The 112,807-nt window shown below is 55.3% G+C and carries 108 protein-coding genes, 4 tRNA genes, 1 pseudogene, 1 CRISPR repeat array and 1 riboswitch (2 of these 115 only partly in view); of the genes and pseudogenes, 74 read left to right on the top strand and 39 right to left on the bottom strand.

The genetic code is table 11. The features are described from left to right. The 6 genes from FKN99_RS10190 to typA form a co-directional block, all read right to left on the bottom strand. Positions 1–860 carry the 5' portion of a branched-chain amino acid ABC transporter permease gene (locus FKN99_RS10190; RefSeq protein WP_172117731.1) on the bottom strand. Its footprint begins 466 nt before the window's first position, so 860 of the gene's 1,326 nt are visible here — the first part of the coding sequence; the start codon lies at positions 858–860; its stop codon lies off the left edge, out of view. Continuing rightward, positions 860–1,864 carry a branched-chain amino acid ABC transporter permease gene (locus FKN99_RS10185; protein ID WP_172117730.1) on the bottom strand — a complete coding sequence of 335 codons (1,005 nt, stop codon included), beginning with the start codon at positions 1,862–1,864 and terminating at the stop codon, positions 860–862. The genes FKN99_RS10190 and FKN99_RS10185 overlap by 1 nt, the downstream gene beginning before the upstream one ends. 14 nt (positions 1,865–1,878) lie before the next feature. Continuing rightward, positions 1,879–2,604, bottom strand: a complete 726-nt coding sequence (locus tag FKN99_RS10180) for an ABC transporter ATP-binding protein (RefSeq protein ID WP_172117729.1) — start codon at positions 2,602–2,604, stop codon at positions 1,879–1,881. Positions 2,605–2,666: 62 nt separating this feature from the next. Continuing rightward, a complete protein-coding gene (locus tag FKN99_RS10175) occupies positions 2,667–3,437 on the bottom strand; it encodes an ABC transporter ATP-binding protein (RefSeq protein WP_172117728.1) in 771 nt (256 codons plus the stop codon). A gap of 59 nt (positions 3,438–3,496) precedes the next feature. Next, positions 3,497–4,930: a sodium-dependent transporter gene (locus FKN99_RS10170; RefSeq protein ID WP_172117727.1), complete on the bottom strand. Its 1,434-nt coding sequence runs from the start codon at positions 4,928–4,930 to the stop codon at positions 3,497–3,499. A 318-nt stretch (positions 4,931–5,248) separates the two neighbouring features. After that, a complete protein-coding gene (gene typA, locus FKN99_RS10165) occupies positions 5,249–7,075 on the bottom strand; it encodes a translational GTPase TypA (RefSeq protein ID WP_172117726.1) in 1,827 nt (608 codons plus the stop codon). Between the two features lie 163 nt (positions 7,076–7,238). Here typA and FKN99_RS10160 point away from each other — a divergent pair, with 163 nt between their 5' ends. The 47 genes from FKN99_RS10160 to FKN99_RS09930 all read left to right on the top strand — a co-directional run bounded on the left by FKN99_RS10160 (position 7,239) and on the right by FKN99_RS09930 (position 42,215). Continuing rightward, a complete protein-coding gene (locus FKN99_RS10160) occupies positions 7,239–8,222 on the top strand; it encodes a biotin--[acetyl-CoA-carboxylase] ligase (RefSeq protein ID WP_172117725.1) in 984 nt (327 codons plus the stop codon). Next, entirely contained in the window at positions 8,219–9,058 is an 840-nt protein-coding gene (locus FKN99_RS10155) for a type III pantothenate kinase (RefSeq protein ID WP_172117724.1), read from the top strand. The genes FKN99_RS10160 and FKN99_RS10155 overlap by 4 nt, the downstream gene beginning before the upstream one ends. Positions 9,059–9,177: 119 nt before the next feature. After that, positions 9,178–9,261: transfer RNA gene (locus tag FKN99_RS10150), tRNA-Tyr, on the top strand. Positions 9,262–9,365: 104 nt separating this feature from the next. Further along, a tRNA-Gly gene (locus tag FKN99_RS10145) sits at positions 9,366–9,439 on the top strand. Between the two features lie 14 nt (positions 9,440–9,453). Next, positions 9,454–9,528 (top strand) — tRNA-Thr (locus FKN99_RS10140). A 174-nt stretch (positions 9,529–9,702) separates the two neighbouring features. After that, positions 9,703–9,778 (top strand) — tRNA-Trp (locus FKN99_RS10135). A gap of 71 nt (positions 9,779–9,849) precedes the next feature. Next, positions 9,850–10,233 carry a preprotein translocase subunit SecE gene (gene secE, locus FKN99_RS10130; RefSeq protein ID WP_172117723.1) on the top strand — a complete coding sequence of 128 codons (384 nt, stop codon included), beginning with the start codon at positions 9,850–9,852 and terminating at the stop codon, positions 10,231–10,233. A gap of 8 nt (positions 10,234–10,241) precedes the next feature. Next, positions 10,242–10,775 carry a transcription termination/antitermination protein NusG gene (gene nusG / locus FKN99_RS10125; RefSeq protein WP_172117722.1) on the top strand — a complete coding sequence of 178 codons (534 nt, stop codon included), beginning with the start codon at positions 10,242–10,244 and terminating at the stop codon, positions 10,773–10,775. A 104-nt stretch (positions 10,776–10,879) separates the two neighbouring features. Then, positions 10,880–11,311, top strand: a complete 432-nt coding sequence (gene rplK / locus FKN99_RS10120) for a 50S ribosomal protein L11 (RefSeq protein WP_172117721.1) — start codon at positions 10,880–10,882, stop codon at positions 11,309–11,311. 2 nt (positions 11,312–11,313) lie between these two features. Further along, entirely contained in the window at positions 11,314–12,006 is a 693-nt protein-coding gene (rplA, locus tag FKN99_RS10115; protein ID WP_172117720.1) for a 50S ribosomal protein L1, read from the top strand. Between the two features lie 303 nt (positions 12,007–12,309). Next, positions 12,310–12,813: a 50S ribosomal protein L10 gene (rplJ, locus tag FKN99_RS10110; RefSeq protein ID WP_106374976.1), complete on the top strand. Its 504-nt coding sequence runs from the start codon at positions 12,310–12,312 to the stop codon at positions 12,811–12,813. A gap of 111 nt (positions 12,814–12,924) precedes the next feature. Then, entirely contained in the window at positions 12,925–13,296 is a 372-nt protein-coding gene (gene rplL / locus FKN99_RS10105) for a 50S ribosomal protein L7/L12 (protein WP_087108966.1), read from the top strand. 257 nt (positions 13,297–13,553) lie between these two features. Next, positions 13,554–17,630, top strand: a complete 4,077-nt coding sequence (rpoB, locus tag FKN99_RS10100) for a DNA-directed RNA polymerase subunit beta (RefSeq protein ID WP_172117719.1) — start codon at positions 13,554–13,556, stop codon at positions 17,628–17,630. Positions 17,631–17,640: 10 nt separating this feature from the next. Next, positions 17,641–21,855 (top strand): DNA-directed RNA polymerase subunit beta', encoded by a 4,215-nt coding sequence (gene rpoC / locus FKN99_RS10095; RefSeq protein ID WP_172117718.1) that lies wholly within the window; start codon positions 17,641–17,643, stop codon positions 21,853–21,855. Positions 21,856–22,043: 188 nt separating this feature from the next. Beyond that, positions 22,044–22,418 (top strand): 30S ribosomal protein S12, encoded by a 375-nt coding sequence (gene rpsL / locus FKN99_RS10090; protein WP_009098973.1) that lies wholly within the window; start codon positions 22,044–22,046, stop codon positions 22,416–22,418. A 155-nt stretch (positions 22,419–22,573) separates the two neighbouring features. Next, entirely contained in the window at positions 22,574–23,044 is a 471-nt protein-coding gene (gene rpsG / locus FKN99_RS10085; RefSeq protein WP_018917738.1) for a 30S ribosomal protein S7, read from the top strand. Positions 23,045–23,276: 232 nt separating this feature from the next. Further along, on the top strand, positions 23,277–25,400 hold the full coding sequence (gene fusA, locus FKN99_RS10080) for an elongation factor G (protein WP_172117717.1): 2,124 nt from the start codon (positions 23,277–23,279) through the stop codon (positions 25,398–25,400). 29 nt (positions 25,401–25,429) lie between these two features. Then, positions 25,430–26,623, top strand: coding sequence for an elongation factor Tu (gene tuf / locus FKN99_RS10075; RefSeq protein WP_172117716.1), 1,194 nt, complete (start codon positions 25,430–25,432; stop codon positions 26,621–26,623). Positions 26,624–26,782: 159 nt separating this feature from the next. Then, positions 26,783–27,094, top strand: coding sequence for a 30S ribosomal protein S10 (rpsJ, locus tag FKN99_RS10070; protein ID WP_087108956.1), 312 nt, complete (start codon positions 26,783–26,785; stop codon positions 27,092–27,094). 149 nt (positions 27,095–27,243) lie between these two features. Further along, positions 27,244–27,882, top strand: coding sequence for a 50S ribosomal protein L3 (gene rplC / locus FKN99_RS10065; RefSeq protein WP_172117715.1), 639 nt, complete (start codon positions 27,244–27,246; stop codon positions 27,880–27,882). 15 nt (positions 27,883–27,897) lie between these two features. Further along, the gene (gene rplD / locus FKN99_RS10060) at positions 27,898–28,503 is read left to right on the top strand and encodes a 50S ribosomal protein L4 (protein WP_172117714.1); all 606 of its coding nucleotides are present in this window, start codon (positions 27,898–27,900) and stop codon (positions 28,501–28,503) included. After that, positions 28,500–28,796: a 50S ribosomal protein L23 gene (gene rplW / locus FKN99_RS10055; protein ID WP_087108950.1), complete on the top strand. Its 297-nt coding sequence runs from the start codon at positions 28,500–28,502 to the stop codon at positions 28,794–28,796. Before rplD ends, rplW begins: the two co-directional genes overlap by 4 nt. Positions 28,797–28,813: 17 nt before the next feature. After that, positions 28,814–29,644, top strand: a complete 831-nt coding sequence (gene rplB / locus FKN99_RS10050) for a 50S ribosomal protein L2 (RefSeq protein WP_172117713.1) — start codon at positions 28,814–28,816, stop codon at positions 29,642–29,644. Between the two features lie 33 nt (positions 29,645–29,677). Continuing rightward, on the top strand, positions 29,678–29,953 hold the full coding sequence (gene rpsS / locus FKN99_RS10045; RefSeq protein ID WP_027337511.1) for a 30S ribosomal protein S19: 276 nt from the start codon (positions 29,678–29,680) through the stop codon (positions 29,951–29,953). Between the two features lie 18 nt (positions 29,954–29,971). Beyond that, entirely contained in the window at positions 29,972–30,304 is a 333-nt protein-coding gene (gene rplV / locus FKN99_RS10040; RefSeq protein WP_009723900.1) for a 50S ribosomal protein L22, read from the top strand. An 11-nt stretch (positions 30,305–30,315) separates the two neighbouring features. Further along, positions 30,316–31,020 carry a 30S ribosomal protein S3 gene (gene rpsC / locus FKN99_RS10035; protein WP_087108946.1) on the top strand — a complete coding sequence of 235 codons (705 nt, stop codon included), beginning with the start codon at positions 30,316–30,318 and terminating at the stop codon, positions 31,018–31,020. A gap of 15 nt (positions 31,021–31,035) precedes the next feature. Beyond that, positions 31,036–31,449, top strand: coding sequence for a 50S ribosomal protein L16 (gene rplP / locus FKN99_RS10030; RefSeq protein ID WP_007112000.1), 414 nt, complete (start codon positions 31,036–31,038; stop codon positions 31,447–31,449). Further along, positions 31,449–31,640, top strand: a complete 192-nt coding sequence (rpmC, locus tag FKN99_RS10025; RefSeq protein ID WP_027337514.1) for a 50S ribosomal protein L29 — start codon at positions 31,449–31,451, stop codon at positions 31,638–31,640. The genes rplP and rpmC overlap by 1 nt, the downstream gene beginning before the upstream one ends. 1 nt (position 31,641) lies before the next feature. Continuing rightward, complete coding sequence (gene rpsQ / locus FKN99_RS10020) at positions 31,642–31,902, top strand: 30S ribosomal protein S17 (RefSeq protein ID WP_009723897.1); 261 nt, start codon at positions 31,642–31,644, stop codon at positions 31,900–31,902. A 51-nt stretch (positions 31,903–31,953) separates the two neighbouring features. Continuing rightward, positions 31,954–32,325, top strand: a complete 372-nt coding sequence (gene rplN, locus FKN99_RS10015; protein ID WP_172117712.1) for a 50S ribosomal protein L14 — start codon at positions 31,954–31,956, stop codon at positions 32,323–32,325. A gap of 14 nt (positions 32,326–32,339) precedes the next feature. Further along, positions 32,340–32,654 (top strand): 50S ribosomal protein L24, encoded by a 315-nt coding sequence (rplX, locus tag FKN99_RS10010; RefSeq protein WP_009723895.1) that lies wholly within the window; start codon positions 32,340–32,342, stop codon positions 32,652–32,654. A gap of 18 nt (positions 32,655–32,672) precedes the next feature. Continuing rightward, entirely contained in the window at positions 32,673–33,212 is a 540-nt protein-coding gene (rplE, locus tag FKN99_RS10005; protein ID WP_087108941.1) for a 50S ribosomal protein L5, read from the top strand. Positions 33,213–33,222: 10 nt separating this feature from the next. Next, positions 33,223–33,528, top strand: coding sequence for a 30S ribosomal protein S14 (rpsN, locus tag FKN99_RS10000; RefSeq protein ID WP_172117711.1), 306 nt, complete (start codon positions 33,223–33,225; stop codon positions 33,526–33,528). 32 nt (positions 33,529–33,560) lie between these two features. Continuing rightward, entirely contained in the window at positions 33,561–33,953 is a 393-nt protein-coding gene (gene rpsH / locus FKN99_RS09995) for a 30S ribosomal protein S8 (RefSeq protein WP_172117710.1), read from the top strand. Positions 33,954–33,962: 9 nt separating this feature from the next. Beyond that, entirely contained in the window at positions 33,963–34,493 is a 531-nt protein-coding gene (gene rplF, locus FKN99_RS09990; protein ID WP_172117709.1) for a 50S ribosomal protein L6, read from the top strand. Between the two features lie 9 nt (positions 34,494–34,502). Next, on the top strand, positions 34,503–34,853 hold the full coding sequence (gene rplR, locus FKN99_RS09985) for a 50S ribosomal protein L18 (RefSeq protein ID WP_022520865.1): 351 nt from the start codon (positions 34,503–34,505) through the stop codon (positions 34,851–34,853). A gap of 11 nt (positions 34,854–34,864) precedes the next feature. Beyond that, on the top strand, positions 34,865–35,365 hold the full coding sequence (gene rpsE, locus FKN99_RS09980; protein WP_172117708.1) for a 30S ribosomal protein S5: 501 nt from the start codon (positions 34,865–34,867) through the stop codon (positions 35,363–35,365). 6 nt (positions 35,366–35,371) lie between these two features. Continuing rightward, entirely contained in the window at positions 35,372–35,554 is a 183-nt protein-coding gene (gene rpmD / locus FKN99_RS09975; RefSeq protein WP_172117707.1) for a 50S ribosomal protein L30, read from the top strand. Positions 35,555–35,557: 3 nt separating this feature from the next. Then, positions 35,558–35,992 carry a 50S ribosomal protein L15 gene (rplO, locus tag FKN99_RS09970; RefSeq protein WP_172117706.1) on the top strand — a complete coding sequence of 145 codons (435 nt, stop codon included), beginning with the start codon at positions 35,558–35,560 and terminating at the stop codon, positions 35,990–35,992. Further along, positions 35,993–37,324 carry a preprotein translocase subunit SecY gene (secY, locus tag FKN99_RS09965; protein WP_172117705.1) on the top strand — a complete coding sequence of 444 codons (1,332 nt, stop codon included), beginning with the start codon at positions 35,993–35,995 and terminating at the stop codon, positions 37,322–37,324. 50 nt (positions 37,325–37,374) lie between these two features. Continuing rightward, on the top strand, positions 37,375–37,488 hold the full coding sequence (gene rpmJ, locus FKN99_RS09960; protein WP_009099023.1) for a 50S ribosomal protein L36: 114 nt from the start codon (positions 37,375–37,377) through the stop codon (positions 37,486–37,488). Positions 37,489–37,611: 123 nt separating this feature from the next. Continuing rightward, on the top strand, positions 37,612–37,968 hold the full coding sequence (gene rpsM / locus FKN99_RS09955; RefSeq protein ID WP_172117704.1) for a 30S ribosomal protein S13: 357 nt from the start codon (positions 37,612–37,614) through the stop codon (positions 37,966–37,968). Positions 37,969–38,020: 52 nt separating this feature from the next. After that, on the top strand, positions 38,021–38,407 hold the full coding sequence (rpsK, locus tag FKN99_RS09950; RefSeq protein ID WP_009099028.1) for a 30S ribosomal protein S11: 387 nt from the start codon (positions 38,021–38,023) through the stop codon (positions 38,405–38,407). A 12-nt stretch (positions 38,408–38,419) separates the two neighbouring features. After that, complete coding sequence (gene rpsD / locus FKN99_RS09945; RefSeq protein ID WP_087108925.1) at positions 38,420–39,040, top strand: 30S ribosomal protein S4; 621 nt, start codon at positions 38,420–38,422, stop codon at positions 39,038–39,040. A gap of 120 nt (positions 39,041–39,160) precedes the next feature. Beyond that, entirely contained in the window at positions 39,161–40,156 is a 996-nt protein-coding gene (locus FKN99_RS09940) for a DNA-directed RNA polymerase subunit alpha (RefSeq protein WP_172117703.1), read from the top strand. 39 nt (positions 40,157–40,195) lie between these two features. Beyond that, positions 40,196–40,582, top strand: coding sequence for a 50S ribosomal protein L17 (gene rplQ, locus FKN99_RS09935; protein ID WP_018917717.1), 387 nt, complete (start codon positions 40,196–40,198; stop codon positions 40,580–40,582). A gap of 331 nt (positions 40,583–40,913) precedes the next feature. Further along, entirely contained in the window at positions 40,914–42,215 is a 1,302-nt protein-coding gene (locus FKN99_RS09930; protein WP_172117806.1) for a D-alanyl-D-alanine carboxypeptidase family protein, read from the top strand. 122 nt (positions 42,216–42,337) lie between these two features. Here the strand turns inward: FKN99_RS09930 and FKN99_RS09925 are convergent, their stop codons facing one another. From FKN99_RS09925 to thiM, 5 genes are all read right to left on the bottom strand, one after another. Beyond that, positions 42,338–43,075 carry a DODA-type extradiol aromatic ring-opening family dioxygenase gene (locus tag FKN99_RS09925; protein WP_172117702.1) on the bottom strand — a complete coding sequence of 246 codons (738 nt, stop codon included), beginning with the start codon at positions 43,073–43,075 and terminating at the stop codon, positions 42,338–42,340. A gap of 103 nt (positions 43,076–43,178) precedes the next feature. Beyond that, positions 43,179–43,595, bottom strand: a complete 417-nt coding sequence (locus FKN99_RS09920) for a DoxX family protein (protein WP_172117701.1) — start codon at positions 43,593–43,595, stop codon at positions 43,179–43,181. 86 nt (positions 43,596–43,681) lie between these two features. Further along, positions 43,682–44,602: a LysR family transcriptional regulator gene (locus FKN99_RS09915; protein WP_172117700.1), complete on the bottom strand. Its 921-nt coding sequence runs from the start codon at positions 44,600–44,602 to the stop codon at positions 43,682–43,684. After that, positions 44,599–45,213, bottom strand: a complete 615-nt coding sequence (gene thiE / locus FKN99_RS09910; protein WP_172117699.1) for a thiamine phosphate synthase — start codon at positions 45,211–45,213, stop codon at positions 44,599–44,601. Before thiE ends, FKN99_RS09915 begins: the two co-directional genes overlap by 4 nt. After that, positions 45,213–46,013: a hydroxyethylthiazole kinase gene (gene thiM, locus FKN99_RS09905; RefSeq protein WP_172117698.1), complete on the bottom strand. Its 801-nt coding sequence runs from the start codon at positions 46,011–46,013 to the stop codon at positions 45,213–45,215. Before thiM ends, thiE begins: the two co-directional genes overlap by 1 nt. 24 nt (positions 46,014–46,037) lie before the next feature. Continuing rightward, positions 46,038–46,133: riboswitch (TPP riboswitch) on the bottom strand. A gap of 228 nt (positions 46,134–46,361) precedes the next feature. Between thiM and gloA the strand changes: the two genes are divergently transcribed. Continuing rightward, entirely contained in the window at positions 46,362–46,895 is a 534-nt protein-coding gene (gene gloA / locus FKN99_RS09900) for a lactoylglutathione lyase (RefSeq protein ID WP_172117697.1), read from the top strand. Between the two features lies 1 nt (position 46,896). Then, positions 46,897–47,262, top strand: coding sequence for a DUF6164 family protein (locus tag FKN99_RS09895; protein WP_087108910.1), 366 nt, complete (start codon positions 46,897–46,899; stop codon positions 47,260–47,262). Here FKN99_RS09895 and FKN99_RS09890 read toward each other — a convergent pair. Together FKN99_RS09890 and ampC are read right to left on the bottom strand one after the other, a co-directional pair. Continuing rightward, a complete protein-coding gene (locus tag FKN99_RS09890) occupies positions 47,259–47,924 on the bottom strand; it encodes a cupin domain-containing protein (protein WP_172117696.1) in 666 nt (221 codons plus the stop codon). The two genes, FKN99_RS09895 and FKN99_RS09890, sit on opposite strands and share 4 nt — an antisense overlap. Positions 47,925–48,056: 132 nt before the next feature. Further along, positions 48,057–49,220: a class C beta-lactamase gene (gene ampC, locus FKN99_RS09885; RefSeq protein ID WP_253927014.1), complete on the bottom strand. Its 1,164-nt coding sequence runs from the start codon at positions 49,218–49,220 to the stop codon at positions 48,057–48,059. Positions 49,221–49,367: 147 nt separating this feature from the next. Between ampC and FKN99_RS09880 the strand changes: the two genes are divergently transcribed. Continuing rightward, positions 49,368–50,240 (top strand): LysR family transcriptional regulator, encoded by an 873-nt coding sequence (locus FKN99_RS09880; RefSeq protein WP_319941265.1) that lies wholly within the window; start codon positions 49,368–49,370, stop codon positions 50,238–50,240. Here the strand turns inward: FKN99_RS09880 and FKN99_RS09875 are convergent. The 4 genes from FKN99_RS09875 to FKN99_RS09860 form a co-directional block, all read right to left on the bottom strand. Next, positions 50,237–51,307 carry a metal ABC transporter substrate-binding protein gene (locus tag FKN99_RS09875; protein WP_172117694.1) on the bottom strand — a complete coding sequence of 357 codons (1,071 nt, stop codon included), beginning with the start codon at positions 51,305–51,307 and terminating at the stop codon, positions 50,237–50,239. The genes FKN99_RS09880 and FKN99_RS09875 overlap by 4 nt on opposite strands. A 21-nt stretch (positions 51,308–51,328) precedes the next feature. After that, complete coding sequence (locus FKN99_RS09870; RefSeq protein WP_172117693.1) at positions 51,329–52,219, bottom strand: metal ABC transporter permease; 891 nt, start codon at positions 52,217–52,219, stop codon at positions 51,329–51,331. Next, on the bottom strand, positions 52,203–52,937 hold the full coding sequence (locus tag FKN99_RS09865; protein WP_172117692.1) for a metal ABC transporter ATP-binding protein: 735 nt from the start codon (positions 52,935–52,937) through the stop codon (positions 52,203–52,205). Before FKN99_RS09865 ends, FKN99_RS09870 begins: the two co-directional genes overlap by 17 nt. Before the next feature lie 293 nt (positions 52,938–53,230). Then, on the bottom strand, positions 53,231–53,884 hold the full coding sequence (locus tag FKN99_RS09860) for a type 1 glutamine amidotransferase family protein (RefSeq protein ID WP_172117691.1): 654 nt from the start codon (positions 53,882–53,884) through the stop codon (positions 53,231–53,233). A 153-nt stretch (positions 53,885–54,037) separates the two neighbouring features. On the opposite strand from FKN99_RS09860, the gene cas1f reads away from it, so the two are divergent. The 6 genes from cas1f (at position 54,038) to cas6f (ending at position 62,744) form a co-directional block, all read left to right on the top strand. Next, a complete protein-coding gene (cas1f, locus tag FKN99_RS09855; protein ID WP_172117690.1) occupies positions 54,038–55,012 on the top strand; it encodes a type I-F CRISPR-associated endonuclease Cas1f in 975 nt (324 codons plus the stop codon). Further along, positions 55,009–58,335, top strand: a complete 3,327-nt coding sequence (cas3f, locus tag FKN99_RS09850) for a type I-F CRISPR-associated helicase Cas3f (protein WP_172117689.1) — start codon at positions 55,009–55,011, stop codon at positions 58,333–58,335. Before cas1f ends, cas3f begins: the two co-directional genes overlap by 4 nt. A gap of 417 nt (positions 58,336–58,752) precedes the next feature. Next, entirely contained in the window at positions 58,753–60,141 is a 1,389-nt protein-coding gene (csy1, locus tag FKN99_RS09845) for a type I-F CRISPR-associated protein Csy1 (RefSeq protein ID WP_172117688.1), read from the top strand. Further along, a complete protein-coding gene (gene csy2, locus FKN99_RS09840; RefSeq protein ID WP_172117687.1) occupies positions 60,138–61,109 on the top strand; it encodes a type I-F CRISPR-associated protein Csy2 in 972 nt (323 codons plus the stop codon). The genes csy1 and csy2 overlap by 4 nt, the downstream gene beginning before the upstream one ends. 27 nt (positions 61,110–61,136) lie before the next feature. Next, a complete protein-coding gene (csy3, locus tag FKN99_RS09835; RefSeq protein ID WP_172117686.1) occupies positions 61,137–62,171 on the top strand; it encodes a type I-F CRISPR-associated protein Csy3 in 1,035 nt (344 codons plus the stop codon). Between the two features lie 3 nt (positions 62,172–62,174). Continuing rightward, entirely contained in the window at positions 62,175–62,744 is a 570-nt protein-coding gene (gene cas6f, locus FKN99_RS09830) for a type I-F CRISPR-associated endoribonuclease Cas6/Csy4 (protein WP_172117685.1), read from the top strand. A gap of 129 nt (positions 62,745–62,873) precedes the next feature. Next, positions 62,874–68,726: direct repeats of the CRISPR family, unit length 28 nt; unit sequence GTTCGCTGCCGCCCAGGCAGCTTAGAAA. A 109-nt stretch (positions 68,727–68,835) separates the two neighbouring features. Here the strand turns inward: cas6f and FKN99_RS09825 are convergent. Both FKN99_RS09825 and FKN99_RS09820 read right to left on the bottom strand, forming a co-directional pair. After that, on the bottom strand, positions 68,836–69,141 hold the full coding sequence (locus FKN99_RS09825; protein ID WP_172117684.1) for a hypothetical protein: 306 nt from the start codon (positions 69,139–69,141) through the stop codon (positions 68,836–68,838). Between the two features lie 64 nt (positions 69,142–69,205). Further along, positions 69,206–70,081, bottom strand: a complete 876-nt coding sequence (locus FKN99_RS09820) for an alpha/beta hydrolase (protein ID WP_406565426.1) — start codon at positions 70,079–70,081, stop codon at positions 69,206–69,208. 165 nt (positions 70,082–70,246) lie between these two features. Between FKN99_RS09820 and FKN99_RS09815 the strand changes: the two genes are divergently transcribed. From FKN99_RS09815 to ntrC, 4 genes are all read left to right on the top strand, one after another. After that, a complete protein-coding gene (locus FKN99_RS09815; protein ID WP_172117683.1) occupies positions 70,247–71,275 on the top strand; it encodes an acyltransferase family protein in 1,029 nt (342 codons plus the stop codon). Positions 71,276–71,761: 486 nt separating this feature from the next. Next, entirely contained in the window at positions 71,762–73,168 is a 1,407-nt protein-coding gene (gene glnA / locus FKN99_RS09810; protein ID WP_172117682.1) for a glutamate--ammonia ligase, read from the top strand. Positions 73,169–73,438: 270 nt separating this feature from the next. After that, entirely contained in the window at positions 73,439–74,497 is a 1,059-nt protein-coding gene (glnL, locus tag FKN99_RS09805; protein ID WP_172117803.1) for a nitrogen regulation protein NR(II), read from the top strand. After that, the gene (ntrC, locus tag FKN99_RS09800) at positions 74,494–75,921 is read left to right on the top strand and encodes a nitrogen regulation protein NR(I) (protein ID WP_172117681.1); all 1,428 of its coding nucleotides are present in this window, start codon (positions 74,494–74,496) and stop codon (positions 75,919–75,921) included. The genes glnL and ntrC overlap by 4 nt, the downstream gene beginning before the upstream one ends. A 17-nt stretch (positions 75,922–75,938) precedes the next feature. Here the strand turns inward: ntrC and FKN99_RS09795 are convergent, their stop codons facing one another. The 5 genes from FKN99_RS09795 to FKN99_RS09775 all read right to left on the bottom strand — a co-directional run bounded on the left by FKN99_RS09795 (position 75,939) and on the right by FKN99_RS09775 (position 80,839). Then, on the bottom strand, positions 75,939–76,475 hold the full coding sequence (locus FKN99_RS09795; RefSeq protein ID WP_172117680.1) for a YqiA/YcfP family alpha/beta fold hydrolase: 537 nt from the start codon (positions 76,473–76,475) through the stop codon (positions 75,939–75,941). A 5-nt stretch (positions 76,476–76,480) separates the two neighbouring features. Then, positions 76,481–76,612, bottom strand: coding sequence for an entericidin A/B family lipoprotein (locus FKN99_RS09790; RefSeq protein ID WP_087108872.1), 132 nt, complete (start codon positions 76,610–76,612; stop codon positions 76,481–76,483). Positions 76,613–77,613: 1,001 nt separating this feature from the next. Continuing rightward, the gene (locus FKN99_RS09785; protein WP_172117679.1) at positions 77,614–79,059 is read right to left on the bottom strand and encodes a sodium/glutamate symporter; all 1,446 of its coding nucleotides are present in this window, start codon (positions 79,057–79,059) and stop codon (positions 77,614–77,616) included. Between the two features lie 114 nt (positions 79,060–79,173). After that, positions 79,174–79,713 carry a phosphatase PAP2 family protein gene (locus FKN99_RS09780; protein WP_172117678.1) on the bottom strand — a complete coding sequence of 180 codons (540 nt, stop codon included), beginning with the start codon at positions 79,711–79,713 and terminating at the stop codon, positions 79,174–79,176. Then, positions 79,676–80,839 carry a glycosyltransferase family 4 protein gene (locus FKN99_RS09775; RefSeq protein WP_172117677.1) on the bottom strand — a complete coding sequence of 388 codons (1,164 nt, stop codon included), beginning with the start codon at positions 80,837–80,839 and terminating at the stop codon, positions 79,676–79,678. Before FKN99_RS09775 ends, FKN99_RS09780 begins: the two co-directional genes overlap by 38 nt. A gap of 485 nt (positions 80,840–81,324) precedes the next feature. Here FKN99_RS09775 and FKN99_RS09770 point away from each other — a divergent pair, with 485 nt between their 5' ends. After that, positions 81,325–82,323 carry a mechanosensitive ion channel family protein gene (locus FKN99_RS09770; RefSeq protein WP_172117676.1) on the top strand — a complete coding sequence of 333 codons (999 nt, stop codon included), beginning with the start codon at positions 81,325–81,327 and terminating at the stop codon, positions 82,321–82,323. Between the two features lie 42 nt (positions 82,324–82,365). Here FKN99_RS09770 and FKN99_RS09765 read toward each other — a convergent pair whose 3' ends face one another. From FKN99_RS09765 to FKN99_RS17910, 5 genes and pseudogenes are all read right to left on the bottom strand, one after another. After that, positions 82,366–82,890: a DUF1641 domain-containing protein gene (locus FKN99_RS09765; RefSeq protein WP_172117675.1), complete on the bottom strand. Its 525-nt coding sequence runs from the start codon at positions 82,888–82,890 to the stop codon at positions 82,366–82,368. Next, a complete protein-coding gene (gene fdhF, locus FKN99_RS09760) occupies positions 82,890–85,856 on the bottom strand; it encodes a formate dehydrogenase subunit alpha (RefSeq protein WP_172117674.1) in 2,967 nt (988 codons plus the stop codon). The genes FKN99_RS09765 and fdhF overlap by 1 nt, the downstream gene beginning before the upstream one ends. Positions 85,857–86,108: 252 nt before the next feature. After that, the gene (phnE, locus tag FKN99_RS09755) at positions 86,109–86,912 is read right to left on the bottom strand and encodes a phosphonate ABC transporter, permease protein PhnE (RefSeq protein ID WP_172117673.1); all 804 of its coding nucleotides are present in this window, start codon (positions 86,910–86,912) and stop codon (positions 86,109–86,111) included. Positions 86,913–86,928: 16 nt separating this feature from the next. Beyond that, positions 86,929–87,732 (bottom strand): phosphonate ABC transporter ATP-binding protein, encoded by an 804-nt coding sequence (gene phnC, locus FKN99_RS09750; protein WP_172117672.1) that lies wholly within the window; start codon positions 87,730–87,732, stop codon positions 86,929–86,931. A 99-nt stretch (positions 87,733–87,831) separates the two neighbouring features. Beyond that, positions 87,832–88,578: pseudogene (locus tag FKN99_RS17910) on the bottom strand (phosphate/phosphite/phosphonate ABC transporter substrate-binding protein). 472 nt (positions 88,579–89,050) lie between these two features. On the opposite strand from FKN99_RS17910, the gene FKN99_RS09740 reads away from it, so the two are divergent. Continuing rightward, a complete protein-coding gene (locus FKN99_RS09740; protein WP_172117671.1) occupies positions 89,051–90,697 on the top strand; it encodes a bifunctional metallophosphatase/5'-nucleotidase in 1,647 nt (548 codons plus the stop codon). Positions 90,698–90,774: 77 nt separating this feature from the next. Here FKN99_RS09740 and FKN99_RS09735 read toward each other — a convergent pair whose 3' ends face one another. The 7 genes from FKN99_RS09735 to ugpA form a co-directional block, all read right to left on the bottom strand. Continuing rightward, on the bottom strand, positions 90,775–91,143 hold the full coding sequence (locus tag FKN99_RS09735; RefSeq protein WP_172117670.1) for a DUF1428 domain-containing protein: 369 nt from the start codon (positions 91,141–91,143) through the stop codon (positions 90,775–90,777). Then, positions 91,140–91,517 carry a YciI family protein gene (locus FKN99_RS09730; protein WP_172117669.1) on the bottom strand — a complete coding sequence of 126 codons (378 nt, stop codon included), beginning with the start codon at positions 91,515–91,517 and terminating at the stop codon, positions 91,140–91,142. Before FKN99_RS09730 ends, FKN99_RS09735 begins: the two co-directional genes overlap by 4 nt. Further along, positions 91,514–92,356 carry a VOC family protein gene (locus tag FKN99_RS09725; RefSeq protein ID WP_172117668.1) on the bottom strand — a complete coding sequence of 281 codons (843 nt, stop codon included), beginning with the start codon at positions 92,354–92,356 and terminating at the stop codon, positions 91,514–91,516. Before FKN99_RS09725 ends, FKN99_RS09730 begins: the two co-directional genes overlap by 4 nt. 119 nt (positions 92,357–92,475) lie before the next feature. Next, entirely contained in the window at positions 92,476–93,693 is a 1,218-nt protein-coding gene (locus FKN99_RS09720) for an RNA polymerase sigma factor (protein WP_172117667.1), read from the bottom strand. A 132-nt stretch (positions 93,694–93,825) separates the two neighbouring features. Next, a complete protein-coding gene (locus tag FKN99_RS09715) occupies positions 93,826–94,881 on the bottom strand; it encodes a sn-glycerol-3-phosphate import ATP-binding protein UgpC (RefSeq protein WP_172117666.1) in 1,056 nt (351 codons plus the stop codon). Position 94,882: 1 nt separating this feature from the next. Further along, the gene (gene ugpE, locus FKN99_RS09710) at positions 94,883–95,731 is read right to left on the bottom strand and encodes a sn-glycerol-3-phosphate ABC transporter permease UgpE (RefSeq protein WP_172117665.1); all 849 of its coding nucleotides are present in this window, start codon (positions 95,729–95,731) and stop codon (positions 94,883–94,885) included. 18 nt (positions 95,732–95,749) lie between these two features. After that, complete coding sequence (gene ugpA, locus FKN99_RS09705) at positions 95,750–96,634, bottom strand: sn-glycerol-3-phosphate ABC transporter permease UgpA (RefSeq protein ID WP_172117664.1); 885 nt, start codon at positions 96,632–96,634, stop codon at positions 95,750–95,752. Between ugpA and FKN99_RS18000 the strand changes: the two genes are divergently transcribed. Beyond that, positions 96,633–96,761 (top strand): hypothetical protein, encoded by a 129-nt coding sequence (locus FKN99_RS18000; protein ID WP_254908609.1) that lies wholly within the window; start codon positions 96,633–96,635, stop codon positions 96,759–96,761. The two genes, ugpA and FKN99_RS18000, sit on opposite strands and share 2 nt — an antisense overlap. Before the next feature lie 34 nt (positions 96,762–96,795). On the opposite strand, the gene ugpB is transcribed toward FKN99_RS18000, so the two are convergent. Further along, on the bottom strand, positions 96,796–98,124 hold the full coding sequence (gene ugpB / locus FKN99_RS09700) for a sn-glycerol-3-phosphate ABC transporter substrate-binding protein UgpB (protein ID WP_172117663.1): 1,329 nt from the start codon (positions 98,122–98,124) through the stop codon (positions 96,796–96,798). A gap of 219 nt (positions 98,125–98,343) precedes the next feature. On the opposite strand from ugpB, the gene argE reads away from it, so the two are divergent. Further along, positions 98,344–99,516, top strand: a complete 1,173-nt coding sequence (gene argE, locus FKN99_RS09695; protein ID WP_172117662.1) for an acetylornithine deacetylase — start codon at positions 98,344–98,346, stop codon at positions 99,514–99,516. 109 nt (positions 99,517–99,625) lie between these two features. Here the strand turns inward: argE and FKN99_RS09690 are convergent, their stop codons facing one another. Next, entirely contained in the window at positions 99,626–99,940 is a 315-nt protein-coding gene (locus FKN99_RS09690) for a hypothetical protein (RefSeq protein ID WP_172117661.1), read from the bottom strand. 185 nt (positions 99,941–100,125) lie between these two features. Here FKN99_RS09690 and FKN99_RS09685 point away from each other — a divergent pair, with 185 nt between their 5' ends. The 10 genes from FKN99_RS09685 to FKN99_RS09645 all read left to right on the top strand — a co-directional run bounded on the left by FKN99_RS09685 (position 100,126) and on the right by FKN99_RS09645 (position 112,315). Further along, positions 100,126–100,599 (top strand): YchJ family protein, encoded by a 474-nt coding sequence (locus tag FKN99_RS09685; protein ID WP_172117660.1) that lies wholly within the window; start codon positions 100,126–100,128, stop codon positions 100,597–100,599. A gap of 36 nt (positions 100,600–100,635) precedes the next feature. Further along, entirely contained in the window at positions 100,636–101,628 is a 993-nt protein-coding gene (locus FKN99_RS09680; protein WP_172117659.1) for a tripartite tricarboxylate transporter substrate binding protein, read from the top strand. 37 nt (positions 101,629–101,665) lie between these two features. Further along, entirely contained in the window at positions 101,666–105,637 is a 3,972-nt protein-coding gene (locus FKN99_RS17905; RefSeq protein WP_172117658.1) for an EAL domain-containing protein, read from the top strand. 9 nt (positions 105,638–105,646) lie between these two features. Beyond that, the gene (locus tag FKN99_RS09670; RefSeq protein ID WP_087108829.1) at positions 105,647–105,925 is read left to right on the top strand and encodes a GIY-YIG nuclease family protein; all 279 of its coding nucleotides are present in this window, start codon (positions 105,647–105,649) and stop codon (positions 105,923–105,925) included. A gap of 69 nt (positions 105,926–105,994) precedes the next feature. Further along, on the top strand, positions 105,995–107,038 hold the full coding sequence (locus FKN99_RS09665) for a histone deacetylase family protein (protein ID WP_172117657.1): 1,044 nt from the start codon (positions 105,995–105,997) through the stop codon (positions 107,036–107,038). Between the two features lie 57 nt (positions 107,039–107,095). Next, on the top strand, positions 107,096–107,461 hold the full coding sequence (locus FKN99_RS09660; RefSeq protein ID WP_172117656.1) for a hypothetical protein: 366 nt from the start codon (positions 107,096–107,098) through the stop codon (positions 107,459–107,461). Positions 107,462–107,505: 44 nt separating this feature from the next. Beyond that, positions 107,506–109,200: a VRR-NUC domain-containing protein gene (locus FKN99_RS09655; RefSeq protein WP_172117655.1), complete on the top strand. Its 1,695-nt coding sequence runs from the start codon at positions 107,506–107,508 to the stop codon at positions 109,198–109,200. A gap of 11 nt (positions 109,201–109,211) precedes the next feature. Beyond that, positions 109,212–110,495 (top strand): DEAD/DEAH box helicase, encoded by a 1,284-nt coding sequence (locus FKN99_RS18135; protein WP_406565425.1) that lies wholly within the window; start codon positions 109,212–109,214, stop codon positions 110,493–110,495. After that, positions 110,473–111,504: an ATP-dependent DNA helicase gene (locus FKN99_RS18130; protein ID WP_406565424.1), complete on the top strand. Its 1,032-nt coding sequence runs from the start codon at positions 110,473–110,475 to the stop codon at positions 111,502–111,504. The genes FKN99_RS18135 and FKN99_RS18130 overlap by 23 nt, the downstream gene beginning before the upstream one ends. Before the next feature lie 31 nt (positions 111,505–111,535). Beyond that, positions 111,536–112,315 carry a sulfite exporter TauE/SafE family protein gene (locus tag FKN99_RS09645; RefSeq protein WP_172117654.1) on the top strand — a complete coding sequence of 260 codons (780 nt, stop codon included), beginning with the start codon at positions 111,536–111,538 and terminating at the stop codon, positions 112,313–112,315. Between the two features lie 32 nt (positions 112,316–112,347). Here the strand turns inward: FKN99_RS09645 and FKN99_RS09640 are convergent, their stop codons facing one another. Next, a protein-coding gene (locus tag FKN99_RS09640; protein WP_264757779.1) for an MFS transporter crosses the window boundary here: on the bottom strand, positions 112,348–112,807 show its 3' end. 680 nt of this gene lie beyond the right edge of the window; 460 of the gene's 1,140 nt are visible here — the last part of the coding sequence; its start codon lies beyond the right edge, outside the window; its stop codon occupies positions 112,348–112,350.

The following is a 112,807-nucleotide window of genomic DNA, read 5'->3' as shown; positions in this document are numbered from 1 at the left end:
CGTCCCCAAGGCGCGTGATAGGCCCGGTGAAGTAGAAAGAAAATCACCGCAATCACCACGGCCGTGATCGACAGGTACAGTGCCCTTGAGAGCGTAAAGCCAAGCTCTGCCGGCCCGGGCGTTGGCCAGGGGAGCGGTGATACCGTGGCGGTGCCGCGTGTCAGCCAGTCGGAGTTTTTCAAAAACGCTTTAATAATTTCCGCAATGCCCAGCGTGGCAATCGCCAGATAGTCGCTGCGAAGCCCTAAGCAGATATGTCCAATCAGGTAGCCTACGCCGCCTGCCAAGGCGCCACCTACGATCCAGCCGGTCCAGGCAGGCAGGCCAAAACCGCCCACAAACCCTGCCTGTGCTTGAATTTGGCTGGTCACATCGCGCAGCAGGCTAATCACCACCAGATACAGCACGACCGCGAGCACCACGGCAATCAGGGTACGCAGCTTTTTGGGGACGCCCAGCCGGTCAAGCCGGGTGGCACCTACCACCACCAGTGTGGCTGCCAGGCCATAGAGCAGCACACGGCCCAGCTCGCCTGGCAGTTCGGTGCCCCAAAAGGCATCGTTGACGGGCACGCTAAACAGCATGGCGCAGAAACCGCCCAGCGCCACAAAGCCCATCACCCCGGCATTGAATTGCCCGGCATAGCCCCACTGAATGGTCAGGCCCAGGGCAAGAATGGCGTAACAGGCCGCCTCAACCAGCATGCGCGTACTGTAGGCGGCGCCCATTAAGCCATAAACCGCCAAAATGGCGATGAGGAGTGTGCCAAACAGCACTACTTCGCGGACAGGAAAGCGCCGCTCAGGTGTCGCGTCTTTAGGTGTATAAGCGGGGTTGCGGGTGTTGCTTGAATCGCTCATTAGATCACCTTGCCTTTAAAGAGGCCGGTAGGACGCCACACCAGAATGGCCACCAGAATGAAAAACGGCACCACAATTTTGTACTCGGTACCCACAAACGCCAGGTTAGAGGGAAGTTCCAGCCAGGCAGGGAAGCTGTCCTGGAAGGGGCGCAGCAGCATGTTCCAGTTAAACACCGCCAGGGTTTCAGCAAAGCCGACCACAAAACCGCCGGCAATCGCCCCGTAGGGGTGGCCGACCCCACCGACAATGGCGGCGGCGAAGATAGGCAGCAGCAGGAAAAAACTTAAATCGGGCTTGAACGTCACATCCAGGGCAAGCAGCGTGCCGGCAATCGCCGCCAGGCTGCCTGCAATGACCCACGTGATGGCCACAATCGTATTGGTATTGATGCCCGAGGCCTGGGCAAGCTCCGGATTATCCGACATTGCGCGCATCGCTTTACCCAGCCGTGAACGGTTTAAAAACAGATGCAGGGCAACGACGGCCACCAGGGTAATGACAAACAGGTAGATTTGCGGCTCGGTGATCACAATCGGCGCGCGCACCCCTTCAAACGGCACGGCAATGCGGAAAATTTCCTTGCGATCATCCACGTACAAACTCTGGCCGCCGGTGCCTGCAAACAGGCGAATAAGCCCCTGCAGCATCAGCGTGACGCCAAGAGAGCCAATGACCAACACGATGGGTTTAACGCCATGCGCGCGCAGTGGCTTATAAAATACCTTATCGATGCCGACCGCCAGTAGCGCCGTCAGCAGCATGGCAACAGGTAGCATCAAAAGTGCGCTAGGGATGCCCATGCTGGCGCCTGCGGCAGGAAATAGCGTGGTCAGCAAAAGCACCATAAAGGCACCAAAGGTCATCATGTCGGCATGCGCGAAGTGGGCAAAGCGCATGATGCTAAAAATCAACGTTACGCCAATCGCACCAATCGCGTAAATCGAGCCGGTAACGCTACCTGCGATCACCACGTTATTAATAAAAAAGATCAGTTCGTTCATCGTATTCCCTCGGGCTAGCCGCCCAAAAAGCTCTTGGCCACGTCTGGGTCGGCAAGCAGGGCTGCCCCGGTATCAGTAAAGCGGTTTTGGCCGGCAGCCAGGACAAAGCCCTTGTCGGCAATGGCAAGCGCCTGCCTGGCGTTTTGTTCGACCATTAAAATGCCTACGCCCGCCGCATTGATCTGCTTAACCCGGTCGAAAATCTCGTTCATGTAAAGGGGCGAAAGCCCGGCCGTGGGTTCATCAAGCAGCAGCAGGCTTGGCTCTGCCATCAGGGCGCGGCCCATGGCGACCATCTGACGCTGGCCGCCTGACAGCTCACCGGCGGGCTGATGGCGCTTCTCTACCAATGGCGGGAAAAACGCGTATACCTGCTCCAGCATGCGCTTGACGTTGTGGGGCTTGAGATAGGCGCCCATCTCCAGGTTTTCCTTAACGGTAAGGCTTGGGAAAATGTTTTTCTCCTGGGGGACAAAGCCCATTCCGCGCTCAACAAGTTTATTGGAGGCCAGGTTATGAATGGGCTCGCCGTTGAGCAGAATGTCGCCCTGACTAACGTTTAACAGTCCAAATACGGCTTTGAGCATGGTCGACTTGCCAGCGCCGTTGGGCCCTACAATAACGCCCACTTCATGGGCATAAAGTGACATGTTCACCCCGTTAAGGATGTTCATGGCGCCATAACCACCGTGCACATTACGTGCCTCAAGCAGTGGCGTCGTTGATGTTGTTAATGACATGGCAAAAGTATCTCGCTGCATCGCTTTTAAGCGGCTTGTTGTCGTTTATAGGGAGCGTTTGATCAGGCAGCGTCGGTGCCAAAGTAAGCTTCAATCACCTCTGGGTCATTTTGAATATCCTGAATATGCCCCTCGACCATCACGCTCCCTTGAGCCAGGACAATCACCGGGTCGCATAGCCGGGCAATCATGTCCATGTCGTGTTCGATCACTAAAAAGGTGTAACCCAAATCGCGATTCAAACGCTCAATATTGCTGATCAAGTCGCCCAGCAGGGTGCGGTTAACGCCTGCGGCAATTTCATCAAGCAGCACGACCTTGGCGTCCGTCATCATGGTGCGGCCAAGCTCTAACAGCTTTTTTTGCCCGCCAGACAGGTTGCCTGCCAGCTCATTGCGGACATGGTGCAGGCCGACAAACTCGATGACCTCAAGCGCACGTTTTCGGACCGCCGCTTCTTCTTCACGCACCCGTGCCGGTTTAAACCACGTGTTGAATAAGCTTTCTCCCGCCTGATGAGGCGGCACCATCATCAGATTTTCCAGCGCACTCATTTGGCTAAATTCATGGGCAATCTGGAAGGTGCGTAAAAGCCCCTTGTGGAAGCGTTGGTTGGCGCTGAGCGCGGTAATATCGTCACCGTCGAGAAATACATGGCCGCTATCCGGCGTCAGGGAACCAGCGATCAGATTAAACAGGGTCGATTTACCTGCCCCATTAGGGCCGATCATGCCGGTAATTGAGCCTTTCTCGACGCGAATGGAGCAGTTGTTAATCACCTGTAATCCACCAAACGCCTTGTTCACCTGCTGTACTTCAATAAGAGGATGCATAGTGCCCTCGTGATGTAGGCGACCATTGGGTCGTCTGTGTTGTTATTGTAGGGCGCTGATCAGCGCGGTTTTTGGCGTCGTTGGCTAAGCGCAAAGAGGCCGACCAGTAGCAGGGCGCCAAGCGCAGGAATCATATAGCCCTCAACCTGAGGAATAGTGCGTAAAAAGACAAACGCCACTGCGGTAGGGGCAACAAAACGCACTAGAAACCGCCAGCTAATAAACCAGCCATGGGTAGTATCCAGCTCTTTCATCACTTCGCTTTGGGTGAGCACCCAGCCCGCGAATAGCGCAATCATCAGGCCACCCAGCGGCATAAAGATATTGGTCAATAGTTCGATAACATCAAAGGCGCTGCGGCCAAATAGATGGTGGAAAAGACTGTCTTCTGCGCCGATGTTAAAGCTTGCGACGGTGAGCAGTCCCGTTGCCCAAGCCGCCACCACCACGATGATGACTGCCTGGGGCCGGGTAAGGTTGAAGCGCTCGACCAGAAAAGCGGCCACGGGCTCGATAAGTGAGATAGAGGAACTAATCGCAGCCCCCAGCACTAAAATAAAGAAGACGCCGCCGATTAGCGCCCCCAGCGGCATTTCAGCGAAGGCAAGGGGCAACGTCACAAACATCAGCCCTGGACCCTGGCCGGTTTCAAGCCCTGCCCCAAATACCAGCGCGAAAATCGCTAGCCCTGCCACCATGGCAATCGCCGTATCCACTATGGCCACGCCAATGGCGGTGCGCGTAAGAGAGGCATCGCCGGGCATATAGGCGCCGTAGACCATAATAGCGCCCATCCCCAGGCTTAGCGTAAAGAAGGACTGCCCCACGGCTTGTAGCCAGCCCTCAAGGCTCAGGTCCGCGATGTTAAAGGTCAACAGAAAGCGCGCCGCCGCACGTATATCGCCATTCATCACACTGTAAACAAGCACTACTGTCAGAATAATGCACAGCGCTGGCATCATAATGCGCAGGCCCGTCTCAATTCCTCGGTGAACGCCCATGCTGACGATGAGTGCAGACGCCGCAATGAACAGCGTGTGATACAGCGTCATAAGGGAAGGTGACGCCAGTAGTGCGTCAAAACTCGCCGCCATCGTTTGCGCGTCGGCACCTACAAGCGAGCCGGTCAGCATGAGCCCGGTGTAGTGCAGTGCCCAGCCAGCGATGACCGAGTAAAAGCTTAAAATCAAAAAAGCCGAAGCCGCGCCCAGCCAGCCGATTAACTCCCAGGCGCGCGAGGCTTTGTGCGTTTTGGTTAAGTGCCGCATGCCCATAATAGGGCTCTGACGGCTGGTGCGGCCCAGCATGGTCTCGGCGATCAGGATAGGAGTGCCGACGGCCAAAATGGTGGCGGCATACACCAGGATAAACGCCCCGCCACCGTTTTCACCGGTTAAATACGGGAAACGCCAAAGATTGCCCAAGCCCACGGCGGAGCCTACCGCCGCCAGTAAAAAAGTACCCTTGTGCGTCCAGACGTTGTGTCCACTCATGTACAGAGTGTTCCTGTGCAAGTGATAGGCAAAGATCGGTATCCAAATGCCTGTATGTATTGCAGTTTGGCAGAAAGCTTTGGCGTCGCCAGTTGTAAGCTACTGTGCGGTAGAATGCGTGCGCTTTCCAGCGCCTTGGCGTTTAGGCTGCGTTTATTGGTGCACTTGGCGGGGCTTTAAAAAAGAGTAGCGGAGGTAGCCGCGGGGCAATGAATGGCGCAAACGTTTGCAAAGAGCGCTCCCCAGATACAAGGAAGCCCGCACGGTGGCGGGCTTTCGGTCTTGCTTTAGAGCTTGTTGAGCGTTTGCTCAGCTGACTTATTTCTTGCCAGCGCGCTTACGCTCGTTCTCTGTCAGGTGCTTCTTACGCAGGCGGATGTGCGTCGGCGTGACTTCCACCAGCTCATCGGAATCCAGGAATTCAATGGCCTGTTCCAGCGTGAACTTGATCGGCGGCGTCAGTACGATGTTTTCATCGTTACCGGTGGAGCGCATGTTATCGAGCTTTTTACCCTTGGTCGGGTTAACCACCATGTCGTTGGCACGGTTGTTAATACCGATCAGCATGCCTTCGTAGACTTCGGTAGCGTGATCGATGATCAGCTTGCCACGCTCTTGCAGCGCGTAAAGGGCATAGGCCAGCGCTTTACCGCCCACCATAGAGACCAGAACGCCGTTACGACGTTCGATAGACGCATCGGGCTTCAGCGGACCGTAGTGGTCAAAGCGGCTGGTCAAGATGCCGGTGCCGGATGTCAGGGTCAGGAACTGACCACGGAAACCGATCAAACCACGTGCAGGAATGATGAAGTCCAAACGAACACGGCCTTTACCATCCGGATTCATGTTAGTCAGTTCACCCTTACGATAGCCAAGCTCTTCCATGATCGAGCCCTGGTGCTGCTCTTCACAGTCAATGATGACTTCTTCGTAGGGCTCCTGCTTAATGCCGTCGATCTCTTTGATGATAACTTCGGGGCGGCCAACGGCCAGCTCAAAGCCTTCACGACGCATGGTTTCGATCAGTACCGACAAGTGAAGCTCGCCGCGCCCGGAAACCTTGAATTTTTCAGGGGTGTCGCCCTGCTCAACGCGCAGTGCCACGTTGTGAATCAGCTCTTGATCAAGACGATCCTTGATATTACGGCTGGTGACGTACTTGCCTTCTTTACCGGCGAACGGCGAGTCATTGACCTGGAAGGTCATGGATACGGTTGGCTCATCAACGGAAAGCGGCGGCAGGGCTTCAACGGCACTGTTGTCGCACAGCGTATCGGAAATCGCCAGATCTTCGATACCGGTGATACAAACGATGTCACCTGCGGTCGCTTCGGTCGTTTGTACACGCTCCAGACCCATGTGCGTCATGACCTGGCCGACTTTACCTTTGCGGGTAGCGCCTTCCTTAGTGATGACGGTGATCTGTTGGCCCGGCTTGACACTGCCGCGCTTGATGCGGCCAAGACCGATAACACCCACGTAGCTGTTGTAATCCAGTGCGGAAATTTGCATCTGGAAGGGACCGTCGACTTCAACTTGCGGCGGCTTAACGATATCTACAATCGCCTGGAACATGGGGTCCATGTTCTCGGCAAGTGCTTCAGGCTCCATGCCGGCAATGCCGTTGAGTGCTGAGCAGTAGATGATTGGGAAGTCGAGCTGCTCGTCGGTGGCACCCAGGTTATCAAACAGATCGAAAATCTGGTCGATAACCCAATCAGGGCGTGCGCCAGGGCGGTCAATCTTGTTCACCACGACGATCGGCTGGAGGCCTTGAGAGAACGCTTTTTGAGTCACAAAGCGGGTTTGCGGCATCGGGCCATCAACTGCGTCAACCAGCAGTAGCACCGAGTCCACCATGGACATAACGCGCTCTACTTCACCACCAAAGTCAGCGTGCCCAGGGGTGTCAACGATGTTGATGTGGTAGCCCGTACCATTGCCATCTTGCCACTGAATGGCTGTGTTTTTGGCCAGGATCGTAATGCCGCGCTCTTTCTCCTGGTCATTGGAGTCCATAACCCGCTCTTGGGCCTCGGCCTTGCGGTCTAGTGTGCCCGATTGACTTAACAGCTTGTCTACCAAGGTAGTTTTGCCGTGGTCAACGTGGGCGATGATGGCAATGTTACGAAGATTCTCGATCACGACGCGATCCTGCTGGGAAAATAGGGCGGCATTATAGGGTCTCGGTATGGTCGACTACCAGCCTTGTCTCAAATAAAGCGTTAAGTCAATAACCCAAACGCGGCAGTTTTCGCCTCCTGCGTGCATCCGTTAAGATAGGCGTTTTCCCAGTTGGGGCAAGCACATGACCATCGGTAACCTGGTGCGTTTGTTGAGCGATGGCAATGTTCACTCGGGTGAACAATTAGGCGAAACGCTAGGCGTTTCGCGGGCTGCTGTATGGAAACAGCTAAAAAAATTGGAGGCCTTGGGCGTGGAGTTGGTGGCGGTCAAAGGGAGGGGGTATCGATTAGCCCACCGCCTTGAGCCATTGGAAGGTGCCCGAATTGTTGAGCACCTGCCTGCTCAGGCACGCCATTTGTTGACACGATTATTTGTCGAAGACCAGTTGCCTTCAAGCAATGAGTATCTGCGTCAGCGATTTAATCAGGGTGCGGGGCATGGCGAAGTGTGCCTGGTTGAACTCCAAACCGCCGGTCGTGGTCGCCGTGGGCGAGTATGGACAACCCCGTGGGGGCAAAGTTTGATGCTCTCGTTGGGCTGGCGCTTTGACGCGGGGGTAGCCTCGCTTGAAGGGTTAAGCCTTGCGGTAGGCGTGGTTGTGTCTCAGGTGCTTGAGCAGCTGGGCGCTGCGCCTAAGCTAAAATGGCCCAATGATATTCTGATGGTGGATGCAGGCGACGAGCTGGGCAAGCTGGCTGGCATATTGATTGAGGTGACGGGCGATGCGGCGGGGCCTTGCGAGGTTGTGATTGGCATGGGCATGAACCTGTCGTTAACCGAGTCTCAGCGCGCCGCCATTGACCAGCCGGTAGCTGCGCTGTTTGATGTGCATGCCGGGCATACGCGAAATCAGTTGGCGTCAGATGTTGTGGCGGGGCTTCTGAGCATGCTGGCAGATTTTGAGCACGTCGGTTTTGCCGCATGGCGCGATGAGTGGAATGCGCGCCATGCGTATGTAGGCGCGCCGGTACGCATCATTCAAGGGGAGCGCGTCAGCGATGCGATCGCAGGCGACGTCGATAACAGCGGTAACTTATGGGTTACTGAAAACGGTCACTCGCGGCGCTTGGCAGGCGGTGAGATCAGCGTACGCAGGCGCTTATGATTCTGGATTTGGATATCGGTAATACCTTGTCGAAATGGCGGCTCAAGGATGCCGAAAGTAGTGAAATACGCTCGCGCGGTGCTGTCTGGACGCGCGAAGAGTGGCGCCCAGGGGCGGATATTCCAGACCTTGATGTGGTTGAGGCCGTACGTATTTCAAGCGTTGCCCGGGCCGCTGTGTTGGAGGAGACGGTGACGCTGCTGCGCCACAAGGTGCGCCATGTCTATGTGGCGCACTCAACACCTGAAGCGTTGGGCGTTGTTAACGGCTATGAGGAGCCCTCTCGGTTGGGGGTCGACCGATGGATGGGAGCGCTTGCCGGGTACCAACTGGCCGGAGGCTGCTGTGCGGTCGACTGTGGTAGTGCAATCACTATTGATTTTGTGCTGCCTGGTGGTATGCACCTGGGGGGCTTTATTATCCCGGGACTGCGGCTAATGAAAGAGAGCTTAAAGCTGGGTACCCGCAATGTCGCGATTGATCCTGAAAGCGAGGCGGACGCTTTGCTGGAGCCTGGGCGTCGCACCGTCGATGCGGTTAATCACGGGATTTATATGGCGGCTGTTAGCGCGATTAACCGTATTTATAGCGAAGTGTGCGATCAGCAGGGCATTGCGCTACCCGTGCTGTTAACAGGCGGCGATGCACGCGTGGTTTCTCGAGGCGTGCAGGTGCCTCACGCGGTATGGCCTGATATGGTGTATGGGGGACTTGAGGCCAGTTTTCCGCTTACCTTCACTGAACGAGCAGGAAAAATGGCCGGTGCGCCGCGTGTGCCTGAGCCTGTATCGTTAGAAAAAATTCGCGCAGGGCTTGCATTCTCTATGCTGCTTTGACAGAATGCAGCGCGTTCCAAGGCAGCTAACAGATGCGCTAGCATCGCAAGCTACGATAAATTAAGTAAATATCTAGCTTGACAGTGTTTTGGAGGCTGGCATAATGTGCCGCCAACGCTGGAGAGATTCCCGAGTGGCCAAAGGGAGCAGACTGTAAATCTGCCGCGAAAGCTTCGAAGGTTCGAATCCTTCTCTCTCCACCAGATTTAAGCAGCAGCGACGTTTGTCGGTGTTGTGGGATGAAAGCCGGTAGAGGGCATTGTCTATCGTTCGGCGTGCAGCGGCTTGTAATCCATGCAGCAGTTACGCGGGCGTAGTTCAACGGTAGAACCTCAGCCTTCCAAGCTGATGGTGCGGGTTCGATTCCCGCCGCCCGCTCCAGTTGATGTGATTTGGCTCATGTAGCTCAGGGGTAGAGCACACCCTTGGTAAGGGTGAGGTCGACGGTTCAATTCCGTCCATGAGCTCCATATTTCGAGAAAAGCGAGCGAAGCTCGCTTTTTTTTGTTTCTGAGTTCGTCTCTGTTTGTAGAGCGCTGCATGTTTTGAGTGTTCGATGCAGAGTGGGGTTGTCAGGTGGTTATTTCTCCGCTATCATGGCGCCCGCTGTTGTGTAGGCTTTTCTTTGCCTGTGCAGCGATGATAGGCCAGTGGCTCAATTGGCAGAGCAGCGGTCTCCAAAACCGCAGGTTGGGGGTTCGAGTCCCTCCTGGCCTGCCAACCTTCCCCAGGTTGGCATGTTTTTTTTCAGAATTCCTTTATTGTAGCCGCATCCCAAGGAGTCTCGTTTTATGAAGCCTGGTTCTGTAAAGCACGGTACCGAGGTGCAGCAGGCGCGCCATGACGGGCTTAAGTGGGCTGTGGTTGCAGCGCTGCTTGTCGTTGCTGTCGTTGGTAATACCTATTTCGCCGATATTGGCTTGCTCTACCGCGTATTAGGTGTGGTGGTGTTGTGTGTGCTTGCAGGTTTTATCGCACTTACCACTACTAAAGGTCGCGACTTAACAGAGCTTGCCGTAAGCGCCAAGAAAGAGATTCAGCGCGTTGTATGGCCGACCCGTCCCGAGACTATTCAAACCACTGCGATTGTTCTGGTGGCGGTTCTCGTGGTGGGGTTGATGCTGTGGTTGATTGACACTCTTCTTGGCTGGGCAATGTCCGGCGTCATTGGTTAGGAGTTTTCATGTCCAAACGTTGGTACGTCGTCCACGCCTATTCCGGTTTTGAGAAGCATGTTATGCGCTCACTGATTGAGCGCGTAAAAATGTACGGTATGGAAGATCGTTTTGGCGAAATTCTGGTGCCGACGGAAGAAGTCGTGGAAATGCGCGACGGCAAACGCCGCAAGAGTGAGCGTAAATTCTATCCCGGCTATGTGTTAGTCGAGATGGAGATGGCCGATGAGACATGGCATCTCGTTAATGAGACTCCGCGCGTTATGGGCTTCATTGGCGGAACGAAAGAGAAGCCGGCTGCAATCACGACCCGTGAAGCGGACGCTATTTTGCGTCGCGTTAAAGACGGGACCGATAAGCCGCGGCCCAAGACAATGTTTGAGCCGGGCCAGTCGGTACGTGTTATCGATGGTCCTTTTGCCGACTTCAACGGTTTGGTTGAAGAAGTCAACTACGACAAGAGCCGTTTGCAGGTCAGTGTATTGATCTTTGGGCGTGCAACACCTGTCGAACTTGAGTTTTCTCAGGTCGAGAAAGAGTAAGGCGCAGGTTAAGAAAACGTCGTAAATTCGTAAGAGGCAGCCGTTGGCTGTCTCGCTAGTCCCGGGGAGCCGCAAGGCGCTATTACCCAATTGGAGTATTTACCATGGCCAAGAAAGTCCAGGCTTATATCAAGCTGCAGGTAGCTGCAGGTAAAGCCAATCCAAGTCCGCCCGTAGGCCCAGCACTGGGTCAGCACGGTGTGAACATCATGGAATTTTGTAAGGCGTTTAACGCAGCGACTCAAGAGATTGAGCCGGGTCTGCCGACGCCTGTCGTGATCACTGTCTACTCTGACCGTAGCTTCACGTTCGTTACCAAAACACCGCCTGCTGCCGTGCTGCTGAAAAAAGCCGCTGGTATCAAGTCGGGTTCTGGTGAGCCGAACAAGAAGAAGGTCGGTACCGTGACGCGCGAGCAGATTGAAGAGATCGCCAAAACCAAGGAGCCTGATCTGACGGCTTCTGATCTCGATGCCGCCGTACGTACTATCGCAGGCAGCGCTCGTAGCATGGGCCTTAACGTGGAGGGTCTCTGATCATGGCTAAACTGTCTAAGCGCGCGAAGGTAATTCGCGAGAAAGTAGATGCCAGCAAGACGTACTCTCTGGAAGAGGCGGTCGCACTGCTTTCTGAGCTGTCTACTGTTAAGTTCAATGAGTCTGTTGATGTCGCGATCAACCTGGGTGTTGATCCGCGTAAATCTGACCAGGTCGTTCGTGGCGCAACTGTCATGCCTAACGGTACTGGTAAAGATGTACGCGTAGCGGTCTTCACTCAAGGTGCTAACGCCGATGCTGCTAAAGAAGCAGGCGCTGACATCGTGGGTATGGATGAGCTGGCTGAGCAAGTGAAGAAAGGCGTGATGGATTTTGACGTCGTTATCGCTTCTCCGGACGCTATGCGCGTTGTTGGTCAGTTGGGCCAGATTCTTGGTCCGCGCGGCCTGATGCCGAACCCGAAAGTCGGCACCGTAACGCCTGACGTTGCAACCGCAGTTAAGAACGCCAAGGCCGGTCAGGTACGTTTCCGTACTGACAAAAACGGTATTATTCACACGACACTGGGTAAAGTGACGTTTGATGCTGCGTCTGTTCAAGGCAACCTAGAAGCGCTGGTTGCTGACCTTAAGAGGCTCAAGCCGAGCTCTTCTAAAGGTATTTACTTTAAGAAAGTCACCCTGTCCACTACCATGGGCCCAGGTCTGACTATCGACCACTCTGCGTTGGTATAAGCAGACCGTCGACAGGTTTAAGTAAGAACCGAGCAAGAACTTTGCGGTCCTCTGGTTAGGTAAGCCTACTGGAGCACCGTCAAAGACCGCAGGTGCCGCGTTGGATGTTTTTATCTCAGCGCGGCTTAATTGCCTAAAGCGCCTGCGCAGATGGTGTGGCCGCCAGTTGGTTGAAGCTTTTTAGCGACATTGCTTTCTGGTGAGCACCATCCCCTAAGGCTTCCAGTGCTGGTTAGAGTAGGCCTGGAAGAGATGGTAACCTCCGGCGCCTTAAAAAGGCTCCGGCACGAAGGAGTGATCACTGTGCCACTAGCACTTGAAGGCAAGAAAGCGATTGTTGCCGAGGTCAGTGAAGCGGCCAAGGGCGCACTCTCCGTCGTAGTTGCCGATTCTCGCGGTGTAACGGTCGGTAAAATGACCGATCTGCGCAAGCAGGCACGTGAGAATGGTGTAGAGCTGCGTGTTGTTCGTAACACGCTGGCTCGCCGCGCCCTCGAGGGCACTCAGTGGGAGTGTCTGAACGAGAGCTTTGTTGGTCCGACTCTGTTGGCTTTCTCTACTGATCATCCGGGCGCTGCCGCTCGTTTGTTCAAGGATTTTGCTAAAACTGAGCAGAACTTCGAAGTGAAGGCGTTGGCCTACGAAGGCGAACTGATCCCGGCTGCTGACATCGACCGTCTGGCAACCCTACCGACTTACAACGAAGCAATTGCCAAGTTGATGTCGGTAATGAAAGAAGCCTCCGCTGGCAAGCTGGTTCGTACCCTGGCCGCTCTGCGCGATCAGAAGCAAGAAGAAGCTGCGTAAGCAGACCTTTTTGCAGGCAGCGTGAACGCTATGTCGGTTGCGTTGCCTGAACCGAGCAATGAATCCCGAGTTCTCGGCCGACCGAGACTCCCGCAAAGTTAGGAATGAAAAATGGCACTGTCTAAAGACGATATCATCAATGCTGTAGCCGACATGTCCGTAATGGAAGTTGTTGAGCTGATCGAAGCAATGGAAGAGAAATTCGGCGTATCAGCTGCTGCAGCTGTTATGGCTGGCCCGGCTGCTGGCGGCGAAGCTGCTGCAGAAGAGCAAACTGAGTTTGACCTGGTTCTGACCGCTGCTGGTGACAAGAAAGTTAACGTCATCAAAGCAGTTCGCGAAATCACTGGTCTTGGCCTGAAAGAAGCTAAAGGCGCTGTTGACGGCGCTCCGGCAACGATCAAAGAAGCCATGTCCAAAGACGACGCAGAAGCAGCAAAAGCGAAGCTGGAAGAAGCGGGCGCAAGCGTCGAGCTCAAGTAATTCTTGTGCTGACGGCTTTACGCGCTGCGTAAGCTTCCACGGCTGGCGGCGGGTTTTCCCGCTGCCGGCCTTTTTCTGTTGCAACGTTAAGGTTGCACCAGAAACACAGTAATACCGTTGTTGTAATACTGTTATCGATCAAGATTTTCGACGGCGAGCTACCGGTTTAGGAGCTTGCTGTCTGCGTCTGACACGCCCGCGCAGGGCAGCGATGACCACGCATCGGTCACCCATGGTGAACAAGCTGGGGAATACAGATGGCTTACTCATATACTGAGAAAAAACGCATCCGCAAGGATTTCGGCAAACTGCCCCAAGTGATGGATGTGCCTTACTTGCTGGCCATCCAGCTTGATTCCTATTACGACTTTCTCCAGCAAGATCGTTCGCCTGATGAGCGTCACGAAGTTGGCCTGCATGCGGCGTTCAAGTCCGTTTTCCCGATCGAGAGTTTCTCGGGCAACGCGGCACTTGAGTACGTTAGCTATCGCTTTGGTACGCCGGCGTTCGATGTTAAGGAGTGTCAGCTGCGTGGCGTGACCTATTCCGCCCCGCTGCGCGTCAAGGTTCGCTTGATCATTTATGATCGCGATTCCTCGAACAAGGCAATCAAGGATATTAAAGAGCAAGAAGTCTACATGGGGGAAATCCCCCTGATGACTGAGAACGGTACCTTTGTTATCAATGGTACTGAGCGGGTTATCGTTTCCCAGCTCCACCGCTCGCCCGGTGTGTTCTTCGATCACGACAAAGGCAAGAGCCACTCTTCTGGCAAGTTGCTCTACTCTGCTCGCGTAATTCCTTACCGTGGTTCCTGGTTGGACTTCGAGTTCGACCCCAAAGACAACGTGTTTGTACGTATTGACCGTCGCCGTAAACTGCCGGCCTCGGTGCTGATGCGTGCGTTAGGCATGAGTACTGAAGAAATCCTTGGTGAGTTCTTCGAAACCAGCGTTTTCCACATCGAGAAGTCTGGCTTCTCCGTGGAGCTGGTACCCTCGCGTCTGCGCGGCGAAACCGCCACCTTTGATATCAAGGATGGCAACGGCGACATTATTGTTGAAGAAGGTCGTCGGATTACTCAGAAGCACATTCGTCAGCTTGAAAAAGCCGGCCTTGAGCGTCTGGAAGTACCGATGGAATACCTGTTCGGTAAAACGCTGGCCAAGGATCAGATTGACACCAAAACCGGTGAGCTGATCTGCCCGTGCAACACCGAAATTACCCCTGAAGTGCTTGAGCGCATGGCGCAAGGCAGCATCAAGCGCATTGAAACGCTTTACACCAACGACCTCGACTGCGGCTCGTTCATTTCCGACACCTTAAAGTTGGATACGACTGGCTCCGCACTTGAAGCGCTCGTTGAAATTTATCGCATGATGCGTCCCGGCGAGCCGCCCACAAAAGAGTCTGCCGAGACGTTGTTTAACAACCTGTTCTTCTCTGAGGACCGCTACGACCTGTCGGGCGTAGGCCGCATGAAGTTCAACCGTCGCCTGCGTCGTGAATCCGACACGGGTTCCGGCGTACTGGATCGCAAGGACATCCTCGATGTGCTGCGCGAGCTGATCAATATCCGTAACGGCTTTGGTGACGTTGATGATATCGATCACCTGGGTAACCGTCGTATTCGCTGTGTGGGCGAAATGGCCGAGAACCAGTTCCGTGTCGGCCTGGTACGCGTTGAGCGTGCGGTAAAAGAGCGTCTTTCCATGGCGGAAAGCGAAGGCCTGATGCCCCAGGACTTGATCAACGCCAAGCCAGTTGCAGCGGCGGTGAAAGAGTTCTTCGGTTCAAGCCAGCTGTCCCAGTTCATGGACCAGAACAACCCGCTTTCGGAAGTTACCCACAAGCGTCGTGTGTCTGCACTCGGCCCGGGTGGTTTGACCCGTGAGCGCGCTGGCTTTGAAGTACGTGACGTACACGCCACGCACTACGGCCGTTTATGCCCGATCGAAACACCTGAAGGACCGAACATCGGTCTGATCAACTCGCTGGCCACCTACAGCCACACCAACAGCTACGGCTTCCTCGAAACGCCGTACCGTAAGGTGAATGCGGGTCAGGTAACTGACGATATTGTGCACCTCTCTGCTATTGAAGAGGGCGACTACATCATCGCTCAGGCTTCTGCAGCGGTAGATGAGTCCAATAAGCTTTCTGACGACCTGGTTCAGGTGCGTCACCGTGGTGAAACCACCTTTATGCGTCCTGAGCAAGTGACGCTGATGGACGTTTCTCCTCGCCAGGTCGTGTCGGTGGCGGCTGCCCTGATTCCGTTCCTGGAGCACGATGATGCTAACCGCGCCTTGATGGGTGCGAACATGCAGCGTCAGGCCGTTCCTACTCTGCGTGCTGACAAACCGCTGGTAGGTACCGGCATGGAGCGTTTCGTTGCGCGTGACTCTGGCGTATGTGCCGTAGCGCGTCGTGGTGGCGTTATCGACTCGGTAGATGCGCGTCGTGTGGTAGTACGGGTTAGCGAAGATGAGATCATCGGTGGTGAAGCCGGCGTTGATATCTACAATCTGACCAAGTACACCCGCTCGAACCAGAACACCTGTATGAACCAGCGCCCCATTGTGCGTCCTGGCGACAGCGTTGCACGTGGCGATATTCTGGCTGACGGCCCGTCTGTTGACATGGGTGACCTGGCACTGGGTCAGAACATGCGCATCGCGTTCATGCCCTGGAACGGCTACAACTTCGAGGACTCCATTCTGCTCTCTGAGCGGGTCGTTCAAGAAGACCGTTTCACCACGATCCACATTCAGGAACTGACCTGTGTGTCTCGCGACACCAAGCTAGGGCCGGAAGAGATCACCTCTGATATTCCCAATGTCGGTGAGTCCGCGCTGGGTAAATTGGACGAGGCGGGCGTCGTGTACATCGGTGCTGAAGTTGGCCCGGGCGACATTCTGGTCGGTAAGGTAACGCCGAAGGGTGAAACCCAGCTGACGCCAGAAGAGAAGCTGCTGCGTGCGATCTTCGGTGAGAAAGCGTCTGACGTAAAAGATACCTCCCTGCGTGCTCCTACGGGCATGAAAGGTACGGTTATCGACGTTCAGGTGTTCACTCGCGACGGCGTTGAAAAAGATTCACGTGCGCTCTCCATCGAGCAAATGCAGCTGGATGAAGTGCGTAAGGACCTGCAGGAAACCTACCGTATTGCTGAAGACGCAACGTTTGAGCGTCTGCAGCGTACGCTGGATGGCCAAGCGGTTAACGGCGGTCCGAACCTCAAGAAAGGCGACGTGCTGGACGAGGCTTACCTCGACGAGCTGCCGCGTCAGCAGTGGTTCAAGCTGCGCATGCAGGATGAGGCTTACAACGAGCTTCTGGCACAGGCCGACGAGCAGTTGGAAAACCGTCGTAAAGAGATGGACGAGCGTTTTGAAGACAAGAAACGCAAGCTGACTCAGGGCGATGACCTGGCGCCTGGCGTGCTCAAAATCGTCAAGGTTTACATGGCGGTCAAGCGCCGTATCCAGCCAGGCGACAAGATGGCAGGTCGTCACGGTAACAAGGGTGTTATCTCCGCGATTATGCCGATCGAAGACATGCCGTTCGATGAGAAGGGCGAGCCGGTCGATGTGGTACTTAACCCCTTGGGTGTACCGTCGCGTATGAACGTGGGTCAGATTCTTGAAACTCACCTGGGAATGGCAGCGCGTGGTTTGGGTGTCAAAATCGACGCTATGCTACGTGATGCGCGCGGCCAGCAGGTTGCCGAGATCCGTGACTTCCTTGGCCAGGTATACAACACGCCGGGTGCGCGCCTTGAAGATCTGGATTCGCTCAGTGATGACGAAGTTATCGCGCTGGCGAAAAACCTGAAAGGCGGTGTCCCCATGGCCACGCCGGTATTTGATGGTGCCGAAGAGCACGAAATCAAACACTTGCTGAAGCTTGCTGACATTCCTGAGTCTGGCCAAATGGTGCTGCACGATGGCCGTACCGGTGATGCGTTTGATCGCCCGGTCACCGTCGGCTACATGTACATGCTGAAGCTGAACCACTTGGTAGACGACAAGATGCACGCTCGTTCTACCGGCTCTTACTCGCTGGTTACCCAGCAGCCCTTGGGTGGTAAAGCACAGTTCGGTGGTCAGCGCTTTGGTGAGATGGAAGTGTGGGCGCTGGAAGCCTATGGCGCGGCCTACACCCTGCAAGAGATGCTCACCGTCAAATCGGACGACGTCGAAGGCCGCACCAAGATGTACAAAAACATCGTGGATGGCGACCACACCATGCAGGCAGGCATGCCGGAATCCTTCAATGTACTCGTGAAGGAAATCCGCTCGCTGGGCATCGATATTGAGTTAGAGAGCTAGGAGCCGTGCTATGAAAGATTTGGTGAAAGTACTCAAATCGCAGTCTCAGTCCGAAGAGTTTGACGCGATCAAGATTACTCTGGCGTCGCCGGACATGATTCGCTCCTGGTCGTTTGGCGAGGTGAAGAAGCCTGAGACCATTAACTACCGTACCTTTAAGCCGGAGCGGGACGGTCTGTTCTGCGCCAAGATTTTTGGCCCGGTAAAGGATTACGAGTGCTTGTGCGGTAAGTACAAGCGCATGAAGCACCGCGGCATCATTTGTGAAAAGTGTGGCGTTGAAGTCACCAAGGCAGCCGTGCGTCGTGAGCGCATGGGGCACATTGAGCTGGCCTCGCCGGTTGCTCACATCTGGTTTTTGAAATCATTGCCGTCGCGTATCGGCATGTTCCTCGATATGACCCTGCGTGATATCGAACGCGTGCTGTACTTTGAGTCCTTCGTTGTTATCGATCCAGGCATGACCACGCTTGAGCGTGGTCAGCTGATGAACGATGAGCAGTACTTTGAAGCCCTTGAAGAGTTCGGCGATGACTTCGATGCCCGCATGGGTGCCGAAGCGGTGCAAGAACTCCTCAAAGATATTGATCTTGAAGAAGAGATTAATACCCTGCGTGAAGAGATTCCGCAGACTAACTCTGAAACCAAGATCAAGAAGCTTTCCAAGCGTTTGAAGCTGCTGGAAGCGTTTTACCACTCCGGCAATGCGCCGGCGTGGATGGTCATGGAAGTGCTGCCTGTCCTGCCACCGGATTTACGTCCGCTGGTACCGCTGGACGGCGGCCGCTTCGCGACCTCCGATCTCAACGACCTTTACCGTCGTGTGATCAACCGTAACAACCGCCTGAAGCGTCTGCTCGACCTTAATGCGCCGGATATCATCGTGCGCAACGAGAAGCGTATGCTTCAGGAAGCGGTCGATGCTTTGCTTGACAACGGTCGTCGTGGCCGCGCGATCACGGGCTCCAACAAGCGCCCGCTGAAGTCGCTCGCCGACATGATCAAAGGTAAGCAGGGTCGTTTCCGTCAGAACTTGTTGGGTAAGCGCGTCGATTACTCGGGCCGTTCGGTGATTACCGTGGGTCCTACTCTGCGCCTGCATCAGTGTGGTCTGCCGAAGAAAATGGCACTGGAACTGTTCAAGCCGTTTATCTACTCCAAGCTTCAGTCGCTAGGCTTCGCCTCAACGATTAAAGCCGCGAAGAAAATGGTTGAGCGCGAGCTGCCGGAAGTGTGGGATATCCTTGCTGATGTTATCCGCGAACACCCGGTACTGCTTAACCGTGCACCGACGCTTCACCGTCTGGGTATCCAGGCGTTTGAACCGCTGCTGATCGAAGGTAAAGCGATCCAGTTGCACCCGCTGGTGTGTGCGGCCTACAACGCCGACTTCGATGGCGACCAGATGGCAGTACACGTACCGCTGACCCTGGAAGCCCAGCTCGAAGCCCGTGCGCTGATGATGGCGACCAACAACGTGCTGTCGCCCGCCAACGGCGAGCCGATCATCGTGCCGTCGCAGGACGTTGTTCTGGGTCTTTACTACATGACCCGTGAGAAGATCAACGCCAAGGGCGAAGGCATGGTGTTCTCTGACCTCAACGAGGTTGAGCGCGCCTTCGGTACTCAGTCGGTATCGCTGCACGCCCGTGTCAAGGTGCGTCTGGACGAGGTCGACATCGAAGAAGAGACCGGCGAGAAGTCATTCCATCGTCGTCTATACGAAACCACGGTTGGCCGTGCGCTGTTGTTCCGCATTCTGCCTGAAGGTGTGCCGTTTGCGCTGATCGACCAGCCGATGAAGAAGAAGGCGATTTCTGGCCTGATCAACGAAGTATATCGCCGCTCCGGCCTCAAGCCGACGGTCATCTTCGCTGACCAACTGATGTACACCGGTTTCCGTCTGGCGACCTGGTCCGGCGCCTCTATCGGCGTTAACGACTTCGTCATCCCGGATGCCAAAACCGAGATCGTCGACGCGGCCGAAGCTGAAGTCAAAGAGATCGAAGATCAGTTCTCTTCTGGCCTGGTAACTGCGGGCGAGAAGTACAACAAGGTTATCGATATCTGGTCCAAGGCCAACGATAAAGTCGCCAAGGCGATGATGACCGGTATCTCCAAAGAGACCGTTATTGACCGCGATGGCAACGAAGTTGAGCAGGAATCGTTCAACAGCGTCTTCATCATGGCCGACTCCGGTGCACGGGGTAGTGCCGCTCAGATCCGCCAGTTGGCGGGTATGCGTGGCCTGATGGCCAAGCCGGATGGCTCGATCATCGAGACGCCGATCGTCGCCAACTTCCGTGAAGGCCTGAACGTACTTCAGTACTTCATCTCGACCCACGGTGCACGTAAAGGTCTGGCGGATACGGCTCTGAAAACGGCTAACTCCGGTTACTTGACGCGTCGTTTGGTGGACGTGGCCCAGGATCTAGTGATCACCGAGGTTGACTGTGGTACTGAAAACGGTCTGACCCTGCATCCGATTATCGAGGGTGGCGACATCATCGTACCGCTATCACAGCGCGTATTGGGTCGTGTGGTTGCGTTGGATGTGGTTGATCCAGGTACTGAAGAAGTCCTGATCCCACGTAACACGCTGCTAGACGAGAAGTGGTGTGCTGAGCTCGACACCATGGGTGTGGATGAGATTATCGTACGCTCAACCATTACCTGTGACACACCGCACGGCGTATGTTCGTCCTGTTACGGACGTGATCTTGCCCGCGGTCACCAGGTCAACATCGGTGAATCTGTCGGTGTTATCGCCGCTCAGTCAATCGGTGAGCCGGGTACCCAGCTGACCATGCGTACGTTCCACATCGGTGGCGCGGCATCGCGTTCATCGGCCGTCGATAGCGTACAGGTCAAGCACGGCGGTAAGGTTCGTCTGCATAACATTAAGCACGTAGAGCGTACCGACGGTAAATTGGTCGTGGTATCGCGTTCTAGCGCCTTGGCGGTTGCTGACGATCACGGTCGTGAGCGTGAGTACTACAAGTTGCCCTACGGTGCTGAGCTTTCCGTACGCGACGGCGACGTGGTTGATGCCGGTGCGATGGTTGCCAAGTGGGACCCGCACACCCATCCGATCATTGCTGAAGTAGAGGGTAAGGCGCAGTTCATCGATCTCGACGAAGGTGTCACCATGCACCGCTCAGTCGACGAGATGACCGGTCTCTCCTCTATCGAAGTCATTGAGTCCGCCGCTCGCCCGATGGCTGGTCGCGACAAGCGTCCGATGGTCATGCTGCAAGATGCGGCCGGTGAGTACGTGTCGGTTTCCGGCTCGAACACGCCAGTGCAATATCTGCTGCCAGGCAATTCCATTATCTCCGTTGATGATGGTTCTACCATCGGTGTGGGTGAGGTAGTTGCCCGTATTCCGGTTGAGGCATCAGGTAACAAGGATATCACCGGTGGTCTGCCGCGCGTTGCTGATCTGTTCGAAGCACGTAAGCCGAAAGAGCCGGCAATCCTTGCCGAAATCAGCGGTGTGGTGAGCTTCGGTAAAGAGACCAAAGGCAAGCGTCGTTTGACGATTACTCCAGGGTCTGGCGATCCGTTTGAAGCGCTGATCCCGAAATGGCGTCAAATCGCCGTCTTTGAAGGTGAAAGTGTTGAGAAGGGTGAGGTCATCTCCGATGGCCCGAGCAATCCGCACGATATTCTGCGTTTGCTCGGCGTAGCGGAGCTTGCCAAGTACATTACGGCCGAAGTGCAAGATGTTTACCGTCTGCAGGGCGTAGGCATCAACGATAAGCACATCGAAGTTATTGTGCGTCAGATGCTACGTAAGGTCGAAATTGCCGATTCAGGCGATTCTGACTTCATCACCGGCGACCAGGCTGAGCTTGTGCGCGTGCTGGAGCAGAATGCTCGTCTCGAAAAAGAAGGTAAATTCCCGGCGAAGTATCAGCGCTTGTTGCTGGGTATCACCAAGGCCAGCCTAGCGACCGAATCGTTCATCTCTGCGGCCTCCTTCCAGGAGACAACCCGCGTACTGACCGAAGCGGCCGTTACCGGCAAGCGCGATTATCTGCGCGGCCTGAAAGAAAACGTGGTAGTTGGACGTCTGATTCCGGCAGGTACCGGTCTGACTCACCACGCTGAACGTCGCCGCAAACGCGAAGACGTTGAGCGCCTGTTCAATCCCTCAGCGACTGAGGTAGAGCAGGAGCTTGGAGCACAGTTGACAGCACTTGATTCTGACGACGAGCTCTAAAAACGAGTAGTAAAAAATGAGCATCTGACCCTGGAAGCGCTATCTTGCCGGTAAAACCGCCGGCAAGACTTGACGTCGACTAGGGTCAGCCTTTAGAATGCGCAGCCTTTAACAGTGGGGTGGGTGCGCCCGCATCCGCTGCCCGTATTTGTTAAAGGCTAGGCAACCATTGGAGTCAGCTAAACACCATGGCAACGATTAATCAGCTAGTGCGTAAGCCGCGCAAGCGCCCCGTTACTAAAAGTGACGTGCCCGCGCTTCAGGCTTGTCCGCAAAAGCGCGGCGTATGTACGCGCGTATACACCACTACTCCCAAGAAGCCGAACTCGGCCCTGCGTAAGGTTTGCCGTGTGCGCCTGACCAACGGTTTCGAAGTTTCTTCTTACATTGGTGGTGAAGGTCACAACCTGCAGGAGCACTCTGTTGTTCTGATTCGCGGCGGTCGTGTAAAGGATTTGCCAGGTGTGCGTTATCACACCGTTCGTGGCGCCCTTGACACCTCTGGCGTACAGAATCGTAAGCAGGGCCGTTCCAAGTACGGTACTAAGCGTCCGAAGTCTTAAGACAGCTTGCCGTCACGCTGTGTTTGCAGCGTATGTAACGTAATGTCCAACACGAATATGATGGTCTGATAAGAGTAAGGTCGGGCAGTGCAGGGTAGTCGATACTAAGCGCGAGTTCCGGGTTTACCTGAAGGATCCTTAATTGAGGGCTTATCATGCCTAGAAGAAGAGTTGTAGCTAAACGCGAAATCCTGCCGGATCCCAAGTTCGGAAGTGAGCGTCTGGCGAAGTTCATGAACCACCTGATGGTCAGCGGCAAGAAGTCCATAGCTGAGCGCATTGTTTACGGTGCGTTGGACAAGGTTGCCGAGCGTAGTAGTGAAGAGCCGCTGGAAATCTTCGACAAAGCGCTGGAAACCATCCAGCCGATGGTCGAAGTGAAGTCGCGCCGCGTGGGTGGTGCGACCTATCAGGTTCCGGTTGAAGTTCGTCCGTCTCGCCGCCAAGCGCTCGCTATGCGCTGGTTGGTAGACGCGGCGCGTCGCCGCGGTGAAAAAACGATGGTTCAGCGTCTGGCAGGCGAAATGCTGGATGCCGCAGAAGGTAAAGGTTCTGCTGTTAAGAAGCGCGAAGACGTGCATCGTATGGCCGAAGCCAACAAGGCTTTCTCGCACTATCGTTTCTAAGAGCGTCCCTTTCAAGAGTGACGTTTTTAAGTACGGCGTTTGTAAGCGCAGTGTTTATAAAGTTCGCGTTTATATATGCACGTTGTTTCAGCAGGGCGTCGTTGGAAGTGGTAGGTCGAGTCGCTTTGTTGCAACACCCCGCCGTTATCATTCTGTGATAGCGGCGGTAGCGTAAGGCTCACTTTTGCCACTGCTAAGTTAACGAGCATCGCCAACTAACGGGAGTTTCACCGTGGCACGCAAGACACCACTTAATCGTTATCGCAATATTGGTATCGTAGCGCACGTTGATGCGGGTAAAACCACAACGACCGAGCGGGTACTGTTCTATACCGGCTTGAATCACAAGTTGGGTGAAACACACGAGGGTGCCTCAACGACTGACTGGATGGAGCAGGAGCAGGAGCGTGGTATTACGATCACCTCTGCCGCTGTCACCACCTTCTGGCAAGGTATGGCCAAGCAGTTTGATGAGCACCGTATCAACATCATCGATACGCCTGGGCACGTTGACTTCACTATCGAAGTTGAGCGTTCATTGCGCGTTCTTGATGGTGCGGTTGTCGTACTGTGTGGGTCTTCCGGCGTTCAGCCGCAGACCGAAACAGTATGGCGTCAGGCCGATAAGTACGAAGTACCGCGTATGGTCTTTGTTAACAAGATGGACCGTACTGGCGCTGATTTCTTCATGGTTGTTGACCAGTTGAAAGAGCGCTTGGGTGCGAATGCCGTGCCGATCCAGATCAACTGGGGTACGGAAGAGGACTTTAAGGGCGTTATCGACCTGATTCAGATGAAGGCTATCCTGTGGGATGAGGCTAGCCTGGGTATGAATTTCGAACTCGTGGATATTCCGGCTGAGCTGCAAGAGACTGCCGAGAAGTATCGCGAGCAGATGGTTGAAGCGGCTGCCGAAGGCTCTGACGAGCTAATGGACAAGTACCTGGAAGGCGTCGAGCTGTCGATCGAAGAGATCAAGGCAGGTCTTCGTACGCGTACTCTGGCCAATGAGATTGTTCTGGTTACCTGCGGTTCTGCCTTTAAGAATAAAGGTGTTCAGGCAGTGCTGGACGGTGTTATCGAGTACATGCCTTCGCCAACTGAAGTTAAGGCGATCGAAGGTGAGCTGGACGATAAAGATGGCACCATCGCTAAGCGTGAAGCCGATGACAGTGCGCCGTTTGCAGCGTTGGCATTCAAGATCGCTACCGACCCCTTCGTTGGTACGCTGACCTTTATCCGCGTTTACTCGGGCGTTCTGAAGTCTGGTGACGGTGTATATAACTCCGTTAAGCAGAAGAAAGAGCGCGTTGGTCGTATCGTACAGATGCACGCCAACTCGCGCGAAGAGATCAAAGAAGTACTCGCTGGCGATATTGCAGCATGTATCGGTCTGAAAGATGTCACCACGGGTGATACCCTGTGTGATATTGATAACAAGATCGTTCTTGAGCGCATGGAGTTCCCGGATCCGGTTATCTCGGTTGCCGTTGAGCCGAAGTCCAAGGCTGACCAGGAAAAAATGGGTATTGCACTGGGTAAATTGGCCCAGGAAGATCCTTCTTTCCAGGTTAAAACCGACGAAGAGACCGGCCAGACGATTATTTCTGGTATGGGTGAGCTTCACCTGGATATTCTCGTTGACCGTATGCGTCGCGAGTTTAAGGTGGAAGCCAATATCGGTAAGCCGCAGGTAGCATACCGCGAAACTATTCGTGGCAGCATTGAGCAGGAAGGCAAGTTTGTACGTCAGTCCGGTGGTCGTGGTCAGTACGGTCACGTTTTGCTGCGTATTGAGCCGCTGACTGCTGAAGAGAAGGGTGAAGGCGAAGAAGAGATTTTCTTCAAATTCAACTCTGAGATCGTAGGTGGTACGGTTCCCAAGGAATACGTCCCTGCGGTTGAGAAAGGCGCTTACGAGCAGCTTAAAAACGGTGTCATCGCGGGTTACCCGATGATCGACGTTAAAGTGACGCTGTTCGACGGCTCCTTCCACGACGTAGACTCTAACGAGACTGCGTTCAAGATTGCTTCTTCTATGGCAGTGAAGGAAGGTGCCAGGAAGGCCAAGGCCGTGCTGCTGGAGCCGGTGATGAAGGTCGAAGTCGTGACTCCCGAGGAATTTATGGGCGACGTCATGGGCGACCTGAGCCGTCGTCGCGGTCTGGTGCAGGGTATGGATGACTCCTCTTCTGGTAAAGTCATTCGTGCGACGGTGCCGCTGGGTGAGATGTTCGGTTACGCAACCGACCTGCGCTCACAAACCCAGGGCCGTGCGAGCTACTCTATGGAGTTCTCGAAGTACGACGAGGCGCCCTCCAGCGTCGTTGAAGCCGTCATCAATCAAAACGGTTAACCGTTAGCTAACGTAAAGAGGTTATAGCAGTGGCTAAGGAAAAATTCGAACGTTCCAAACCGCACGTCAACGTCGGCACCATCGGTCACGTCGACCACGGTAAAACGACTCTGACTGCGGCCCTAACCCGCGTATCTGCTGAGGTTTTCGGCGGCGATTGGCGTGAATTTGATACTATCGATAACGCTCCTGAAGAGCGCGAGCGTGGTATCACTATCGCGACTTCCCACGTGGAATATCAGTCTGAAGAGCGTCACTACGCGCACGTTGACTGCCCGGGGCACGCTGACTACGTCAAGAACATGATCACCGGTGCTGCGCAGATGGACGGCGCGATCCTGGTGTGTTCTGCTGCTGACGGCCCGATGCCGCAGACGCGCGAGCACATCCTGCTGTCTCGCCAGGTTGGCGTTCCGTACATCGTTGTGTTCCTGAATAAAGCGGACATGGTCGATGACGAAGAGCTGCTTGAGCTGGTTGAGATGGAAGTTCGTGAACTCCTCGACGAGTACGACTTCCCGGGCGATGACACGCCGATCATCACTGGTTCAGCGCTGATGGCTCTGAATGGTGAAGATGAGAACGGCATGGGTACTACCGCCGTTGCTAATCTGATCAAAGCTCTGGATGCTTACATTCCTGAGCCGGAGCGTGCTGTCGACCAGCCGTTCCTGATGCCGATTGAAGACGTATTCTCTATCTCTGGCCGTGGTACTGTTGTTACCGGTCGTGTAGAGCGCGGTATTATCAATCCGGGTAGCGAAGTTGAGATCGTGGGTATCCGCGAGACCACCAAAACCATCGTTACCGGTGTTGAAATGTTCCGTAAGCTGCTCGACGAAGGTCGTGCAGGTGAGAACGTTGGTGCGTTGCTGCGTGGTACCAAGCGCGATGACGTTGAGCGTGGTCAGGTTCTGGCCAAGCCGGGTACTATCAACCCGCACACCGAGTTTGAAGCCGAAGTTTACGTACTGTCCAAAGAAGAAGGTGGTCGTCACACGCCTTTCTTCAAGGGCTACCGTCCGCAGTTCTACTTCCGTACCACTGACATCACTGGTACCTGTGAACTGCCGGAAGGTGTTGAAATGGTAATGCCGGGTGACAACGTTCAGATGGTTGTTACCTTGATTGCTCCGATCGCTATGGACGACGGTCTGCGCTTCGCTATTCGCGAAGGTGGTCGTACCGTTGGTGCTGGCGTTGTGGCAAAAATCGTTAAGTAATCGATTTACTTGATCGATGAAGGGGGCTCTCGCGAGCCCCCTTTTCTGCGCACCAATAGCAAATGTTTGACATGGGCTTTTGGCGTGCCTATAATGCGCATCCTTTGAATGCGTGGGTAGACGGCTCGCGCCGTCGACATCCATTGGAGTTTAGGGCAAATGCAGAACCAAAAGATTCGCATTCGGTTGAAAGCGTTCGACCATCGCCTGATCGATCAGTCCACAGCGGAGATTGTTGAAACCGCTAAGCGTACTGGTGCTCAGGTTCGTGGGCCGATCCCGCTGCCGACCAACCGCGAGCGTTATACCATCCTGGTTTCACCGCACGTTAATAAGGATGCGCGTGATCAGTATGAGATTCGTACGCACAAGCGTGTGCTCGACATCGTTGAGCCAACTGAAAAGACTGTTGATGCGTTGATGAAGCTTGATCTCGCCGCTGGCGTAGACGTGCAAATCAAGCTCAACTAATTACACTAGACACTTGCGGCCCAGCGTTCATCATTTATCGCATGAACAGCAGCCGCCGCGCCGTGAGGCGCCACACAATGTGCTAGTGGAATGCTCTGGAAAGGGCAGCCATAGCGGGTGATAGCCCCGTACACTATAGGAGACTGAGTATGACTATCGGTTTAGTCGGTACAAAGGCCGGGATGACCCGTGTCTTTACCGAAGATGGCGCATCCGTGCCCGTGACCGTTATTGAAGTTGATCCTAATCGTGTGACGCGCGTTAAGACCATTGAGTCTGACGGCTACGCAGCGATTCAGATCACTACAGGTTCTCGTAAAGCCAAACACCTCACCAAAGCGCAGGCTGGTCAGTTTGCCAAAGCGGGTGTTGAGGCTGGTCGTTCACTGATGGAATTCCGCCTTGCAGAAGGCGAAGAAGCTCCAGAAGTGGGTGGCGAACTCACCGTATCCCTCTTCGAAGCTGGTCAAATGATCGACGTGACCGGCACCTCTAAGGGTAAAGGCTTCCAGGGTGCTGTTAAGCGCTGGAACTTCCGTACCCAAGACAACAGCCATGGTAACTCCCTGTCGCACCGCGCGCCGGGTTCTATCGGCATGTGTCAAACACCAGGTCGCGTATTTAAAGGCAAGAAAATGGCCGGTCAAATGGGTAACGCCCGTTGCACCGTACAGAGCCTTGAGATCGTCCGTGTTGACGCCGAGCGTAACCTGCTGCTGATCAAGGGCGCCGTACCGGGAGCACCCGGCAGCGACGTTATCGTTCGCAGCGCCGTGAAAGCTGGCTGAAGGGGATAATTACCAATGAATCTGAATCTTGCTGCAGGCACGGGTACCGTTGAAGTAGCCGACGCCACTTTTGGCAAAGAATTCAACGAAGCGCTAGTTCACCAGGTTGTTACCGCCTATTTGGCTGGTGGCCGTCAAGGTACTCGCGCTCAAAAGAGCCGTTCCGATGTTCGCGGTGGTGGTAAAAAACCGTGGCGTCAGAAAGGTACCGGCCGTGCACGTGCTGGTACCATCCGTTCTCCGCTGTGGCGCAGTGGCGGCGTAACCTTCGCGGCACGTCCGCAAGACTATACCCAGAAGGTTAACCGCAAAATGTACCGCGCGGCGATGCGCTCCATCCTGTCTGAACTTGTCCGTCAAGAGCGTTTAGTCGCAATTGAAGAGTTCAGCGTCGAAGCGCCCAAGACCAAGCAGGTAGCTGCCAAGCTGAAAGAGCTCAACCTTGAGAAAGTGTTGATCGTCACTGAAGAAATGGACGAAACGCTCTATCTAGCCGCACGCAACCTTCCCCACGTTGACGTGGTGGATGTCGCGGCAGCTGACCCGGTGAGCCTGGTTGCCTTTGATAAGGTCCTGGTCACCGTCTCCGCCCTGCGTAAATTCGAGGAGAAGCTGGCATGAACCAGGAACGCGTATTCAAGGTTCTGCTTGGACCGCACGTGACCGAAAAGGCCGCGATGGCTGCAGAGCGCAACCAGTACGTTTTCAAGGTGGCATCTGATGCTACCAAGCCCGAGATCAAGAAAGCCGTTGAAATACTGTTCGGCAAACAGGTCGGCAGCGTTCAGGTGTTGAACGTTAAGGGTAAAACCAAGCGTACTGCACACGGCGTTGGCCTGCGTAAGGGTTACCGCAAAGCTTATGTGACCCTGGCTGCGGGTGAAACGCTCGAAGACTTCTCTGGCGCCGAATAAGGGCAGGAGTACGGATAATGGCAATCGTCAAGACCAAACCCACATCCGCCGGTCGTCGCCACGTCGTCAAGATCGTTGGCGAGGAACTGTACAAAGGCCGTGCGTATGCGCCGCTTTTGGAAAAACAGTCCAAGTCCGGTGGCCGTAATAATAACGGTCGCATCACCACCCGCCACGTGGGCGGTGGTCACCGTCAGCACTACCGTTTGATCGACTTCAAGCGCACCAAAGATGGCATTCCAGCCACTGTTGAGCGTCTTGAACACGATCCGAACCGTAGCGCGCATATTGCACTATTGAAATATGCAGATGGCGAGCGTCGTTACATCATTGCACCGAAAGGTGTCAGCGCGGGTGACGTGCTGGAATCTGGTGTCAACGCGCCCATCAAAAAAGGCAATGCCCTGCCGCTGCGCAACATTCCGCTTGGTTCTACCGTTCACGGTATCGAACTGAAGCCGGGTAAAGGCGCGCAGATTGCTCGCAGTGCCGGTACTAGCGCTCAGCTGGTTGCTCGTGAAGGTAACTACGCCACCTTGCGTCTTCGCTCTGGCGAAATGCGTAAGATCTTGGCTGAGTGCCGCGCAACACTGGGTGAAGTGAGCAACTCCGAGCACAGCCTGCGTCAACTTGGCAAGGCCGGTGCGAAGCGCTGGAGAGGCGTGCGTCCGACTGTTCGCGGTGTCGCGATGAACCCGGTAGATCACCCGCACGGTGGTGGTGAAGGCCGCACTAGTGGTGGTCGTCACCCGGTATCCCCATGGGGCGTACCGACTAAGGGTCACAAGACGCGTAAGAACAAGCGCACCGACAAGCTGATTATCCGTCGTCGTAACAAGACGCGTTAATCGAAATTGCCAAGAACTTAAGAGGTAACGGCTGTGCCACGTTCACTAAAGAAAGGTCCCTTCATTGACCTTCATCTTTTGAAGAAGGTAGAGGCTGCAGTGGAGAAGAACGACCGTAAACCGATCAAGACCTGGTCGCGTCGTTCGATGATCCTGCCCAACATGGTAGGTCTGACTATTGCGGTCCATAACGGACGCCAGCATGTCCCGGTGCACGTCTCCGAGGAAATGGTGGGTCATAAACTTGGCGAATTCGCTGCTACTCGCACATATCGCGGGCATGTTGCGGACAAGAAAGCCAAACGGTAAGCCAGAGAGGATTTAGAGATGGAAGTCACAGCTAAGCTGAGTGGCGCTGCTTTATCCGCACAGAAGGCCCGTTTGGTGGCTGACCAGGTGCGCGGTAAACCGGTCGCCGAAGCTATTGACCTGCTGACCTTCTCACCGAAGAAGGCTGCCAAGCTGGTCAAGAAAGTGCTTCAGTCCGCCATCGCGAATGCGGAAGAAAATAACGGCATGGACATCGACGAGCTGCGTGTCTCGACCATCTGCGTCGATGAGGGCATGACGCTCAAGCGTATCAAGCCGCGCGCCAAAGGCCGTGCGGATCGTATCTTGAAGCGCACCTGCCACATCACCGTCAAGGTAGCCGAGAAGTAGGAGTCGACCAGATGGGTCAGAAAGTCAATCCAACAGGCATTCGACTGGGCATCGTCAAAGACCATGCTTCTGTCTGGTATGCCGAGCGCGGCGCCTATGCCGATAAGCTCAATAACGATCTCGAAGTGCGCAGCTTCCTGGAAGAGCGTCTTAAAAGCGCTTCCGTAAGCCGCATTCACATCGAGCGTCCGGCTAACAACGCCCGCATCACCATTCACACTGCCCGTCCGGGTATCGTGATCGGTAAAAAAGGTGAAGATGTCGACCGTCTGCGTCGCGATCTTACCGAAATGATGGGCGTTCCGGTTCATGTGAACATCGAAGAAGTTCGCAAACCAGAGCTGGATGCCAAGCTAGTCGCTGCTAACGTAGCGGGTCAGCTTGAGCGTCGCGTCATGTTCCGTCGTGCCATGAAGCGCGCGGTACAGAACGCAATGCGTCTTGGCGCTGGCGGCATCAAGATTCAGCTGTCAGGTCGTCTTGGTGGTGCCGAAATCGCACGTACCGAATGGTACCGCGAAGGTCGCGTTCCGCTGCACACTCTGCGTGCGGACATCGACTACGCCACTTACGAAGCTCACACCACCTATGGCGTCATCGGCGTTAAAGTGTGGATCTTCAAGGGCGAAATCCTCGGCGGTATCGAGGAAGTGCGTGCCAAGGCTAAGCAACAGCAGCCTGCCGGCAACGCGCCCAAGAAGAAAGGTTCCAGGTAAGGGGAGAGCGAGTCGATGTTACAGCCCAAGCGTATGAAATTCCGCAAGATGATGAAAGGCCGCAACCGTGGCCTGGCGCATCGCGGAAGCAAGATCAGCTTCGGGGAGTACGGTCTGAAAGCTACTGGTCGCGGCCGCATCACTGCGCGTCAGATCGAAGCCGGCCGTCGTGCGATCACACGTCACGTTAAGCGTGGCGGTAAAATCTGGATCCGCGTTTTCCCTGATAAGCCGATTTCCAAGAAGCCGCTCGAAGTTCGTATGGGTAAAGGTAAAGGTTCTGTTGAGTACTGGGTAGCCCAGATCCAACCGGGTCGGGTCCTGTACGAAATTGAAGGCGTATCCGAAGAGCTGGCCCGTGAAGCATTTGAACTGGCCGCACAGAAGATGCCCTTATCCACCACCTTTGCGAAACGGACGGTGATGTGATGAAAGCCCAGGAAATTCGTGAAAAGTCAGCAGGAGAGCTCAAAGAGCAGCTCCTCGAGCTACTCCGCGAGCAGTTTAACCTGCGCATGCAGAAGGCCACTGGCCAACTGAGCCAGACTCATCTGCTCAAGCAGGTCCGTCGGGATATCGCCCGCGTTAAGACTGTGCTCAACGAGAAGGCAGGTGATTGAGATGGCCGAAGAGAAAAAAACCCGTACGCTCACCGGTAAGGTGGTGAGCGACAAGATGGATAAATCCATCGTCGTTATGATCGAGCGTCGTGAACGTCACCCGATCTACGGAAAATACGTTAAGCGCTCCACCAAGCTGCACGCCCATGATGAGGCGAACCAGGCTAAGGCAGGCGATACGGTTTCCATTCAGGAGTGCCGTCCGCTTTCCAAAAAGAAAGCCTGGACGCTGGTCGAGGTGGTTGAGCAGGCTAAGGGTTAATTACCTAAAGTCTGCCGATCAGTGCAGTCAGATTAGGTTTGGAGAAAACCGATGATTCAGACTCAGACAATGCTGGATGTCGCCGACAACAGCGGAGCGCGCCGGGTGCAGTGCATCAAGGTGCTAGGCGGTTCACACCGTCGCTACGCCCGCGTTGGTGACGTCATTAAGGTAACGGTGAAAGAAGCTATTCCGCGTGGCAAGGTCAAAAAAGGCCAAGTCATGAAAGCGGTAGTGGTTCGCACCCGTAGTGGCGTCCGTCGTAGTGACGGTTCGCTGATCCGTTTCGATGGAAATGCGGCGGTTTTGTTGAATAACACCAACGAACAGCCGATCGGCACGCGCATCTTCGGGCCGGTTACTCGTGAGCTTCGTAATGAGAAGTTCATGAAGATCATTTCCCTAGCGCCTGAAGTGCTGTAAGGAGCGAGGCGGATATGCAAAAGATCAAACGTGACGATGAAGTCATCGTCATCGCCGGGAAGGATAAAGGCAAACGTGGTACCGTTAAGCGGGTATTAGAAAACCGCTTCGTGGTATCCGGTGTGAACATGATTAAACGTCACACCAAGCCGAATCCCATGGCGGGAAATCAGGGCGGTATCGTCGAGCGTGAGGCTCCGATTCACGCGTCCAACGTAGCCATCTTCAATTCGGAGACCGGTAAGGCGGATCGCGTCGGCTTCCAAGTTAAGGAAGACGGTACCAAGGTACGTATCTACAAGTCGACGCAGACGCAGATCGACGCCTAACGCGAGTCGGGTAGCAAAATGGCGAACTTGAAAGAACGTTATCAAAACGAGGTCGTAGCTCAACTCAAAGAGCAGTTCAGCTACAACAACGTTATGCAGGTACCCCGGATCACGAAAGTGACTCTGAACATGGGTATCGGTGAAGCGGTTAGTGATAAAAAACTGATCGACAATGCCGTCGGTGACCTGGAGAAATTGTCCGGTCAAAAGCCGCTGGTGACCAAAGCACGTAAGTCCATCGCGGGCTTCAAGGTGCGCGAAGGTTGGCCGATTGGTGTCAAAGTAACGCTGCGCGGTGAGCGTATGTGGGACTTCTTGAACCGTCTGGTTAACATTGCGATTCCTCGCGTGCGTGACTTCCGTGGTCTTAACCCGAAGTCTTTTGACGGTCGCGGCAACTACTCCATGGGTGTGCGTGAGCAGATCATCTTCCCGGAGATCGAGTATGATAAAATCGATCGCATTCGGGGGCTGGACGTCACTATCACTACTACTGCCAACACCGACGAGGAAGGTCGTGCGCTGCTAGCGTCACTGAACTTCCCGTTTAAGAAATAAGGGTTGGATCATGGCTAAGAAAAGTATGGTAGAGCGTGAGCTCAAGCGTACGCAGCTGGTCGAGAAGTATGCGGCCAAGCGTACTGAGCTCAAGGCAATCATCTCAAGCGTGAATACGTCTGAGGAAGAGCGCTTCGAGGCGACGCTGAAGCTGCAGCAACTGCCGCGCGACTCAAGCCCGGTACGTCAGCGTAACCGCTGCCGCATCACGGGTCGTCCGCACGGTTTTTACAACAAGTTCGGCCTTGGCCGCAACAAGCTGCGTGAAGCCGCCATGCGTGGCGACGTCCCTGGTCTGAAAAAGTCCAGCTGGTAACGCCACGTAGAATCATCAGGAGCGCACATTAAATGAGCATGCAAGACACTCTGGCGGATATGTTTACCCGTATCCGCAATGCGCAGATGGCCACCAAGGAGACGGCAGTCATGCCGTCTTCCAAGTTGAAAGTGGAAGTGGCCCGCGTGCTAAAGGAAGAAGGCTACATTACCGACTTTGCGGTTGATGAAGGCGTTAAGCCTGCACTAACCGTGACTCTCAAGTACTTTGAGGGTAAGCCGGTCATTGAGCACATTCAGCGGGTTTCCAAGCCGTCTTTGCGTCAGTACAAGGGCAAGGACAACCTGCCCAAGGTTGCCGATGGTCTGGGCATCGCGATTGTCACCACCTCTAATGGTGTCATGACCGCTCGTGCCGCACGCCAGGCGGGTGTAGGTGGCGAAGTCATCTGCACCGTATTCTAGGAGGCTGGAATGTCCCGCATAGCGAAATATCCGGTTAAAGTGCCTGCTGGTGTCGAGATCAAAATCGATGCTAGCCAGCTGACCGCCAAAGGCGGCCAAGGCACGCTGTCACTGCCCATTCACCAGGACGTGGTGATTGGTCAAGAAGATGGCCAGCTGACCTTCGCCCCGAGCGAATCTGCCAAGAGCTGGGCAATGGCCGGTACTACCCGCGCCTTGGTTCAGAACCTGGTAACGGGCGTATCCGAGGGTTTCACAAAAACTCTCGAAATTGTTGGCGTCGGTTATCGTGCCCAAGCTAAGGGCCAGACGCTCAATCTTTCACTGGGCTTCTCGCACCCGGTCGACTACGAACTGCCGAAAGGTGTCTCAGCGGAAACGCCGAAGAACACCACTATCGTGCTGAAAAGCGCGGATAAGCAGATGCTCGGTCAGTGCGCCGCGGAAATCCGCGCTTTCCGTCCGCCTGAGCCGTATAAAGGCAAGGGTGTTCGGTACGCCGACGAGCAGGTGCGTCGCAAAGAAGCCAAGAAGAAGTAAGGCAGGGTTATGAACGCGAAGAAAGAATCTCGTCTCCGTCGTGCCCGCCGTGCTCGCGCCAAGATCCGCGAGCTGGGCGTGTATCGCCTGTGCGTCAACCGTACCCCGCGTCACATCTACGCGCAGATTATCTCGCCGGATGGTGGCAAAGTACTAGCCAGTGCTTCTACGCTGGACAAAGTACTGCGCGAGGGTGCGACCGGTAACTCAGATGCGGCCTCCAAGGTCGGTGCTCTGATTGCTGAACGCGCTAAAGAAGCAGGCATCACCCAGGTGGCCTTCGACCGTGCTGGCTTTAAGTATCACGGTCGCGTCAAGGCTCTGGCCGACGCCGCTCGTGAAGGCGGCCTGGAATTCTAAAGGGTTTTACGATGGCGAAGAACGAACAGCAAAACGGTGATCTGCAAGAGAAGTTAGTGCAGGTTAACCGCGTCGCCAAGGTGGTCAAGGGTGGTCGTATTTTCGGCTTCACCGCACTGACCGTCGTAGGTGATGGTAAAGGTCGTGTTGGTTTCGGTCGTGGCAAGGCGCGTGAAGTGCCGGTCGCAATCCAGAAAGCAATGGACCAGGCTCGTCGCAACATGGTCAAGGTTAACCTTGCAGGCAACACGCTGCAGTACCCTGTGAAAGCCCGTCACGGTGCTTCCAAGGTCTACATGCAGCCAGCCTCCGAAGGTACCGGTATCATCGCCGGTGGTGCTATGCGCTCTGTATTAGAGCTTGCTGGCGTCCACGATGTACTGGCCAAGTGCTACGGTTCCACCAACCCGGTTAACGTGGTACGAGCGACTGTTAAAGGTCTCTCTGCTATGCATGCACCGGAAGACATCGCCGCCAAGCGCGGTCTGTCTGTCGACGCGATCACGGGGTAAGGCACCATGGCAGCAACGATCAAGGTTACCCAGATCCGCAGCACCATCGGCATTTTGCCCAAGCACAAGGCTACTATGAAAGGCCTGGGCCTGCGTCGCATCGGTCACTCGGTTGAACTGGAAGACACCCCTGCCGTTCGCGGCATGATCCACAAGGTAAATTACCTTGTGCGTGTTGAGGGAGAGTAATCCATGAAACTTAATACCTTAAGCCCGGCCCCGGGCTCCAAACCCGCTGAAAAGCGCGTTGGTCGTGGTATCGGTTCCGGTCTTGGTAAGACCGGCGGCCGTGGCCACAAAGGTCAGAAATCACGCAGTGGCGGTAGCGTCAAGCCTGGTTTCGAAGGCGGTCAGATGCCAATGCAGCGTCGTTTGCCGAAATTCGGTTTTACGTCTGCTAAATCATTGGCCTCTGAAGAAGTACGCCTGGCTGAACTTGCCAAGGTTTCCGGTGACGAAGTCACTATGGAAACACTGAAGCAAGCCAACGTGCTGAAGGATGCAACGCTACACGCGAAAATCATCCTTTCAGGCGAACTGAACAAGGCAGTTACCGTTCGTGGTATCAAGGTCACCAAAGGTGCCCGTGAAGCGATCGAAGCTGCTGGCGGCAAGGTAGAGGACTAAATGGCCAAGTCAGGAAATATGCCGGCGATGGGCAGCGGTCTGAGTGAACTGTGGGCGCGTTTGCGCTTCGTGCTCCTCGCCATCGTGGTGTACCGTATCGGTGCCCACATTCCCGTTCCCGGTATCAATCCTGACCAGCTTGCTGCCTTGTTTAGGGAGCAACAGGGCACCATCCTGGGCATGTTTAACATGTTCTCGGGTGGCGCCCTGGAGCGCATGAGCGTCCTCGCTTTGGGCATAATGCCTTATATTTCCGCGTCGATTATCATGCAGCTGATGACTGCGGTCTCACCCCATCTTGAACAACTCAAGAAGGAAGGTGAGTCCGGCCGCCGCAAGATTAGCCAGTACACCCGCTACGGCACGGTGATACTGGCTCTTGTCCAGGCTACCGGCATGTCGGTCGGTCTGGCTAGCCAAGGCATCGCTTACAGCGCTGACTTCAGCTTCTATTTCACCGCCGTGATTACGTTTGTGTCAGGCGCGGTGTTTATGATGTGGCTAGGTGAGCAGATTACCGAGAAGGGTATTGGCAACGGTATTTCGTTGCTGATCTTCGCCGGTATCGTCGCTGGGCTGCCCAGTGCCGTGGGGCAAGCGTTTGAACTTGCTCGTAACGAAGGGGCCTGGAATGTCCTTCCGCTGTTAGCGCTGTCAGTGCTAGGTATTGCCACCGTCGCGTTTGTGGTGTTCATTGAGCGCGGTCAACGCCGCTTGAAAGTGAACTACCCACGTCGTCAGGTGGGCAACAAGATGTATGCAGGCCAAAGCAGCTACCTGCCTTTGAAAGTGAACATGGCGGGTGTTATTCCTGCCATCTTCGCGTCCAGCATTCTACTCTTCCCGGCTTCTATTGGTCAGTGGGTAGGTGCAGGTGAAGGTATGGAGTGGTTACAGCGTGCATCACAAGCATTAGCCCCTGGGCAACCGCTTTACATCTTGCTTTTCGCGGCGGCAGTGGTATTCTTCTGCTTCTTTTACACAGCGCTGGTCTTCAATCCGAAGGATGTAGCTGACAATCTGAAAAAGTCAGGTGCGTTCCTGCCGGGCATTCGCCCCGGCGAGCAGACCGCTCGCTATATCGATAAAGTCATGACTCGTCTGACTTTGTTCGGTGCCCTATATATCACTGCGGTTTCCTTGATGCCCCAGTTCCTGATCGTTGCGTGGAATGTGCCATTCTTTTTTGGCGGTACCTCGCTCCTGATCGTGGTAGTGGTCATCATGGACTTCATGGCCCAGGTGCAGTCACACCTCATGTCGCATCAGTATGACTCGGTGATGAAGAAGTCCAACCTGAAAGGCTACGGTAGCGGCGGCATCACGCGCTGAGGCGCCGCCTTACGATTGGCGCGCCGCGAGCCGTTTTTGGAGAAAGAACGATGAAAGTTCGAGCTTCCGTAAAGAAAATGTGCCGTAACTGTAAGATCATTCGACGCAATGGCGCTGTTCGCGTCATCTGCATCGAACCACGGCACAAACAGCGTCAGGGTTAATTCCTACGCTGTTTTAAGTGGGTGTTCGGCATACCCCTTGCCTTAGGGCATTTAAAGGGGTATGCTGTTGCGCCTTTTGTAGATGAATAAACGAGCAAGCCGCTCAAATTTCGGAGTAAGCTGATGGCCCGTATTGCAGGCGTCAATATCCCGGACAACAAGCATGCGGCGATCTCGCTGACCTATATCTTCGGGATTGGCCGTACTCGCGCGCAGCATATCTGTGCTGCTGCTGGTATCGCGCCGACTACCAAGGCCCAGGACCTGTCTGGCGAAGAGCTGGATACCCTGCGTGCTGAAGTTGGTAAGTACACCGTAGAAGGCGACCTTCGTCGTGATGTTACGCTGAACATTAAGCGTCTCATGGACTTAGGCTGCTACCGTGGTCTGCGTCATCGTCGTAGTCTTCCGCTGCGTGGTCAGCGGACCAAGACTAACGCGCGCACCCGTAAGGGCCCGCGTAAGCCGATCCGCAAATAATACGCAGGCTCTTTAATAGAGAGCCGGCGTAACGACAGGAATAGACATCAACATGGCTAACCCGCGTAGTAACCGTAAAAAGGTTAAAAAGCAGGTAGTGGACGCCGTTGCGCATATCCATGCCTCTTTTAACAACACGATCGTGACGATCACAGACCGCCAGGGCAATGCTCTTTCTTGGGCAACTGCCGGTGGTTCGGGTTTTCGTGGTTCTCGCAAGAGCACCCCGTTCGCTGCTCAAGTAGCAAGCGAGCGTGCAGCGACTGCTGCAGCCGAGTATGGTGTGAAAAACGTAGACGTACTGGTTAAAGGCCCAGGTCCCGGTCGTGAATCCGCCGTGCGCGCACTCAATGCCGCAGGCTTCCGCGTGCAAAGCATCGTAGACGCGACGCCCATTCCCCATAATGGCTGCCGTCCGCCTAAGAAACGCCGCGTTTAAGGAGACAGATTCATGGCTCGTTATATTGGACCGAAGTGCAAACTGTCTCGTCGTGAAGGCACCGATCTCTTTTTGAAGAGTGGCGTGACTCCCTTCGAGAAAAAGTGTAAATCCGAGCAAATCCCGGGTGTACACGGCCAGCGTCGTCAGCGTCTTTCAGACTACGGCTTGCAGCTTCGTGAGAAGCAAAAAGTACGTCGCATGTATGGCGTACTCGAAAAACAGTTCCGTAACTACTACAAAGAAGCTGCTCGCCTGAAAGGTGCGACCGGTGAAGTATTGTTGCAGTTGCTTGAATCCCGACTGGATAACGTCGTCTACCGTATGGGTTTCGGCTCGACTCGCTCTGAAGCGCGTCAGCTCGTTAGCCACAAGGCGATTTCCGTGAACGGCCGCACCGTTAACGTTGCTTCCTACCAAGTGAAGCCGGGTGACGTTGTTGCTATTCGCGAAAAGGCGAAGAACCAGGCACGTATTCAAAACGCGTTGACCATTGCGGCCAACCGTGGCGATATCCTCTGGATTGAAATCGACGCCAAGAAGATGGAAGGCACTTTCAAGGCTCTGCCTGAACGCGGTGACCTGACTGCCGACATCAACGAAAACCTGATCGTCGAGCTGTACTCCAAGTAAGCGGCGTTAATTAATCTGCTTCTTGAAGCCTGGGCGGGATAGCAAAGCTAACCGCCCAGATGCTCTTGAGTACGGTTCTTAAGAACTCAGTATCCGTTTGGCAGCCTGAAAGGTGTTCATATGCAGCGTTCAGTGACAGAGTTTCTTCGTCCTCGCGACATCAAGGTCGAAGAAATCAGCGCACATCATGCCAAAATCGTTCTCGAACCGTTCGAGCGTGGTTTTGGTCACACCCTGGGGAATGCACTGCGTCGCATTCTGCTTTCGTCTATGCCCGGCGCTGCCGTGGTAGAGGCTGAAATTGCGGGTGTAGAGCACGAGTACAGTGCGCTCGAAGGGGTGCAGGAAGATGTCATCGAAATCCTCCTGAACTTGAAAGATGTTGCGATCAAGATGCACAGCCGCGATGAGGCGGTGCTCTCGCTGAACAAGCAGGGCCCAGCCGTCGTCACTGCTGGCGACATTGCGCTTGATCATAGCGTCGAAATCGTCAACCCGGACCACGTCATTGCACACGTCAATGAAGGTGCCGAGCTGAAAATTCAGCTTAAGGTAGCGCTGGGTCGTGGCTACGAACCGGCTGACGCCCGTGGCTCTGATGAAGAGACCCGTGCTATTGGCCGCCTGCAGCTGGATGCCACCTTCAGCCCTGTCCGCCGCGTTTCCTACTCGGTTGAAGCCGCTCGTGTTGAGCAGCGCACCGACCTCGATAAGCTGATTATCGATCTGGAAACCGACGGTACTTTGGATCCGGAAGAGGCTATCCGTCGCAGTGCGACCATTCTGCAAGAGCAGCTGGCCGCCTTCGTCGACCTTGAAGCTGATAAAGAGCAGGAAGTCGAAGAGGAAGAAGATCACGTTGATCCAATCCTATTGCGCCCCGTAGACGATCTTGAGTTGACCGTTCGCAGCGCGAACTGCCTAAAAGCCGAGAATATTTACTATATCGGTGATCTTATCCAGCGCACAGAAGTTGAGCTGTTGAAGACACCGAACCTCGGTAAAAAATCCTTGAATGAAATCAAGGACGTTTTGGCGGCGCGCGGCTTGTCCCTCGGCATGCGGTTGGAAAATTGGCCGCCCGCTAGCCTGAAGGACGACAAGGCCACCGCGTGAGTGTCGACTTGAGTCCCAGTTTGGTAAGGAATTACAACCATGCGTCATCGTAAGAGTGGTCGTCATCTGAATCGCACCAGCTCGCATCGTCAGGCCATGTTCAAGAACATGTCTGTCTCGCTGGTCGAACATGAAGTCATCAAGACAACCCTGCCCAAGGCCAAGGAACTGCGTCGCGTTATCGAGCCGCTGATCACCTTAGCCAAGCAGGATAGCGTTGCGAACCGTCGTTTGGCGTTCTCTCGCACACGTTCCAAAGAAGCCGTTGGCAAGCTGTTCAATGAGCTGGGTCCGCGTTACGCCGAGCGTCCGGGTGGCTACATCCGTATTCTCAAGTGCGGTTTCCGCACCGGCGACAACGCGCCTATGGCGTACGTTGAGCTAGTAGACCGTCCGGTTGCTGAAGAAGCCGCTGCTGAAGAGTAAATCTTTAGTTGCTGCCTCTTTAAAGCAGAATGAAAACCGACCCAGCTGGGTCGGTTTTTTTTATGCCTGGCGTATCGAGTAATGCCGCTATAAACGTTAAATTGTCCGACGAGCGTGCTAGTCTAGAGTGAATTGACGGGGCCATTGGCGCTGCAGTTGTTTACCCTTGGGAACTGATTCATGGCGCATTATTCAATGCGGGGGTGTACGCGTGCAGGCCGAGGAAAAAGTGTGCGTCTCGTTTCCAGCGTAAATGAATCATCAAGGGGCAGACATGGTGACGAGGGGAGTAAACGATAACAAGGCGTCGAGGGCATGGCTAGCGGTAACGATGTTACTGCTATTGATCATCACCACCTCGACCGTGCAGGCGAATCCACGTTACGCAGGTATTGTGGTCGATCTTGATAACGGTGAAGTTTTATACGCAGAAAATGTGGATGCACCGCGTTATCCTGCTTCGCTGACCAAAATGATGACGCTGTACATGACCTTTGAAGCGCTGGAAAGTGGCACTTTAACGCTCAATGAGCCCCTCGCTGTTTCTGCCCAGGCCGCGGCCATGCCCGCTACCAAATTATGGCTTTCTGCGGGCAGTACGATTCCTGTCGATACCGCTATCCGCGCCCTGGCTGTGCGTTCGGCGAATGATGTCGCCGTTGTGGTGGCTGAAGCATTGGGCGGTAGCGAGCAGCGCTTTGCGCGGCTTATGACCGAAAAGGCGCGAGAGTTAGGTATGACAGCCACGACCTTCCGCAACGCCTCGGGACTTCCTGATGACCAGCAAATTACCTCCGCGCGGGACATGCTCACACTTTCGGTGCGTGTCATGCAGGATTTTCCACAGTATTACCATTACTTCGGTCTTCAGGAATTTACTTATCGCGACAAGCGCCACACCAGTCATAATCGGCTGGTGCGCGACTATCCCGGTGCCGATGGTTTAAAAACCGGCTTTATTCGTGCCTCTGGCTTTAACGTCGCGACGACAGCGGTGCATGATGGCCGGCGGCTGGTTGCCATTGTGATGGGAGGGTTTAGCTCTTCATCGCGTGATACTCATATGGCCGATTTACTCGACCGAGGCTTTATGCGCGCTGAGCTGCGCGATCAGCGTACATGGGTCGCCAATACCAGTTTCTCTCAGGAGTTTATGGGGTTTGGTGGTTCTACACCTCCCGTGGCACCCCCCAAGGCGCCAACACCTGCGCCAAGCCAAATGCTTGCCAGTATTGAAACGACCACGCTGTCACCTGCCCCCAATACCAGCGTAGACGAGCAACTGGCCACGATCACTGTTGAAGGCCCGGCCGAGGCGTCCCGCGCGTCTAACGCTGACCCTTTGCAGGACTTTATTCAAAGAGAGCGCTTGGTGGAAGCTCCCCCGACCGGCGCCTGGGGTATCCAAGTGGGTGCATTTAGCCAGCAAGGGCAGGCTCAACAGCTGGCCCAACAAGCGGCCCAGCGCTTAACGCAAAACTTGGCCGGACGCGTGGAAGTGGATACGCTTGAAGGCCAAACGCCGGTATACCGTGCTCGCCTGGTGGCTTTGGATGAGCACCGCGCCCGTGAAGCCTGCCGTGAACTACAACTGCAAGGCATGGAGTGCATGGTGGTCAACGCAAGCCTTTAAGCCTTGTTTTAAATGTCAAAAAACCCCATCAGCTTTTATGAGCTGGTGGGGTTTTTTATGGTTGATGTCACGACCCACTACGGCTTTTCACCAGTGCACACGTACGCGCGCAATCGCTTAGGCTAGGCAAAGGCGTACGCGTTCATTGCCAGCACGCCATGCTCAACGCTGCGGTGGAGCGGTGTGACATCACCGCCTGCGCCCATGGCTACCAGTAACGGCTGAAAATGCTCGGGCGTTGGATGATTCCTGCTCGCTTCGGGGGCCGTTTGCCAGGCAAGCAACGCCTCACGGTCATTGTTCACAAGCTGGGTGTCGACCCACTCTGCAAAAGCGCCGACCCAGTTGGGCATTGGGTTATCAAGCGGCATGGTTTCGTAAAGGTTATGGGTCAGGCTGCCCGACCCGATCACCAGAATACCTTCTTCACGCAGTGGCGCCAGGCGCTTACCCAGCTCAACCAGCTTGTCGTTGGACCAACGCACAGGCAGCGATAGCGTAACGACAGGAATATCCGCCTTGGGAAACATCAGCGAAAGAGGTGCCCAGGTGCCGTGGTCAAACCCTCGTTCCACTTCTGAGGCGCCCAGTAATTTGGCCAAGCGGTTGGCCAGTGCAGGCTCGCCAGGTGCTGGGTACTGCTGCTCGAACAGTTCGCGGGGAAAGCCGCCGAAGTCATGAAGGGTTTCTGGCCAAGGGCTGTTACTGACTTTCAGCGTCTGACTTTCCCAGTGCGCCGAAACCACAATGATCGCCTTGGGCGTCAGTCGCTTGCCCAGCGAACGTAAAAAGTGATGGGCAGGCGTAGGGGTGAGGATCAGCATGGGAGAGCCGTGGGATATAAAAAGACTGGGTAGCATAACAACGTCTCCTGGCAGAAGGCCCTGGCAGTGACCAGGGCGCGAGCAAAGGCATGGCGGAGAAAAGGTGATAGATAAACTCGTTTGGGTGCGCCTAACGCGATTAGCTAACGCGGCGGTTCAGTGTAAAGCTGCCGCCGCCTAAACCTGCCTGCACGAGCAGGGCAACGGTCCAGAATGCCGGGAACTCCCAACCACCGCCAGCGTTGGTAAACGCCCAGCCGTTGCCAAGATGCACGGACGTAGCACCCAGTAGCAGAGGGATCATTGCAAGGCTAATCCAGCGCGTATAAATACCCAGAATCAAGGCCAGACCGCCGCCAACTTCGCCCAGAATCGTTAAGTAGGCTATAACGCTTGGCAGGCCCATTGACTCAAAGTAGGCGACCGTGCCCGGCAGGGTAAACACAAACACCTTGGTCAGGCCATGGGCGAGTGCCATCACGCCAAGTGATAGTCGCAGCAGTGCGATGGCGTGGGGTTGAAGGTTTGTGCTCATGGTGGAAGAAGATGCATTCATGGGGTATCTCCATTGGGCAGTGATGAAAGTTCAATGGGGACACTTTACGTTCATTGACGGCAGAGATAATCCACGCGTACCAAACATCACTGTTGCGAAATAGGCGACAATCCCATCTCCTGCTCCCAGTAAGGCGGGCTACCCCAGGCATCCGTTAACAACTCAATAAACCGCTCTACCTTGGCAGGTAAAAAGCGTCGCGCAGGGTAAATGGCATGAATATCCAGCATCTTGGGAGGGATGTGCGGCAGTACCTGAACCAGGCGCCCAGCGATAATGCTCTCCGTTACCAAAAAGCTGGGTTGATGAGCGATACCGATACCTGCCTCGGCGGCATGGGTTAAAACATCGCCATTGTTGCTTTCAAGCGGGCCTTGGGGTGTCAGCGTCATATTTTCAAAACGCCAGTTGCTATTGGCTAAATCGCTGCGGTAACGCAGGCAGCGGTGGTGCGCAAGCGCCTCTGCATTTTCCGGCACGCCATGGGTTTCAAGGTACGCCGGGGATGCGCAAAACAGCATTTGACAGCGCGTCAGACGCCTGGCGATCAGGCTTGAGTCGGGCAGGTTGCCAATACGAATGGCCACATCGTAGCCCTCTTCGAGAAGATCCACGCGGCGGTCACCTAAGTCCAGGCGTACGTCCAGGCCAGGATACGCCACCATAAAGCGCGGCACCAGCGGGGAGAGGTGGCGCATGCCAAAACTCATGGGGCCGTTGATGCGTAAACGGCCGCTTATTTCAGAAACACCGCTGCCTACGTCGGCGGCAGCCTCATCAAGCGCCTGTAAAATCGCTTGGGCATGCGCAAGGTAGCGCTCGCCCTCGGCGGTTAAATGCAGGCGCCGCGTGGTGCGCTGAATAAGCCGCACCCCGAGCGTCTCTTCAAGGGCCATGACAATACGTGATACCCGCGTGCGGGAAAGATCCAATGCTTCAGCGGCCCGCGTGTAGCTGCCAAGCTCGGCAACTTTGACAAAAGCGGCAATATGATCGAGCTGGTTCATGGCCGAGCCAACGCCCGTGCGGCCTGGTAAGGATCAGGCTGGCCACAAATGGCGGAGATAACCGCCAGGCCATTGGCACCGGCTGCAACGACCTGCTGGGCGTGTTCAGCCTTGAGCCCACCAATGGCCACGCTTGGCAAGGTGCAGGCCGCGGCTAATTGAGCCAGGCCTTCAAACCCCAACGGTTTAGCATGGTCCTGCTTGCTTTGGGTGGTAAACACCGGGCCCAGGCCCACGTAGTCGAGCAGGGCCACGGGGGCTGAGTGAAGCTGCTCAAGCGTATTAATCGAAAGCCCGATAATTGCCTCTGGCCCCATGGCCGCCCGTGCCTCTTGAACCGCTGTATCGCTTTGGCCGACATGCAGCCCATCGGCGCCGCTTTGCAAGGCAACGTTCAAGCGGTCATTAATCACCAGTGGTACCCCGCTACCCGCCAGGGCGGCTTTCAAGCGCCTGGCCTGTTCAATCATGTCGGTATCGCTTGCGTGTTTATCGCGCAGTTGAACAAAACTGACGCCCCCTTTGACGGCCTCAATAACGGTGCGCTCTAGCCCTGCGGCTTGACAGAGTTGAGCGTCAGTGACCAGATAAAGCGAAAGATCAAAACGCATTATCCTTCCTCCAGCCCGGTAAACTGACGGACGTCTGTAGGCGTTAGCTGATACAAGGCGTCCAACAGGGCTACCTGAAAACTACCCGGGCCTGCCGCCTGTTGTCCAGCGCGGCTACCCGCGATAGCAAAGCTTGTAAGTGCGGCTAACGTGGCGTTCAAGGGAGCTCCGGGGCTGGCCGCTACAAAGGCGGCAACGGTGGCACTTAACGCGCAGCCAAGCGTAGTGACACGCGGCATAAGCGCGTGTCCGCCGCTCAAGCGCCAGTGCTGAGTGCCATCGGTAATAAAATCCTGCACGCCGGTCATCGCGACAATACAGCGCTGCTGCTTGGCGAGGTTAATGGCGGCCTCACGCGCTTCATCCGTAGAGGCCGTGGCATCCACCCCACGGCCCGCGTGGGTCAAGCCGGAAAGCGTCATGACTTCTGAGGTATTGCCACGGATCACGCTGGGCTTAAAAGCCAATAGCGTTTGTGAAAGCGTTTGACGGTAATAAGTGGCGCCCACTGCAACCGGGTCCAATACCCAGGGGGTATTGTGCTCGTTGGCCGTTTTGGCGGCAAGTTGCATACCTTCTGCCCAGTGTGGTGAAGGCGTACCGATATTGATCGAAAGTGCCCCGGCCAAGCGAGTAAACTCAGCGACTTCCTCAGTTGAATGCAGCATGGCAGGGGAAGCGCCGACAGCCAGCAGGCAGTTAGCTGTGCTGTTCATCGCTACAAAATTGGTAATACAGTGCACTAACGGCGTGGTGCGTTGTACAGCGGAAAGCGCGTCGCTCAGCGGGAGTGATGTCATGGCCACCTCACAGCGTAGATCGGGTGTGATGACACCGCGACTTCCTACGCCGGTATTATCCGGTTCAGGTTCTAAGGGTGCATCTCAGCTTGAGCGTCTCAAGCGCCCCTGTCGTCAGGCTACTATCCTTGCCTTGGGCGGTGCTGTAAAGCGCAGACGATGTGTAAGGGGAGGCCGGTAGGGTAAGCGGGGCTGGAATAATGGCTGTTCTGCCCTCATGGTATGTCATCACAACGGCATCATGCGGTGTGAAACGGTTAGCGATAGGCTTGTACACGGTATGGTTTTTGTCAAAGATAACCGCTCAATCAATTCATTTAACAGCATAATTCCCACAAGGAGCCCAAGATGACTTTGCAAGGTGAACAGCATAAAGGCGTTCGTCCGGCCCCTGCGCAAACCCAAGGGTTTCGCTTAAACCATACGATGCTGCGGGCGAAAGACCCCGAGCGTTCATTGGCCTTTTACTCCCAGGTATTTGGCATGCAGGTGCTGCGTCGGCTGGATTTCGAAGAGATGCAGTTTTCGCTCTACTTTCTGGCGAACCTGGAAGCCAACGACCAGGTGCCGGAAGATACCCAGGCGCGTACCGCCTGGACCTTCAGCCAAAAGGGGCTGTTAGAACTTACCCATAACTGGGGCACAGAAGACCAGGACGATTTTGCCTACCACGATGGCAATGCCGAACCGCAGGGCTTTGGACATATCTGCTTTAGCGTGCCGGACTTGGAAGCGGCCCAGGCGTGGTTTGATGAGCACGATGTGACGTTCATAAAGCGGGCGGATCAAGGCAAAATGCAGGGCGTCATTTTTGTGAAAGACCCGGACGGCTACTGGATCGAAGTTATCCAGGCCGACCTAATGGCGGCGATGGGCGACTGATATGGCACACTTGCTGTTTCGGCTGCGCTACGTTACCGATGAAGAAGCCATGGAAGTCCGCTCACTACTGGCAGAACATGGTTTTGATACCTATGAAACGCAGGCCGGTTTTTTCCGCTTAGGGGTGGACGCGATCTGGCTGCGTGATGAAACCCAGCGTGAGGCGGCCGAAGCAGCACTGGCGGTGTATCAAGCCGAGCGCTTCACCAAGGCTCGGCAAGCGCACGCCGAGGCCGTGAGCCAAGGCGATGCACCTACCTTATGGCGCCGCCTGGCGGCGCATCCCTTTCAGGTCACCCTGGTAATGGTGGCGGTCGTCATGGTGGCACTGCTTACGCTGTTGCCATTTCTTGGCCTGACACGTTAATCAAGCCGCAGGTGCCCGCGTTTTAAGTAGAGCTTGACCCCTTCGCTGCCCGCGCTAAGTTGGGGAGCGGCGCCGGGAGGGTAGCGACACCAGCTGCCCGTCGGGTATTCGGTATCGCCGTCGCACAAGGTGCCTTCCAGAACAAACGCTTCCAGGCCACCGCCCAGCGTTGGGTAGACAATCGTCACGCCCGCCTCCCACCGCTCCAGGCTGGCGCGCTCTTGGCCAAAGGTATGCAGCATTTTATAGGTAATGCCTGGGCGACGGTCCGGCTGCCAAGGTAAACGGTGGGCAGGTACGGCCAGTTGAAGAGTGTCATTGGCTGCAAACTGGTGAAGCTTCACCAGGATGAGCGCGCCCTCATCGCCTATGTGCGGGGTGTGGCCCGTACCGATAGGATTGCGCAGATAGGTGCCCGCAGGGTAGCGGCCGTGCTCATCACCGAACACGCCCTCTAGTACAAGAATCTCTTCCCCGCCGTCGTGGGTATGTGCGGTGAACTGGCTGTTGGGCGCGTAGCATACCAGGCTGGTCGCTCTGGCGACTTCCTCGCCGATGCGATCAAGCATCATGCGCGTGACGCCTGCACTGGGCGAATCGACCCATTGATATTGGTCCGGCGTTACGCAGGCAAAGTGGCTAAAGTCGGCGTTAAGGCGCATGGTATTGGCTCTTTGCAGTGGGGGGGATCGCGGTAGTGCAAGTCTCCTTATCCACCACCCAAAATGCAATGCATAAAAGAGCGCTTTAATGACGAGCCGTTAGGGAGGCTCGTTGCATAAAGGCGGTTTTTTTCAGGGCGTCGCCGCAAGCGTCGTCAGAATATGGTGGGCGGCCTCAATACGTGCCTGGTTGGGATAATTGCGGTTGGCGAGCATCACGATGCCTATTTGCTGGCTGGGTACAAAGGCGACATAAGCGCCAAAGCCATTGGTTGAGCCCGTCTTGTTAAACCACACATCGTCATCTGCCGGTAGCGGTGTCTGAAGCTGCTCGGCCTTGTTAGCCTCCAGCACCATCTCCAGCGAATTGCCTGCTTGTAGCTGGTCAAGCGACACAGGGTAGGCATAGCGTTCCCAACCGAGGCCTTGGGTCATATCGCCCATGTTGACGTAGCCCATCCGGGTTGCTTCCAGTGCTTCGCGCAGCGGTTCATCCACCGCTGAGCTGTCCATGTTGGCGTTAATGAACGCCAGCATATCGGCGCTATTCGACTTTACCCCGTAGGCCTCTGCATCCAGTACGCCGGGGTTCACCCGAATCGGCTCATCCTCTTTTGAGTACCCGAAGGCGTAGTTCGCCTGCGCGTCTTCAGGTACCTGCAGGTAGCTGTGTTCAAGGCCGAGTGCTGAAAACACGTGCGCTTCCATCAACTGGGCGTAAGGTTTTCCAAGCCGCTGGGCGGTCAGGTAACCGAGTAATCCAATGCTCGGATTTGAATAGAGCCGATGAGTGCCTGGCGCATACGTCGGTGCCCACTGGCGGTAGTAGGCGACCATGTCGTCTTCGTTGTTGACGCTATCTGGAAACTGCAACGGCAGCCCACCCGCCGTGTAGGTGCCCAGTTCCAATAGGCTGATGTTATCAAAGGCGCTTCCTTCAAGGGCTGGCAGGTACTGGCTGGCGGGGTCGGAAAGTGACAGAGCACCGCTGGCCTGAGCGTAAGCCGCCAGCGTCGCCGTAAACGTCTTGCTGACGGAACCCAACTCAAACAGCGTATCGGTGGTTACCGGCACGCCAGCCTCTTGATCGGCGACCCCATAATTAAAGTAATGGGGCGTGCCCTTAACGCTCACCGCTACGGCCATGCCCGGGACACTGTGCGCGTCCATCAAGGCTACGATAGTGTCGTTGACCACCGACGCCACCGGCAGACTGCGTGGATCATCATTCGCATAGCCAAAAGCGCTGATAAGAAACGAACCTGCCACAATAAGCGCATTTTTTGCTGTTAACATCTTGTTCATCAGAAAACCCGTTACGTGTTGTTGGTTAACATCGGGTGTTGGCCCCGCTGATTCGTTGCTTACGTTACGGCGAACCGTACAAGGTGACAAACAGCGATATTTTGCATAAGCCATTAGAAAAATTTGGGGGTCTGTATCGTGCGTCCCTACTTACCACTAAAAGCCCTGCGCGCCTTTGAAGCGTCGGCCAGGCACCTGAGTTTTACCCGAGCGGCTGCCGAGCTATGCGTGACGCAAGCGGCCGTAAGTCATCACGTAAAATTGCTGGAAGGCCAGTTGAAGGTAGCGCTGTTCACCCGCCTGCCGCGCGGGCTGATGTTAACGCAAGAGGGCGAAATGTTACTGCCGGTCCTCAAGGCGTCTTTTGATCAGATTACGCACACGCTGGATCAATTAGGCGAGCAGAACTACCGGGAGGTATTGAATGTGGGCGCGGTGGGCACGTTCGCCGTCGGCTGGTTGCTGCCCAGGCTTGCTGACTTTCAGGAGCGCTATCCGTTTATTGATCTGCGCCTTTCGACCCATAACAATCGCACGGATATGGCCGCGGAAGGGTTCGACTTTGCTATTCGTTTTGGAACAGGCGCCTGGCACGGTATTGCGGCCCAGCCTTTGTTGCCAGCCTCGCTGTCGGTCATGTGCACGCCTGACATCGCCACCCGGCTAAAGACGCCGGCCGATGTCGTGGGTGAAACATGGCTACGCTCTTATCGCACCGATGAGTGGACGCAGTGGCTACTGGCGGCGGGGTTATCAGGCAGTGTTTCTGTGCCAAGAAGTATCGTGTTTGACTCTTCTATTGCCATGATAGAAGCCGCACAGCAGGGTGTAGGCATTGCCCTGGCGCCGCCTTCAATGTTCTCACGCCCGCTCACCAGCGGTGCTTTGGTACAACCGTTCAGCACCGCGGTGAGTTTAGGCGGGTACTGGCTGACGCGCTTACAGTCGCGGCCAGAAACCCAGGCCATGGCCTGTTTTAGAGAGTGGCTGACCCTGGCAACCAATGCCTAGTGGCTATGGCTATGCTCGCTGTGATCATGCCCGTGGTCATGATCATGGTCATGATCATGGTCATGATCGTCATGTGCATGGTCGTGGCCGTCATGCGCATGGTCATCATGGCCCGGTTGGGCCAGTGCTTCGTGCAGCACTACCGCATTGTGGCGCATCATGCCAAGGTAAGTGCTCGCTTCGCCCTCGGAAGAGAGCGCATCGGCATACAGTGTTCCGGCAATCGGCAGGCTCGTCTCTTCAGAAAGTTGCTGAATGACCGCAGGATTGGTCATGTTTTCATGGAACAGGGCTTGTACGTTCTGGTCGTTGATCACGTCCACCAGCTCGGCCATGCTGGCGCCGCTGGGTTCTACTTCGGTTGATAAGCCGGTAGGTGCCAAAAAGTTGACGCCGTAAGCATTCGAGAAGTAGCCAAAGGAGTCGTGGCCAGTAATCACGCTGGTTGAGGCCGGGATTTCGCTGATGAGCTCACGAATTTCAGCATCGACTTCTGCCATGCTGGCCAGGTAGTTATCGGCGTTAGCCCGGTACTCATCGGCGTTAGCCTCATCGGCCTCAATCAGGCCGTCACGGATATTGGCAACGTAAATCCGCGTTTGGGCCATATCCTGCCAGGCATGAGGATCAAATTCACCATGCGCATGGTCGTGGTCGTGGTCGTGGTCGTGATTATGGTCATGATCGTGGTCATGCCCGTGGTCGTGCCCATGACCATGGTAGTCGAGCTTGTTAATGCCATCAGTGGCCGTGATCAATGCGCCGTTGTAGCCGCTGGATTCAATGAGCCGCTCCATCCAGCCTTCGAACAGTAGGCCATTGAACACCACAAGATCCGCTTCTGTCAGTGCGCGTGCATCGCCTGGGCGAGGGGAGTAGACGTGCGAATCACCGTCAGGCCCCACCAGTGATGTTACTTCAACGTGCTCACCGCCCACGTTCTCGACCATATCGGCCAGGATGGAGAAGCTTGTCACCACCTGAACGCGGTCTGCTGCGATGGCCGCGGGCAGTGCCAACATGGCGGATACGCCAACCAATAAGCGCGAAGATAACCGTAAAGACATACCGACTCCTGTTGAATGATGTTACGTAGATGCCTCAGCACTGAGCGGGGCTGTTTTACGCCTTAGCCGGGCAGCCAGACTGTGGTAGCGCCCGAACATCGCCGAGAAAAGATAGCCCACGCCGGCCAGCAGAATAATGCTCGGCCCCGAGGGAATATCCAGATGAAAAGAGAGCAGCAAGCCACCGGTACTGGCGACCATGGCGATCACGACCGCAATCGCCATTAGCCCCTCAAGGCGCCTGCTCCAAAAACGCGCGGCGGTGGCGGGCAGCATCATTAAACCTACCGCCATCATCGTGCCCAGCGTTTGAAAGCCCGCCGTCATGTTGAGCACCAGCAAGGCTAAAAACACGCTATGCACCCAGCCGTTGCGGCGGTTTTGACCGCGTAAAAAAAGCGGGTCCAAACACTCCACCACCAGCGCGCGGAAGATGATCGCCAGGGTCACCAGAATCAGCGTGCTGATGCCTGCAATCAGTAGTAATGCAGTGGCGTTAACGGCCAAAATCGACCCAAACAGAACGTGGGTTAAGTCAACGCTGCTGCCCCCCATCGAGATCAGCATGACCCCCGCCGCTAGCGAGATAATAAAAAAGCTCGCCATGGCCGCATCTTCACGCTGGCCGCCTATCTTCGATACTGCCCCGGCAAGTAGCGCCACCATTAACCCGCACAATACGCCGCCAATACTCATAATGGGCAGCGAGAACCCGGCCAGTAGAAAGCCGATAGCCACGCCCGGCATAATGGCGTGCGCCAAGGCATCGCCGATCAGACTCATGCCGCGTAGCACCAGAAAAACGCCCAAGGGCGGGGCCGCAATGGACAGCGCTAACCCGCCGACCACCGCGCGGCGCATAAAGCCGTAATCAAACGGCGCAATCAGCCACGTATTAAGCAGTTCCAGCATGGTGCTCCCCCAGTGTAAAAGGGACAGCCTGGGCGGGCAGTGGCTGATGATGTAGTTCACTGGGTGCCACCCAGCGGGCATGGCCGCCGTTTAACATCAATATTTCATCGGCCAAGCGGCGTAAATGGTCCATATCGTGCAGAACAATAATAATCGTCGTACCGTCATCGGCCATCTGGCGCAGGATACGGATTAAAATATCGACCGTGTCGCTGTCCACGTTGGCAAAAGGCTCATCCAGCAGTAGCAGCTCGGCTTCCTGCATTAACGTACGCCCAATCAAGGCCCGCTGGCGCTGGCCGCCGGAAAGCTCGCCTAACGGGCGGTGAGCCAAGTGCGAAATACCCAAGCGCGCCATGATGTCGCGACCTTTACGGTAGTGCGTCGCACAGTAGCCTTTTAGTGCCCCATGGCTTGGCCAGCTGCCGGTCATGACCAACTCCTCCACACTCATGGGAAAGGTTAAGTCCAGCGCCAACTGCTGAGGCAGCCAGGCACAGCGTTCAGAAGGAACGCTGCATATTACGTTGCCACCTGCCGGGCGAAGTTCGCCCATAATGGCCTGGATCAGAGTGCTTTTACCGGCCCCATTGGCACCCACTAATGCCGTAATAGCCCCCGGCCTGATATCGCCATCCACATGCTCAAGCACGGTGCGATGCCCTTGGGCCAAGTGCAAATTCTTAAGCTGTAAGCGTGATGTTGTGCGCTGACTCATTTAGGCCACCCACCAGCCCACACCACCAGCGCCCATAGCGCCACAAGCGGTATCGTCACCAGTAGCAGCCGTTTCGTGGCCGACAATGACATTAAAGAGAAGTGGCAAGGCCCCTCCCGGTTATGGCGGTGCGTGCGATGACTCACAGAGTACCCTCTTAATAATAGAATAAGTTATAACATAACAATTGGCGAAGCCAAAAAAATTACTGAATATTTTACGTGCTTACCGCGTCGTGACAATGACAATCGCGCTCACACACTCATCCCAAAGTAACTTATCCACAGGGCGTTTTAGTAACGCCATGTAGCGCTAATCTGCTGGGGAGAGACCAGCAGCGCATATTCACCGTCCATCGTCACTGGGCCAAGCGAAACGCGGGCGGGCTGAAAACGGTTAATAGCGGATGACGCCTGGTTGGGCTGGGTCCAAATCTGAAGTTCATTGACCAGCATGCCCATGGCAAAGTTCATCGCCCCGTCGCGCTCGCGGCCATCGGCCGCAATAATACCGCCCGCAATGCTGTTAATCACCAGTGAGTTCACCCGCTCACCCCAGCCACGGCGTGCCCGCTCGGCCTGGGCAAGTTCCAACCCCAGCGCTTGCACACCGCTTAGCTCACCACGGGCTTTTAAACGCTCGTACTGCGCCAACGCCGCCTGGTGTGGCTGGCTATCCAGCAACACTCCGCCAAGCGCCAAGGCTGATTTCACCACACCGATCCGCGCATCAAAACGGTCATCGCGGTCGCTTGCTTCGCTTGCCTGGTAAGCATCCACCACAAGGCTTGCGCCATAAATACCTGTCCAACCCCACTCCCACACATTGGCCTGCCGCGCACCGCGCTCAAATACATCGTCATAACCCGCCCACTCATCGGTTGTTTGCGCCAAAGCTGGCAGTGCCACAACGCACAGCAGTACGCCTAAAAGAGGGTGTAAACGCATCGGGAAAGTCCTGTCATCAAAGGGGGATGGCATTAAGCGTAGCATGTACTGGAAGGGGATTTTCACGGAAGCCTGACGTTAAGTATGACTAAGGTCAATGGCGCTTAAAGGCGAAGGATGGTTAGATGTTGAAAAGAGCAAGAGGTGCACGTAATGGATGATTTCTCACCATCAGATCTAAAAACGATCCTGCACTCCAAGCGTGCAAATCTCTATTACTTGCAGCACTGCCGGGTGCTGGTCAATGGTGGTCGTGTTGAGTATGTCACCGATGAGGGGAGCAAATCGCGCTACTGGAATATCCCCATCGCCAATACCACCTCGCTACTTTTGGGCACCGGCACCTCCATTACCCAAGCTGCTATGCGCGAACTGGCCAAAGCAGGCGTGTTGGTTGGGTTCTGTGGGGGTGGTGGCACGCCGCTGTTCGCTGCCAATGAAGTCGATGTAGACGTCGCTTGGCTGACCCCGCAAAGCGAGTACCGGCCCACCGAGTACCTTCAATACTGGGTGCGCTTCTGGTTTGACGATGTAAAGCGCCTAAACGCCGCTCGGGCATTCCAGCAAGCCCGTTTAACGCGTATTGAAGCGCTTTGGACAAGCCGCGTAATGAAAGATGCTGGATTCAATATTGATAAGGAGCATCTACACAGCGCACTTCATCACCACCGCCAAGCGATCACACAAGCGCCCAGTACCGTGGATTTACTGACGCTGGAAGCACGCTTAACCAAAACGCTCTTTAAATTGGCGGTTAATGCCACCGATTACGGCGACTTCACCCGTGCCAAACGTGGCACAGGCGCCGACCCCGCCAACCGCTTTCTCGACCACGGCAACTATCTGGCTTACGGCTTGGCCGCGACCGCCACGTGGGTGCTGGGCATTCCGCATGGCCTTGCCGTACTGCATGGTAAAACCCGCCGGGGCGGCTTGGTGTTTGACGTGGCGGACCTGGTCAAGGACGCCGTTATTTTGCCTCAGGCGTTTATCTCCGCCATGCGCGGTGATGAAGAACAAGAATTTCGCCAAGCATGTATTGAGCGCTTAACGCGCACTGAATCCCTCGACTTTATGATCGACACGCTCAAGGACGTGGCACAAGCGCTAGGGAGCGGTGAACCATGAACGTGCTGCTGATTTCCCAGTGCAATAAAAATGCGCTGAAAGAAACCCGCCGCATTCTCGACCAGTTCGCCGAGCGCCGGGGCGACCGCACCTGGCAAACGCCCATCACCCAAGCGGGGCTGGATACGTTAAGAAAGCTGCTGCGCAAATCCGCCCGCAAGAACACCGCCGTGGCCTGCCACTGGATTCGTGGCCACGACCACAGCGAGCTTGTGTGGGTAGTGGGAGATGCCGCGAAGTTCAACCGGCGCGGGGCTACGCCGACCAATACCACGCGGCGTAATATCCTTCGTGCAGAAGACGAGAACGATTGGCACAGCGGCCAGCTGATTCATCTGCTGGCCTCGGTGGCCGCGCTCTTTCATGATTTGGGTAAGGCCAGCGAGGCCTTTCAGCTTCGCTTGCAGGGCAAACTTGAAGGCCGCAATCGTTACCGCCATGAGTGGGTATCGCTGCGCTTGCTGGAGGCTTTCGTTGGCGAAGATGACGATGCTGCGTGGCTTTCTCGTCTTGAAAGCCTTGAGGGAAAAGACGACGCCCTTTGGCTTGAAAACCTCCGGTGTGACGCGCCGGATGATTCGGGGCAAGTGCAGCCATTCGGTCATTTACCTCCGTTGGCAGCGGCGATTGGTTGGCTGATCGTCAGTCACCACCGTCTTCCCGCATTACCCGCTTACGATGATGATGGCAACCAGAAATGGCTAGGCGCCAAAGCGCCACTCAACACAGGTAATTTGCCAACGTTGCCAAAGGCTATTACCGCCGCTTGGAACGAGCGCGTGGAACCCGCTGCCGAGAAAGACGTAGCCCCTTACTGGCGCTTTCTTCACGGCTTGCCGGTAACGGAAAAAACGTGGCGCGAGCGGGCACAGCGTTTGGCCCGCCAGCTAGGAAAGTTACAGCCTGCACAGCCCCCGCTTGAATCTCCTTACGTGATGCACTTGGCCCGTATGGCATTGATGCTGGCGGATCATTACTACTCCAGCCTGACGGGGATGGGGCGGCTAACCGGGCCTTGGAAGAAAACGCTGTATGCCAATACGGCAACGGTTAACGGCAAGCGCCAGATGAGCCAGCCATTAACGGAGCATTTGCTGGGTGTGACACGTGCAGTGGGGGAAATTGTTCACCGCTTACCTGATATGACCAAGGCGATGAGTGGTATTACCGGGCATAAAGGGTTTAAGGCCCGTAGTAAAAACCCGCGTTTTCGCTGGCAGGATAAAGCCTATGATTTAGCCGTAGGCTTGCGTGAGAAAAGCCACCGCCAAGGCTTTTTCGGTATCAATATGGCCTCGACTGGGTGTGGCAAGACGATTGCCAACGGGCGAATCATTTATGGTCTGAGCGAGCCTGACCTTGGTGCGCGCTTTTCGATTGCGCTGGGGCTTCGCACGCTAACGCTGCAAACGGGGCAAGCCTACCGTGAGCGCTTGGGGCTGGGCAGCGATGATCTTGCAGTACGCGTGGGCGGGTCTGCCAGCCGTGCGCTGTTCGAGCACCAGCAGGCGCAGGGTGGTTCGGATTCGCGGGCTGATTTGTTAGACGAGCAAAGCCATGTTCACTTCGAAGGCAACGTGGATACGCACCCTCTCTTGAGCAAGGCGGTGGCCGATCCTCGTGCACGTTCCCTCATCTGTGCCCCCATTCTCGTTTCTACGATTGATCATCTGGTACCCGCCACCGAAAGCCTGCGTGGCGGCCATCAGATCGCCCCGATGCTGCGCCTGATGAGCAGCGACCTGGTGCTGGATGAGCCGGACGACTTCGATATTGCTGATTTGCCTGCGCTTACAAGGTTGGTCTATTGGGCGGGCATGTTGGGTTCAAAGGTACTGCTTTCTTCCGCCACGCTGCCTCCTGCGCTAGTTCGCGGCCTTTTTGACGCCTACCGGGAGGGCCGTGCTGAATACCAGCGGCACCGGGGTGAGCCGGGTGCGCCCGTCGAGCCGGTTTGTGCCTGGTTTGATGAGCACAGCTGCACACAGGAAAGCTGTGCCGATGGCGCACGCTTTGATGCCGCACACGATACGTTTGCCCGCAAGCGTGCTGCCAAACTAGCGTCTCAGCCGCCACTACGCCGTGGTTACCTCGTGCCTTTTTCGGCGCCTTCATCACTGGAAGCCATCGCTGGCGCTTTGGCACAAACGGTAATTGACCAAGCCATCGCGTTGCACAAGGTGCATCACACGCAAGATCCGCAAAGCGAAAAACGGGTTAGTTTCGGTTTGGTACGCATGGCCAATATTGCGCCACTGGTCACCGTGGCGCAGGCGCTTTATCGATCCGAAATTCCCGACGGTATACAGGTTCATCTATGCGTTTACCACTCGCAGTTTCCACTACTGCTGCGCTCGCGGCTGGAGGCGAGGCTTGATCGTGTGCTGGACCGCCGAGATGAATGGGGCGTTTTTACGCAGCCGGATATTCAAGCGCAGTTAAAGGGCGAGGCAGCTGATCACTTATTTATCGTATTGGGCTCGCCCGTTACTGAGGTAGGGCGCGATCACGATTACGATTGGGCTATCGTTGAGCCGTCTTCCATGCGCTCGATTATCCAACTGGCAGGGCGTGTTCGCCGCCATCGTCCAACGGCTGTCAGTAAACCCAATATCGCGCTGCTTGATACCAACGTGAAACATCTTGAAGGAAGGCGACCCGCTTTCAGCCACCCAGGCTTTGAGACCGAGCAATTCTGGCCATTAAGTACGCACAGGCTCACCGATCTGCTACGTGAAAATGAAATCGATCCGATTGATTCACGTCCACGCCTGACACCCGCTGAGGCGCCTGAGCCCACCGGCAAGCTGGTCGACCTGGAGCACGCACGGCTGGGGTCGTTGATGGTTGAGAGCGCAGAACCGGTAGGCGCACCAAGGCGACGCAAGCGCCGGGGCGAGGCGCCCAAGGTCGATCTCGGTGCTTATCTTTTCTATCGGCCTGCCTCGATGACACTCAGCGCCGCTGCTCTACAACACGCCCCATTTCGCGAGGATAACGCCCAAGAGAGCGAATTTGTGCTGCTGCCGGATGAGGCGGAAGAGGATTACCTGTTTTACAGCATCGAACAGAGCGGCCTTGAAGAGAAGCTGACCCCGGCAGAGCGAGAACTGGATCGGTTGCCGAATACGCTACTGGAAAATTCGCGCATCACGCCTTGGAACGAACCGGACTATATGACGGCTCTTACAGAACAAGCGGACGCCATGGACATGAGCCTTGAACGCTGCGCCAAGCGCTTTGGCCGCATTCGACTGAAAACCGACTACGCCCCTTACGGATGGCACTTCCATCCTGCGTTGGGGTTTGTGAGGAAGAAATGAGGCAGTCGGCCTTATACGGCCGACTGCGGCTGCCTGGGCGGCAGCGAAGGATATTGGTTGTTATTTCTAAGCAGCCTAATCGGCAGCGGTGCTGATTCTAACACTTTCTCAGCGCAGCGTAACGTCTCTAAAAGATATTGGTTGTTAGGATTGATTTTATTTGTTGAAGAGTATACGCTTGCCTTCAAGCTCGCGATAGCGGGTGAAATGCTCACCCCAAGAGTTGCAGCTCTGGGGCGAGCTGAGCACTGAAAACGTTGAGACCGCTGTGGAAAAGCGAAAGGAGGTATGAGGATGATTGGCTATTGTCCCGTTAGAAGAGACTGACAGCACCCTAACCAAGCCCCAAGCGTTAGCAGCGCTTGGGGCGCATTATGCCATGCCACTGGCATGTACCCCAACTAGGGCAGAGAGTTTATGTCAGAACCCCAACTCCCAGATTCACTGCGGGAGCTGATTGATTCCTTCATTCAGAACCGCTTTGCGACCAAAACAGAAAAGCTTACGCCGGATGATCCCGTCTATCTCAAGCTACAAGAGCAGTTCGCGCCGCAAACTTGGCTGGCCGATGCCGCGAGGCGTGTCAGTCAGCTTCAGGTCGTCACGCATTCGCTCAAGGCGGTCCATCCGGATGCCAAGGGCACCAATCTTTACGTGGAGCCCCGCTCGCTTGACCAAGGTGATCTCGTAGGTAGCCACTGCCTTCCTGAAAACTTCCAAGGGGATGTCACGGGAAACGCAGCCGCCCTTGATGTCTACAAGTTTCTGAAGCTCGAATGGCAAGGACGTTCGCTGCTGGAACGGGCGCTTGACCAGGATAGTGAACTAATCAATACGCTCAGTAAGGACCGTGAAGAAGCGCAGGAGTGGGCGCGTGCCTTTGCCAATATCGTTGAGCCAAAAGGAACGCCTAGTTCTCATGCGCGGGGCAAGCAGGTGTACTGGCAGGTGGGCGATGAGCCTGCCGATGACGCCGGTTATCATCTATTGGCTCCGCTGTATGCCACCGCCTTGACGCACCCGTTCCATGCCCAGCTCAGCGAGGCGCGCTTCGGCGAACACGCCAAGGGCGGGCGCAAGGCCCGCCGCGATAGCGTTGCCTTCGAGGGTGGATACAGTGACTATCTCAATCTAGCCGTACAAAAACTGGGCGGCACCAAACCACAGAATATTTCTCAGCTCAATAGTGAGCGCGGTGGGCAAAACTACCTGCTTGCCTCACTTCCGCCGAACTGGGTTTCCCGTGACGTAACCCCGCCACTTCGCACGGAGTCAGTTCTACCCCGCTTTGGCCGACGAGCGCCGGTTCGCCAATTGGTTAATGATTTGGTCAGTTGGGTAAAACAAAGTATGGAAGAGGATGAGCGGCGCGCTTTATCTGGAAAGACGCCAAGGAAAACGTATCAGGATAGAGATTTGCACGACGATCTAACGGCAATGTTATCCGATGAGCTTTTGATGTTTACCCACGAGCTTCATCGTTTAACGCCGGGCTGGTCAAAAGACAGTGAGTGTCGATTAGTAATGGCTGAGCGCTATTGGCTCGACCCTGGCCGAAGTGAGTTGGACGCCGAGTTTGCAAGCGCACGACGTCAATCTGATTGGCATGAAGAAGTTTCCCGGCGTGTCGCGGGTTGGCTAAAAAACACGCTGACCAAGCGTCTGAAGATCAGCCTGGGCGACCCGGAACATGATTATTGGACGAGCAGGGTTGAGATGGTTTTGGAAAAATTCCGACGCCAGCTGGAAGATATAGAGGACGCTTTGCGCGACGATGAGGAAAGCCTTCCAGGAGAGTCCCCATGATCGATCATCTCCTGTTACTTCCTCGGCTGCGCATCCAGAACGCCAATGCCATTTCCAGCCCGATGACCTGGGGCTTTCCCGCCATGAGCGCGTTCGTCGGTGTTCAGCAAGTGCTGGAGCGCAATCTGCCTGACGACATCAAACTGGTCTTTAACGAGATTGGCGTGGTGTGTCACCACATCGAGCCCCAAGTGACCGAAGGCGGCTTCATCAAGGCGTTTCACCTGACGCGCAACCCGGTCGATAAAACCGGCAGCACGGCAGCCATCGTCGAAGAAGGGCGCGCGCATCTGGATATCAGCCTGTTGATTGGCGTGGAGTCGGAAGGCGATGACCTTGGCAGCGCCGAGCGTCGTAATGCTATTGCGCAGACGTTATACGAGCAGGTTCAGGGCATGCGTATCGCGGGTGGCAGTGTCATGCCTTCGCTCGATACTCAAAAGCGCCACCGCCCGGAGCTGATCAGCTTTAGCGCCATTGAAGTAGACAGAAAAAAACAGTGGCAGCGCCTCAAGCGTCGTCTTCTACCCGGTTTTGCACTGGTGCTGCGTGACGATCTACTTGCTGAACACACCGCCACGCTAAAAGCTCACGATGCAAGCGCCACGGCGCTGGACGCCTGGCTCGACCTCTCCCGGCTTAACCACGAATGTCACGTCGAGCAGGTGAAGGGCAACAACGACGACAAAGAGAAAGAGGTGGTGCGATGGAACGTGCGCCGACCTTACCCCGGCTGGCTAGTGCCGATTCCGGTTGGCTACGGTGCTATCTCGGAGCTATACGCGCCCGGCGATGTTACCAACGCCCGCGACCCTAAGGTGCCATTCCAATTCGTGGAAAGCCTCTACTCCATTGGCGAGTGGGTAAGCCCGCATCGCTTTCAAACACCCGAGGATCTGATGTGGTTCGTGGAGAATGACCTGGATCGCGGTATTTATCGTCTGCAAAACGACTACGCCAAGCGCTGACACAAGACTAATCAAAGGGGAAACGACATGGCCAAGAATGACACACTCAAAACCGCTTCTGTGCTCGCTTTCGAGCGCAAGCTCGATCCTTCCGACGCGCTGTTCCGTGCCGGAAACTGGGAAGACCGCGCGCAGGTAGCACAATGGAACTTCGTACCGGTACGTGAAAAATCGGTGCGCGGTACGATTTCCAATCGTCTGAAAGCCAAGGACCAAGACCCGCTCAAACTCGATGCCGCTATTGAGAACCCCAACCTCCAAACAGTAGATGTCGCGACTCTGCCTCACGACGCCGATACGCTGGCGGTTCGCTTTACGCTACGGGTACTGGCTGGCGCCGGTACACCTTCTGCCTGCAATAACGCTGAATATCAGAAGAAACTGGCGCAGACAGTATCGGGCTACGTGAGCGAACACGGCTTCGACGAGCTGGCTCATCGCTACGCCTGCAACCTTGCCAATGGCCGCTTCCTGTGGCGCAATCGCATGGGCGCTGAGGAGGTTGAGGTTGTCGTCAGCCAGATGAAGGAGGGCCAGCCGGAAAAGACCTGGACTTTCGATGCACTTGAACAATCCACTCGCGACTTTAGCGGCGATAAACAGACCCAAGAGCTGGGGACCGCTATCGCCCAAGCGTTGGCAGGTAAGCAGTACCTGTTGCTTGATGTTGTTGCGTTCGCCCGTATTGGCGCCGGTCAAGAAGTATTCCCTTCGCAGGAACTGATTCTGGACCGCTCCCGTGGCGACAAGAGCAAGACGCTCTACAGCATCGGCGACGACAAGCAGGCGGCTATTCACTCCCAGAAACTCGGTAACGCCTTGCGCACTATCGATACCTGGTACCCGGCGCCGGAAGATGGCGGCGATCTAGGCCCCATCGCTGTCGAGCCCTACGGCTCGGTGACCACACAGGGTACGGCTTATCGTCAGCCTAAACAGAAAGTGGATTTCTACAACCTGCTGGATAACTGGCTGCTGAAAGACCAGGTTCCGCCCGCCGAGCAGCAGCATTTTGTAATGGCCACCCTGATTCGCGGCGGCGTGTTCGGCGATGCGGGGTAAGCCATGGATCACTATATCGATATCCGCCTAAGGCCAGACCCGGATTTTCCCGAGCCAATGCTGATGGGCGCGCTTTATAACAAGCTGCATCGGGCGCTTTTCGATCTGGAATCAAATGCTATCGGCGTCAGCTTTCCGCTGTGTAAACACGGCGTTCGCGCCCGCAGCTTGGGCGGGCACCTACGCTTGCACGGCACCCAAGCGAGCCTTGAACAACTGATGGCTGTTCAGTGGCTAACCGGTATGCGTGATCACGTTAGTGTTAGCGACGCGTTGGCGACCCCGGCCAATGCTAAGCATACCAACGTAGCGCGCAAGCAGTTCAACACAGGAAGCCCCAGCCGCGCGAAGCGCTATGCCAAGCGGCATGACATTTCAGAAGAAGCAGCGCGTGATATCTACGCAAAAGTAGCGGAAAAGCGTATTGAGCTGCCGTTTGTGCAGATCAATAGCCGCTCTACACAGCAGCGCTTTTGCTTATTCATTGAACATGGAAAGCCGCAGGAAAAAGCGGTGGCAGGCACATTTAACCATTATGGCTTAAGCAGTAACGCCACCGTGCCCTGGTTTTGACCCTTTTTCTTTGTATGAATAAGGACCGCGATTAATCAACCACTTAGCGGTATCTCCCAGGAAAGGGTGATACCGCTTTTTTTGGGCAAAGTTCTTTAACAATCAGTAGATTATTTTTGGTAAGCTCTAGTTCGCTGCCGCCCAGGCAGCTTAGAAAATCGCCGCGCTGCTTGCGTTAACAAAATACTGGTTCGCTGCCGCCCAGGCAGCTTAGAAAACTACGACATAAACGATAACCCTGCACAGGTTGTTCGCTGCCGCCCAGGCAGCTTAGAAAACTTGATGCACGCGCCGGCGGCGCTGGTCGAGGTTCGCTGCCGCCCAGGCAGCTTAGAAAATGAAGACATGGACACCCAGCGCAGCTACCGGGTTCGCTGCCGCCCAGGCAGCTTAGAAAGCCCTCATTGGCTGCAAAAGGAAAACCGAAATGTTCGCTGCCGCCCAGGCAGCTTAGAAAATATAGCGCACATAATGCTTTTCACGAAGCGTGTTCGCTGCCGCCCAGGCAGCTTAGAAATAGCGTAATTCCCGACCCGATATGGCAGTCAAGTTCGCTGCCGCCCAGGCAGCTTAGAAATCGCCGAACGTAAGGCGCGGTTAGTCGCCCTGGTTCGCTGCCGCCCAGGCAGCTTAGAAAGAGTATCACCGCTGCGCAACCCGTCATAACGGGTTCGCTGCCGCCCAGGCAGCTTAGAAAGCACTGCACGGCCAACAGCATGGCCACATGCTGTTCGCTGCCGCCCAGGCAGCTTAGAAAAGCGCAGGGAGCTTGGATTCCCGGTCGCCTACGTTCGCTGCCGCCCAGGCAGCTTAGAAAGCTTCGATGGGGCTGGCGCCCAGCATATCGTTGTTCGCTGCCGCCCAGGCAGCTTAGAAAATTAAGCACCATCACTGGCCGAGGCACCCAGCGTTCGCTGCCGCCCAGGCAGCTTAGAAACATAAGCATTAAGGGCTTCAGTCAACGCTTCATGTTCGCTGCCGCCCAGGCAGCTTAGAAAAGCACACGGTCGCCTTGCTCAAACGCGGCGCCGTTCGCTGCCGCCCAGGCAGCTTAGAAATGGAAGTGGGTCTGGATCGGCTGCCTGCCCCAGTTCGCTGCCGCCCAGGCAGCTTAGAAAGCCAATCAAAGCAGGGGCATCCACGCGACTCAGTTCGCTGCCGCCCAGGCAGCTTAGAAAAATGTTTTTGCTCAGATTGGAACCGGCAAAGCGTTCGCTGCCGCCCAGGCAGCTTAGAAATCAGTGCTGCCCGGCAAGATCTCGACCGTGCTGTTCGCTGCCGCCCAGGCAGCTTAGAAAAGAGTTGATCGACTGCTCACGCGCCCGCTGACGTTCGCTGCCGCCCAGGCAGCTTAGAAAAAACCAATCTTCATAAAAGTTACCGTTCACAGGTTCGCTGCCGCCCAGGCAGCTTAGAAATCGACCCACTTGAACGCCGGGAAGCTCGACAGGTTCGCTGCCGCCCAGGCAGCTTAGAAAGTCAAAAGGAGAGCTGGACGTCATATTCAACGGTTCGCTGCCGCCCAGGCAGCTTAGAAAATTCATGTACTGGCTGACAGCGCTTTGCCCAGGTTCGCTGCCGCCCAGGCAGCTTAGAAATTGTTGATGGCTCAGGCATGAGCAAGAAGCGCGTTCGCTGCCGCCCAGGCAGCTTAGAAAATCTGGGGCGCGAAGTACGCGACGCCCTAGCCGTTCGCTGCCGCCCAGGCAGCTTAGAAAGTAAAGAAGCGTTCAGCATCGCCCGCAAAGCAGTTCGCTGCCGCCCAGGCAGCTTAGAAATGCTCGGCGGGGCGCTCGAACGTGTCGCCTGGGTTCGCTGCCGCCCAGGCAGCTTAGAAACGAGAGCGTGCTTCAAAAGCTCAAGCGCCCGGGTTCGCTGCCGCCCAGGCAGCTTAGAAAAGCTTCCGCAGTGGACCGCACCAGATCCGCGAGTTCGCTGCCGCCCAGGCAGCTTAGAAAGGTGAGCGTGGGTGTCGCCGTAACGCCGGTTGGTTCGCTGCCGCCCAGGCAGCTTAGAAAAGATGATATTAAACATCGGTCGCGCTAACTCGGTTCGCTGCCGCCCAGGCAGCTTAGAAAAGATGATATTAAACATCGGTCGCGCTAACTCGGTTCGCTGCCGCCCAGGCAGCTTAGAAAGAACGAAAACCGTATTCGATGAGATGTTCCTCGTTCGCTGCCGCCCAGGCAGCTTAGAAAGACACGTGGAATCCGCAATACCACGCGCTTTTGTTCGCTGCCGCCCAGGCAGCTTAGAAAATCGGCGTTGCTAACGCGATGAGTGACGAAAAGTTCGCTGCCGCCCAGGCAGCTTAGAAACACGCTCGACGAACGCCGCATGGAGTACCGGGGTTCGCTGCCGCCCAGGCAGCTTAGAAACATTCGTCAGATCGACGAGCGATGGCAGGTGAGTTCGCTGCCGCCCAGGCAGCTTAGAAATGATTTTCGGCGGCAACGTCAGCAGCATCACTGTTCGCTGCCGCCCAGGCAGCTTAGAAATCTGCAGAGCCGTCCAGAGCGGAATTGAATACGTTCGCTGCCGCCCAGGCAGCTTAGAAAATGCCGTCTATCGGGTCGATCACCTCTAACGTGTTCGCTGCCGCCCAGGCAGCTTAGAAAAAACCACTCCCCAGTCATCAACGGTACGCGTCGTTCGCTGCCGCCCAGGCAGCTTAGAAAAAACTCATCATCTTCAATGCGGCTATAGTCACGTTCGCTGCCGCCCAGGCAGCTTAGAAAATTAACGGCAAGCAATGGGTCAATAACGGCACGTTCGCTGCCGCCCAGGCAGCTTAGAAAACCATCGCCGAATATGACAAGGTGCGCTGGGAGTTCGCTGCCGCCCAGGCAGCTTAGAAATTGAATAACGTCATGGATGATCATGGGGCCACGTTCGCTGCCGCCCAGGCAGCTTAGAAAATCCCTCGCAAAGAGTACGACCGCTTGCTTGAGTTCGCTGCCGCCCAGGCAGCTTAGAAAACTGTGCGGCCACCACGGCCAGCATGGATATTGTTCGCTGCCGCCCAGGCAGCTTAGAAAGATTTGCGCGATTGGTTTAAAGGCGCCAAAGAGTTCGCTGCCGCCCAGGCAGCTTAGAAATGCCAACCACTGCCACTATTCTGGCTGACGAAGTTCGCTGCCGCCCAGGCAGCTTAGAAAATCACAAAGCGGCCAACATTACCCCAAAGCTGGTTCGCTGCCGCCCAGGCAGCTTAGAAAACCATGCCCGATGAAATATTCATGCCCTCAACGTTCGCTGCCGCCCAGGCAGCTTAGAAAATCAGGAATTGAGACGGTTACAAAGGCATGCAAGTTCGCTGCCGCCCAGGCAGCTTAGAAAACCCATTACGCTCGTTCCTCGCTACAGGGTTCGTTCGCTGCCGCCCAGGCAGCTTAGAAAATATTATTGTCACGCTCAGCGTTAGTTTTTACGTTCGCTGCCGCCCAGGCAGCTTAGAAAGCTAACACTCTCTAACCGCCGATCAATCAGTGGTTCGCTGCCGCCCAGGCAGCTTAGAAACAAAAAGCCTTATTACACCGACCAGTTAGGCGGTTCGCTGCCGCCCAGGCAGCTTAGAAATTAAGGCTAACCGTGACGATGCGCGAATTGACGTTCGCTGCCGCCCAGGCAGCTTAGAAATTCATCGCCCGAGCGGATCGGTCAAACTCAGTGTTCGCTGCCGCCCAGGCAGCTTAGAAATACTCCCCGCGCGCCGAGGCTAGTAGCTCACCGTTCGCTGCCGCCCAGGCAGCTTAGAAAATGACCCGAGTCGCGGACACTCTCTCGGGAACGTTCGCTGCCGCCCAGGCAGCTTAGAAATACAGCGCCGGTAGTTAATGATACAGCGGTGGGTTCGCTGCCGCCCAGGCAGCTTAGAAAGTTGCTCGATCGGGATGCCGCGCGCCGCTTGCGTTCGCTGCCGCCCAGGCAGCTTAGAAATCCACGCATCGGGAATCGCTCGCCCTCCAGATGTTCGCTGCCGCCCAGGCAGCTTAGAAAATGACTTCACGCTGGCCGAAGCCTTCGCGGTACGTTCGCTGCCGCCCAGGCAGCTTAGAAACTCGTCGACATCATGAATCTGGATGTCGCAGCGTTCGCTGCCGCCCAGGCAGCTTAGAAAACTGGTCGCCTTCAGTACGAATGGTTCGGACCGTTCGCTGCCGCCCAGGCAGCTTAGAAAACATCGCCAACGGGCCTACATCCGGGCCGAATGTTCGCTGCCGCCCAGGCAGCTTAGAAAAAACGTCACCAGCTGCTTAAGGGATTCGTTCGGTTCGCTGCCGCCCAGGCAGCTTAGAAAACGGCGATAATGGATTCATAGCGGCGCTATCGGTTCGCTGCCGCCCAGGCAGCTTAGAAACGAGATTGCGGCAACTTTCGACCGTTACTTCATGTTCGCTGCCGCCCAGGCAGCTTAGAAATGATTTTGAACGTGCTGGCCGATGGTGGCCAAGTTCGCTGCCGCCCAGGCAGCTTAGAAAGATAAGCAGATCAAGGCTTTCAAGCCCAAAGAGTTCGCTGCCGCCCAGGCAGCTTAGAAAAAATGCGAGGGTAGCGATCTGTAAGCTACTGAGTTCGCTGCCGCCCAGGCAGCTTAGAAAGGCCTCGCGCCGTCGTTTACCGAGAACGACATGTTCGCTGCCGCCCAGGCAGCTTAGAAAGCAATGACCTAAAGCGCGAGCATTTAACACAGGTTCGCTGCCGCCCAGGCAGCTTAGAAAAGAACCCTTCGCCACCAGCGCCGCGAATTTTCGTTCGCTGCCGCCCAGGCAGCTTAGAAACAAGAGAAATACGGCGGATCGATTATCCCGGTTGTTCGCTGCCGCCCAGGCAGCTTAGAAATGGGGGACGGCCTCCGAGAAAATATTGATGATGTTCGCTGCCGCCCAGGCAGCTTAGAAAATACCAGTACCGGCCTACAGCTTGAAATCAAGGTTCGCTGCCGCCCAGGCAGCTTAGAAAAAGTGGTTCGATAGTTGATGAGTTCCATGAGCGTTCGCTGCCGCCCAGGCAGCTTAGAAAATGCACCCCGGCTCGATAGGCTTCATACCTCAGTTCGCTGCCGCCCAGGCAGCTTAGAAAGCATCCAGATTACGAGCTCGAATAAGCACCGAGTTCGCTGCCGCCCAGGCAGCTTAGAAAGTGGCAATACCAGCTTGAGTATTCAAATGCGAGTTCGCTGCCGCCCAGGCAGCTTAGAAACTACGGCATTAGCTATTACGCCCGCACTTCAAGTTCGCTGCCGCCCAGGCAGCTTAGAAAGCGTGAGCCTGACCAGCTACGAACCGGCAATCGTTCGCTGCCGCCCAGGCAGCTTAGAAAACCTCGACCCCGTTAATCGAAGCGACCCCTACGTTCGCTGCCGCCCAGGCAGCTTAGAAACGCAAGGCCGCGGGCGTCATGGTTCGCCGCCGCGTTCGCTGCCGCCCAGGCAGCTTAGAAATGGAAGTGGACGCGGCCAACGACCACGTGCGCGTTCGCTGCCGCCCAGGCAGCTTAGAAACCACCCTCGCCAAAGGCGAACGCCACCGCGTCGTTCGCTGCCGCCCAGGCAGCTTAGAAATCGATCGCGCGCCGTCCGGTGGCCAGCGCCAGGTTCGCTGCCGCCCAGGCAGCTTAGAAAGCCACGAACGGCCACGGTGTATTTTTTGAACTGTTCGCTGCCGCCCAGGCAGCTTAGAAACTGCTGGATGATCTGGACGCCGGTATCTTCCGGTTCGCTGCCGCCCAGGCAGCTTAGAAAGTAACAAAGCAGACGCGCTGTACGAGGTGCTGGTTCGCTGCCGCCCAGGCAGCTTAGAAAGTGCAAGGGATGCAGTAAATCAGCTAGGAAATGTTCGCTGCCGCCCAGGCAGCTCAGAAACACCACAGGTTTACTCCCCGGCGATTTGCAGGTTCGCTGCCGCCCAGGCAGCTCAGAAATCACGTATTGCGTCGAAAAGATCGCTGGGCTGGTTCGCTGCCGCCCAGGCAGCTGAGAAATAGACAAGCGTTACTATCTTTTGGTGCTGTCTTGAAATTAACGCTAGCGTTCAGCTTTAAGCAAAAGAGCCTCAATGGAGGCTCTTTGAAATAGCGGTGTTGGAACCGCTTATTTATCCTTGTCCCAGTGTTCAAAGGCGCGCTTGTCATCGGGGAGCCGGACGATGTCACCGATGTTTAGATCAGGCAGGCCTTTAATATGGTGCCCTTTGGTATCCATGATGGCGGCAACGCTGCCAATGCTCACGGCGTCTTCTTCTCGGTAGGCTTCCACTTTTACGTGAACAATGTGGCCTTGGTAGCGAGCGGATAAAATATCGCCGGTGCCAATGCGGGCGTGTTCATGGTGATCATTAGCAAATAATTTGGATACGCTGTCTTTGCCGGGGTCTTCCCATTCGATATGTCGATGCATCGTGGTTTCCTTGTAAGTGGGCCGAAAAACACAAGTGTAGTTTGGTTTTTATTAGTTTTGCTAGTTATTGGTTAATGGGACCTTTGCCAATATGCTGAAACATAAAGGTTAAGGCCGCAGGTAGGCTGGCACGCCAAACGCGCCAAGTGTGCCCGCCGGGGTAGAGGTCCAAGCGTACATCATTAGGCTGAATGCGTTCCATGGCTTGGCGTAGCTTACGGGCGTGAAACTCGGCGTCGTACACATCGCTGCGGCCTGCGCTAATGTAAAGTGGCACGATCGGGATGTCGCTCTCTTCTGCGCTGGGCCGGGGCGTTACGTTAATGCGATACGCTTCAAGGTAAGCGGGGTAGTTGAGCTGGTCCCATAAAGCCGTATCAAAATGGCCTTGTTCATCCAAAAACGCGGGATGGCGGTGTGCTGAGGAGTTGCTCGGCGGATACGGAAGATAGCTTGCCGGGCTTAGCGCTGCGGCGGCGGCAAACATCTCGGGCTTTTCCAGGGCAAAATTAAGCGCGCCAAACCCTCCGGCGGATAGCCCGCCTACGCCGCGAAGCGCTCGCGTGGCGCCCACTCGGTACTGGTTTTCAACATGCGGCATCAAGTCGTTAAAAAAGGCGCTGCGGGCGGCCTCATTATGGCCGTCTACCCACCAGCTGCGACTACCGGGCATGATGAAAACGGCCGGCGGAATGTGTCCAGCGCGAATCAAACGATCAGCAGTTTGGGCAAGGTTGCCCTTGGCTAGCCAGTCTCGTTCGTTGCCAAAAGAGCCATGGAGCAGATAAACCACTGGGTAAGGCTCGGCGGCAGTGGCGTCATAATGGTCGGGTAGATACACGGTGTAAGGGTAGGCGTGGCCCAGCGTGGGCGAGTCAAAGGTGGCGTAGTGCACCTCGCCAGCAACGGCGGCGTTAAACAGGCTCCATAGGCCCGCCAGGGCTGTCAGGCTGGTCAACAAGAAACGTAACAACCCGTGAAATACACTTGAAAATGAGAAGAGCGACAAACAGCCTCCGGGAATTATCGCAAGGTTATAGCGTCGTACCCCGTACCCGCCGACACTGTTCAGCGCAGGCGAATGTCAGGCATACACGGAGCAGGTATGCATAAAAGGATAGAGGAAATTTACTGGTTGCGTGCGTACGGCTGCGTGGCCGTGTTTTTATTTCATTTGCTGGACCACGTTAATCAGCGTGTGGATAACCTGGCCACCGACCTGATGCGCCTGCCGCTGGTATTGGGCACACCGATCTTTTTGTTCATTTCAGTGTTTGTGTTTGCCATGCGCTATGACAAGGCAGTGCCGCCTGGCTTTTTGGCCCAACGGGTAAAGTACGTCATGCTGCCTTATCTGGTATATGGCTTTATCTACTCGACGGCCGAGTGGGTCCGGCTGTACATGGCAGGGGAGTCGGTAGGCTTTGTCGCCAATGCGCTGGAGTACTTTGTTTTCGCCGGGTGGCACGGTTATTTCTTGATTATCGCCATGCAGTTTTATATCGCTTATTGGCTGTTTACCCGTTGGCAGCTGTGGCGCTTTAACCCGGTGCCGTGGCTGTGGGTGAGCTGTTGGGTGAGTATGGCGTACTGGGGAGTGGCGTATTGGCTGGGTGTGGCGCTGCCGGGGTATCTGCTCTGGGTAGCGCCTCTGGGCTGGATATATCTGTTCTTTCTGGCCCTGGCGCTGGTGCGTTACTACCCCTTTGATAGTGGAGCCCAGGCACCGCTGCGGCCTTTATGGATGCAGTACCTGTCGTGGCCTTTGTGGTTGGTCGTGTTGGTTTGCCTGCTGGTCGCGGCCAGTGTGGCGGGGTGGCTGCAGTTCTCATCCAAGGAAGTGTGGGTGATACCGCTGTTCATACTCTCAACGCTTGTAGCGATGCGTTATTTAAAAGACATCACAGCGCCTCGCTGGGTGCGCTATATCAACCAGTATTCGTTTGGTATTTACCTGGCGCACCCCATGTTTTTTGCCATTACCGATGCGTTGGTGATGCCGTTGGCGTTGCCTATAACGGTTTACGTGCTGCTGCTGATAGTGACGGGCGCCACGGGCTCTATCCTGCTCAGTAAAATGGCGAACACCACAAAAGCCGGGGCCATGATGTTTGGCAAGCGGCTAAAAGTGTAGGGCGTTGACGCGCTGTGCGGTGGGTTGGAAGCCGAGAGGGGCGCTCTATGTCTTTCATGCACCAATTAGGTGCGCTTATGCTTGTGTTTGATCTATTTTGGGTCAAAAAAACAGGTCCGTGTGTGTTTAAAAGCCTCGGGAAATACTTATGCGTCATAGAGAGGCATGCAGACGCAGCTTTTATATGCCTTAAAACAACAGGTTAGTAATTGTTTCGGTCATGTTGGTGCAGGATTGGCATGTTCTCTGCATTATATTTGTCAGCGGCTAGCCACCGTAGGCAGATGCCTCTCGGCGTGCTACAACAATAGCCGGTTTGAAATGATCGCTAGGCGATGTGTGATTCAATTTCAGGCAAATGTTAAGCGAACAAAAAGGATAGGCCTGTCAGGCACGTACTTTATTGAATGACGGGGTTTGTCTAATAACACTTTTATCGATAGCTTACTGTTACATGCTTTAAGCCACGCCCATATCGGAGGCACAATGTCAGCCAAGACTCTCGCGCTAATTGAAGAACATGATGTTAAGTGGGTGGACCTGCGTTTCACCGATACTCGTGGTAAAGAGCAGCACGTTACCGTGCCTGCCCGCGATGTAGACGAAGAGTTCTTCGAAAATGGTCAAATGTTCGATGGCTCCTCAATCGAGGGCTGGAAAGGCATTAACGAATCCGACATGATCCTGCGCCCGGAAGATGGCACTGCTTTCCTCGACCCCTTCACCGAAGACGCTACTCTGATTTTGCGTTGCGATATCATTGAGCCAGCCACGATGCAGGGCTATGATCGTGACCCGCGTTCTATTGCTAAGCGCGCTGAGGCGTACCTGGAGTCCACAGGCCTGGGCGATACTGCTTTCTTCGGTCCGGAGCCTGAGTTCTTTATTTTTGACGAAGTACATTGGAAGTCTGATATTCAGGGTTCCATGTACAAGATTTCTTCCGACGAGGGCGCCTGGGCGACCAGTAATCAGGTAGAGGGCGGCAACCTGGGGCACCGTCCGCGCGTTAAAGGCGGTTACTTCCCGGTTCCTCCGGTCGACAGCTTCCACGATATCCGTGGCGCTATGTGTAACACCCTGGAAGCGATTGGTCAGACCGTTGAAGTTCACCACCACGAAGTGGCGAATGCGGGGCAGAACGAGATCGGCGTTAAATTCAATACGCTGGTGAAGAAGGCGGACGAAGTTCAGGAAATGAAGTACGTGATCCACAACGTGGCCCACGCGTACGGCAAAACCGCGACCTTCATGCCCAAGCCGCTGGTTGGCGACAACGGTTCTGGTATGCATATTCACCAGTCGTTCTGGAAAGATGGTCAGAACCAGTTTGCCGGTGATGAATACGCAGGCCTGTCGGAAATGGCGCTGTATTACATCGGCGGTGTGATCAAGCACGCACGCGCTCTGAACGCCTTCACCAACGCCTCTACCAACTCGTACAAGCGTTTGGTGCCGGGGTTTGAAGCGCCGGTTATGCTGGCTTACAGCGCCCGTAACCGTTCCGCCTCTATCCGGATTCCCTATACGGTCAGCCCCAAAGGCAAGCGCGTTGAAACCCGCTTCCCTGACCCGACCGCTAACCCGTACCTGTCGTTTGCTGCCCTGCTAATGGCAGGTATCGACGGCATCAAGAACAAGATTCATCCTGGCGATGCCATGGACAAGAACCTGTACGACCTGCCGCCAGAAGAAGGCAAGTTGGTACCGACCGTTGCCAACAGCCTGGACCAGGCTCTGGAAGCGCTCGACGCTGACCGTGCGTTCCTGACCGAAGGTGGCGTGTTCACCGACGATATGATTGATGCCTATATCGAACTCAAGATGGAAGAAGTGGAGCGTATTCGCATGACCACGCACCCTATCGAATTTGATATGTACTACAGCTGCTAATCGCGTTTTGACGCGATAGCCCTAAAACCCCGCTTCGGCGGGGTTTTTTATTGCACTTAACCAGTGAGAGGGTGCGCCTTAACGGTACTCCATGCACTAAAATAGTGCATGTGGTGGATCGCACCATGGCAGGTTGCGCGCTTAACGCTCGTTGAATCAAGGCTTGGCGCCCATAAGGCGTGCATGCTGATGAAAGGGGCCAACCTGGCGTGCTTTTTGCAGTTTCTCTTGCGTATTGAACGTTTTTATCAGCGACATTCAGGACACTTCATGTATCAGCGTTTACTAGAACATCTCTCCATGGCAGTGCTGCTGCTGGACGGTGAGCTCCGCGTACGCTGGATGAACCCTGCCGCCGAAGCGCTGTTGGCAGTAAGCTTTAGCCGTGTGCAGGGGAGCAGCCAGGATACCCTGCTGGGCGGTGATGAAAGTATTGACCAGGTGTTGGCCAAGGCGCGGGATGCCTTTCATCCCTACACCCAGCGCGAGGCGCGCATTACCCCGGTTAACGGTGAAGCGCTGACGGTGGATTACACCGTGACGCCCCTGTCGGCAGACGAGCTTCTGCTGGAAGTAGAGCCTCGTGACCGCTTGATGCAAATTTCCCGCGAGGAAGCGCTAACCACGCGCCAGGAAACCATCAAAGTGCTAGCCCGAGGCTTGGCCCATGAAGTGAAAAATCCGCTGGGCGGCATCCGCGGGGCGGCTCAGCTATTAGAGCGTGACCTGGATAAGCCTGAATTGCGTGAGTTTACCCATATCATCGTGGAGGAGGTTGACCGCTTGCGTGATCTGGTGGATTCGATGCTTGGCCCGAATCGCATTGTTAAGCACGCGCCGGTGAACATCCACAAAGTGCTGGAGCGGGTAAGAACGCTGCTGGTGGCTGAACATCCGAATATCACCATCCACCGCGATTACGACCCTAGCCTGCCGGACCTTTCCGGGGATGAGGCGCAGATGATCCAGGCCGTGCTTAACGTGGCCAGGAACGCCGTGCAGGCCATGAGCGATGCCGAGACCCCTGTGCCCGAATTGATGCTGCGCACCCGTGCCCGGCGTCAGTTCACCCTGGGTGCTGAGCGCCACCGGTTAGTGAGCGAGGTGGGTGTGATCGATAACGGCCCTGGTATCCCGGAAGGACTTAAAGAGACGCTCTTCTACCCGATGGTGTCAGGGCGTGCTGAAGGCAGCGGATTGGGGTTGTCCATCGCTCAGTCGATCCTGCATCAGCATCAAGGGTTGATTGAATGTGACTCACGTCCCGGGCACACCGAGTTCCGCTTACTGATTCCATTGGTTATTAATTGTACCGGAGAAGCATCATGATAGAGGCGACACGTAACGAGGTTGCACGGGTGGTCGTTGTGGATGACGATCGCGCTATCCGCTGGGTGCTTGAACGTGCATTGGCACAGCCGGATCTTGATGTAGAGTGCATAGAACGCGCCGATACCGTACTGGAACGACTGCTGACAACCCCACCGGATGTGCTGGTGACTGACATTCGCATGCCGGGCATTGATGGGCTGGATCTTATGTCGCACATCCGTGAGGCGCACCCGGATTTGCCGGTCATCATCATGACCGCTCATTCGGATCTCGACAGCGCAGTGGCCTCTTATCAAGGCGGTGCGTTTGAGTACCTGCCCAAGCCGTTTGATGTGGATGAAGCGCTGGCGCTTGTGCGCCGGGCGGTGGCTCATGCGCGCGAGCGCCAACGGCCGATCAGCGTTCCCGAAGGTTTGAACGCAGAAATCATTGGTGAAGCGCCGGCCATGCAGGAGGTGTTTCGGGCCATTGGGCGACTCTCTCATTCGCATATTACTGTGCTCATCAATGGCGAGTCGGGCACCGGTAAAGAGCGTGTAGCCCAGGCACTCCACCAGCACAGCCCTCGGGCGGGCAAGCCGTTTATTGCCCTGAACATGGCGGCCATCCCGCGTGATCTGATTGAGTCTGAACTGTTTGGCCACGAGAAAGGTGCGTTTACCGGGGCCGCTGCCCAGCGCCAGGGGCGCTTTGAGCAGGCCAACGGCGGCACGCTGTTTCTGGATGAGATCGGCGATATGCCGGCTGAAACCCAAACTCGCTTGCTGCGCGTATTGGCCGACGGTGAGTTCTACCGAGTGGGCGGGCACACCCCGGTCAAGGTTGACGTGCGGATTATCGCCGCGACGCACCAGAACCTTGAGTCGCTGGTGGATGACGGGCGCTTTCGTGAGGACCTTTTCCATCGCCTGAACGTTATCCGCATTCACTTGCCGCGCCTTGCCGAACGCCGTGAGGATATCCCACGCCTCACACGGCATTTTCTTGCTGAAGCCGCCAAAGAACTTGCCACCGACATCAAGGTACTCACGGCCGAAACCGAGGAGCACCTGACGCGCCTGGCGTGGCCGGGTAACGTGCGCCAACTGGAAAATATCTGTCGCTGGTTAACGGTAATGGCGTCTGGGCGTGAAATTCTGGTGGAGGATTTACCGCCAGAGCTACGCTCCCCCCAGGCAACTGAAAGCGGCGGTCATGGCGAATGGCGCAGCGCCTTTCGGGAATGGGCCGACCGTGCTCTGGCCGAAGGGCATACACATCTGTTGGAAGAGGCCGTACCCGACGTTGAGAAAATTCTGATTGAGACGGCGTTAAAACATACCGGTGGGCGTAAAGGAGAAGCAGCGGAATTGTTAGGCTGGGGGCGCAATACACTAACGCGTAAATTAAAGACGTTGCTACCCGCCCTGGCAGACGAATAACGCTGCCACTGTGCGCGCTAAACGAGCATTGATTGCTTGGTAAGCGCTTGGCACTGCATTAGAAAACGCTCAAAGTCGCTCAGTATGGTGTCCAGGCTAGCGTGAAGACGATGGTCGTCATTGACCATCCGTAACGAGAGTTGTTGTAACTGGGCGCGTTCAATAACGGGGCCGGGCAGCACGACATCATCCTGCCAGCCGTGGATGATATGGGTAAGCTGAGCCTGAATCATCGGCGAGGTTTCAGGGTATGCCGGTAAGCCAAGCGCAGGGGCAAGTAAAAAACAACCTAAAAGGGGATGCTGAGCGCTAACCGCAGCGCTCAGCCATCCTCCCAGGCTTGAACCCGCTAGCACACACGCTGCGGGGTTATCATTGCGTTTTGACAGAGTATCCAACAGGTGATCCAGCCGCCTGGGGGGCTCTGCCATGCCACGGTAATCCATAACGACCGGCTCACAATCATCGAGCGTTTCGGCGATCCCTTTGAGTGCCTGAATTTTCAAGGCACCGGGCCCGCTTTCCAGGCCGTGTGAAAGATAGACGGTCATCATTATGGTTATTCCGCTGCTCTTTCAATCGCCTGGCCGCCTTCCGAGATATCCTCTCCCGCGCCATGAATCGTATTACAACCGCTGATCGCCAGCAGTGTGGTTAATAGCACTACACCCATCGCCCATGTGCGTTTCATTGAATGATCCCTTCTTGTTGATCAGAAATAGTCGTGAGTAGAAACAGTCCTGCGTAAAACCATTCTTGCATAAAATAGTAAGGCTGCCATCAGCAACGCAGTAGCCCATACCAAGCGCGCCTTCGAAGTATCTTGCCTTCTCTTTATATTAGCCAGCAATAACACGTTAGGGTAAGAAGTAGTACGTTTTTGCCGAAATAAAGTGAGCAATAGCCAAACGTTCAGCTTCCCAAGTGGTGCTTAGTGTCACGGTGACCATTCGATGAGCAGGTATTTTTGTCGCATGTGCCTTTTTTACACACGGCTAAAGAGGGTTTTTCGTTGTTTTTAGGAAAGTGCTTTTATTTCAAGTTTTTGATTTTGTTTGGTTTTTGTTTTCATGTTGGCAGTTGGCCTAAAGCCTGCAATATTATGAGTAGGAACAACATGAGCGGATTGATAGGAAACAAGGGAAGGCAGGAGCCAAGTAGAAGAACAGGACGTTAAAGGACATTCACCCGCTCATTTGTATTAGCATAAGGATATGCTAATCGTCGAGGCCAGGGATTGGCTGAGATGCAAAATGACCATTTCGCGTAAGCGTTGTGGTTTTTTTGCGTTGTGTGTTTTTTTAAGCTGTTGAAAATTATAAAATTGTTGATTCCTAGCTATAATTTGCAAAAGATTTGTACAGATGACGCCGCCGATTTAGTCTATCCTTGCAGCACACTAAATCTAAGCGGTTAGAACATGCCAATGCAGTAGCCGCGCATTTCAGGAACAAGCGTTATGGCGATGGGATTGATGTTATGCATGTTTGTGCTGTTCTTGGTGTTTTCCGCCATCGGGTTATACATGATGTTTAAAAGTTCTTTTATGGTCACAACAGACAACCACGAAGACATACCGCCCGATATTTGATGGTTACCGCCCAACGGCGCGTTCTAAAAAGAATACGTACACTAAGCGATCATGCCCACGCAAGTGGGCATGATCGTTTGGGGTGAGCATAACGCGGCGGGCTACTGTTTCTGCCAGCGGCCACGGCCTCTGTCGGGCACCATGCGTCCGAAGTACAGCAGGCCAAAGACTAACCAGCCGACGGTTAAAATAGCCGAAAAGCCCAGTATGGCGAGCGCACCAAACTCGCCTATCAAGGGCAGAGCAGCAGCGGTAAATAACCCACCACCTACCACCGGTTCAAACATAAGCTGCTTATAGCCAAAGCTCTCAAGCGCGCCGGATTTATTGCTGGGGTCCGCCATTCTCATCAGCAATAAGCCCGTCACCGTGACCCCCATGGATTGTCCAAAGTCTCCAATGCCCCGCTCAAACCAGCCTTCTGGAATCACTCGGGGGGCAATCACGATAAGAACGAATAACCCCCAGGCAATGCCGGCGACGGCAAGCAGTAAAAAGGGCAGGAAGTATTCCCCCAGGGTGGTGAGTGACAGCGTGGCAAGTGCTGCGACAATGGTGAAATCAAGCGCGGTGCCAGCAATTCGCGCCATGGTGCGTGTGGAAACATGGTGCTCCAGGCCAAAGCGCGTGATCACTAACTGGACGATGACGCCGCCAATCATCGCGATAGGAAATAGCGGCACGTGCGCTAATATCTCAAGGCCTCCATTGCTTGCCCAGGTGACCTGCTCGATCCACTGTAGGCCAGAGAGCAGCAGCCAACCTATTAAAATGGCAATGCCCACCAACCCAATATGCAGGCTAAGCGGGTCAGTGGTTCCTGCTTCATGCATGAGGTCTTTTTTAAATTCGCTAAACTCTTCAGTAGAAGGGCGACTGTCCTCACGGATCATGTCATCAGGTTCATCGTTCTCGTTGCTGGGCGTAATGATGTTGCGGCGCGCGGCAATGTTAATCATGAGCGTGCCAATGAGTACACCGGAAACAATGCCCACGGTGGCGAGACCAAGTGCAAGGTCAGCGCCTTCTTCAAACCCCAAGTCAGCGAACGTATCGGCCATGCCAGCGGCCGTACCATGGCCGCCTTCAAAGCCAATTTCAATAAGGGCACCCGCCATGGGGTTCATATTAAACAAGGGGACAAGTATCAACAGCGCCAGCGTCAGACCCACCACGTATTGGCCCCACGCCATTGTTTGTCCAACAACGACCTGGGGGCCTGCGCGCAGCCAGATAGTACGAATGCCAGGAATCGTTTTACCGATAAAGAGGGCAGCAAATACCACGTTGATCAAAAGGCCAGGTAGCGCAGACCAGCTCTCTTGTACATACGCGGGGAAAAGACCGGGGCTCTCTTCAAAAAAAGTAGGCAGCAAGCGGCCGATAACGTCCGGGCCCATCAATAAAAGCACAAGACCAGCAATGACGGAACTGGGTAAGAACAGCCTACGTAGCCAGCCAATCCGAAGCCGCAGCGCATTACTTGCGACGAGCGCGAGAGAGATAATCACCAGTGCAATAAAAAGCTCACCAACCGTCATGGTCATCACATCACTCCTTAATGAATGCGAGAGGGCGTATGCCGTCTTCACAAGACCAAGTAAATGACAGGGTTGGTTTTAACGTAGTGCGTCGTGGTTAAATTGGCGAATAGTTAATGCTTAGCCTGCCCAATAGAGGCTAAGTAGGGCAAAGCCATAACCCATAGCGGCGCCTGCAAGAACATCGCTAATGTAGTGGAGTCCGAGGCCAACACGGGAAACGGCAATCAGCAGGGCCAGAGGCACCACTAAAGGAAGTAGCCACGGCGTATGAGCCGCCACCAGTACGCTAAACATTACGGCGTGCATGGTGTGGCCACTGGGGAAACTGTAACGATCACGCGCAGGCTCACCGCAATGCACGCCACCCAGGTAGGTAATAAAGGGCCGCTCGCGGCATAACCGCGTTTTGATTAAGCGATAAGCCGCCATCGCCAGCAGTGCGATGCTGGTGTATTGCACCATACGCCAGATTCCATCCGGCTGTAGCCAAGGCTGAGCGGCTATCAGCAGTACCCAGATAGGCCAGTCACCTATTCGACTGGCGGCTTGCAAGAGAATTCGCCACGGGCGAAACAGGTTGAGTCGTGTCACCCGCTGGCAGAGGCGCCACTCCAGTAAATCAAGACGATCGAATACGACAAGCGGGCGCGGACGCATGGTAATTCTCCTGGGCTTGCTGAAGGTACTGCATAAACTGGTCTGCAATGCCCGACCAGCTTTGCTCAAGTGCGCGAAGGCGCGCAACACGCCCTAGCCGTGCATAGTCGGCGGGGTGTTGGCAAAGCTCGACCGCTGCTTGCTGAAACGCGTCGCCATCATCAAGCGCTATCGTCATTCCGTTTTGATCATTTTCAATCAGTTCAGCGCTTGCTGCGTATCGATAGGCCACAACAGCCAGACCACTGGCCATGGCTTCCGTAATCACATTGCCCCAGGTTTCTGACAGCGAAGGGAAGACAAAGATATCGGCGCTGGCATAGTGGCGGGCTAATTCATGTTTATCGACGAACCCGGTGAAGTGTGCATCAGGTAGCGCCTTTTCAAGCTGCGCACGCGCTGGGCCATCGCCCACAATGACCTGGGCCATATCCGGGCGCACTTCACGCATGGCTTGCAGTGTTTCCTGGAGTAGCGTGAGGTTTTTCTCAGCGGCTAAACGACCGACATAAATGGCCACGGGCTGATGGTCACTCACTCCCCATTGACGGCGTAACGCGCTATCCCGAAAAGCGGGTGAAAAGCGCTCTCCGTCGATTCCGCGCGACAGCACTTGAACGCCGTGGATACCCTGGCGGCGTAGCGTCTCGGCTTGTAAACGGGTGGGGACCAGCGTGGTGGTACAGCCATTATGAAAGTAGCGCAAATAGCGCCGCGTGGCGGAGGATAACCACGACACGCCGTAATCGTGGCAGTAGTGGTCAAAGTTGGTATGCCAGCCCGCCACCAGAGGAATATTGAGTTGCCTCGCCGCATGTCGTGCCGCCCAGCCAAGCGGGCCTTGGGTAGCAAGATAGATCGTATCAGGACGGTACTTACGCCAGAAACGGCGCAGCTTAGCGGGCGTTACCAAGCCTACCTGTACTTCCGCATAGCCAGGTAAAGCGACAGATTTAACCTGCATTTCCTGGGCAATATGCGTAGCGCTTCCGGGTACTTTGGGGCGTGGGCGAATCACATCGACCGTTACGCCCTGCTGGTGCAGTTCGTGGTTAATGCGGCTTAGCGTGTGCGCAACGCCATTAATATCGGGTGACCACGTTTCACTCACAATACATAGCCGCATAAACGATACGCCCCTTAATCATATTTTAACTTAGTGTGGCCGGTAACGATGACATTGCCAAGTCAGGACAGTGAAAAACTAGTGACATAAATATCAATCGCCGTTTATTTACTTATTGATAGGCCTGCTTTTTAACGGCGTTATTATTAATAGATTACAACCTGATAAAAGCAACTGAAAGAGGAATTTTATAATAAAAGATTCGTTGGCTATTTTTTTTACCGTTGGGTGTGCTGCAGTGTTATTAGGACAATAGGGTTTTCATGGGCAACTAAAAGAGCCATGTGCGCATGCCACTACGTTCTGTGATTTTGCTTGAGCATATTGGTAGTGCGTTGCTAAGAAGTGGTATGTTTAATTAGGCTCTAATGACGTTTTAATAAAGAAGATTTGCCATGCCCGGATTGTTATTCATGAATAAACACTGGTTTACATGGCGATGAAGCTGGGCGAAATTGGCGGTGCCTGGAACAAGGAACGGAAACATGATGATCAACGACTGGATAAATGCGGGGCTCTTGATAGCTTTTCTGACGGTCGCGCTGGCCTCCGGTTTTATCATGCGGAAAAGAAGGAGCTGGTCCCACAGCATCTCCGTTCACGTTGTTCTGTTCGCCGCGAATGCGGGTTTCCTGCTGACTCTGAACAAGACCATCAATCAGATACTGGTCGACAGGAAGGTCTCCGCCATAAAGCCGGATATCATTGACGACCTGACCTTGGTAGCTATTGGTTTGACAGCCATGCAGCAAACCTTCCTGCTGATCAACCGCCTGACGGCCGCTCAGGTAACAAAGGGAAGTGATAAAACCTCGGCCACAAGCATAGCCCGCATCCTTAAACTTGCAATGGCGCTGGTGTTACTGCTTTTGTTCGGTGAACATCTGGGCCTGAGCTTTTCGGGCCTCTTGGCCTTTGGCGGCTTCGGCGGTATCGCCATCGGTATTGCCGGACGGGATGTTCTAAGCAATGTTTTCTCCGGCGTGATGCTCTATTTTGACCGCCCCTTCAAGTTTGGCGACTGGATTCGGTCTCCAGACCGTAATATTGAGGGTACCGTCGAGGAAATCGGTTGGAGAATGACAAAGATCATCACCTTCGATAACCGCCCGCTCTTTGTCCCTAACTCCGTTTTCTCAACGATCAGCGTCGAAAATCCGGGGCAGATGCATAACAGGCGCATCAGTACTACGGTCGGCCTCAGGTACGAGGATGCCGACAAGGTTGCCGCCGTCGTCAACGATATTCGCGCGATGCTTCAGAAGCACGACGGCATTGATTTCACGCAGACTCTCCTCGTCTACTTCAACGAATTTGCGGATTCCTCACTCAATATTATGGTCTATGGTTTTACCAAGACCACGAAATGGGCGGAATGGCTGGCGATCCAACAAGATATCTACCTTAATATCATCACCATCGTGCATAGTCATGACGCCGATTTTGCCTTCCCCTCTCGGACTGTCTATCTTGAGAAGGATTAAACTCACGCCGTTAATAACCATACACAGATTTAAGCAATATGTTTAAGGCCCTTCGGTAGGCTTGCCGGTGAAATCCGTCACCGGTTTGTCTATGGGCTGGTCCAGCCGCTCGGAAAAAGCCCGCAGGCCTGCCAGAATCGGTTTAAGGGCATACCACAGCTCGTCATCTTTGAGCATGTGATACACCCCGGTGATGCCGGGGGCGGTGTCTTTTTCTTTGTCTTGGCTTCGTGCTTGCTCCTTGTGCTTGGCCTTGTCCTCATGGCGATGGTTGCCAACCTGCTCAATTCCCTCTTTAAGCGCAAACATCACTTGGTAAAACCGATCTGGTGGTAGCATTGAAAGCGTCATCACGATGACCGATAAGTTCTGAATAGTGTTAAGCGAGCCGGGTTTATTTAACCCGTCTACCGCAATACGCATTAGCTCATGATTAGAGGCAACCATGTCATTGGCAAACCGCAGCAGACCGTGCTCATGGAGCGTTTGCACCAGCCTATCAAGTTCCTCCTGAGCATCCGGGCCGATAGTAGGCGGCGGCACGTCGTAGGAAATTCGTTCGGCCATCACATTTTCCTCGGATTGGTTTGCTGGGCAGGCGGAAGCTGGTAGTCATCCTTTGCCCATTTGACCTCGACCGCAACGCCCTTATTGGGCGTACGGTGGCCGTAGCGGTAGTTGTTACTGGGGAGCGGGAGGGCGGTGTGTTTGTCGAGCACTTCAAGCTTTACGGCAACTTCCTTATAGGCAGGTGTTTGCACATCGGGGTCGTTATGTTCGCCGGTCAGCGAGTTAACCCCCAGTTTGCCGAAGTGAATGGGCATAAAAAGAGTTTTTCCTGCGGCACGCTCGGTGACGATAGCTGGAAACTCAATGCTATCCCGACGTGAAGCTATCTTGACCCATGTGCCGTCTTCGATCCCGCGCTCGGCGGCAAGCTCGGGGCTAACTTCAACAAACCCATGGGCTACCTGGTCACAAATACCCGGCGAGCGGCCAGTCTGATTGGTTCCCTGAAACTGTTCCAACAGACGACCGTTGTTCAACATTAGGCCGTACTCTTTATCCGAGGCCTCTGAAGGCTCTTTCCACTCCAGCGGAAACAGGCTAGCTTTGCCATCCTCCGTCGGAAATCCATCGGTATACAGCAGTGGCGTATCGGTGCCGTCCTCGGCAACCGGCCAGAGCAACGACTTCCAGCCTTCCAGGCGCTCGTAGCTGACCCCCGCGAACATGGGGGATATAGATGCGCACTCTGCCATGATCTCGGAGGGGTGGTTATAGCCCCAGTCGTGGCCCATTTGCGCGGCAAGGTCCGTTAAAATACGCCAATCCGGGCGGCTATCGCCCAGTGGGTCAAGCACTTGGTAGAAGCGCTGAATACGCCGCTCGGTATTAACAAAGGAGCCGTCTTTCTCGACGCTGGGGCAGGCGGGCAGCACGACATCGGCAAACTCAGCGGTACGGCTTAAAAACATGTCCTGCACGACCATAAAGTCGAGGCTTTCAAATGCGGAATGGACGTTATGGGTATTGGAGTCGGAGAAGGCCGTTTCCTCGCCAATAATGTACATGGCTTTAAGCTTGTCCTCGGCGGCGGCTTGCACCATCAGGAAGTTGCCATAACCGATTTCACTGGAGAGCTGTTCAGGCTTAACGCCCCAACCTTTGGCCCACCGCTTACGGGCATCTTCGTCGGTGACCTTTTCATAGCCTGGGTACATGTTGCGCAAGCAACCAAAGTCGCTGGCGCCTTGCACGTTATTATGGCCGCGCATGGGATAACCGCCGGTACCTGGCTTGCCGTAGTTACCAGTGACCAGCAGCAAGTTGGAAAGCGCGGTGCTGGTATCCGAACCGTGGCTATGTTGAGTAATTCCCATGGCCCATAGCAGGCAGACACGTTTTGCCCGGCCGATTAATTCAGCGGCCTCAATCAATTGCTGTTTGGGAATGCCGGTTTTCTGTTCCGCAAAATCAAGCGTAAACGGCGCCAGCGATTCACGATACTCATCGACGTTATTGACCCAGCGCCCGAGGAATTCATGGTCGGCCAGGTCGTTATCGAACATATAGCGTGATAGCGCCGACGCCCAGATTAAATCGGTGCTGACATTGGGGCGCATGAAAAGATTCGCCCGCTCGGCCATTTCATGTTGGCGCTGGTCGAACACCACCAGCTTTTGGCCGTGCAGCTTCTGTGAGGACTTGATGCGCGAGGCAATCACTGGGTGGTTTTCGGCGGTATTGCTGCCTACCAGCACCACTACTTCAGCCTGCTCTATGTCCTTGATGGTACCGGCGTCGCCACCGTAACCCACGGTGCGGAAAAGCCCTTTAGTCGCCGGGTTTTGGCAGTAGCGGGATGAGTTATCCACGCTGTTGGTGCCAATGATCAGCCGGGCAATTTTCTGCGTTAGGTAGGCCTCTTCGTTGCTGGCTTTACTGGAACCAATAAAGCCCACGCTCTGTGGGCCGTGGGTGTCGCGCACGCTCATCAGTTGGCTCGCCACCAGATCCAGCGCTTCGTCCCAACTGGCTTCACGGAACTGACCCTTTTCCCGAATCAGCGGTGTCGAGAGGCGTTTTTCACTGTTTACAAAGTCCCAGGCAAATTTGCCCTTGATGCAGGTTGAGATACCGTTAGCCGGGGCATCTGGCGTGGGCTGAACCTTAAGAATGTTGCGATCACGGGTCCACATCTCAAACGCGCAGCCTACACCGCAGTAGGTGCATACCGTTTTTGTACGTTTGATGCCCGGCTCGCGCAAAGCGGCATCCAGTTCTGAAACACCGGTGATGGGTATGGCGCTGGTGGTGTTTTCGACTTCCTTGACTATTTCAATCATCGGCCGCTTAAGCAACCAGGGCAGTGCGGTCAGCGGGCCTGTCTGGCCGTACATGCTGTTTTCCTGCAGCGCATTACACGGACAAACCGTTACACAGTGGCCGCAATGTACGCAGCTTGAGTCGTTGATCTTTTCGCCACCATCCCAGAGTACGCGCGGGTCTTCGCTGGAAAAGTCGATGCTCAGCGTCTCATTAACTTCGACGTTTTGGCACGCTTCCACGCATTGGCCGCACAGAATGCACTGGTCCGGGTCGTAGGTATAGAAAGGGCTAGAAGTATCTTTTTCATGAGGCTTGGACGTGAATTCGTAGCGCTGGATGGGGATCTGCATTTCTACCAGCGCATTGTGCACCGTGCAGTCGCCATTGTTGTTCTCGCACACGGTGCAGTAAAGCTCGTGCTTGGCTAACAAGCGATCCATTCCTTCATGGCGAGCGGCTTCGGCCTCTCTGTCTTGGCTGGAAACGTTAAGACCCTCTTCGGTACGCAGCGTACAGCCTCGTTTTATCTCGCCGTTAACATTAACCCAGCACGTATCGCAGGTTTCGATAGGCCCCAAGGAAGGGTGATAGCAGACGCTGGGTAAGTTAATGCCTTGGGCTTTTAGAAAGTCGATTAGCGGTTCATCGGCGTTGCCGGTTAATGTTTTATCATCAAACGTAATCGTGCACGGTCGGTTCATGTGGGCATTCCTCCATGGATCCCTTGTTTTTATCCTGGTATCAGTCCTCTTTAATGCGCAGATGTATTGGTCAAAAGGTAGTCAAGGGGGGAGGGTTGTAAAAGCGGGCGGCTCGGGATTGAACTTAAGTTAAAGCGTGAAAGGGGAATTTGAATGAGTATTCCGGAGACGCCGCGGCCTTCTGTATTAGCGCATTTATAGTGACAGCCAACGGCGATTTTAGATAAGTAAGCGCTTATATTTGATTGTTCGCTAAATCACTCGTTTCCGGATTTGTGAGGACAATTGTTCAAAGGCAATTACGACCACCAGAATGAATAGAATAATAGTCAGTGCGCGATCAAAATTGAAAAGCCGCATGGCAGCAGCTAACTCAACACCGATGCCGCCAGCCCCGACCAGGCCTAACGTAACTGCTGAGCGCAGGGCCTTTTCGACGCTATATAGGCTAGTCGCGGTCATGGAGGCCAACGTCTCCGGCAAAATTGCGCCGCCGATCACTGAAAGCTTACCCGCACCGGTAGCGCTAAGCGCTTCAGAAGGCCCCGGGTGGACTTCTTCGATACGCTCCGAGAAAAAGCGCGCTGCAAAACCAATGGTGTCCATGATGATCGCCAACACGCCGGCCATGGGGCCCAAGCCAACGGCCACCACGAAAATGAGCGCCCAAATCAGGTCCGGAATGGTGCGCATCGTCGAAACAATAAACCGCGTTAGGGTGCGAACCCAGGAGGCGGGGGTGGTATTACGTGCCGACAGCAAGGCAAACGGTAGGCTAAGTATTACCCCAATGGTCACGCCCACAATGGCAATGTTTAGCGTTTCAAACATCGACCATGCCAATACATCCAGATTGCTGAGATCGGGGGGGAAGGCGCGACCCAAAAAATGGCTCAGATTGACGACCCCGCGCAGCAAGCGCTCAAGCGTGACATTGGTCGCCATAGCCCCTTGAATAAACAGGGCTAAAAACGCCAGGGCAATACCCCAGGTAAACAGTGACGGTCGCTTAAATCGGGGCGGCAACGCCGTCGCAAGCGGACGATTAGTAGGCATGGGCTGCTCTCGGCAGTTAGTGGGTAACGGGCGTTAAACGAGTAGGGGTCGAAAGCAGTGGTTGATCGACACGGGTCTCGCCTTGATACAGTTGCTGCATATCGTCTAATTCGACCTGTTGGCGTGGCGAGTCCAGAACAATTCTTCCTGCTTTCATCCCTACAATACGGTCGCCGTATTGCTGGGCGAGCTCTAGCTGATGCAACGTGCAGAGCACCGTCATGCCTCGCTCTGTCACGACATCCAGCAATAAATCCATGATTTCACGGCCGGCTTTAGGGTCGAGGCTGGCAACAGGCTCATCTGCAATAATAATTTCGGCATCCTGCATAAGTGTTCTGGCGATGGCCACGCGCTGCTGTTGGCCGCCTGAAAGTGCCCGACACTCAGCCTGTGCTTTATGCGCCAACCCTACTCGCTCAAGCGCCGCCATCGCCCGTTCGCGCAGCTCATCACTGGCGAAACAGGCAAGGCTGGTGAGAAGTCCTAAACGCTGCTGGCCAAGTGCACCGTATAAAACGTTTTGAAAAACACTCACGTTTTGCACCAGATTGAACTGCTGGAACACAACGCCTATTTTCTGGCGCTGCCTGCGCATTTGGGCTGTCGACAGGCGCGTTAGCGGCTCGCCAAGGATGTGGATACTGCCTTGGTCGTGAGGTGCCAAACCATTGAGACAGCGCATCAGTGTCGATTTTCCGCATCCATTGGCGCCCAGCAAAATAACGCATTCGCCTTGGCGAACGCTGAGATTTAAGCCGCGTAGTACGTGAAGCTTTGCGTAGTATTTATGCAAGTCAGTAATGGTGATCGCATTCATACAAAAACCTCCTGCGTTACTGCCAGGAGGGGGAGGTTATAGGCCATCATGTTGAAACCTTTAAACGGCACGTCCCTGTGCATGTTGGGTACCTAACCGTTAAAGGGGAATGCCCGCGGCTTCGTACGCTTGACGGACTACGTCGTAATCTTCATTGGTGCGGTCAAAGCCCAATGATGAGTCTCGGTTTAAGAATTTGCCTTCGTTGCGCTCTGTGGCAATCAATGCACTCCACAGCGTATCGGCATTGGCATTTAGCGTGTCACGCAGTGCTGTTTTACAGGCATCATCTAAAGAGCCCCGCATAACCACTGGGTCGCCAGGCAGTACGTCGCTCGTGGCGATAACACGGTATTCGCCGTTAGGATCCATGGCTTGAATCTCATCAATGTCGCGATTGCCGCCGCCCATGGCATCGACATCGCCATTGATCAGGGCAGCAATACGCGCGTCGCCAGCCATGATAATTTCCAGGTCCCGGTTAATATCCAGCCCGGCATCCACCAGCATTTGGCTTGGGAAAATATGTCCACTGGTAGAGCCAACATCCTTCAGCGCTACGCGGTGACCTGCTAAATCTTCAAGAGATTAGATATCGCTATCGGCGGGCACATAGAAGCTGCTGCCATAGTGTGGGCGCTCGATGGCGAACAGAATTTCAATATCGCTTTCGCGATCAAACAGCACGAATTCCGAAGGACCGGCAAATACCAGATCCACATCGTCATATTGAAGCGCTGTGCCCGCCGCTGTACGGTTGCTTAGGCTAAACATCTTAAGCTCAAGTCCGGTCGTTTCCTCAAACGCCTCAGCGAAGGGGCCAAACGCTTCTGCCAGTGGCCCCATGCCTTCAATCCCCGTATCGGCCATGCGCAGTGGGTTAGGGCAAATGTCGCTTAAATCTTCATTGGCATAGGTGGTGGCGGTTGTTGCCAGCGTTGCGGCGGTGGAGAGTGCAAGCGCGAGGAGTGACTTGTGCATTGTGAGCTTCCCAAGAGAGGAGATATCAGAGGCGACGCAGCAGTAGCTTGCCTAGCATGGAGTGATGGCTCCATAGAGTGGCAGCTATTGATGACACTTTGGTGTAGCGAAGATGACGGTCTTATCTCTATCTCATGACATGGTGGTTTGAACAGTGAGGGCTATTTAGTCTGCCTGTTGCCGTGAGTGAAATGAGGTAAAAGGCTATTTTTGTATCACTTAAGCTAAGGTAAATGAGTGCGCTGAAATGACATGCATAAGGACCGTCACCAATTTGTCAGGCTTTTAGGGCACGCTATCGTTTTGCTATAACGCTTATATAAAAGGAACCATACTGATGCGTCTTATTCCTCACAGTATTGCGCTAGGGATAGCGGCGGGGCTGCTTACTACCTCGGCGTATGCTGCGCCCTATACGCTGACCATTTTTCATACCAATGACCTGCACGGGCGTACCGACCACTACCCTCAGCTCATCACCACGCTGGACGAGGCGCGCGAGCGGTTCGGCGACGGATTGCTGCTGGACGCTGGGGATATCTTTTCAGGTACGCTCTATTTCACCGAATACCAAGGGCAGGACGCCGTCGAGTTCATGAATTTGATGGGCTATGACGCTTTCGTGCCGGGGAACCATGAGTTCGACTTGGGTGATCCGGAAGAGGGTCATCAGGCCCTTGCGGCTTTCTTTGCTGCCGCAGACTTTCCTATTGTGGGAGCGAACCTGGACTTCTCTACCTCGCCCGAGTTTGCCGAGCTACTCGGTGATTCGATCGGTGCCGAGCCCGAAAATAAGCCTAAGCCTGGCCACCTGTACGACGGCATTGTGGTAGAGCAAGGTGGCGAGCGAATCGGTATTTTTGGACTAAGCACGCAAGGCAGCGAGACCGTCTCCAGCCCCGGTAAGGTAACCATTAGCGATTATAGGGCGGCCGCTGAAGCGATGGTGGAAGCGTTTGAAGCCCAAGGGGTCAACAAGATCGTCGCGCTTACTCACCTGGGTTACGACAGCGACCCGAGTATGGGCAATGACCTGCTGCTCGCCCAGCATGTGGAAGGAGTGGACGTGATCATCGGCGGGCACAGCCATACTCACTTGCAAGCCCCTGTTATGCTAACCGAAAACGACCGGGGCGAGCCGATAGCGCCCACCGTGATTGGTCAGGCAGGCGAGTACGGTCAGCACCTGGGCGTCATGCAGGTAACGTTCGATGATAATGGCAACGTACTGGAGGCTAACGGGGAGTTGCTTGCCACCGCAGAACGCGAGCCAGACGCCGAAGCTGCCGCCCTCTTGGCGCCGTATACCGCGAAAATTGAGGAGGTACGCGATACGCTGGTGGGCGCTCGGGTGGTTTCAGCCCTGCCTAACCCCCGCCACGGCAAGGGTGATGAACAAAGCGTGCGTGCCGATGAAACGGCGCTGGGCAATCTGATTGCCGATGGTCAGCTTGCTGCTGCCCGCAAGGTGAACCCGGAAACCGTGCTGGCCATTCAAAATAGCGGCGGTATTCGTGAGCCCATCGCCCAGGGTGATGTGAGTGTGGGTGAGCTGGTTGCCGTGCAGCCGTTTGGCAATCGCCTGGCGCTGGTGAGTGTGACGGGCGCGGAGCTTTTGGAAACGTTCGAGATCGGACTGGCAAATGCCCCGGATGAAAGCGGCGGTTTTCTGCAGGTGTCGAACGGTACCGAGTTGGTATATGACAGCCGCCAACCCGTTGGTGAGCGCGTTGTAAGCTTGAAGGTGACGCAGAATGGCACGTTGCAGCCGGTAGACCCTGAAAGTACCTACACCATCGCCACCAACCATTTTACCGCAGCTGGTGGCGACAGCCATACTGCGTTAGAAGCCGCCTATGAAGATGAGCGCAGCACCATTGTCGGCAATACCGACTGGGAAATGCTGCGTGACCATATGGTGGCTGTTGGCGAAGTGGTTTATCAGGTTGAAGGGCGCATCACTGACCAGGCTCGCCAACATTAAATATGGATGACGGGCCGTCCGGACGTTACGTAGAGGCGGCCCTTATTCAGAGTCATGAAAGCCACGCAGAAGCCTGGTCACTCATCGATAAGCGTGGCAAAACTACCGAATATCGCCCGCTTGCCATCAAACGGCATGGGATTGATATCCGGCTGTAAGCGCGGGTCCTTCATGACCTTGGGCATCGCCTCATCATGCACGGCGCGGGATGGCCATTCGATCCACGAGAAGATAATGGTTTCATTATCCTTGCGCTGAACAGCCATGGAGTAAGAGGTGATTTCCCCTTCGGGGACATCCTCGCCCCAGCACTCGACTACCCGCAGCGCGCCATGCTCTTTGAAAACTTCGGCAGCAACACGGACGTGCTCGATGAATATTTCTTTATTAGCCGTGGGCACGGCCGCGACGAAACCATCAATATAGCGTTGAGTGGTGGTGCTCATGATGCTTCTCCAGTCTGGGCTTTGGGCGGGAGTTCTCGAATGGGGCGTACTTCAATGCTGCCGAGTCTCGCGGGTGGGATGCGGCTGGCTAGCTGTAGTGCCTCGTTTAAATCACGCGCTTCGAGCAGGTAAAAACCGGCCAGCTGTTCTTTGGTTTCCGCAAACGGGCCGTCGGTAATCACTGTCTCGCCATTGCGTACACGCACCGTGGTAGCAGTGTCTATTGGTTGCAGCGCTTCACCGGCCAGGTAACTTCCTTGAGCGCTCAGTCGCTCTACCCCCGCGATGCACTCCTGATTAAGGTCATGCCACGCCTGGTCGCTCATGGCACTAATAAGTTGTTCCTGGTAGTACACTAATGCCGCATATTTCATGGCGTTTCTCCTTCAGTAGAAAGGCAACTATCCGCCGACACATTGATCATCCACTGCACGCCAAAGCGGTCAGTGGCCATGCCAAACCCTGCAGACCAGAATGTTGGTTCAAAAGGCATGATCACCTCTCCGCCTTCGGAAAGTCGTGCAAAGGTTCGGGAGGCTTGCTCGATCTCCTGATACTCCAGCTGAATCTGCACGCCTTGTGGTGGCATGTGCTGTTCAAGCGCCATGTCGGCGCCCATCAAGCGACGACCGCGTAGGTTCAGCGAGGCGTGGATGATGCGGTCATGCAGTGAAGGGGGCGCATGTTCCGCCGCTGGGGTTTCTGCGTAAGTCAGCAAGCACTCTATGTGGCCGCCGAGCACGTCGGCATAGAACTGCATGGCTTCCCGGCAGGTGCCAGGAAAGGCGACATACACATTCATGGCATCCGGTACGCGAGCATGGTCGTGATGCTTATCCAGGCCTGCGCCGGGCTCAAACTCCTCAAGTGTAAAGTAGCGCCTTAGCTCAAGGAGTACGTTGCCGTCGGCATCCAGCGTTGGCCACTGTTGTGCCCACTCCAAAGCGACGTCAAGTGAAGGTGTCTCCAGCACGCTATAACCAGCGATACGCTCACTGGCAGGAGCCAGAGGGCCGGGGAGGATAGTGGGAGTGCCGTTATTGAACTGGATCAGGCAGCCATCGCTTGTTGGATGTAAGCCGTTGCCGCTTACGAGTACACCTGCCTGCATCATGCGCTCGTTGTAATCAGCCATGGCGGCAAGCATTTCCTGGGATGGCATAACGCCATTTTCGGTGGCCGCATCGGCACGCCGTATCAGCATGAATTTCATTGAGAGTCTCTTTTATTGTGGTGGATACTCTCTAGACGTCTGGCGTGTTCGCAAATCGACAGGCCTGCAGATTATTTTTTTATAACAAGGTTTTTATAGCGATGTTTTTATAACGATGCTTAAAGTTCGGTCAATCTGTCGAGCAAAAAGCGTTTTTCTGGATCCTGAGTGGTTAATGTCAGGGCCTTTTGGTAAGCATCGCGCGCTGCGTCATTGTTGCCCTGTCGACGTAGCAAATCCGCCTGTGCCGCATACAATAAATAGTAGCGAGAGAGTTGAGGATGATGAGATAGCTCATCAAGCAGTCTCAATCCGGTTGCTGGAGAATCATGCATGGCAACGGCCACCGCGCGATTCAAGGTCAGGACAGGCGATGGATAATGGCGACATAAAGCGTCATACAGCCTGACAACCCGTGCCCAGTCAGTTTGCCCAGAGTCATGGGTTTGGGCGTGTACGGCGGCAATAGAGGCTTGAAGGGTATAAAAACCAACAGGGGTAAGGGCGAGTGCCTGTTCGAGCCACTCAATACCTGTGTGAATTTCCTTCTGGTGCCATAGGTGCCTGTTTTGCGCTTCCAGTGTGACCAGGCCGCCTTGTTTATCCTGGCGGGCATCTCGGCGGGCGTTAGTAAGCAGCATGAGTGCCAGTAGCCCAAACACTTCACCCTGGGGTAGCAACGCTGCCAGTTCCTCGCCAAGACGTAGCGCCTCGCGGGTCAGGCTGATATCGACCACCATTGTGCCGCTACTGCTTGAATAACCTTCATTGAAAACCAGGTAAATAATCTGGAGGACGTCCGGCAAACGCTCGGGCAATGCCTCCGGCGCAGGTACCGCATAGGGAATATGTGCATCGCGAATCTTGCGTTTTGCCCGTACGATGCGCTGTGCCACGGTTGAAGGTTTCATCAGTAGGGCACGGGCGACTTGCTCAGTGGTTAGCCCACACATCTCACGTAGTGTTAGCGCAAGGCGTGCTTCTATGCTTAAGCTTGGGTGGCAGCAGGTAAACAGCAGCCGCAGTGAGTCATCCGCGATAGCGACATCGTCGAATTCCCAGGTTTCTTCCATCGGTAATAGCAAATGTGCCCGGCGGCGTGCTGTACTGCGTCGACGAATTTGATCGATTCCGCAGTAATAGCCGGTGCGGATCAGCCACGCCTGAGGGTTATCGGGGGCGCCTTTGGCAGGCCACTGTTGAGCTGCGGCGACAAAGGCATCTTGCATGGCTTCCTCGGCAAGCTCGAAGTCTCCCAGCAGACGGATCAGGGTGGCCTGAACACGTCTGGCATGAGTACGGTAAAGGGCATCGAGTAAGGAGGGTTTAGGACGCATGGTAGAAGACCCATTCGCATCTATAGGGGCGCCAAAGTGGATAATAGTCAATAATGCTTTCTCAAACCTAGCCTATAGCGCCCCTTTTTACTTGCTCTTTTTCTACTGGCTGTTGTTTTCGTAAAAGGCGAGTCAATCCCCCGCGCGCTGGCCGGTTACACTGTTAAACGGGTGCAGCGCTTCGCGGGTGACATAGAAGCGTAGCGTTTCGCCTTCGTTGACCGGCGGCTGGCCACTCACCCGAATCACAGTGGGCTGGTCGCTGTCGGCGAGCCGCACGTAAAGGTGGCTTTCGGCGCCGGCGGCTTCAAAAAGCTCCAGCGTGGAGTCGACCACCAGGTGGGGGGCATTGGGTGGCGATAGGCGCATATCGTCCGGGCGAATGCCGACTGTGTCGGTCTCGGCGGGAAGATCGTCTAGCAGGTCATGGGTGCCGCGCGTTTGCAGGTATTCAAGCGGCACCATGTTCATCGCAGGCGAGCCGATAAAACCTGCTACAAACATCGACGCAGGGCGCGCGTAGATCTCCATGGGCGTGCCTACCTGCTCGATTTTGCCAGCGCTAAGCACCACCAAACGGTCGCCCAGCGTCATCGCTTCTAACTGGTCGTGGGTTACGTAGAGGCTGGTGGTCTTCAAGCGGCGCTGAAGCTGCTTGATCTCCACACGCATCTGCACGCGCAGCTTGGCATCCAGGTTAGAGAGCGGCTCGTCGAACAGGAAAGCCGCGGGCTCGCGCACCAATGCCCGGCCCATGGCGACGCGCTGGCGCTGACCGCCGGAGAGCTTGCGCGGCTTGCGCGCAAGAAATTCCTCGATTTCGAGCATTTTGGCCGCTTTGCGCACCCGTTCTTCGATTTCAGGTTTTTTAAAACCGCGGTTTTTCAGCCCGTACGCGAGGTTGCTGTACACCGTCATGTGCGGGTAAAGCGCGTAGTTTTGAAATACCATGGCGATATCGCGCTCGGCGGGTTCAAGCTTATTGACCACCCGATCACCAATCTTAAGCGTACCGTCGGTAATCGTTTCAAGCCCGGCTACCATGCGTAACAGCGTGGATTTACCGCAGCCCGAAGGGCCCACCAGCACCACAAACTCGCCGTCTTCAATCGCCAGATCAATGCCTTTAACAGCGTGTACGTCGCCTGCGTAGGTTTTTCTAAGCCCTTCCAGGGTAATACTGGCCATCTTATTTCTCCGTCTCGGTCAGGCCTTTCACGAACAGTTTTTGCATAAACAGCACCACTAATACCGGCGGCAGCATGGCAAGCGTGACGGTCGCCATAATGAGGTTCCAGGCGGGTACGCGGTCGGACGAGGCCATCAGGCGCTTGATGCCCAGCACGATGGTGTAGAAGTCTTCGTCGGTGGTGACCAGCAGTGGCCACAAGTACTGCACCCAGCCGTAAATAAACATGATCACAAAGAGAGCGGCGATATTGGTGATCGATACCGGCAGCAATATGTCCTTGAAGAACTTCATCGGCCCGGCGCCATCCACTCGGCTGGCCTCCATCAGCTCTTCCGGCACGGTCATAAAGAACTGGCGGAACAGGAAGGTCGCGGTAGCGGAGGCAATCAGTGGCAGGGTTAAGCCCGCATAGGAGTTCAGCATGCCGAGGTCTGCCACAACGGCGTAGGTGGGGATGATACGCACTTCGACCGGTAGCATCAGTGTGATGAAAATGACCCAGAACGCCAGCATGCGAAACGGAAAGCGGAAATAGACAATCGCAAAAGCGGAAAGAATCGAAATGGCGATCTTACCGATCGCAATGGTTAGCGCCATGATCAGCGAGTTACCCAGCATCAGCCAGACCGGCGGCGTGCCGCCTACCTGCCAGCCGGAACTGAGCATCTGTCGGTAGGATGCAAACATGTTGTCGCCGGGAAGCAGCGGCAGCACCCCACGCACGAAGGCGCTGGATTCGTGGGTCGAGGCGATAAAGGCCACGTATACCGGGAACGCCACCACCAATACGCCTGCAATGAGCACCAGGTGGGTCAGAATATTTAGAAAGGGTCTTTTTTCAACCATGTTTACTTCCTTAACGCACTAGTAGTTGACCCGGCGTTCCACGTATCGGAACTGGATAAACGTCAAGATAATCACGATGCCCATCAGCATGACCGACTGGGCGGATGAGGAGCCTATATTCAGCCCCGCTACGCCATCGGTGTAGACCTTGTAGACCAATGTCATGGTGGCTTGGCCAGGCCCGCCAGCGGTGGTGGCATCGATCACCCCGAAGGTGTCGAACATCACGTAGTTGATGTTGATGATCAGCAGGAAGAAAGTGGTGGGCGATAGCAGCGGGAGCACGATGCTCCAAAAGCGCTTAAAGGGGCCCGCGCCATCAATGGCCGCTGCCTCCATGAGTGACTGCGGAACAGATTGCAGCCCTGCCAGGAAGAACAGGAAGTTATAGGAGATCTGCTTCCAAGCGGCGGCAATGGTGATCAAAATCATTGCTTGAGAGCCCGAAACGCGGTGATTCCAGCTGATACCGAACCAGTCGAGCAGATGCGGCAGGAGGCCGATGGTGGGGTTGAACAGAAACCACCACAACACACCTGCTACCACTGGGGCGACGGCGTAAGGCCATACCAGAAGCGTGGTGTAGAACTTGGCGCTCTTCAGCACACGGTTGACGCAAACGGCCAGTAAAAGCGCCAGGCTCATGGAAAGTACCGTCACCGAGACGGAAAAAATCGCGGTGCGCCCCAGCGCGTTCAGGTAGCTGGGGTCGGCCAGAACGCGTGCATAGTTCTCCAGACCGACAAACGTTGTTTTAAAGCCGAACGCATCGGTGCGCTCGAAGCTCGACTTAACCGCCTGGCTTGCCGGCCAGATAAAAAACACCAGCGTAATCGCCAACTGCGGCGCTAACAGTAAGAAAGGGAGCCACCGGTTTTGATAGGTGGAACGTTTGGTCTGCATGACACATCCTGTCGTACGGGCGTTGGTGCGGCTGGCCGCTGTGCTCAGCTGCCAGGAAGTAAGCCATCCCATAGGCCCCGGTGACTTGGGCGTATGGGATGGCTCCTATAACAAACCCCGGCTATAAAAGCCGGGGTTTGTTGACAAGTAACGCGAAGCGCTTAGTTATTGGCTGCCTCAAAGTCGCGCAGGATCTGGTTGCCGCGGCTTGCCGCATCATCCAGGGCTTGCTGACCGCTCTTGTCGCCGGCTAGTACGGCCTGGAACTCTTCGTCCAGAACCATGCGCACTTGGGGGTAGTTGCCAAAGCGCAGGCCTTTGGAGTTCTCTGTCGGCTCGTTTAAGTTGATCTGCTCGATGGCAATATCCGCGCCTGGGTTCTCATCGTAGTAACCCTGCTCCTGGCTCAGCTCGTAAGCGGCAGTGGTAATCGGCAGGTAGCCGGTTCCCTGGTGCCACTCGGCCTGAATCTCAGGCAAGGAGAGATACTCAAGGAATTCAGCAACGCCGGTGTACTCGTCGTCTTCATGGCCGGAAAGCACCCACAGAGTCGCGCCGCCGATGATTGAGTTTTGCGGTGCACCGTCTACGTCGTCGTAGTAGGGCAGCATGCCAAAGCCTACGTCGAAGTCGGAGTTAGCCAACACATCGGCGCGTGATGCTGACGAGTTCATGTACATCGCGCAGTCGCTGGAATAGAACGAGGGCGCCGCGTCCGGGCCGTTTGCTGGGCCTGCGTAGCTATAGACGCCGCTATCCGACCACTCTTTCAACTGATCCCAAAAGCGCGCCTGTACGTCGCCGTTAAAGGCAAACTCGGTGTCCAGACCGCCGAAGCCGTTCTCCTGGGTGCCGATGGACTGATTGTGCAGCGCTGAGAAGTTCTCAAGGCCGACCCAGTTGGCCGCATAGGCCATGGTGAAACCGCAAGAGGCCGCGCCTTCATCGACGATTTGCTGACCCATCTCGCCCATCTCAGCCCACGTAGTAGGCGGTGATTCAGGGTCGAGGCCAGCCGCTTCAAAAATGGCTTTGTTGTAGTAAAGAATCGGTGTGGACGAGTTGAACGGCATGGAGAGCATGTTGCCGTTGGTGTCGGTGTAGTAACCGGTTACCACAGGCAGATAATCAGCCGGGTCAAAGGTGTTGCCGTGCTCTTCCATCAGCTCAAACACCGGATAGATAGCGCCTTGGGCGGCCATCATGGTGCCGGTGCCCACTTCGTAAATTTGTACGATGTGAGGCTGCTCGCCTGCACGGAAAGCGGCAATGGTGTTAACCATGGTTTGTTCGTATTCACCCCGATAGGAGGGCGTAACACGGTACTCATCCTGGGTGGCATTGAAGTCTTCGGCAAGCGCGCTCAAGCGCTCGCCCAGCTCGCCGCCCATGGAGTGCCACCAGGTGATCTCGGTAGCGGCGTGGGCGGAAACACTCAGCGTAGCCGCGGTGATGCCAGTAGATAACGCGCGTAACATAAAACGAGACATGTGAGCTCCTTTTGGGCCTGGCGCGAGCCAGGTGGCACAATGCGTTTTTTAAGATTTGTGGGTGCACTGAACAATAATGAGTGTAGATGACATTTTGATGAATGCTAACTGGACCAAGGTTTTATAAAAGCTTTGGGTTTTATCCAAGGGCATTGGTAGTAGGCGCTCTGCGAGGGCGATGATAGGGTTGAGACAATGTGCATAACTAATGAGAGTCGTATGAGTGACGCAATAGCGCTATTAACCAAACTGGTCTCTTTCGATACTACCTCCCGTGGCTCTAACCTGGCGCTGATCGAATTTGTCGAAGCTTATCTTGAAGAGTACGGCGTCGCCTCCGAACGGGTGATGAGCCCCTGCGGCACCAAGGCGAACTTGATTGCCCGTATAGGCCCTGATGCGCCGGGTGGGGTGATGCTCTCCGGCCATACCGATGTGGTGCCGGTGGAAGGCCAGCCCTGGTCGACAGATCCTTTCGCCCTGCATGACGGCCAGGACGGTAAGCTTTACGGCCGTGGCACCTGTGATATGAAAGGCTTCATTGCCTGCGCTCTTGCCATGGTGCCCACGTGGGTGAAAACGCCTTTGCAGCAGCCGATCTATTTTGGTTTTTCCTATGACGAGGAGGTTGGCTGTGTCGGTGCGCCTGCGCTGATCAAACGGTTCTACGAGCACTACTCAACCACCGCGCACGTCATTGTCGGTGAGCCGACCAGCATGCAGCCCGTCGTGGCCCAGAAGGGCGCCACCAATCTGCGCACCACCGTCGTAGGGCGCGAAGCGCACAGCAGTCAGGTGAACCAGGGCACTTCGGCCATTCATGTGGCAGCGCGACTGGTCACCTTCATAGAAGACACCATGGCGGCGTTGGTGGAGGAGGGCAAAGTGGATGAGGCTTTCAACGTACCCCACACCAGCCTCCACGTAGGCAAGATCAAGGGCGGTACGGCGATCAATATCATGGCGCGTGAGTGCCAGTTCGAGTGGGAAATACGCCACCTGCCCACCGAGACGTTTGATGAGGTGTTTGCGCGTTTTGAAGCGTATGCCGATACGTTAAGTGCCGAGCTAAGGGCGCGTGGCAAGGACGTCCAGATTACGACCGAGCCGCTGAATGTAACGGTGCCAGGCCTTGCCGACCGAGATAACCACGCTGTACTGCGCTTGGCCAAGGATCACCTGCCAAGTGAGTGCTGCAACCACGCAGTGGCCTACGCCACCGAGGCGGGACAATATCAAGGCCAAGGGTTACAAACGATTATTCTGGGTCCGGGCAGTATCGCTCAAGCGCATCAGCCGGATGAATATATTGAGAAAAGCGAACTTGAGGCGTGCCTGACGTTTATGGACCGTTTGGGAGACGCGCTACACCAACCCTATCGCGCTGATTAGACAAGCACTTGAAAACGTCGTGGGGAAAGGTATCTGAGAACGTGTTTGAAAACGATGTGAATGGACGCATTTCAACCCACCCGCTCAACGGGTGGGAGCCTCCTCCACGTTAATGATGCTGGTGGTTCTGTTCGAAAAGCTCGGCTTTGGCATTGCGCATCACATCTTCACACGCTTGCTGATGCGCCAACTGGGTTAACAGCTGCTGGGTCACTTCAAACCCTTTGCCCAGGCAGGTATCCATTTCCTCCTGGCTGACCTGAGGAGAAACATGACAATTAACCTTCAGCGTCCGACCAACACCGTCCAAACGGTCGGCTATCGCCCGCAGTCGCCAGGCGACTCGCTCTTTCCAGTTGGCTGATTCTTCTGCGCCCTCGTTTACGCTAAACGTGCACTGCCATTCGGGTTTATAAACCTTCATGAGAACCTCCGCTGCATTTGGAAAGAATCTTGGGTCGTGTTTCGTACTCCGTAAGTCAAAAAAATCTTGCTCAGCCACTATACGCTTAACATGGGGCCAAAATCGAACGAAAACATGGGCCATGTGTAGGACGGTTTTAAGGATTATCGGTTAGGCTTAAGTGACCGTGATATATGAGCCTTTCTATGATGTCTCTAATTGAAAAAAGTTGCCCTTGCGGTACAGGATTGTCGACTGACGTATGCTGTGGCCGTTACCACGATGGCGCGCCAGCCCCTACCCCGGAAGCGCTAATGCGCTCTCGCTACAGTGCCTTTGCGCTGAATCTATGCGACTACGTGCTTGCCACTTGGCACGTGAGCACTCGCCCGGAAGCGCTATCACCGGACCTTAACACCGAGTGGAAAGCTCTCACCATTGTTAAAGCAGCATCCGAAGAGACGCCCCCTGATGCTGATAAAGGTTATGTTCATTTTCGCGCTTATTTCAAAGAGCGTGGCCGCTGGCACATGCTTGAAGAAAACTCGCGTTTCGTGTTTGAGCAGAGCCGGTGGTGGTACGTGGATGGTACGCCTGAGGTCGTGCGTCTCAAGCCGCAGCGTAACGATCCCTGCTTTTGTGGTAGCGGCCGAAAATTAAAGCTATGTTGCAAAGAGTAGCTATGCGTTAACTAATAAAAACGAGGGGTTGATGTCATGGCATATAGTGGCAGGGGACTCGCTCGTTATTGCATCACATTAGGGTTTGTCAGTGGGTTGTTATTGTGGGGAACGACGTTCGCGTTTGCTGAAAATCGGTACCCGGATAGAGAAATTACCGTTGTCATTCCCTTTGGTTTAGGAGGGGCGACCGATGTGCTGTTTCGGGATATTTTTGACACGGCACAAATTTATCTAGACCAGCCTGTGCTTGTGGTTAATATGCCCGGTCGTGAAGCCATGCGGGGCGCTCAGTATGTCAAAAATGCCTCGCCCGACGGTTATACGTTGCTCGGCAGTCATCAAACGATTGATCTTTCGTACCTGGCGGGACTCGCTTCGTTTTCCCATGCAGACTTTGCGCCGGTGTCACTGCTGGTTCGCACGATTAATATTCCCGCCACGTATGCAGGGCATGCGGCCCAACAAGCCAGCGATATTGGCGCGTTAGTTCAGACTTCCTCAACCCCGCTCAAGTTTGGCGTGATCGCTAACTCCACCGACCACTTGTTCTGGCTGCAGTTTTTTGAACAAAGCGGTATCTCGCTCTCGGATGTACAGTTGGTTCATTTTCCTGATACGGCCTCCGAGGTAGAAGCTTTGGTGGCTAGAGAAATTGATTTCGCCATGCTTAACCTGCCCTCGGCGGGCACTCTTTTTGTCTCGGGGGCCTTGGTGCCACTGGCCGTAGCGGGGAGTGAGCGACTCTCTGGGTTGCCGGACGTTCTTACGCTTCGTGAGCAGGGAATTGATCTGGTCCATACGAGCGACCGAGGTGTGTTTGCGCCTGCAGGAACACCACCGGGAGAGCTTGCCGTTTTGAACGATGCGTTAGCTTACGCGCTTGCCAGCGAGCCATTACGTCATCGGATTACACATGAGTATGGCTCATTAATTGATTATCGGTCGCTGAGCACTTATCGCGACTATTTGGATGAGCAATTTAATGAGCTGGTATCACTCACAGAACGGGTACACTTTGGACAATGAAAGATATCACTGCCAAGGCCTGATGGGGCGTAGAACCATGCGGATAAATACGCGCCAATTGGCGTTGGAAACCCTGCTACTTATGATATCGGCAACCCTCGTTTGCATGGGAGTCGTTGGGGTAGTGGTCGGTCTCAGTGTGCCGACACGGCCATTTTTTGCAACGCTAGTGCCGGATGGAGCACTGGTCACTCTGCTGGTCGGTATTGCGCTGCTGGCGACGCTTCAGGGATGGAGAAAAACAAAAGTTATCAGCATTTTATCTCTGTTTTTGGTCGTCACCTACACCTTGGTACATAATAGCCTGGAAGGCGGCCGAGGCGACTCATGGCTCAGCAATGGGCCGCGTATCACCAGCTTGTCGGCAGGCTTTTTTTTAATGATTGGGGTGTGCTTTTGGTTGGGGCTTTCTAGCGCATGGCGGCGCTGGTTATGGATAGCCGGTGGGCTAAGCCTGTGGGGGCTTGCCCTTTTTGTGGTTGGAAAACTATGGCTTACGCTAAGCGGTGCATCTCCTCTGTTCTCATCGTCGCCCATGAGTGCATTGGTCATTACCTGCTTTTTAGGTACCGCCATGCTGGCAGCAGGCTTGCGGGGTAAACCGCAACGTCTAAATCCAGGCCGGGTGACCGTCGTCGCCTCGCTATGGGGCGTTACGATCAGTTGTTTTATCTGGCTATTGTTAAACGCCTATCAACAAACGTCGCTGCAACAGCAAGCCGCCTATCTATTAGATAACGTTCAACTCAATATCGAGCGAGCAACACAAGACCGCTTGCGATTAATGCAACGAATGGCAGAGCGGCTGAGCGCCATGGGCACAGACTGGGATGTGAACCTGCTGGATAATGACGCACAACACTACCTTCGGGACATCCCCAGTATTAGCGCCATTGCGATAGTTGATCAGCAGCAGTTGACCTGGGAGTGGGGAGTGGGGCGGACGGCTGAAATGGAACGATGGCTACATCAGCAGTTGGAGGAAGAGCAAACACGTGCTTGGATGCAAATTCCGCTCGGTCGTCCAAGGATGTTGATGACGGATACCAGCCGACCCCACGAAGCAATATTTGTTATCCCGGTTCCCGCTAACAATCATTACCTATTCGCCAGTTTTAACCTGGCCACCATGTTGGAAAACGAGTTGCGCCTTGAGGTGGGCCCTTTCCAGGTGAGAGTGAATCGTGATGACATGCCGCTGATGAAGTTATACCCCGCTGGTTTTGCTGCCGACCGTATGGAAACGCCAGAGCTCGCGCTGGCATCACGCTATATCGGCTTGCCCGGCGGCATTAACCTGGCGCTTTATGCCTACCCAGGTAACCAGTACAACTGGCATCAATTGAACCTGCTGTCGTTTGCGGTTGCGTTAGGCAGCTTGCTGCTTAGTGGTTTGTTGGCCTTTAGTCTTGGCGTTGTGAGCGTCAGTGTTTCTCGTGCCCGCGAGCTTGCTCAGACGCGTCAGTCACTGGAAGACCAGCAGGCGATTCAGCACATGATTGCCCAAGAGCAGCCCCTAAAGGAAACGCTGGAAAGTCTGTGTCTTATGTTGGAGCGCGAGTTACCTTCGGCAATCTGTTCTGTCATGTTGGCTAACGATACAGGTACTCACCTGGAATTCATCGCGGGAGACCGGCTGCCCGCCGCCTACCGCAGCGCGATACAACGCATTTTGATCAGCGCGAATAATGGCGCTTGTGGTAGTGCCGCCTACCAGGGGGCAACGGTTATATGCGCTAATATTGCCGAGGATGAGCGCTGGCGGGGCTATCATGGCGTTTCCAAACAGGCCGGGCTTGCCTCCTGTTGGTCGAGCCCTGTCTACGGTGGCGAGGGCCAACTGGTAGGCACTATTGCGGTTTACTACCCAAAGCCCAGCACCCCAGGCAGTGCCGATACGGTGCGAATTGAAAAAGCGGCTGGCTTGATGGCGCTGGCCGTTGAGCGTTTTCAGGTGCGGAGCTCATTGGAGGAGAGCGAACAGCGCTATCGCTCACTGTTTACCCATCATCCTGATGCGGTATTTACCCTGGATGAGGCGGGCTGCTTTGTAACGGCCAATGCCACCTGCGCGTCACTAACCGGTTACTCGGTTGAGGAAATGCTCGGCAAGCCGTTCACCTTTTTTATTGCTGAACAGGATGTGACGCGCGTAGAGGCCTATATCGAAACGGCCCTGCAAGGGGGGATTTACCGATATGAACTCAATCTGAAAGACCGCGCGGGTCGTTTGCATCAATTGGATATTATTCATCTGCCGATGGTGGTGCATAACACCGTGCAAGGGGTGCATGCCATTGCTCAGGAGGTGACGGCTGCTCGTCAACAGGAGTCTCGCCTGCGTATCCTGGAACGCAGTGTGGAAGCCAGCGTTAACGGCATTGTGATCGCCGATGCTGGACAACCTGATTTGCCCATTATTTATGCCAATAAAGCGTTTACGTTAATAACGGGATATCGCCAGGAGGAAATCCTTGGTAAAAACTGTCGCCTGCTTCAGGGGCCTGGCAGCGATCCGGCGGTTATCCAACGCATTCGTGCTTGTATTAATGAGCAGAAAGACGTCAACGTCACTATCTGCAATTACCGCAAAGATGGCACGCTATTCTGGAATGATCTGTATATAGCGCCGGTACGCGACCAGGACGATCAGGTAACGCACTTTGTCGGCGTGCAGCAAGATATTTCCGAGCATAAAGCGTACGAGGCGCGTTTGGCTCACAATGCTTCACATGATGACCTGACCCGCCTGCCTAACCGTACATTCTTTGAGGAAATGCTGTTAAAGCAGTTTTCTACGCTGGGTAAGGATAAAAAGCGTCTGGCCGTGCTGTTTGTGGATCTGGATGATTTCAAGCCCATTAACGACAACTTGGGGCATGCAGTGGGTGATCAGGTGTTGGTCGAAGTCGCCCGTAGGCTTATCAATGCGGTCAGGCCTGAGGATACGGTTGCCCGTATGGGCGGGGATGAGTTCGTTATTCTGCAAACGGCGATTAACGACGAGTCTGACGTTGTTGATTTGGTGGAGCGGTTGCTGCCTATGTTAGCGCGCCCTTACCGTATTGAATCCCAAGAGCTTTACCTGACCGCGAGTATCGGTATCGCGATGAGCCAGCCAGATACACTTCAGCCAAAAACGCTGATTCAACAAGCCGATATGGCGATGTACAAGGCCAAGCAGCAAGGGCGTAATGCCTACGAGTGGTTTACCCACGCGTTTACCGATACGGTTAGCGAGCGCATGGTGCTGCGTAATGATCTCCAGGAAGCCATTGAGCGCGAAGAGTTCGCACTGCATTACCAGCCGTTAATGAATCGGGAAGGAAAGCTTGCCGGTGTAGAAGCGCTACTGCGCTGGGAGCATCCGGAAAAAGGCTTTATCTCTCCCGCGCGGTTTATTCCGCTGGCAGAAACCACCGGGCAAATTATTCCGATCAGTGAGTGGGCACTCCAACGTGCTTGCCAGGATATGCAGTCACTGGCGCAACAAGGGCTGGGTAAAATACGTGTGGCGGTTAACCTTTCACCGCTCCAGTTCCAGCGCTCCAATTTTCTTGCCACGCTGCGCCAAACCCTGCTAACCACCGGCCTACCGGCTGAACAGCTGAGTCTGGAACTGACCGAAGGTATTTTGACGGATAACGCTGAAGGCGCGATCGATACGCTGCATGCCCTGCGCAGTATGCATATTGGCGTGTCGATTGATGATTTTGGTACGGGCTATTCAAGCCTTAGTTATCTTAAGGACCTGCCTATTAGCACGGTGAAAATTGACCGCAGCTTTATTAATGAACTCACCAATAGCTACGATGATGCGGCGATTGTGCAAGGGATTATCTCCATGGCTCACCACTTGGGGCTCAAGGTCGTGGCTGAAGGAGTGGAGACCGAAGAGCAGTATCAGCGCCTGCTGGGCTATCAGTGTGATATTTTCCAGGGCTATCTACTGGCCAAGCCGATGCCAGTGGAAGCCCTGCAAGCCTTTATTGCTCATTTATCTCCCTAAGGAGCTGGGATGTCGTTACCCTCAACCCCTTGGTATGTTTACTTATTAGAGTGCCGACGCGGGACTTATGTGGGCATCACCAACAATATCGCCAAACGCTATCGCGCCCACTGTGCGGGCAAAGGGGCGCGTTATACCCGTGCTAACCCACCGGTTGCTCTGCTGGGCGCCCAGCCGTTTGAAGATAGGGCCGCCGCCAGCCGGGCGGAGTATCAGTTGAAACAGCAAACCTCTGTTCAAAAACGTCATTGGGCAACGCGCTGGCCGCTTTCGATAGAAGTGGATTAAGCTAACGTAAAGCTAAAGCGCTCGTTTTTATACGAGCCTGCCGCCTTTCCCGGTTATTCAGGAGCCAACATGCTGACGTTTTTCTCTGAGGATAGTCGTTTGCGCCAGGCGCGAACGGAGCTTCATGACGGGGCACTTGTCAGCCCCTTTGAGTGCCCCGAGCGTGTTGACCTGGTGCTCGAACAACTGCGCCAGGCTGGTTTCGAAGTGCGCGCTCCTGACGCCTATGGCCTTGAGCCGGTATGTGCGATTCACGACGCCAGTTACGTCAGCTTCCTTGAAACCTGCTGGCAGGCATGGCAAGCAGCCGGGCATAGCGGTGAGGCGATCCCCAATATCTGGCCAGCGCGCACCCTGCGTCAGGATAAAATTCCGCTCTCGGTGAGTGGCCAGCTTGGCTACTACGCGCTTGCGGCGGAAACCTCTATCTGTGAAGGCACCTTTGAAGCGGCCATGGCGAGTAAGGACGCCGCGTTGGGTGCTGTGGAATATACCTTGGCCACAGGAGAGCCCAGCTTTGGGTTGTGCCGTCCGCCGGGGCACCACGCTGCATTTGATCAGTTTGGTGGCTACTGCTTTTTTAACAATGCCGCGATTGCTGCCCAGCACGCGCTGGATGCAGGCCGACGCCGCGTGGCGGTGCTGGATGTCGACTTCCACCATGGCAACGGCACCCAACAGATTTTCTATGCGCGTAACGACGTTCTGTTTGCTTCGCTACATGGCGACCCTGATGTGACCTTTCCCTACTATCTAGGCTACGCCGATGAAACCGGTACGGGCGAAGGGCAGGGCTTCAACCTCAACTACCCGATGGCGCCTGGCACCAGCGTAGCCACCTGGATGCAAACGCTGGAGCAGGCGCTTATTGCCATCAAAACCCATGAGTGTGAGCTGTTGATCGTATCGCTCGGCGTGGATATCTTCGAAGGCGACCCTATTAGCGCGTTCACTTTCAAGCGCGATGACTTTATTGCCTTGGGCAAGCGTTTGGCAGAAGCCGGTCTACCCACCACCTTTTTAATGGAGGGAGGCTATGCGGTTGAAGAAATAGGTGTCAACGTCGTCAATGTGCTACAAGGGTTTGAGCAGATAAACTCGCGAGATAGATGACAGCTGGCCTTTATTAGGGCAGGCTAACGCCCCCACTAACGGGCAGGGAGCGCAGGCGTGGCAGTTTACGGCGGTATTCAGGGGCATGAATTGGAGCGTTGGCTTAATGCGTTAACCAACGCGGCCTACGACCGGCGCTGCCCGCTTTCCAAGGTACATGGCGGCAATGCCCGTGCGCGCACCGCCCGGCAGGACCTGCTTTACTTGGCCCACGGCTTTCGCGGTGGCGAGCAGAGCCGTGACATAGTGGCCGACGGCCTGGGTCGGTGGTGTCAGCACTATCTCACCGAAGCCGAATGGTACGTACTGGTAGGTGATAGTGCGAAGCCTTGCACCACCCGCCAATCCCCCGTGTCTTCCAGCGCTTCCCATGACGAAGTGGATGAAGCACTTGAGGTATTAATGCAGCACCGCGTGGGCTGAAATAGCCCATGACGCGGGGCAAATCGCGCTGATACAATGGATGCATGAACAGTGCTTCTGCCACTTCCGTTACTGCTTCGCTCGACGACCCCTTCTACTACCTGACGAACTTTCGCTTCGTGCTGGGGTGGGTGGGTGAGCGCCACGCTGACCTTCTAGATGCCGACGAACTCACCTTTATTAGCCGCTTTGATACGCTGCCGCGCTCTTCCCAGGCGTTACTTACCCGTATGGTAATGCGCAAGGGCGAGCTGTTCCGGCTTTACAAACTCAACTACCCGGAAATAGGCGACACGGCGGATGCCCTCGCACCTTTGGCCTCGCTTGGTTGGGTGGATACTGCCCCGGTGCTGAGTGTGGATGAGCTGTTTCATCAACTGCGCTTGGCCGAGCTGCGCTCAGCCTTGGCAACGCCTATACGCGATGCGGGGCTGCCCGCGTCTGCTGGCAAAGCGGTACTCCAGGCCACGCTAACGCCCCAGCTCTCTGAGATCAAACCGTTAACTGAGTGGTGGCCAAAAGCGTCGGACAGCATCGTGCGCCTTAACGTAATGGACGTGTGTGACCGGCTACGACTGATGTTCTTTGGCAACCTGCGCCAAGACTGGGCCGAGTTCGTGCTGACGGAGCTTGGGCTTCAGCGGTTTGAAAAGGTGCCGTTCACCGCCGCCTCGCGTGCCTTTCAAAAACGCGAAGAAGTGAATGCTTACTTCGACTTGCATAGGCTTAGACAGCGCCTTGATGAGGGCGAACTACTTGAGCATCTACAACGTGAGCTACCGCCCAAACCCGCTAACGCCTGGTTAGCGACTCGGCATGCCCGCGTGCTGTTACAGATGGGCCGCGAAGCGGAGCGCAGTGGCCAAACCGAGCAGGCCGTTTTACTTTATGCACAAGCGGATAGCAGCGAAGCCCGCGTTCGCCAGCTGCGCGTATTGGAGCGGTTGGGGAGGTATCAGGAGGCATTTGAGCTGGCAATGAATGCTCAGCGACTTACCCCCAATGAAACCGAAGTTCAGGCACTCGCTCGGTTGCTGCCTCGGCTGCGTAAAAAGTTGAAAATGGAGGCGCAGCCGCCGGTGCATGAGCCCGCCTACACGCGCTGGGAGTTAATGCTTCCCGGCCCTCAGCCGGTAGAGCGCGCTGTTGGACTACACGTCGGCACGCCTGAAGCACCGGTGTATTATGCAGAAAACACGCTAATCACCGGCCTGTTTGGTCTGCTCTGCTGGCCTGCGATCTTTGCGCCGCTGCCTGGGGCGTTTTTTCATCCTTTTCATAGTGGGCCTGCGGACCTTTATCGAGAAGATTTCGTCGCCCGGCGGCGTGGGCTGTTTGATGAGTGCCTGGCACAGCTAGAGGATGGCAGCTACCGGCAGACGATTCACACCACCTGGCAGCAAAAACACGGCCTGGCATCCCCCTTTGTGCACTGGCCATTGCTGGACGAAACGCTTTTAGCGTTGGCGCTTAAGTGCCTGCCCGCCGCCCACTTGAAAGCCTGTTTTGAACGGCTTTTACAAGACATTAAAGCTAACCGGGCAGGGCTGCCTGATCTGGTCCAGTTTTTACCCAACGCACCACCGAATGAACCACGCTATCGGTTTATTGAGGTAAAAGGCCCCGGTGACCGACTTCAGGATAACCAGCGCCGCTGGCTGGCGTTTTTTCATCAGCATCACATTCCAGTCGCGGTGTGCTACGTGCAGTGGCTGGCTGACTCGCCTGCTGCGTTATGACTAGGGGCGCGATGAGTAGCGTCGCAGAGTACCGGATTGCCGTCCGTGCACTGTGTGATTTCACCGCCCGCGAGGGCGATCTGGATCACCGCTTTACCCCTTCGCCCAGTGCTCAGGAAGGCATGGCCGGGCATCGCCTGGTGGCCTGCCGCCGAGGCGATGACTATATTGCCGAAATGCCGCTTACCGGTAGCTACAAAAGCCTGGCCGTCACCGGACGCGCCGATGGGTACTATCCTGACGAAAACCGTTTGGAGGAGGTCAAGACCTACCGCGGTAGCCTTGAGCGCATGGCCGACAACCAGCGCGCGCTGCACTGGGCACAGGTAAAGATCTACGGCGCTCTGTTATGTAAAGCGCGCGAGTTGGAGGAGGTCACGCTCACGCTGGTGTATCTGGATATCGCCACTGAAAAAGAGACTTTGCTTAGCCAGAAAGCGCGAGCATCTGAGCTTGAGACGTTTTTTATCACCCAGTGCGAGCGCTTTATTGCCTGGGCCGAACAGGAAGCGGCGCATCGCAAGGCGCGTGATTTAGCGTTAACAACACTCAGCTTTCCCCATGCCACGTTTCGCCCCGGCCAGCGTGAGCTTGCCGAAGATGTTTACAAGGCTGCCAGCACCGGGCGCTGTCTGCTGGCCCAGGCGCCTACCGGGATCGGCAAAACGCTGGCCACGCTGTTTCCCATGCTCACCGCCATGCCTCGTCAGCAGCTTGATCGGATTGCTTTTCTGACCATGAAAACACCCGGGCGCCGCTTGGCGTTGGACGCCCTGGCTCAGCTTCGCTCTTCTGTACAATCCGCCGAACATTCTGATAACAGTACGCCGCGCGTGCTGGAACTCATTGCCCGTGAAAAAGCCTGCGAATACCCGGGAACCGCCTGCCATGGTGATGCCTGCCCGTTAGCGGCGGGCTTCTATGACCGCCTGCCCGCTGCACGCCAGGCCGCCGTGTCTGAAAGCGGGTGGGACCGAGAAACGCTGCGCAAGTTAGCGCTTACTCACAGCGTCTGCCCTTATTACCTGGGCCAGGAACTAGCGCGCTGGGCCGATGTGATTGTGGGCGACGTTAACCACTGGTTTGATCGCCATGCGTTGCTCCATGGCCTGGCACAAGCCAATGGTTGGCGAGTGGGATTATTGGTGGATGAAGCGCACAACCTGGTCGAGAGGGCACGTAGCATGTATAGCGCCGAGCTTGACCAGCAGAGTTTTAATCGCGTTAAGCGTAGCGCCCCGAAAGCCCTGAGCCGCTCATTGGCAGGCCGTGGTGAAAGACGTCGCCGAAAGTAAGCCGGATGATGCTGAGCGGGAAGGCTATCACCTGCTTGAGTCGCTACCCGATAAGCTGGTGGGCGCCCTTCAGAACGCTGCCGCCTCGATCACCAACCACCTGGGCGAGCACCCCGAAGATATCTCTTATGAGCTGCAGGAGCTGCTGTTTGAGGCGCTGGCATTTTGCCGCCTGGCAGAGAATTTCGGCGACCACTCGCTGTGTGATGTAACGCTAAAAGGGCGAGGGAAAGCGCTGATGGGGCTGCGTAATCTGATACCGGCAGACTTTCTAGCGCCACGCTTCAACGCTGCGCATAGCACCGTGCTGTTCTCCGCCACCCTAACGCCTGCCCATTATTACCGTGACCTGCTGGGCCTGCCAGCGAACACGGTATGGCGCGAAGTGTGTTCGCCCTTTGTGGCCCGCCAGCTTGAAGTGCGCATTCGCCGGGATATCTCGACCCGCTTTCGCGACCGGGAGGCGTCGCTTGCGCCGATGGTGGCCGAAATGGCCCAGCAGTACGAGCAGGCGCCGAGCCACTATCTGGCATTTTTTAGTAGTTTCACCTACCTCAATGCCGCGCTTAAGCTGTTTTGTGAACAGCACCCTGACATCCCTGCATTTGCCCAAACGCCGGGCATGCGTGAAGCCGAGCGCGAAGCGTTCTTGCAGCGTTTTACGCCGGGTGGGCAGGGCATCGGCTTTGCGGTGCTGGGCGGCGCCTTTGCTGAAGGCATCGACCTGCCCGGCGACCGACTGATTGGTGCGTTTATCGCAACGCTTGGGCTGCCGCCGTTTAATGCTTTCAACGAAGCCCTTAAAGCGCGCCTCACGGCAAGATTTGGCCAGGGCGATGACTACACCTACCGCATTCCGGGGATGATCAAGGTAGTACAAGCCGCCGGACGGGTGATCCGCAGCCCCTCTGATGAAGGGGTTGTGGTATTAATGGATGATCGTTTTGCCCACACCCGCGTGCAGGCGCTGTTACCCAGCTGGTGGGCGGTAGGCGGATCATCATTTTGATAACCAACGTGATAACCAGGGACGCAAGTGAATGGCGGATTTGTTGTGGTATCAGTATGCGTTGATCGGGCTGATTTTTGCCTGGAGCGGTTTTGTTAGAACCAGCCTGGGGTTTGGCGGCGCTGTATTGGCGTTGCCGTTTCTACTCTTGGTGGTTAACGATCCACTACTTTTCCTGCCAATTATCGCCATTCATCTGCTGATCTTCTCCAGCTGGATCGCTTGGCAGGGTAACCGCCAAATAAAGCGAGAGAGTGGCAACGCGTCGGCACAGAGCAATATTGATTGGGCCTATTTACGCAAGGCCCTGAAAATCATGATCATTCCCAAGCTGGTTGGCGTGGTGGGCCTGTTAACGCTGCCTGCCACTATCATGACCAGCATCATTTTCGGCATCGTGCTGGTCTACGCTATTGGCTATGTGCTCAATAAGCCGTTTCAAAGCAACAACAGGTACGTCGACTATGTGCTGCTGGCCTTGGGCGGCTATGTCAGCGGTACGTCGCTGATTGGTGCGCCACTGATTGTGGCGGTGTTTGCCTCACATGTCGCCAAGGAGCAGCTGCGCGATACCATGTTCGTGCTGTGGTTCATTCTGGTCGTGATCAAGATGATCTCGTTTGTGTTTGCCGGTGTGGACCTACAGCTGATCCATCAACTATGGCTATTGCCCTGCGCGTATGCCGGGCACCTGGTGGGTGAGCGAGCGCACCGCTATATCATCAAAGCCGATACGGGCGTGTTTTTCCGGGTGCTGGGCGCGGTGCTGATCTTTGTCAGCATCATTGGGTTGGTATTTTCGCCTTCTTGATGATCGGCTTGGCATGAAAACGTTGCTACCGCTTAAAGCGTGCTGTCGGCGCGTAGCAACGTCCTGCTCAGGATCACCAGTATCACCGCCAACACGCAGCAGAGCACGGCCATGCCGGTATAAACATTGCGCAGTGACTCAAGCCAGGTAACCGCAGGAGCGACCGCAATGGGCGAAATAAACTGACCAAGAAAGAAGGTGGCGGTAAAGCCACCAAACACGCGGCCACGCACTCGCTGTGGCGTAATACGCATTAGCCAAGCCGTGGTGTTGGGCATAAAAGCGCCTAGGCCAAGCCCGGAAATGGCCGCGCCGACAATCGCCATGGCATAACTCTGTGTAAGGCCCACCACCATAAAGCCCAGCGCGGCCAGTACAAAGCCCGCTATATAGATCGTCATGACCGACAAAAAGGGTTTGTAGTAGCCATAGCAGAACGACACGATGCTGGCGGTAAAGGCGGCGGTCGAGAGCGCAATGCCGATGGCTAAA

This window comes from Halomonas hibernica (assembly GCF_013183775.1).
Lineage (GTDB): Bacteria > Pseudomonadota > Gammaproteobacteria > Pseudomonadales > Halomonadaceae > Vreelandella > Vreelandella citrativorans.
Note: the sequence above shows the minus strand (reverse complement) of the source record. Positions and strands in the feature narration are given on the sequence as shown.

What these genes read in the sequence shown, in the direction of transcription:
- FKN99_RS10185 (WP_172117730.1), bottom strand. Translation starts at nt 1,864, where the DNA reads ATGAACGAACTGATCTTTTTTATTAATAACGTGGTGATCGCAGGTAGC.
- FKN99_RS10180 (WP_172117729.1), bottom strand. Translation starts at nt 2,604, where the DNA reads ATGTCATTAACAACATCAACGACGCCACTGCTTGAGGCACGTAATGTG.
- FKN99_RS10175 (WP_172117728.1), bottom strand. Translation starts at nt 3,437, where the DNA reads ATGCATCCTCTTATTGAAGTACAGCAGGTGAACAAGGCGTTTGGTGGA.
- FKN99_RS10170 (WP_172117727.1), bottom strand. Translation starts at nt 4,930, where the DNA reads ATGAGTGGACACAACGTCTGGACGCACAAGGGTACTTTTTTACTGGCG.
- FKN99_RS10160 (WP_172117725.1), top strand. Translation starts at nt 7,239, where the DNA reads ATGACCATCGGTAACCTGGTGCGTTTGTTGAGCGATGGCAATGTTCAC.
- FKN99_RS10155 (WP_172117724.1), top strand. Translation starts at nt 8,219, where the DNA reads ATGATTCTGGATTTGGATATCGGTAATACCTTGTCGAAATGGCGGCTC.
- secE (WP_172117723.1), top strand. Translation starts at nt 9,850, where the DNA reads ATGAAGCCTGGTTCTGTAAAGCACGGTACCGAGGTGCAGCAGGCGCGC.
- nusG (WP_172117722.1), top strand. Translation starts at nt 10,242, where the DNA reads ATGTCCAAACGTTGGTACGTCGTCCACGCCTATTCCGGTTTTGAGAAG.
- rplK (WP_172117721.1), top strand. Translation starts at nt 10,880, where the DNA reads ATGGCCAAGAAAGTCCAGGCTTATATCAAGCTGCAGGTAGCTGCAGGT.
- rplA (WP_172117720.1), top strand. Translation starts at nt 11,314, where the DNA reads ATGGCTAAACTGTCTAAGCGCGCGAAGGTAATTCGCGAGAAAGTAGAT.
- rplL (WP_087108966.1), top strand. Translation starts at nt 12,925, where the DNA reads ATGGCACTGTCTAAAGACGATATCATCAATGCTGTAGCCGACATGTCC.
- rpoB (WP_172117719.1), top strand. Translation starts at nt 13,554, where the DNA reads ATGGCTTACTCATATACTGAGAAAAAACGCATCCGCAAGGATTTCGGC.
- rpoC (WP_172117718.1), top strand. Translation starts at nt 17,641, where the DNA reads ATGAAAGATTTGGTGAAAGTACTCAAATCGCAGTCTCAGTCCGAAGAG.
- rpsL (WP_009098973.1), top strand. Translation starts at nt 22,044, where the DNA reads ATGGCAACGATTAATCAGCTAGTGCGTAAGCCGCGCAAGCGCCCCGTT.
- rpsG (WP_018917738.1), top strand. Translation starts at nt 22,574, where the DNA reads ATGCCTAGAAGAAGAGTTGTAGCTAAACGCGAAATCCTGCCGGATCCC.
- rpsJ (WP_087108956.1), top strand. Translation starts at nt 26,783, where the DNA reads ATGCAGAACCAAAAGATTCGCATTCGGTTGAAAGCGTTCGACCATCGC.
- rplC (WP_172117715.1), top strand. Translation starts at nt 27,244, where the DNA reads ATGACTATCGGTTTAGTCGGTACAAAGGCCGGGATGACCCGTGTCTTT.
- rplD (WP_172117714.1), top strand. Translation starts at nt 27,898, where the DNA reads ATGAATCTGAATCTTGCTGCAGGCACGGGTACCGTTGAAGTAGCCGAC.
- rplW (WP_087108950.1), top strand. Translation starts at nt 28,500, where the DNA reads ATGAACCAGGAACGCGTATTCAAGGTTCTGCTTGGACCGCACGTGACC.
- rplB (WP_172117713.1), top strand. Translation starts at nt 28,814, where the DNA reads ATGGCAATCGTCAAGACCAAACCCACATCCGCCGGTCGTCGCCACGTC.
- rplV (WP_009723900.1), top strand. Translation starts at nt 29,972, where the DNA reads ATGGAAGTCACAGCTAAGCTGAGTGGCGCTGCTTTATCCGCACAGAAG.
- rpsC (WP_087108946.1), top strand. Translation starts at nt 30,316, where the DNA reads ATGGGTCAGAAAGTCAATCCAACAGGCATTCGACTGGGCATCGTCAAA.
- rplP (WP_007112000.1), top strand. Translation starts at nt 31,036, where the DNA reads ATGTTACAGCCCAAGCGTATGAAATTCCGCAAGATGATGAAAGGCCGC.
- rpmC (WP_027337514.1), top strand. Translation starts at nt 31,449, where the DNA reads ATGAAAGCCCAGGAAATTCGTGAAAAGTCAGCAGGAGAGCTCAAAGAG.
- rpsQ (WP_009723897.1), top strand. Translation starts at nt 31,642, where the DNA reads ATGGCCGAAGAGAAAAAAACCCGTACGCTCACCGGTAAGGTGGTGAGC.
- rplN (WP_172117712.1), top strand. Translation starts at nt 31,954, where the DNA reads ATGATTCAGACTCAGACAATGCTGGATGTCGCCGACAACAGCGGAGCG.
- rplX (WP_009723895.1), top strand. Translation starts at nt 32,340, where the DNA reads ATGCAAAAGATCAAACGTGACGATGAAGTCATCGTCATCGCCGGGAAG.
- rplE (WP_087108941.1), top strand. Translation starts at nt 32,673, where the DNA reads ATGGCGAACTTGAAAGAACGTTATCAAAACGAGGTCGTAGCTCAACTC.
- rpsN (WP_172117711.1), top strand. Translation starts at nt 33,223, where the DNA reads ATGGCTAAGAAAAGTATGGTAGAGCGTGAGCTCAAGCGTACGCAGCTG.
- rpsH (WP_172117710.1), top strand. Translation starts at nt 33,561, where the DNA reads ATGAGCATGCAAGACACTCTGGCGGATATGTTTACCCGTATCCGCAAT.
- rplF (WP_172117709.1), top strand. Translation starts at nt 33,963, where the DNA reads ATGTCCCGCATAGCGAAATATCCGGTTAAAGTGCCTGCTGGTGTCGAG.
- rplR (WP_022520865.1), top strand. Translation starts at nt 34,503, where the DNA reads ATGAACGCGAAGAAAGAATCTCGTCTCCGTCGTGCCCGCCGTGCTCGC.
- rpsE (WP_172117708.1), top strand. Translation starts at nt 34,865, where the DNA reads ATGGCGAAGAACGAACAGCAAAACGGTGATCTGCAAGAGAAGTTAGTG.
- rpmD (WP_172117707.1), top strand. Translation starts at nt 35,372, where the DNA reads ATGGCAGCAACGATCAAGGTTACCCAGATCCGCAGCACCATCGGCATT.
- rplO (WP_172117706.1), top strand. Translation starts at nt 35,558, where the DNA reads ATGAAACTTAATACCTTAAGCCCGGCCCCGGGCTCCAAACCCGCTGAA.
- secY (WP_172117705.1), top strand. Translation starts at nt 35,993, where the DNA reads ATGGCCAAGTCAGGAAATATGCCGGCGATGGGCAGCGGTCTGAGTGAA.
- rpmJ (WP_009099023.1), top strand. Translation starts at nt 37,375, where the DNA reads ATGAAAGTTCGAGCTTCCGTAAAGAAAATGTGCCGTAACTGTAAGATC.
- rpsM (WP_172117704.1), top strand. Translation starts at nt 37,612, where the DNA reads ATGGCCCGTATTGCAGGCGTCAATATCCCGGACAACAAGCATGCGGCG.
- rpsK (WP_009099028.1), top strand. Translation starts at nt 38,021, where the DNA reads ATGGCTAACCCGCGTAGTAACCGTAAAAAGGTTAAAAAGCAGGTAGTG.
- rpsD (WP_087108925.1), top strand. Translation starts at nt 38,420, where the DNA reads ATGGCTCGTTATATTGGACCGAAGTGCAAACTGTCTCGTCGTGAAGGC.
- FKN99_RS09940 (WP_172117703.1), top strand. Translation starts at nt 39,161, where the DNA reads ATGCAGCGTTCAGTGACAGAGTTTCTTCGTCCTCGCGACATCAAGGTC.
- rplQ (WP_018917717.1), top strand. Translation starts at nt 40,196, where the DNA reads ATGCGTCATCGTAAGAGTGGTCGTCATCTGAATCGCACCAGCTCGCAT.
- FKN99_RS09930 (WP_172117806.1), top strand. Translation starts at nt 40,914, where the DNA reads ATGTTACTGCTATTGATCATCACCACCTCGACCGTGCAGGCGAATCCA.
- FKN99_RS09925 (WP_172117702.1), bottom strand. Translation starts at nt 43,075, where the DNA reads ATGCTACCCAGTCTTTTTATATCCCACGGCTCTCCCATGCTGATCCTC.
- FKN99_RS09920 (WP_172117701.1), bottom strand. Translation starts at nt 43,595, where the DNA reads ATGAATGCATCTTCTTCCACCATGAGCACAAACCTTCAACCCCACGCC.
- FKN99_RS09915 (WP_172117700.1), bottom strand. Translation starts at nt 44,602, where the DNA reads ATGAACCAGCTCGATCATATTGCCGCTTTTGTCAAAGTTGCCGAGCTT.
- thiE (WP_172117699.1), bottom strand. Translation starts at nt 45,213, where the DNA reads ATGCGTTTTGATCTTTCGCTTTATCTGGTCACTGACGCTCAACTCTGT.
- thiM (WP_172117698.1), bottom strand. Translation starts at nt 46,013, where the DNA reads ATGACATCACTCCCGCTGAGCGACGCGCTTTCCGCTGTACAACGCACC.
- gloA (WP_172117697.1), top strand. Translation starts at nt 46,362, where the DNA reads ATGACTTTGCAAGGTGAACAGCATAAAGGCGTTCGTCCGGCCCCTGCG.
- FKN99_RS09895 (WP_087108910.1), top strand. Translation starts at nt 46,897, where the DNA reads ATGGCACACTTGCTGTTTCGGCTGCGCTACGTTACCGATGAAGAAGCC.
- FKN99_RS09890 (WP_172117696.1), bottom strand. Translation starts at nt 47,924, where the DNA reads ATGCGCCTTAACGCCGACTTTAGCCACTTTGCCTGCGTAACGCCGGAC.
- ampC (WP_253927014.1), bottom strand. Translation starts at nt 49,220, where the DNA reads ATGTTAACAGCAAAAAATGCGCTTATTGTGGCAGGTTCGTTTCTTATC.
- FKN99_RS09875 (WP_172117694.1), bottom strand. Translation starts at nt 51,307, where the DNA reads ATGTCTTTACGGTTATCTTCGCGCTTATTGGTTGGCGTATCCGCCATG.
- FKN99_RS09870 (WP_172117693.1), bottom strand. Translation starts at nt 52,219, where the DNA reads ATGCTGGAACTGCTTAATACGTGGCTGATTGCGCCGTTTGATTACGGC.
- FKN99_RS09865 (WP_172117692.1), bottom strand. Translation starts at nt 52,937, where the DNA reads ATGAGTCAGCGCACAACATCACGCTTACAGCTTAAGAATTTGCACTTG.
- FKN99_RS09860 (WP_172117691.1), bottom strand. Translation starts at nt 53,884, where the DNA reads ATGCGTTTACACCCTCTTTTAGGCGTACTGCTGTGCGTTGTGGCACTG.
- cas1f (WP_172117690.1), top strand. Translation starts at nt 54,038, where the DNA reads ATGGATGATTTCTCACCATCAGATCTAAAAACGATCCTGCACTCCAAG.
- cas3f (WP_172117689.1), top strand. Translation starts at nt 55,009, where the DNA reads ATGAACGTGCTGCTGATTTCCCAGTGCAATAAAAATGCGCTGAAAGAA.
- csy1 (WP_172117688.1), top strand. Translation starts at nt 58,753, where the DNA reads ATGTCAGAACCCCAACTCCCAGATTCACTGCGGGAGCTGATTGATTCC.
- csy2 (WP_172117687.1), top strand. Translation starts at nt 60,138, where the DNA reads ATGATCGATCATCTCCTGTTACTTCCTCGGCTGCGCATCCAGAACGCC.
- csy3 (WP_172117686.1), top strand. Translation starts at nt 61,137, where the DNA reads ATGGCCAAGAATGACACACTCAAAACCGCTTCTGTGCTCGCTTTCGAG.
- cas6f (WP_172117685.1), top strand. Translation starts at nt 62,175, where the DNA reads ATGGATCACTATATCGATATCCGCCTAAGGCCAGACCCGGATTTTCCC.
- FKN99_RS09825 (WP_172117684.1), bottom strand. Translation starts at nt 69,141, where the DNA reads ATGCATCGACATATCGAATGGGAAGACCCCGGCAAAGACAGCGTATCC.
- FKN99_RS09815 (WP_172117683.1), top strand. Translation starts at nt 70,247, where the DNA reads ATGCATAAAAGGATAGAGGAAATTTACTGGTTGCGTGCGTACGGCTGC.
- glnA (WP_172117682.1), top strand. Translation starts at nt 71,762, where the DNA reads ATGTCAGCCAAGACTCTCGCGCTAATTGAAGAACATGATGTTAAGTGG.
- glnL (WP_172117803.1), top strand. Translation starts at nt 73,439, where the DNA reads ATGTATCAGCGTTTACTAGAACATCTCTCCATGGCAGTGCTGCTGCTG.
- ntrC (WP_172117681.1), top strand. Translation starts at nt 74,494, where the DNA reads ATGATAGAGGCGACACGTAACGAGGTTGCACGGGTGGTCGTTGTGGAT.
- FKN99_RS09795 (WP_172117680.1), bottom strand. Translation starts at nt 76,475, where the DNA reads ATGATGACCGTCTATCTTTCACACGGCCTGGAAAGCGGGCCCGGTGCC.
- FKN99_RS09790 (WP_087108872.1), bottom strand. Translation starts at nt 76,612, where the DNA reads ATGAAACGCACATGGGCGATGGGTGTAGTGCTATTAACCACACTGCTG.
- FKN99_RS09785 (WP_172117679.1), bottom strand. Translation starts at nt 79,059, where the DNA reads ATGACCATGACGGTTGGTGAGCTTTTTATTGCACTGGTGATTATCTCT.
- FKN99_RS09780 (WP_172117678.1), bottom strand. Translation starts at nt 79,713, where the DNA reads ATGCGTCCGCGCCCGCTTGTCGTATTCGATCGTCTTGATTTACTGGAG.
- FKN99_RS09775 (WP_172117677.1), bottom strand. Translation starts at nt 80,839, where the DNA reads ATGCGGCTATGTATTGTGAGTGAAACGTGGTCACCCGATATTAATGGC.
- FKN99_RS09770 (WP_172117676.1), top strand. Translation starts at nt 81,325, where the DNA reads ATGATGATCAACGACTGGATAAATGCGGGGCTCTTGATAGCTTTTCTG.
- FKN99_RS09765 (WP_172117675.1), bottom strand. Translation starts at nt 82,890, where the DNA reads ATGGCCGAACGAATTTCCTACGACGTGCCGCCGCCTACTATCGGCCCG.
- fdhF (WP_172117674.1), bottom strand. Translation starts at nt 85,856, where the DNA reads ATGAACCGACCGTGCACGATTACGTTTGATGATAAAACATTAACCGGC.
- phnE (WP_172117673.1), bottom strand. Translation starts at nt 86,912, where the DNA reads ATGCCTACTAATCGTCCGCTTGCGACGGCGTTGCCGCCCCGATTTAAG.
- phnC (WP_172117672.1), bottom strand. Translation starts at nt 87,732, where the DNA reads ATGAATGCGATCACCATTACTGACTTGCATAAATACTACGCAAAGCTT.
- FKN99_RS09740 (WP_172117671.1), top strand. Translation starts at nt 89,051, where the DNA reads ATGCGTCTTATTCCTCACAGTATTGCGCTAGGGATAGCGGCGGGGCTG.
- FKN99_RS09735 (WP_172117670.1), bottom strand. Translation starts at nt 91,143, where the DNA reads ATGAGCACCACCACTCAACGCTATATTGATGGTTTCGTCGCGGCCGTG.
- FKN99_RS09730 (WP_172117669.1), bottom strand. Translation starts at nt 91,517, where the DNA reads ATGAAATATGCGGCATTAGTGTACTACCAGGAACAACTTATTAGTGCC.
- FKN99_RS09725 (WP_172117668.1), bottom strand. Translation starts at nt 92,356, where the DNA reads ATGAAATTCATGCTGATACGGCGTGCCGATGCGGCCACCGAAAATGGC.
- FKN99_RS09720 (WP_172117667.1), bottom strand. Translation starts at nt 93,693, where the DNA reads ATGCGTCCTAAACCCTCCTTACTCGATGCCCTTTACCGTACTCATGCC.
- FKN99_RS09715 (WP_172117666.1), bottom strand. Translation starts at nt 94,881, where the DNA reads ATGGCCAGTATTACCCTGGAAGGGCTTAGAAAAACCTACGCAGGCGAC.
- ugpE (WP_172117665.1), bottom strand. Translation starts at nt 95,731, where the DNA reads ATGGTTGAAAAAAGACCCTTTCTAAATATTCTGACCCACCTGGTGCTC.
- FKN99_RS18000 (WP_254908609.1), top strand. Translation starts at nt 96,633, where the DNA reads ATGACACATCCTGTCGTACGGGCGTTGGTGCGGCTGGCCGCTGTGCTC.
- ugpA (WP_172117664.1), bottom strand. Translation starts at nt 96,634, where the DNA reads ATGCAGACCAAACGTTCCACCTATCAAAACCGGTGGCTCCCTTTCTTA.
- ugpB (WP_172117663.1), bottom strand. Translation starts at nt 98,124, where the DNA reads ATGTCTCGTTTTATGTTACGCGCGTTATCTACTGGCATCACCGCGGCT.
- argE (WP_172117662.1), top strand. Translation starts at nt 98,344, where the DNA reads ATGAGTGACGCAATAGCGCTATTAACCAAACTGGTCTCTTTCGATACT.
- FKN99_RS09690 (WP_172117661.1), bottom strand. Translation starts at nt 99,940, where the DNA reads ATGAAGGTTTATAAACCCGAATGGCAGTGCACGTTTAGCGTAAACGAG.
- FKN99_RS09685 (WP_172117660.1), top strand. Translation starts at nt 100,126, where the DNA reads ATGATGTCTCTAATTGAAAAAAGTTGCCCTTGCGGTACAGGATTGTCG.
- FKN99_RS09680 (WP_172117659.1), top strand. Translation starts at nt 100,636, where the DNA reads ATGGCATATAGTGGCAGGGGACTCGCTCGTTATTGCATCACATTAGGG.
- FKN99_RS17905 (WP_172117658.1), top strand. Translation starts at nt 101,666, where the DNA reads ATGCGGATAAATACGCGCCAATTGGCGTTGGAAACCCTGCTACTTATG.
- FKN99_RS09670 (WP_087108829.1), top strand. Translation starts at nt 105,647, where the DNA reads ATGTCGTTACCCTCAACCCCTTGGTATGTTTACTTATTAGAGTGCCGA.
- FKN99_RS09665 (WP_172117657.1), top strand. Translation starts at nt 105,995, where the DNA reads ATGCTGACGTTTTTCTCTGAGGATAGTCGTTTGCGCCAGGCGCGAACG.
- FKN99_RS09655 (WP_172117655.1), top strand. Translation starts at nt 107,506, where the DNA reads ATGAACAGTGCTTCTGCCACTTCCGTTACTGCTTCGCTCGACGACCCC.
- FKN99_RS18135 (WP_406565425.1), top strand. Translation starts at nt 109,212, where the DNA reads ATGAGTAGCGTCGCAGAGTACCGGATTGCCGTCCGTGCACTGTGTGAT.
- FKN99_RS09645 (WP_172117654.1), top strand. Translation starts at nt 111,536, where the DNA reads ATGGCGGATTTGTTGTGGTATCAGTATGCGTTGATCGGGCTGATTTTT.